Source organism: Deinococcus aquaedulcis, assembly GCF_019693445.1.
GTDB classification, from domain to species: domain Bacteria; phylum Deinococcota; class Deinococci; order Deinococcales; family Deinococcaceae; genus Deinococcus; species Deinococcus aquaedulcis.
Genome location: NZ_JAHRBL010000006.1, coordinates 55,860 through 168,686 on the forward strand (window position 1 = coordinate 55,860; position 112,827 = coordinate 168,686).

Annotated in this window: 101 protein-coding genes (2 of these 101 running past the window's edge); 43 read left to right on the forward strand and 58 right to left on the reverse strand. The window is 68.7% G+C overall.

The window, feature by feature from the left end; genetic code table 11:
* From KMW22_RS09435 to KMW22_RS09445, 3 genes are all read left to right on the forward strand, one after another.
* Positions 1–9 carry the 3' end of an ABC transporter permease gene (locus KMW22_RS09435; protein WP_221089796.1) on the forward strand. Its footprint begins 816 nt before the window's first position, so 9 of the gene's 825 nt are visible here — the last part of the coding sequence; the start codon falls outside the window, past its left edge; it ends in the stop codon at positions 7–9.
* Positions 10–205: 196 nt separating this feature from the next.
* Positions 206–1,012 (forward strand): ABC transporter permease, encoded by an 807-nt coding sequence (locus tag KMW22_RS09440; protein ID WP_221089797.1) that lies wholly within the window; start codon positions 206–208, stop codon positions 1,010–1,012.
* Positions 1,013–1,143: 131 nt separating this feature from the next.
* Positions 1,144–2,157: a polyamine ABC transporter substrate-binding protein gene (locus KMW22_RS09445; protein WP_328774651.1), complete on the forward strand. Its 1,014-nt coding sequence runs from the start codon at positions 1,144–1,146 to the stop codon at positions 2,155–2,157.
* A gap of 141 nt (positions 2,158–2,298) precedes the next feature.
* Here KMW22_RS09445 and KMW22_RS09450 read toward each other — a convergent pair whose 3' ends face one another.
* Positions 2,299–2,622, reverse strand: a complete 324-nt coding sequence (locus KMW22_RS09450) for a hypothetical protein (protein WP_221089799.1) — start codon at positions 2,620–2,622, stop codon at positions 2,299–2,301.
* Positions 2,623–2,624: 2 nt separating this feature from the next.
* A complete protein-coding gene (locus tag KMW22_RS09455) occupies positions 2,625–4,325 on the reverse strand; it encodes a PhoX family protein (RefSeq protein WP_221089800.1) in 1,701 nt (566 codons plus the stop codon).
* 185 nt (positions 4,326–4,510) lie between these two features.
* Between KMW22_RS09455 and KMW22_RS09460 the strand changes: the two genes are divergently transcribed.
* The gene (locus KMW22_RS09460) at positions 4,511–4,792 is read left to right on the forward strand and encodes a stage V sporulation protein S (protein WP_221089801.1); all 282 of its coding nucleotides are present in this window, start codon (positions 4,511–4,513) and stop codon (positions 4,790–4,792) included.
* A 396-nt stretch (positions 4,793–5,188) separates the two neighbouring features.
* On the opposite strand, the gene bshC is transcribed toward KMW22_RS09460, so the two are convergent.
* Together bshC and KMW22_RS09470 are read right to left on the reverse strand one after the other, a co-directional pair.
* The gene (gene bshC / locus KMW22_RS09465; RefSeq protein ID WP_221089802.1) at positions 5,189–6,745 is read right to left on the reverse strand and encodes a bacillithiol biosynthesis cysteine-adding enzyme BshC; all 1,557 of its coding nucleotides are present in this window, start codon (positions 6,743–6,745) and stop codon (positions 5,189–5,191) included.
* Between the two features lie 188 nt (positions 6,746–6,933).
* Positions 6,934–7,608: a Crp/Fnr family transcriptional regulator gene (locus KMW22_RS09470; protein ID WP_221089803.1), complete on the reverse strand. Its 675-nt coding sequence runs from the start codon at positions 7,606–7,608 to the stop codon at positions 6,934–6,936.
* Positions 7,609–7,714: 106 nt separating this feature from the next.
* On the opposite strand from KMW22_RS09470, the gene KMW22_RS09475 reads away from it, so the two are divergent.
* Entirely contained in the window at positions 7,715–8,470 is a 756-nt protein-coding gene (locus KMW22_RS09475; RefSeq protein WP_221089804.1) for a WecB/TagA/CpsF family glycosyltransferase, read from the forward strand.
* 392 nt (positions 8,471–8,862) lie between these two features.
* Here the strand turns inward: KMW22_RS09475 and KMW22_RS09480 are convergent, their stop codons facing one another.
* From KMW22_RS09480 to KMW22_RS09495, 4 genes are all read right to left on the reverse strand, one after another.
* Positions 8,863–10,167 (reverse strand): aminotransferase family protein, encoded by a 1,305-nt coding sequence (locus KMW22_RS09480; RefSeq protein WP_221089805.1) that lies wholly within the window; start codon positions 10,165–10,167, stop codon positions 8,863–8,865.
* Positions 10,168–10,200: 33 nt separating this feature from the next.
* Positions 10,201–11,202 (reverse strand): hypothetical protein, encoded by a 1,002-nt coding sequence (locus KMW22_RS09485; protein WP_221089806.1) that lies wholly within the window; start codon positions 11,200–11,202, stop codon positions 10,201–10,203.
* Positions 11,203–11,263: 61 nt separating this feature from the next.
* Complete coding sequence (locus KMW22_RS09490; RefSeq protein ID WP_221089807.1) at positions 11,264–12,178, reverse strand: aminoglycoside phosphotransferase/kinase family protein; 915 nt, start codon at positions 12,176–12,178, stop codon at positions 11,264–11,266.
* Positions 12,145–12,645 (reverse strand): DinB family protein, encoded by a 501-nt coding sequence (locus KMW22_RS09495; protein WP_221089808.1) that lies wholly within the window; start codon positions 12,643–12,645, stop codon positions 12,145–12,147. Before KMW22_RS09495 ends, KMW22_RS09490 begins: the two co-directional genes overlap by 34 nt.
* A 78-nt stretch (positions 12,646–12,723) precedes the next feature.
* Here KMW22_RS09495 and KMW22_RS09500 point away from each other — a divergent pair, with 78 nt between their 5' ends.
* Positions 12,724–13,071: a DUF4180 domain-containing protein gene (locus tag KMW22_RS09500; protein WP_221089809.1), complete on the forward strand. Its 348-nt coding sequence runs from the start codon at positions 12,724–12,726 to the stop codon at positions 13,069–13,071.
* Positions 13,072–13,104: 33 nt separating this feature from the next.
* Here the strand turns inward: KMW22_RS09500 and KMW22_RS09505 are convergent, their stop codons facing one another.
* Positions 13,105–14,679 carry an L-glutamate gamma-semialdehyde dehydrogenase gene (locus tag KMW22_RS09505; protein ID WP_221089810.1) on the reverse strand — a complete coding sequence of 525 codons (1,575 nt, stop codon included), beginning with the start codon at positions 14,677–14,679 and terminating at the stop codon, positions 13,105–13,107.
* Between the two features lie 310 nt (positions 14,680–14,989).
* On the opposite strand from KMW22_RS09505, the gene KMW22_RS09510 reads away from it, so the two are divergent.
* Positions 14,990–15,217, forward strand: a complete 228-nt coding sequence (locus tag KMW22_RS09510; RefSeq protein ID WP_221089811.1) for a hypothetical protein — start codon at positions 14,990–14,992, stop codon at positions 15,215–15,217.
* Here KMW22_RS09510 and KMW22_RS09515 read toward each other — a convergent pair.
* The 4 genes from KMW22_RS09515 to KMW22_RS09530 all read right to left on the reverse strand — a co-directional run bounded on the left by KMW22_RS09515 (position 15,203) and on the right by KMW22_RS09530 (position 18,472).
* Entirely contained in the window at positions 15,203–16,117 is a 915-nt protein-coding gene (locus tag KMW22_RS09515; RefSeq protein WP_221089812.1) for an ROK family protein, read from the reverse strand. The genes KMW22_RS09510 and KMW22_RS09515 overlap by 15 nt on opposite strands.
* Before the next feature lie 53 nt (positions 16,118–16,170).
* Complete coding sequence (locus KMW22_RS09520) at positions 16,171–17,685, reverse strand: DUF4127 family protein (RefSeq protein ID WP_221089813.1); 1,515 nt, start codon at positions 17,683–17,685, stop codon at positions 16,171–16,173.
* Between the two features lie 110 nt (positions 17,686–17,795).
* On the reverse strand, positions 17,796–18,158 hold the full coding sequence (locus KMW22_RS09525) for a metal-sulfur cluster assembly factor (RefSeq protein ID WP_235692813.1): 363 nt from the start codon (positions 18,156–18,158) through the stop codon (positions 17,796–17,798).
* A complete protein-coding gene (locus tag KMW22_RS09530) occupies positions 18,158–18,472 on the reverse strand; it encodes a rhodanese-like domain-containing protein (protein WP_224605992.1) in 315 nt (104 codons plus the stop codon). Before KMW22_RS09530 ends, KMW22_RS09525 begins: the two co-directional genes overlap by 1 nt.
* A gap of 57 nt (positions 18,473–18,529) precedes the next feature.
* Between KMW22_RS09530 and KMW22_RS09535 the strand changes: the two genes are divergently transcribed.
* A complete protein-coding gene (locus KMW22_RS09535) occupies positions 18,530–18,817 on the forward strand; it encodes a rhodanese-like domain-containing protein (protein ID WP_221089815.1) in 288 nt (95 codons plus the stop codon).
* Between the two features lie 35 nt (positions 18,818–18,852).
* A complete protein-coding gene (locus KMW22_RS09540; RefSeq protein ID WP_221089816.1) occupies positions 18,853–20,313 on the forward strand; it encodes a class-III pyridoxal-phosphate-dependent aminotransferase in 1,461 nt (486 codons plus the stop codon).
* A gap of 81 nt (positions 20,314–20,394) precedes the next feature.
* Here KMW22_RS09540 and KMW22_RS09545 read toward each other — a convergent pair whose 3' ends face one another.
* Both KMW22_RS09545 and KMW22_RS09550 read right to left on the reverse strand, forming a co-directional pair.
* The gene (locus KMW22_RS09545) at positions 20,395–20,913 is read right to left on the reverse strand and encodes a hypothetical protein (RefSeq protein ID WP_221089817.1); all 519 of its coding nucleotides are present in this window, start codon (positions 20,911–20,913) and stop codon (positions 20,395–20,397) included.
* 486 nt (positions 20,914–21,399) lie between these two features.
* Complete coding sequence (locus KMW22_RS09550; protein ID WP_221089818.1) at positions 21,400–21,795, reverse strand: hypothetical protein; 396 nt, start codon at positions 21,793–21,795, stop codon at positions 21,400–21,402.
* 349 nt (positions 21,796–22,144) lie between these two features.
* On the opposite strand from KMW22_RS09550, the gene KMW22_RS09555 reads away from it, so the two are divergent.
* Entirely contained in the window at positions 22,145–22,948 is an 804-nt protein-coding gene (locus tag KMW22_RS09555; RefSeq protein WP_221089819.1) for an alpha/beta hydrolase, read from the forward strand.
* Here KMW22_RS09555 and KMW22_RS09560 read toward each other — a convergent pair.
* From KMW22_RS09560 to KMW22_RS09580, 5 genes are all read right to left on the reverse strand, one after another.
* On the reverse strand, positions 22,899–23,366 hold the full coding sequence (locus KMW22_RS09560; protein WP_221089820.1) for a hypothetical protein: 468 nt from the start codon (positions 23,364–23,366) through the stop codon (positions 22,899–22,901). The genes KMW22_RS09555 and KMW22_RS09560 overlap by 50 nt on opposite strands.
* The gene (locus KMW22_RS09565) at positions 23,363–24,088 is read right to left on the reverse strand and encodes a formate dehydrogenase accessory sulfurtransferase FdhD (protein WP_328774652.1); all 726 of its coding nucleotides are present in this window, start codon (positions 24,086–24,088) and stop codon (positions 23,363–23,365) included. Before KMW22_RS09565 ends, KMW22_RS09560 begins: the two co-directional genes overlap by 4 nt.
* Before the next feature lie 62 nt (positions 24,089–24,150).
* Positions 24,151–24,654: a DUF1641 domain-containing protein gene (locus KMW22_RS09570; RefSeq protein WP_221089821.1), complete on the reverse strand. Its 504-nt coding sequence runs from the start codon at positions 24,652–24,654 to the stop codon at positions 24,151–24,153.
* A 60-nt stretch (positions 24,655–24,714) separates the two neighbouring features.
* The gene (gene fdhF, locus KMW22_RS09575) at positions 24,715–27,699 is read right to left on the reverse strand and encodes a formate dehydrogenase subunit alpha (protein ID WP_407928434.1); all 2,985 of its coding nucleotides are present in this window, start codon (positions 27,697–27,699) and stop codon (positions 24,715–24,717) included.
* Positions 27,700–27,923: 224 nt separating this feature from the next.
* The gene (locus KMW22_RS09580) at positions 27,924–28,838 is read right to left on the reverse strand and encodes a cation diffusion facilitator family transporter (RefSeq protein WP_221089823.1); all 915 of its coding nucleotides are present in this window, start codon (positions 28,836–28,838) and stop codon (positions 27,924–27,926) included.
* A 108-nt stretch (positions 28,839–28,946) separates the two neighbouring features.
* On the opposite strand from KMW22_RS09580, the gene KMW22_RS09585 reads away from it, so the two are divergent.
* Positions 28,947–31,157 carry an ATP-dependent helicase gene (locus KMW22_RS09585; RefSeq protein ID WP_221089824.1) on the forward strand — a complete coding sequence of 737 codons (2,211 nt, stop codon included), beginning with the start codon at positions 28,947–28,949 and terminating at the stop codon, positions 31,155–31,157.
* Between the two features lie 562 nt (positions 31,158–31,719).
* Here the strand turns inward: KMW22_RS09585 and KMW22_RS09590 are convergent.
* From KMW22_RS09590 to KMW22_RS09620, 7 genes are all read right to left on the reverse strand, one after another.
* Positions 31,720–32,193, reverse strand: coding sequence for an NUDIX domain-containing protein (locus KMW22_RS09590; RefSeq protein WP_221089825.1), 474 nt, complete (start codon positions 32,191–32,193; stop codon positions 31,720–31,722).
* Between the two features lie 39 nt (positions 32,194–32,232).
* On the reverse strand, positions 32,233–33,636 hold the full coding sequence (locus KMW22_RS09595; protein WP_221089826.1) for a DUF2336 domain-containing protein: 1,404 nt from the start codon (positions 33,634–33,636) through the stop codon (positions 32,233–32,235).
* The gene (nudC, locus tag KMW22_RS09600; RefSeq protein WP_221089827.1) at positions 33,633–34,472 is read right to left on the reverse strand and encodes an NAD(+) diphosphatase; all 840 of its coding nucleotides are present in this window, start codon (positions 34,470–34,472) and stop codon (positions 33,633–33,635) included. The genes KMW22_RS09595 and nudC overlap by 4 nt, the downstream gene beginning before the upstream one ends.
* Positions 34,469–35,587, reverse strand: coding sequence for a vWA domain-containing protein (locus KMW22_RS09605; protein WP_221089828.1), 1,119 nt, complete (start codon positions 35,585–35,587; stop codon positions 34,469–34,471). Before KMW22_RS09605 ends, nudC begins: the two co-directional genes overlap by 4 nt.
* Entirely contained in the window at positions 35,584–36,297 is a 714-nt protein-coding gene (locus KMW22_RS09610; RefSeq protein ID WP_221089829.1) for a hypothetical protein, read from the reverse strand. The genes KMW22_RS09605 and KMW22_RS09610 overlap by 4 nt, the downstream gene beginning before the upstream one ends.
* 43 nt (positions 36,298–36,340) lie before the next feature.
* Positions 36,341–37,363, reverse strand: coding sequence for an ATP-binding protein (locus KMW22_RS09615; RefSeq protein ID WP_221089830.1), 1,023 nt, complete (start codon positions 37,361–37,363; stop codon positions 36,341–36,343).
* A gap of 80 nt (positions 37,364–37,443) precedes the next feature.
* Positions 37,444–37,989, reverse strand: coding sequence for a hypothetical protein (locus KMW22_RS09620; RefSeq protein WP_221089831.1), 546 nt, complete (start codon positions 37,987–37,989; stop codon positions 37,444–37,446).
* A gap of 314 nt (positions 37,990–38,303) precedes the next feature.
* Between KMW22_RS09620 and KMW22_RS09625 the strand changes: the two genes are divergently transcribed.
* The 4 genes from KMW22_RS09625 to KMW22_RS09640 all read left to right on the forward strand — a co-directional run bounded on the left by KMW22_RS09625 (position 38,304) and on the right by KMW22_RS09640 (position 44,317).
* Entirely contained in the window at positions 38,304–38,924 is a 621-nt protein-coding gene (locus tag KMW22_RS09625; protein WP_221089832.1) for a hypothetical protein, read from the forward strand.
* 104 nt (positions 38,925–39,028) lie between these two features.
* Positions 39,029–42,091: a heterodisulfide reductase-related iron-sulfur binding cluster gene (locus tag KMW22_RS09630; protein WP_221089833.1), complete on the forward strand. Its 3,063-nt coding sequence runs from the start codon at positions 39,029–39,031 to the stop codon at positions 42,089–42,091.
* A 92-nt stretch (positions 42,092–42,183) separates the two neighbouring features.
* Entirely contained in the window at positions 42,184–43,029 is an 846-nt protein-coding gene (locus KMW22_RS09635; RefSeq protein WP_221089834.1) for a DegV family protein, read from the forward strand.
* Positions 43,030–43,126: 97 nt separating this feature from the next.
* Complete coding sequence (locus KMW22_RS09640) at positions 43,127–44,317, forward strand: serine hydrolase (RefSeq protein WP_221089835.1); 1,191 nt, start codon at positions 43,127–43,129, stop codon at positions 44,315–44,317.
* Between the two features lie 153 nt (positions 44,318–44,470).
* Here the strand turns inward: KMW22_RS09640 and KMW22_RS09645 are convergent, their stop codons facing one another.
* Entirely contained in the window at positions 44,471–45,472 is a 1,002-nt protein-coding gene (locus tag KMW22_RS09645) for a DHH family phosphoesterase (protein WP_221089836.1), read from the reverse strand.
* A gap of 200 nt (positions 45,473–45,672) precedes the next feature.
* Here KMW22_RS09645 and KMW22_RS09650 point away from each other — a divergent pair, with 200 nt between their 5' ends.
* From KMW22_RS09650 to KMW22_RS09665, 4 genes are all read left to right on the forward strand, one after another.
* Positions 45,673–46,335 (forward strand): hypothetical protein, encoded by a 663-nt coding sequence (locus tag KMW22_RS09650; RefSeq protein WP_328774653.1) that lies wholly within the window; start codon positions 45,673–45,675, stop codon positions 46,333–46,335.
* A gap of 209 nt (positions 46,336–46,544) precedes the next feature.
* Positions 46,545–47,162 carry an HAD family hydrolase gene (locus KMW22_RS09655; protein ID WP_221089838.1) on the forward strand — a complete coding sequence of 206 codons (618 nt, stop codon included), beginning with the start codon at positions 46,545–46,547 and terminating at the stop codon, positions 47,160–47,162.
* A gap of 236 nt (positions 47,163–47,398) precedes the next feature.
* On the forward strand, positions 47,399–48,727 hold the full coding sequence (gene aceA / locus KMW22_RS09660; RefSeq protein WP_221089839.1) for an isocitrate lyase: 1,329 nt from the start codon (positions 47,399–47,401) through the stop codon (positions 48,725–48,727).
* A 257-nt stretch (positions 48,728–48,984) separates the two neighbouring features.
* Entirely contained in the window at positions 48,985–50,049 is a 1,065-nt protein-coding gene (locus tag KMW22_RS09665) for a right-handed parallel beta-helix repeat-containing protein (RefSeq protein ID WP_235692814.1), read from the forward strand.
* 475 nt (positions 50,050–50,524) lie between these two features.
* Here KMW22_RS09665 and KMW22_RS09670 read toward each other — a convergent pair whose 3' ends face one another.
* Complete coding sequence (locus KMW22_RS09670) at positions 50,525–52,036, reverse strand: histidine kinase N-terminal 7TM domain-containing diguanylate cyclase (RefSeq protein WP_221089840.1); 1,512 nt, start codon at positions 52,034–52,036, stop codon at positions 50,525–50,527.
* A 219-nt stretch (positions 52,037–52,255) separates the two neighbouring features.
* Between KMW22_RS09670 and KMW22_RS09675 the strand changes: the two genes are divergently transcribed.
* Positions 52,256–52,693: a hypothetical protein gene (locus KMW22_RS09675; RefSeq protein ID WP_221089841.1), complete on the forward strand. Its 438-nt coding sequence runs from the start codon at positions 52,256–52,258 to the stop codon at positions 52,691–52,693.
* 313 nt (positions 52,694–53,006) lie between these two features.
* Here KMW22_RS09675 and cdd read toward each other — a convergent pair whose 3' ends face one another.
* Both cdd and KMW22_RS09685 read right to left on the reverse strand, forming a co-directional pair.
* Positions 53,007–53,444: a cytidine deaminase gene (gene cdd / locus KMW22_RS09680; protein WP_221089842.1), complete on the reverse strand. Its 438-nt coding sequence runs from the start codon at positions 53,442–53,444 to the stop codon at positions 53,007–53,009.
* Positions 53,437–54,771, reverse strand: coding sequence for a hemolysin family protein (locus tag KMW22_RS09685; RefSeq protein ID WP_221089843.1), 1,335 nt, complete (start codon positions 54,769–54,771; stop codon positions 53,437–53,439). The genes cdd and KMW22_RS09685 overlap by 8 nt, the downstream gene beginning before the upstream one ends.
* Before the next feature lie 309 nt (positions 54,772–55,080).
* On the opposite strand from KMW22_RS09685, the gene KMW22_RS09690 reads away from it, so the two are divergent.
* Entirely contained in the window at positions 55,081–56,082 is a 1,002-nt protein-coding gene (locus KMW22_RS09690; RefSeq protein ID WP_221089844.1) for an MDR family oxidoreductase, read from the forward strand.
* A 73-nt stretch (positions 56,083–56,155) separates the two neighbouring features.
* On the opposite strand, the gene KMW22_RS09695 is transcribed toward KMW22_RS09690, so the two are convergent.
* Complete coding sequence (locus tag KMW22_RS09695) at positions 56,156–58,213, reverse strand: S8 family serine peptidase (RefSeq protein WP_221089845.1); 2,058 nt, start codon at positions 58,211–58,213, stop codon at positions 56,156–56,158.
* 95 nt (positions 58,214–58,308) lie between these two features.
* On the opposite strand from KMW22_RS09695, the gene KMW22_RS09700 reads away from it, so the two are divergent.
* From KMW22_RS09700 to KMW22_RS09735, 8 genes are all read left to right on the forward strand, one after another.
* Entirely contained in the window at positions 58,309–58,821 is a 513-nt protein-coding gene (locus KMW22_RS09700; protein WP_235692815.1) for a metal-binding protein, read from the forward strand.
* Between the two features lie 73 nt (positions 58,822–58,894).
* Positions 58,895–59,119, forward strand: a complete 225-nt coding sequence (gene secG, locus KMW22_RS09705) for a preprotein translocase subunit SecG (protein ID WP_221089847.1) — start codon at positions 58,895–58,897, stop codon at positions 59,117–59,119.
* Between the two features lie 323 nt (positions 59,120–59,442).
* On the forward strand, positions 59,443–61,209 hold the full coding sequence (locus KMW22_RS09710; RefSeq protein ID WP_221089848.1) for an ABC transporter substrate-binding protein: 1,767 nt from the start codon (positions 59,443–59,445) through the stop codon (positions 61,207–61,209).
* A gap of 85 nt (positions 61,210–61,294) precedes the next feature.
* Complete coding sequence (locus tag KMW22_RS09715) at positions 61,295–62,278, forward strand: ABC transporter permease (RefSeq protein WP_221089849.1); 984 nt, start codon at positions 61,295–61,297, stop codon at positions 62,276–62,278.
* A gap of 5 nt (positions 62,279–62,283) precedes the next feature.
* A complete protein-coding gene (locus tag KMW22_RS09720) occupies positions 62,284–63,417 on the forward strand; it encodes an ABC transporter permease (protein WP_328774654.1) in 1,134 nt (377 codons plus the stop codon).
* 110 nt (positions 63,418–63,527) lie between these two features.
* A complete protein-coding gene (locus tag KMW22_RS09725; protein ID WP_221089851.1) occupies positions 63,528–64,556 on the forward strand; it encodes an ABC transporter ATP-binding protein in 1,029 nt (342 codons plus the stop codon).
* The gene (locus tag KMW22_RS09730; protein WP_221089852.1) at positions 64,553–65,578 is read left to right on the forward strand and encodes an ABC transporter ATP-binding protein; all 1,026 of its coding nucleotides are present in this window, start codon (positions 64,553–64,555) and stop codon (positions 65,576–65,578) included. Before KMW22_RS09725 ends, KMW22_RS09730 begins: the two co-directional genes overlap by 4 nt.
* A 318-nt stretch (positions 65,579–65,896) precedes the next feature.
* Entirely contained in the window at positions 65,897–67,198 is a 1,302-nt protein-coding gene (locus tag KMW22_RS09735) for a DUF4139 domain-containing protein (RefSeq protein WP_221089853.1), read from the forward strand.
* A 100-nt stretch (positions 67,199–67,298) separates the two neighbouring features.
* On the opposite strand, the gene KMW22_RS09740 is transcribed toward KMW22_RS09735, so the two are convergent.
* From KMW22_RS09740 to KMW22_RS09755, 4 genes are all read right to left on the reverse strand, one after another.
* Positions 67,299–68,075 (reverse strand): methylenetetrahydrofolate reductase, encoded by a 777-nt coding sequence (locus KMW22_RS09740; protein ID WP_221089854.1) that lies wholly within the window; start codon positions 68,073–68,075, stop codon positions 67,299–67,301.
* Positions 68,072–71,815: a methionine synthase gene (metH, locus tag KMW22_RS09745; RefSeq protein WP_221089855.1), complete on the reverse strand. Its 3,744-nt coding sequence runs from the start codon at positions 71,813–71,815 to the stop codon at positions 68,072–68,074. Before metH ends, KMW22_RS09740 begins: the two co-directional genes overlap by 4 nt.
* Positions 71,816–72,124: 309 nt before the next feature.
* A complete protein-coding gene (locus tag KMW22_RS09750; protein WP_221089856.1) occupies positions 72,125–72,577 on the reverse strand; it encodes a hypothetical protein in 453 nt (150 codons plus the stop codon).
* 180 nt (positions 72,578–72,757) lie between these two features.
* Entirely contained in the window at positions 72,758–75,460 is a 2,703-nt protein-coding gene (locus tag KMW22_RS09755) for an ATP-binding protein (protein ID WP_221089857.1), read from the reverse strand.
* Between the two features lie 123 nt (positions 75,461–75,583).
* Between KMW22_RS09755 and KMW22_RS09760 the strand changes: the two genes are divergently transcribed.
* On the forward strand, positions 75,584–75,829 hold the full coding sequence (locus KMW22_RS09760) for a hypothetical protein (protein ID WP_221089858.1): 246 nt from the start codon (positions 75,584–75,586) through the stop codon (positions 75,827–75,829).
* A gap of 10 nt (positions 75,830–75,839) precedes the next feature.
* Here KMW22_RS09760 and KMW22_RS09765 read toward each other — a convergent pair whose 3' ends face one another.
* The 3 genes from KMW22_RS09765 to KMW22_RS09775 all read right to left on the reverse strand — a co-directional run bounded on the left by KMW22_RS09765 (position 75,840) and on the right by KMW22_RS09775 (position 79,411).
* Positions 75,840–77,318: a class I adenylate-forming enzyme family protein gene (locus tag KMW22_RS09765; protein WP_221089859.1), complete on the reverse strand. Its 1,479-nt coding sequence runs from the start codon at positions 77,316–77,318 to the stop codon at positions 75,840–75,842.
* Positions 77,315–78,157, reverse strand: a complete 843-nt coding sequence (locus KMW22_RS09770) for an SDR family NAD(P)-dependent oxidoreductase (RefSeq protein ID WP_221089860.1) — start codon at positions 78,155–78,157, stop codon at positions 77,315–77,317. Before KMW22_RS09770 ends, KMW22_RS09765 begins: the two co-directional genes overlap by 4 nt.
* A 417-nt stretch (positions 78,158–78,574) precedes the next feature.
* Positions 78,575–79,411 (reverse strand): prephenate dehydratase, encoded by an 837-nt coding sequence (locus tag KMW22_RS09775; protein WP_221089861.1) that lies wholly within the window; start codon positions 79,409–79,411, stop codon positions 78,575–78,577.
* An 84-nt stretch (positions 79,412–79,495) separates the two neighbouring features.
* Here KMW22_RS09775 and KMW22_RS09780 point away from each other — a divergent pair, with 84 nt between their 5' ends.
* The gene (locus KMW22_RS09780; RefSeq protein WP_221089914.1) at positions 79,496–80,899 is read left to right on the forward strand and encodes an amidase family protein; all 1,404 of its coding nucleotides are present in this window, start codon (positions 79,496–79,498) and stop codon (positions 80,897–80,899) included.
* 60 nt (positions 80,900–80,959) lie between these two features.
* Here KMW22_RS09780 and KMW22_RS09785 read toward each other — a convergent pair whose 3' ends face one another.
* The gene (locus KMW22_RS09785) at positions 80,960–81,574 is read right to left on the reverse strand and encodes a septum site-determining protein MinC (protein ID WP_221089862.1); all 615 of its coding nucleotides are present in this window, start codon (positions 81,572–81,574) and stop codon (positions 80,960–80,962) included.
* Between the two features lie 104 nt (positions 81,575–81,678).
* Between KMW22_RS09785 and KMW22_RS09790 the strand changes: the two genes are divergently transcribed.
* Complete coding sequence (locus tag KMW22_RS09790; RefSeq protein WP_221089863.1) at positions 81,679–82,059, forward strand: S1 RNA-binding domain-containing protein; 381 nt, start codon at positions 81,679–81,681, stop codon at positions 82,057–82,059.
* A gap of 120 nt (positions 82,060–82,179) precedes the next feature.
* Here the strand turns inward: KMW22_RS09790 and KMW22_RS09795 are convergent, their stop codons facing one another.
* The gene (locus tag KMW22_RS09795; RefSeq protein ID WP_221089864.1) at positions 82,180–82,389 is read right to left on the reverse strand and encodes a hypothetical protein; all 210 of its coding nucleotides are present in this window, start codon (positions 82,387–82,389) and stop codon (positions 82,180–82,182) included.
* 115 nt (positions 82,390–82,504) lie between these two features.
* Here KMW22_RS09795 and KMW22_RS09800 point away from each other — a divergent pair, with 115 nt between their 5' ends.
* Positions 82,505–83,824, forward strand: coding sequence for a S1C family serine protease (locus tag KMW22_RS09800; protein ID WP_221089865.1), 1,320 nt, complete (start codon positions 82,505–82,507; stop codon positions 83,822–83,824).
* Positions 83,825–83,874: 50 nt separating this feature from the next.
* Here the strand turns inward: KMW22_RS09800 and KMW22_RS09805 are convergent, their stop codons facing one another.
* The 9 genes from KMW22_RS09805 to KMW22_RS09845 all read right to left on the reverse strand — a co-directional run bounded on the left by KMW22_RS09805 (position 83,875) and on the right by KMW22_RS09845 (position 93,680).
* Positions 83,875–84,156 carry a hypothetical protein gene (locus KMW22_RS09805; protein ID WP_221089866.1) on the reverse strand — a complete coding sequence of 94 codons (282 nt, stop codon included), beginning with the start codon at positions 84,154–84,156 and terminating at the stop codon, positions 83,875–83,877.
* A gap of 459 nt (positions 84,157–84,615) precedes the next feature.
* Positions 84,616–85,419, reverse strand: coding sequence for a [LysW]-aminoadipate kinase (locus KMW22_RS09810; RefSeq protein WP_221089867.1), 804 nt, complete (start codon positions 85,417–85,419; stop codon positions 84,616–84,618).
* 74 nt (positions 85,420–85,493) lie between these two features.
* On the reverse strand, positions 85,494–85,802 hold the full coding sequence (locus tag KMW22_RS09815; protein ID WP_328774655.1) for a DUF1294 domain-containing protein: 309 nt from the start codon (positions 85,800–85,802) through the stop codon (positions 85,494–85,496).
* 1 nt (position 85,803) lies between these two features.
* Positions 85,804–86,799 (reverse strand): 4-hydroxy-3-methylbut-2-enyl diphosphate reductase, encoded by a 996-nt coding sequence (gene ispH / locus KMW22_RS09820; RefSeq protein ID WP_221089868.1) that lies wholly within the window; start codon positions 86,797–86,799, stop codon positions 85,804–85,806.
* Between the two features lie 132 nt (positions 86,800–86,931).
* The gene (locus KMW22_RS09825; protein ID WP_268906288.1) at positions 86,932–88,386 is read right to left on the reverse strand and encodes a phospholipase D-like domain-containing protein; all 1,455 of its coding nucleotides are present in this window, start codon (positions 88,384–88,386) and stop codon (positions 86,932–86,934) included.
* Positions 88,387–88,689: 303 nt separating this feature from the next.
* Positions 88,690–90,363, reverse strand: a complete 1,674-nt coding sequence (locus KMW22_RS09830) for a glycerol-3-phosphate acyltransferase (protein WP_221089869.1) — start codon at positions 90,361–90,363, stop codon at positions 88,690–88,692.
* 239 nt (positions 90,364–90,602) lie between these two features.
* Complete coding sequence (locus KMW22_RS09835; RefSeq protein ID WP_221089870.1) at positions 90,603–91,319, reverse strand: DUF4388 domain-containing protein; 717 nt, start codon at positions 91,317–91,319, stop codon at positions 90,603–90,605.
* A gap of 59 nt (positions 91,320–91,378) precedes the next feature.
* On the reverse strand, positions 91,379–92,872 hold the full coding sequence (locus KMW22_RS09840) for an NAD(P)H-hydrate dehydratase (protein ID WP_235692816.1): 1,494 nt from the start codon (positions 92,870–92,872) through the stop codon (positions 91,379–91,381).
* A 1-nt stretch (position 92,873) separates the two neighbouring features.
* On the reverse strand, positions 92,874–93,680 hold the full coding sequence (locus tag KMW22_RS09845) for a tetratricopeptide repeat protein (protein ID WP_221089871.1): 807 nt from the start codon (positions 93,678–93,680) through the stop codon (positions 92,874–92,876).
* Between the two features lie 160 nt (positions 93,681–93,840).
* Between KMW22_RS09845 and rsmA the strand changes: the two genes are divergently transcribed.
* From rsmA to KMW22_RS09865, 4 genes are all read left to right on the forward strand, one after another.
* Positions 93,841–94,701, forward strand: coding sequence for a 16S rRNA (adenine(1518)-N(6)/adenine(1519)-N(6))-dimethyltransferase RsmA (gene rsmA / locus KMW22_RS09850; RefSeq protein WP_221089872.1), 861 nt, complete (start codon positions 93,841–93,843; stop codon positions 94,699–94,701).
* 70 nt (positions 94,702–94,771) lie between these two features.
* On the forward strand, positions 94,772–95,767 hold the full coding sequence (locus tag KMW22_RS09855; protein WP_221089873.1) for a carbohydrate kinase family protein: 996 nt from the start codon (positions 94,772–94,774) through the stop codon (positions 95,765–95,767).
* A gap of 281 nt (positions 95,768–96,048) precedes the next feature.
* Positions 96,049–97,653, forward strand: a complete 1,605-nt coding sequence (locus tag KMW22_RS09860; protein WP_221089874.1) for a gamma-glutamyltransferase family protein — start codon at positions 96,049–96,051, stop codon at positions 97,651–97,653.
* Positions 97,654–97,707: 54 nt separating this feature from the next.
* Positions 97,708–98,247 (forward strand): hypothetical protein, encoded by a 540-nt coding sequence (locus KMW22_RS09865; RefSeq protein ID WP_221089875.1) that lies wholly within the window; start codon positions 97,708–97,710, stop codon positions 98,245–98,247.
* A gap of 76 nt (positions 98,248–98,323) precedes the next feature.
* Here the strand turns inward: KMW22_RS09865 and KMW22_RS09870 are convergent, their stop codons facing one another.
* From KMW22_RS09870 to KMW22_RS09880, 3 genes are all read right to left on the reverse strand, one after another.
* Positions 98,324–99,064 carry a class I SAM-dependent methyltransferase gene (locus KMW22_RS09870; protein WP_221089876.1) on the reverse strand — a complete coding sequence of 247 codons (741 nt, stop codon included), beginning with the start codon at positions 99,062–99,064 and terminating at the stop codon, positions 98,324–98,326.
* Positions 99,065–99,263: 199 nt separating this feature from the next.
* The gene (locus tag KMW22_RS09875) at positions 99,264–99,788 is read right to left on the reverse strand and encodes a hypothetical protein (protein ID WP_221089877.1); all 525 of its coding nucleotides are present in this window, start codon (positions 99,786–99,788) and stop codon (positions 99,264–99,266) included.
* 159 nt (positions 99,789–99,947) lie between these two features.
* Positions 99,948–101,528, reverse strand: coding sequence for a GMC family oxidoreductase (locus tag KMW22_RS09880; RefSeq protein ID WP_221089878.1), 1,581 nt, complete (start codon positions 101,526–101,528; stop codon positions 99,948–99,950).
* A 58-nt stretch (positions 101,529–101,586) separates the two neighbouring features.
* Between KMW22_RS09880 and argJ the strand changes: the two genes are divergently transcribed.
* The 4 genes from argJ to KMW22_RS09900 all read left to right on the forward strand — a co-directional run bounded on the left by argJ (position 101,587) and on the right by KMW22_RS09900 (position 106,088).
* The gene (gene argJ, locus KMW22_RS09885) at positions 101,587–102,741 is read left to right on the forward strand and encodes a bifunctional glutamate N-acetyltransferase/amino-acid acetyltransferase ArgJ (protein ID WP_221089879.1); all 1,155 of its coding nucleotides are present in this window, start codon (positions 101,587–101,589) and stop codon (positions 102,739–102,741) included.
* A gap of 444 nt (positions 102,742–103,185) precedes the next feature.
* A complete protein-coding gene (locus tag KMW22_RS09890; protein WP_221089880.1) occupies positions 103,186–104,817 on the forward strand; it encodes a hypothetical protein in 1,632 nt (543 codons plus the stop codon).
* The gene (locus KMW22_RS09895) at positions 104,814–105,197 is read left to right on the forward strand and encodes a hypothetical protein (RefSeq protein WP_221089881.1); all 384 of its coding nucleotides are present in this window, start codon (positions 104,814–104,816) and stop codon (positions 105,195–105,197) included. The genes KMW22_RS09890 and KMW22_RS09895 overlap by 4 nt, the downstream gene beginning before the upstream one ends.
* Positions 105,198–105,335: 138 nt before the next feature.
* Entirely contained in the window at positions 105,336–106,088 is a 753-nt protein-coding gene (locus KMW22_RS09900) for a tryptophan-rich sensory protein (RefSeq protein ID WP_221089882.1), read from the forward strand.
* 279 nt (positions 106,089–106,367) lie between these two features.
* Here KMW22_RS09900 and KMW22_RS09905 read toward each other — a convergent pair whose 3' ends face one another.
* The 5 genes from KMW22_RS09905 to KMW22_RS09925 form a co-directional block, all read right to left on the reverse strand.
* Positions 106,368–106,991, reverse strand: a complete 624-nt coding sequence (locus tag KMW22_RS09905) for a hypothetical protein (protein ID WP_221089883.1) — start codon at positions 106,989–106,991, stop codon at positions 106,368–106,370.
* Positions 106,992–106,993: 2 nt separating this feature from the next.
* Positions 106,994–107,545: a GNAT family N-acetyltransferase gene (locus KMW22_RS09910; protein WP_221089884.1), complete on the reverse strand. Its 552-nt coding sequence runs from the start codon at positions 107,543–107,545 to the stop codon at positions 106,994–106,996.
* A 92-nt stretch (positions 107,546–107,637) separates the two neighbouring features.
* Positions 107,638–108,063: a diacylglycerol kinase gene (locus KMW22_RS09915; protein ID WP_221089885.1), complete on the reverse strand. Its 426-nt coding sequence runs from the start codon at positions 108,061–108,063 to the stop codon at positions 107,638–107,640.
* Positions 108,056–108,523: an rRNA maturation RNase YbeY gene (gene ybeY, locus KMW22_RS09920; RefSeq protein ID WP_221089886.1), complete on the reverse strand. Its 468-nt coding sequence runs from the start codon at positions 108,521–108,523 to the stop codon at positions 108,056–108,058. Before ybeY ends, KMW22_RS09915 begins: the two co-directional genes overlap by 8 nt.
* A gap of 181 nt (positions 108,524–108,704) precedes the next feature.
* A complete protein-coding gene (locus tag KMW22_RS09925; protein ID WP_221089887.1) occupies positions 108,705–109,739 on the reverse strand; it encodes a PhoH family protein in 1,035 nt (344 codons plus the stop codon).
* Between the two features lie 240 nt (positions 109,740–109,979).
* Between KMW22_RS09925 and aroE the strand changes: the two genes are divergently transcribed.
* Positions 109,980–110,867, forward strand: coding sequence for a shikimate dehydrogenase (gene aroE / locus KMW22_RS09930; RefSeq protein ID WP_328774656.1), 888 nt, complete (start codon positions 109,980–109,982; stop codon positions 110,865–110,867).
* Positions 110,864–112,827, forward strand: partial view of a PAS domain S-box protein gene (locus KMW22_RS09935; RefSeq protein WP_235692817.1) — the 5' portion only. The gene runs 1,333 nt beyond the window's last position; only the first 1,964 of its 3,297 coding nucleotides appear in the window; its start codon is at positions 110,864–110,866; its stop codon lies beyond the right edge, outside the window. Before aroE ends, KMW22_RS09935 begins: the two co-directional genes overlap by 4 nt.

Genomic DNA, 112,827 nt, shown 5'->3' on the forward strand with positions numbered 1-112,827 from the left:
CTGGTATGACGCGCGGCGCGCGTTGTCTAAGGGTCGAAGAGTCTAAGGGTCGAGAAAGGGCGAGGCGAAACTCAGCGGTCTGCTGGTGGATACCGAGGGGAAGATCTGCGCCGAGTGCTCGTCGGAAACAGCTTGCCAGCAAGTTGAGCCCCAATCGCCTGAGACTCTTCGACCCTTTGACCCTTCGACCCGGCCGGAGGCCAGCATGACCCGCACCCACCCCCTCCTGGCCGCCTGGGCGTGGCTGGTGTACGCCTTTCTGTACCTGCCGATTCTGGTGCTGATCGTCTTTTCCTTCAACGAGTCACGCTTTGGGGCCGAGTGGACGGGCTTCACCACCAAGTGGTACGGCGTGCTGCTGGACCGCGCCGACGTGCGTGCGGCGCTGGGGCACACGCTGCAGGTGGCGCTGCTGAGCACCCTGGTCAGCACGGTGCTGGGCACGCTGACCGGCCTGGGACTGTGGCGCTACACCAGCCGGGCGCGCGCGGCCCTGTCCACGCTGCTGGTGCTGCCCATCGTGATTCCCGACGTGGTGATGGGCGTGATGCTGCTGATGTTCTACGCCGCTGTGCGCGCAGGGCTGGAGCGGGCTGGCTGGACCTTTGACAACGGCTTCTGGACCGTGCTGCTGGCGCACGTGACCTTTCAGATCAGCTACGTGGCCCTGACCGTGCGCTCGCGCCTGTCGGGCTACGGCCCCGAACTGGAGGAAGCGGCACGCGACCTCGGCGCCAGCGCGTGGCAGTCGTTCTGGCGCGTGGTGCTGCCGCTGGCGTGGCCGGGCGTGCTGGCCGGCGCCCTGCTGGCCTTTACCCTGTCGCTGGATGACTTCGTGGTCACGTACTTCACCAGCGGCTCGGGCTTCCAGACCCTGCCAGTGCTGATCTACACCAACGTCAAACGCGGCGTGACCCCCGACATCAATGCCCTGAGCACCCTGCTGATTCTGGTCACCGTGGTGGCGGTGCTGGTGGCGAACGCCCTGCTGCGGCCCCGGAGGAAGGGATGACGCCCGGCACGCGGGGTCGAGGGGCGGCCCGCCTTAGACCCTTATACCCTTTGACCCTTCGACGCAGCCCCGCGCCGCTCCTGGCCCTCTGCGCCCTGCTGAGCGGGTGTTACCGGGTGGAGAAGCCGGCCGTGAAAACAGCGTCCCCCGTGCCCACGGGCGATGGCCGCACCCTGCGCGTGTTCATCTGGTCGGAATACATGGACCCGGACATCGTGAAGGCGTTCGAGGGGCAGACTGGCGCGCGGGTCATTCTGGACACCTTCGAGAGCAACGAGGCCATGCTCGCCAAGCTGCAGGGGGGCGGGGCCACCTACGACCTCGTGGTGCCCAGTTCGTATGTGGTGCAGACGATGGTGCGCGCCGGCCTGCTTCAGCCGCTGGACCGGGCGAGGCTGCCCAACCTGAAGAACGTGGCGCCCGAATTCCTGAACCCGCCCTATGACCCGGGCAACCGCTACTCCGTGCCGTACCAGTACGCGGCCACCGGCCTGGCCTACAACAAGAGCCGCTACACCCCTCAGAGGGGCTGGGCCGAGATCTTTGGCCCCGAGGACCGCCGCTCGTTTGTGCTGCTGGACGACCCGCGCGAGGTGATCGGCGCGGCGCTGAAGTACCTGGGCCACAGCGCCAACACGGCCGATGTGGCGCAGCTGCGCGCCGCCCGCGACCTGCTGCGCCGCACGGTGGCCAAAAAGGGCTTTCAGGGCTTTGACGGCGGCCCTGGCACCCGCAACAAGCTGCTGGCCCGCCAGATTGACCTGGGCCAGATCTACGTGGGCGACCTCCTGATCGCCACCGAGGAAAACCCCCAGGTGCAGGTGGTCCTGCCCCGCGAAGGCACCACCATCAGCATGGATACCCTGGTGGTCTTAAAGCGCAGCCCCAACCCGGCCCTGGCCCACCGCTTCATCAACACCCTGCTGGACGACGAGGTGGGCGCGCGCTTAAGCAACTACACCTACTACGCCACCCCCAACGCCGCCGCCCGGCCGCTGCTGGACGACTTTCTCAAGGCTGTCCCCGCCCTGAACCCCCCGGCAGACTGGCTGAAAAACGGCAAGCTCAACTTTATTGACGAACTGCCAGACCGGCGGGCCCAGCGGCTGTATGACCGGATCTGGACGGAGTTGAAAAGCAGGTAGCGGGGAGCGGGTCGCAGGGAGCGGGAAAAGCTGACCTACGTGCTGGGCAGTCCGCCGCCCCCTCTTACCCCACCACAAGCGGCGGGACGCGGGCGGCGCTTCCTTCCCGCGCCCCGCGTCCCGCCGCCTGCACCCCTCTCCTTAATCCGGCTGATTCACCGGGCGGGCGCTGTCCAGCCAGCCCCATTCGCGCAGGTAGCTGCGGAATTCGGTCAGGAGTTCGCGGGCGTCCTCCTGCTCGCTCTCGTGCAGGGCGCGCAGCCACGCCTCGCCGGTGGCGCGGGTGTAGGCCAGCAGGGGCGCGCCGCCGCCCAGGAAGGTGTCCAGGGCCGAGAGCAGGTCCTCGTAGCGCGCGCGGCGCCAGGGCTTCTGGCGGGTCACCTCGTTCAGAAAATCGTCGGCAGCATGTTCCAGCAGGGGCGTGCGGCCCACGATCCAGGGGGCTTTGTGGGGGGGCACAGTCATGGTCATGCCTTCCACCCGGGGAAGCCTTCAATCGCCACCAGCGTGGGGCGGGGAACGTTCGTGCCGGGCTTGGCGGCAAAGTTCGAGCGCAGCTTGTCCAGGCTCTCGCTGTCCTCACCGGGGTGCTGAATGGCCAGGAACAGCGTCTTGCCGTCGGGGGACCACACGGGGCCGGTCATTTCGGCGTCCACCGGGCCCACGGCGAAGCGGTACGCCTTGCCAGCGTTGGGGCCCTCGGTGGGCATGAAGAACATGGCGTTGTTGCCGTGGAAGGCCTTGATGGGGTTGGTGCTCAGGTCCGAGTTGTCGGTGACCATCCACAGGTTGCCGTAGGGGTCGAACACGAGGTTGTCCGGGCTGGCAAAGCCGCTCTGGGGCCCGCCCACCGCGAAGATTTCCCACAGGAACTTCGTGGCGGTCCAGTCGTCGCCGGCTTCGCGGAACTTGACGATCTGCCCGAAGAAGTTGCCGTGCTTGCTGTTGTTGGTCAGCGCCACGTACACCTCGCCGGTGCGGGGGTGAATCTCGATGTCCTCGGGGCGGTCCACCGGGGTACCGCCGACCGCCAGGGCGCTGGCGCGGGCGTCGGCCAGCACGTCGGCCTGGCTGGCGAACAGCGGCTTGCCGTCGCTGCCCTTGGCGTCTTGCAGTTTCTTGTTCTTGTCGTAGTCCAGCAGCACCCAGCTGCCATTGCCAAAGTTCGCCACGTACAGGTCGCCCTCGGCCAGCAGGTTCAGGTTCGCGGCGCGGTTGGCGGGGTCGTACTTGCCGCGCGAGACGAACTTGTACACGCACGAATCCTGCATGTCGTCGCCCATGTAGCCCACCACGCGCCCGTCCTTGGCCACGGTCACGGCCACGTTCTCATGGCGGAAGCGGCCCATGGCGGTGCGCTTTTTCGGGGTCCACTCGGGGGTAAAGGGGTCAATCTCGGTCACCCAGCCCTGGTGCATGGGGTCGTAGCCGCTGCCTTCCCAGGCCTTGGCGTAGCCGTCCACGTTTTCCTCGCAGGTGAGCAGCGTGCCCCAGGGGGTCTGCCCGCCCGAGCAGTTGCCTACGGTGCCCTTCACCATCGTGGCGCCCTTCACCACGCTGCTGCCGCGCACCGGGCCGGTCAGTTCCATGGTGCTCAGGGCGTCAATGCGGCGGTTGCGGGCGTCGGGGACAATGCGCCACTCGCGGCCTTCTTTTTTCACGCGCACCACGCTCACGCCCACCGCTTCCATCTCGGCCCTGATCTGCGCGGGGGTGCGGTTCTTGGTGTCGCCGCCCACGAACATGGGGTTCACGTACTCGTGGTTGATCGTCAGCAGCGCCTCGGTGCTGCTGGTGCCGCCCGTGAGCATGTCGATAGGAAAGAAGCCCACGTAGTCGTGGTTAAAGCCGATCTCGCGGCCACCCTCGGTAAAGGTCTCGCCCCAGGGTGCCAGTACCTGCGCGCGGTAGCCGGCCGGCAGCGTCACCGCGTCGGCGCCCGTCACGGGGATGGCGCGGAAGGGCGGCATGGTCAGGGGCTTGACCTTCTGCGGGTCCACTGTGCTGGGGCCGCCGTTGTTGCTGACGGCCTCGGCCTGGCTGATGGTGAGGGGCAGCGCGGTCGCGGCGGCCGTCATGGCGGCGCTGCCCAGCGCGGTGCGGCGGGTCAGGCGCGTTTCAAGCAGTCGGTGCCAGAGGCTGGCCTCTGCCTTTCGTTCTGTGGTCATGCCGGGTAGTCTGGGGGGGCAACGTCACCAAACCTTCAGCGGGCTGTCAGCGGCAGGTCAGCGCTGCGGCGTCCAGCCCCCGGCGGGGGCCCCCATCACCGTGCGGTTCAGGGAATTGTCGTCTGCGAAGTGGCCGTTTAAGATAGAGGGGTTTAAGTCTTTGTTTTTGGAAGGAGAGCATCACCTTGGAAACCCTGCGCGTCTCCGGCACGTCACGCCCCAACGCCATCGCCGGTGCTATCGCTGCGCTGCTGCGCACCCAGGGCGAGGTGGAAATCCAGTCCATCGGCCCGACCGCCGTCAACCAGGCGGTCAAGGCCCTGGCGATTGCCCGTGGTTACCTGACGGGTGACCAGCTTGATCTGTACACCCAGCCCGAATTCGTGAAGCTGGACGTTCAGGCCGAAGAACGAACGGCGGTCCGGTTTCTGGTCAAGGCCATTCCGGCGCCCAAGTCCCCGTCCTGAGCTGTCCCTTGTGCCGAGCCCCCCGAGTGGGGGCTTTTGCTGTTCTGGGGAGGGGAGAGCGTGGCCGGGCAGGAAGGGCTGCTCTGATGAAGGCTGCCCGTTTCGGTGAACGGCCAAAGACAGCCCGCCCACGCCAGTGACTGGGTTGAACGCTGATACGGCTTCCGTCCATTCCCGGAAATCTGACTTCTTTCTCTGCTGCGCCGCTCTGCGAGGTCCTCCAGTCGGAACAATCCCGTCACAGGCGACGGGGTTTTTCAGAAGTCAGATGACTTCGTTCACTTCACGGCGGTGGAGGAGAACCCCCCGGGGCCGCGCTGAGTTCCGCAGCCACCAAAGAAGCGCCGCGCACCCTTCCCTAGAGGCTGAACAACGCGACGTCTTTAAACCAAGCTTTTAAGGAATTTCCAGTTCACCCTGCCAGCCGGGGGGCAGGCTCAGCAGCTGGCGCAGGGGCGTTTCGCCGTGCTTCAGTAGGAAGGTCAGAAAGTTCAGTTCGCGTTCCTGGGGGACGCCGCCGGGCAGCAGGTGGCGCTTCAGGCGGGTCAGCTGGCCGCTGCGCTCGTCCTCGGCGCGGGCCAGGGCGCGGGTGGCGAGGCGTTGCAGGTGGGTCACCCGCGCCAGGGTGCGCGTGCGGGTGCGTTCGGCGGCGCCTGCCAGCGTGGGGTCCAGGGCGCCCAGTTCGGTGCTCAGGGCCTGCAGTTCGGTGTTCAGGGCCTCCAGGCGGCCCTGGGCAGCGGCGGCGGCGCCCCGCTCGCGGGCCAGGGCGCGGCCCAGCACGCCTTCGGGGTCGGCCTGGACCTGCGCGGCCCCCGCTTCCAGGCGGCGCAGCAGCCGCGCCACCGGGGGTTCCAGCCACGTCACGCTCAGGCGCGGCCACAGCAGGGGTTGCTGCAGGCCGTGCAGGGGGTATACCCCCTGCAGCTGGGCGCCGTAGGCAATTTCCCCGGGGCCCACCACAAACGCCAGGGTGGGCAGCAGGGTGTCCTGCACCACCGGGCGCAGGCCCGCCGCCGGGGTCAGGCGGCTGGGGTCGGCGTCCAGCAAGGCCAGCAGGTCCTCACGGGTGTAGCTGCGGGTCTCTGTGAACAGGCGCGGGCCGTCCACACGCAGCAGGTGGCGCTGGCCGTCGTCTTCTTCCACAAACAGGTTGGTGGCCCCGGGCGGGCGGCGCAGCTGCGGGGTGAACCCGTCGCGTTCCAGCTGCGCCGCCGCCGCCTCAATGGCCGCCGAAGAGGCCAGGGGATCACGCAGCTCGCGCGCCAGCGCCGGGGCCATCAGGCGGGCCAGGGCCGGGTACAGGGGGTCCAGCACCAGCAGCCCCGCTGGGGCCAGCAGCCCGTGCAGCAGGCGCGCGAACACATCGGCGTAGCTGCCGCCGCCCGCCAGCGCCGCGTCAATGCGCCGCCGCACGGCCGCCACATGCTCGGCGGGGCCATCGAACGCGTCCAGCAGGGCGTGGACCTGCGCGGTCCATTCGGGGCGCCAGGGCACGCGGCCCACCGGCACCCCGGCCGGCACGTCCAGGGTCAGGCGGTGCAGGGTCTCGGCGCGGTCCAGCAGGGTGGTGCTGGCGACCTCGGCGGCGTCGTGGTCCTGGCTGGCCACCCAGTACACGGCCACCACGGGCCTCTGGTCGGTGTGCAGCTGCCGGGCCAGCAGCGCGGCGTCGGCGCCCTTGTGCACGGCGTAGGCGGGGCCGGTCAGGGCGCCCGCCTGTTGCCCCGTGACCACCACGCGCGAGGCCGGGTGGGCCAGCTGCGCCAGAGCGGCCTCTGTGTGGCCGTCCAGGGTGCCCAGGTCGCGGTGGTAGTCGTGCAGGGCCTGGGCCAGGGCCACGCGGTCCAGGTCTGGCCTTGCTTCGGCCAGGGCCTGCGCGGTGGCGCCGTGCGCCAGTCGGAAATACCCGGTCATACCGCCCTGTCTGAACTCTGCCGCTGCGCTTTTTGCCATGCTGCTGTGTTTCCTTCCGGCCACTGGATTGGGTGCTCTGGGGGTGCGGGGTCGCCCGGGAAAAAGTCTGCCGGCCACCGCGCGTGCTGAGCCTCGCGTGAACCGGGGCGCCGCATTGCAACACCCCTTACACTGCTTTACTTTTTGTCTTGCTCTGGCTGTCTTTGGGGTGAGTTACGGCGGCCCTTTTACCGCAGCGGCTCGCGCGTCACCCGCTGCAGGCCCTCGCGATCGGTCAGGATGATGCGGCGGTATCCCAGGTCCAGCAGGCCCCGGGCGCGGAAATCACCCAGCAGCTTCGTGATGGTCTCGCGGGTGCTGCCCACCACATGCGCCAGATCCTGGTGCGACACCCGGTCACGCAGGGCCAGCGCGCCGCCCTCAGGCCAGGGGCCTTCTCGGTCAGCGAGGTTCAGCAAGGCCACGGCCAGCCGCTGCGACACCTCCAAAAACACCAGCCCCGACAGGCGCTCCTGCACCCCGCGCGTCTGCCGGGTGATCTGCTCAGTCAGGGCGACACCCACGGCGGGCTGCGCGCCCGTCAGGCGGGTCAGCGCCTCCTTGCCCAGCAGCAGGGCCTCGGTGTCGTCCATGGCTTCGGCATACATGCCGTAGCCGGCGCCGCCCACCAGGGCCAGCACGCCCAGCAGCGAGCCCGGGCCATGCACGTCCAGGGTGACCTCACGCGCGCCGGTGCCCAGGCGGTACAGGCGCGCGGCGCCGCGCAGCAGCAGATACAGGGTCTCGGCCGGGTCTTCGGGGTGATACAGCAACTCTGCGCGGCTCCAGCGGCCCACGCGGCCCGCCGCCATCACCTGCGCCTGAGCATCTGCGGGCAGGGCACCGAACGCACCGGGCAACATAGGCAGCAGTATGCCACCGCGCTGGCGCTCTGGGTGCACGCCGTACGGGAAGCGGGGGCGCGCCGCTGTCAGGGGAGGGCAGGGGTGATCTACAATCGGCCCCAGCATGACCACCCCGCAAGCCCCCGGGCGCCTGAGCCTGTTTGATCTGCCGCTGGACATCGTTTCCCTGGAGGCCACCCTGGACCGCCTGGAAGGCTGGCTGGACGCGCCGCGCGCCCCGCACACCGTGGTGACCCTGAACCCGGAGTTCATTGTTCAGTCGCGCACCCAGCCCGATTTCGTGAACGCCATCCAGGTGGCTGATCTGGTGACTGCCGACGGCGTGGGCATCGTCTGGGCTGCGCGGCAGCTGGCGGGTGTGGAGGTGCCGCGCGCCCCGGGCTTCGATATCGTGCAGGGCCTGATGAAGCGCCGGGGCGAGCGGCTGCGGGTGTTCTTCCTGGGGGCCAAGCCCGGCGTGGCCGAGGTGGCAGCCCAGAACGCCGCGCGCGAGTACGGCATTGTGGTGGCGGGCATTCACCACGGGTACTTTGACCTGCCCGAAGACCAGCGCGTGGCCGAACTGGTGCGCGACAGCCGCGCCGACCTGCTGCTGACCGCAATGGGTGCCGGGCGCCAGGAGACCTTTAACCAGTACTGGCGGCAGGTCATGAACACCCCAGTCATGATCGGCTGCGGCGGCGTGATTGACGTGCTGGCCGGCACCGCCGATCTGGCCCCGGCCTGGACCCGTCGCCTGGGCGTGGAATGGATCTGGCGCGTGGGCTTGGACCGCAAACGCTGGAACCGCGCTCCGCGCCTGGCCCAGTTTGTGCGGCTCGTGCGGGCCGAGAAGAAGCGGCAGGGCAAGAAGGGGTAGGGGAGAGATGGGCTGGTGGGGCCCCAAGGTGAGGGGGAATCCTGCCTGAAGCGGCGCTGGGCCTCTCCGACTTCACCGGACCGTGGGCGGTGCCACCCTGGGCCAAGACATCGGTGAAATGGCCTTGGCGCCGCCCGCTCATACGGGCTGAACATGACTGGCTTCCCCTCTGATCGCTTGCTGTGTTCCCCTCTCCCCTGGTGGGAGAGGGAAGGAGGAGCGGAGCGACGGAAGGGTGAGGGGGCCACCGCGTGGCTCAGACTGGTGTGGCATTACTTGAGTCCCGTATCTTTTCTTCCCTTCCACTGTTGAGGACAAACCGCACGGCATCTCTGTGTGCAGAACAGAGCAGGGCGACGGCCAATCGTCGGCCGTCGCCCTGCTTTATTGCCTTAAACGGGGATGTGCTGACCCACCCGGACTAGGGCCCGGTCCAGAGCGCCCAGCAGCAGCTCGGCCTCGTCGGGGGTGATGCTCAGGGGGGGGCCCAGCAGCAGGTGATCGCCCCGGGTGCCGTCCACCGCCCCCGAGCCCGGGTAGGTCAGCAGCCCTTCCTCGCGGGCGGCGGCGGCCACGCGCTCGGCCAGCCCCGGCTGGGCATAGGCTTCACCGGTGGCCGGGTCACCCAGGACCATGCCCAGCAGCAGGCCCTGGCCCCGCACGGACAGTACTTGCGGGTGCCGCCCGCGCAGCGTTTCCAGCCCAGCCAGCAGTTGCTTGCCCCGCGCCTGGGCGGCCTGGGGCAGCCCTTCACGCTCCACGATGTCCAGCACGCTCAGGCCGGCAGCCACGCTGACCGGGTGCCCGGCGTAGGTAAAGCCATGTTTGAAGGCGCCGCTGCCGTTCATTACGGTGTCGTACACGGCGGGGCTGGCCATCAGGCCGGCCAGGGGGGCGTAGCCGGCCGCCAGTCCCTTGCCCAGCACCACGAGGTCCGGCGTGACGTCGCCGCCCAGGCGCACGGCCAGCGGCTCGCCGCAGCGGCCCATGCCGCTCATGACCTCGTCGGCAATGAACAGCACACCGTACTCCTGGCAGATCTTGGCGATGCGGGCGTGGTAGCCGGGATTGGGCGCCAGCGCCGCGTCGGACGCCCCCACCACGGGCTCACAGATGAACGCCGCCACCGTCTCCGGGCCCGCCGCCTCCAGCACGGCGCGCAGACGCTCGGCATCCTCTTCGCCGCTGAGGGCGGGGTCCGGTTTGGGCAGCTTGGGCCACGCCTCTTCCCGCATCAGGGGCGCGTAGACCTCGCGCCGGGCCCCCATCCCCGAGGCCGCCAGCGCGCCCAGCGAGGCGCCGTGGTAGCTGGGCACTCGGGTTACGATCTTGTAGCGCCCCGTTTCCCCCCGTTCCACGTGGTACTGCCGCGCCAGCTTGATCGCGCTCTCGTTCGCCTCCGAGCCACCCGACACCGCCCAGAAGCGGTAGTTGGGCAGGGTCAGGAAGTCGGCCAGTCGCGCGGCGTACGTCTCCAGCACGTCGCTGGAAAACTGCGAGCCATGCACAAAGGCCAGCTGCCCAGCCTGCGCCGCCATCGCCTGCGCCACCTCGCTGCGCCCATGCCCAATATTCGCCACCAGCGCCCCGGACGACCCGTCCAGATACCGCCGGCCCTGGGCATCCTCAATGAACACCCCCTCGGCACGCACGGCGACGGGGTAAGACTTGCGGGATCGGTAAAACACGTTGGACATAACGGGGCATCCTTTCTGGGGGCAGGGGCAACTTCAGCGGGCGATAGACAGGGGAGACACAGGCGTGACGGCCTTCTGGCCAATTTGACCGAGCGGCACGCCGCTGACCGGAATCACCACAGCGTCGGCTTCGGTGGGCATCTCGGATTTGGCCGGTTGCATGGCGTTCAGGCTCCCTTTCAGCTGCAGGCGAGTCACGGTGAAGCGCGGTTTCGATTCAAGCGTGGCATGCCAGCCGACCCCGGCGCTGAACGTTGCGATCCCGTCGGCTCCCACTTCTGCCACTTCATAGAAGAGGTTGGGCGCAGGCGTATTGCCCACCTTTCTGTTCTGCGTGCGCAGGACCAGCGCCACCACCGTCTGCGGGGGCAGCTTCGTTTGAATCTGGTGGCGCAGCGGGCTCTGCGCGCCTCCCTGAACGTTCTCGCGTGGGAAGGTGTAGGGCTGCCAGCCGGCGAGGGCCCGGCCCACTGGTGCGGAATACACGTCCCTGATCAGGCCCTCCCCTTGGCCACCAAAGGTCACGCTCTTCTCGCCATCCTGCAGCTGGATGGGCCCCGCCCCACGGAGTGTCGCCTCTTCGGAGAGGGTTTTTCCAGCAGAGAACAGCTGAGAGGCCACCATTCTCAGCGAGAAGAACGACTCGTCTTCCACCTGAACGTTGGGAATCGTGCTGAGTTCCGAGGTGGCAAGGAAGAGCTTGTATTTTGGCAGGGTCAACCCGCTGGCGCTGGAGAGTTGGCCTTCTCGCTCGACCTTGCCGCCGAACAACTTGTAAAGGCTCCGGGTGTCCTGTTCAGAGAGAAAGGTAAAGTTCTGCCGTGCGTACAGCCAGCAGGCGATGTTGAAGACTTTGGTCAGTGCTTTGTCCGACACGCTGGAGGCGAAGTGATCGCCGGAATCACAGTATTTTCGCCCTTCGAAGCGGTCCTGGACCTGAAGCGTCACTGTCTTGGGCGCGCAGGCCGATAGCCCCAGGGCCGTCAGGAGGAGCACTGTGGTCGGCCGTGAGGCGCGAAGGAGACGGCGGCTCATCGGTGCCGCCCGGGCGTGGTGCGCTGCATTTGAGGGCGTGCTGCGCCGCAGTCAGGATGCGTCATGGCGAATTCTCCGTGGACCCGGCCTCTTCCGGGAAGGCGTCAAACACAGCTGGCCGGGTCAGCCACTCGGCCAGTGGCGGGGCGCCCTCCACTTCCAGGGTCAGCAGCAGGGTGCGGCAGGCCGCGCGGTGCGGCGGCAGGTCAGGAAAAGGGCGAACCTCGCTGTAACCCGTTCTGAAGGCCTGGGCCTGCGCGGGCAGGAGCAGCACCTCCCACAGGCACAGGTCCAGTTCAGGCGGCGCCAGGACCGACGCTTCTACATCCACCAGGGCGAAGGGCTGCCCGCCGCGCCACACGAACTGGCTGCCGTTCCAGTCCAGCAGCATGGGCGCCGCCACGCTGGGTGCTGGGGCGGCCTGAAACAGCCGCGCCACCCCGGCCGACTGCGCCGCCCAGTCCTGAAAACGGAAGCGCGGGGCCACCGCCTGCACGGTCTCCAGCGCGCGGGGATAGAACTCGGCCAGAGGCCAGCAGACCCGGCCCGTCACGTCCCCGAAGTGGTGGGTCTGCGCCTGTACATGCACCGCCGCCACCTGCCGCCCCAGGCTATGGGCATCGGCGCCTTCCAGATCGCCCGCCTCACCTGGGATGAACGCCACCCGCAGCGCGGGGCCACCCTGAAACTCGGTCAGGCCGTAAACCTCCGGCACCGCCCAGACGTTCAGCCGCTGCCAGAAGCGGTAAGCCTGGGCAGTGGCGTGCAGGTCCCGGGGATCGGTGCCGAAGAGCTGCCCCAGGCCCAGCATGAAGGCACTGACCTCTGGCTCGGTCCACCACGCGCGGCGCCAGATTTCCGGGCCTTGTGCGGTCTCCACGCGCCACACATGCGAGGCCCGGCTGGAATCCCCGGCGTTCAGTTCGGTGACGGTGCCGGGCTCTACCACGTATCGCCGCCCCCGGGAGGCGGCCACGCCCCCAGCGCCTGGCGGACCGTCACGATCTGCCCGAAGTGGTGCGCGGTGTGCAGGGCCATGTCGGCCAGCAACTCGCCAATGGTTTCCTCGTGGTTGACCGGGTTGGCGAGGTCTGGCCGCGCGGCATGCGGGTCAATGCGCGCCAGCAGCTCGTAGAACTCGTTCTTCACCCGGGGCCACTCGGCGGCGCTCACGCTGGGCCACGTGTCGGCCGCCGTCTTTGGGTAGGGCTGGGCCTGCCCCATCTCGATGATGTCCAGCATCCAGCGGTTCCACCAGTTCACATGCGCCACCAGCTCGGCCACCGAGTGCGGCAGTCCCTGGGGCCGGGCCGCCGCCTGCTCGTCCGAGAGGCCGCTCAAGGACGCCTCGACCCCCACGAACGCCTGCCCACCCCGGAACAGCTTGGGCAGCAGGCGCGCGAAGGCGAGTTGGGAACGGACGTTGCGGTCAGGGTCAGTCATGGGGCCAGTGTTGCAGAAGGTGGATGGTGGATGGTTGAAAGGTGACGGGAAGCGGCCCCAGGCGGGTAGGGTGGGGCCATGACGTCCGAGGTGAGGCAGGTGCAGGCGGTGGCCGAACTGGGCGTGACCCTGCGGGGCGCGGCGGATATTTCGGCACTGATCGGCGCGGCCTACGCGCTAGGCGGCGTGCTGCTGCGCGAGACCGACCTTTCGCCCGAATTCCTGAACCTGCGCACCGGCCTGCTGGGCGAGCTGTTCCAGAAGTGCGTGAACCACCGTCTGGCCCTGGCCTTCGTGCTCCCCGACTTCACGGCCCACGGCGAACGCTTTGCCGAACTGGCCTACGAACACGCCCGCCATCCGGCCATCCGTTTTGTGCACACCGATGCCGAAGCCTGGGCGTGGCTGGGTGAGCAGGTGGGCTGAACGCCTCTTCCATCACCTGTCCACCATCCCCCCTCAGTACCGCTGCGCCACCGTCTTCGTCTGCAGGAACCAGAACAGATAATCCGGGCCGCCCACCTTGGCGTTGGTGCCGCTCATGCCGTAGCCGCCAAAGGCGTGGGTGCCCGACAGCGCCCCGGTGCACTTGCGGTTGATGTACAGGTTGCCCACATGGAGGCGCTTTCTGGCTTCCTCGATCTTGCGGGGATCGCGGCTGTAAAAGGCGGCGGTCAGGCCGTATTCGCTGTCGTTAGCCAGCTCAATGGCATGCTGCCAGTCGCGCGCCCGGGTAAAAGCCAGCACCGGCCCGAAGATTTCCTCCTGAAACAGGGGGTCGCTGGGGGGCACGTCGGCAAAGATGGTGGGGGACACGTAGCCGCCCTGGCGCTCGCCCATGTCGGGCACGTAGCCGCCCAGCACCAGCCGGGCGCTCTGCTGGCCCCTCTCCACAAAGCCCATGATGCGCTCGGCGCTGCCGGGGTGAATCACCGGGCCCAGGTCGGCGTTGTCTTCGGGCAGGCCCACCTTCAGCTGCCGGGCCAGTGCCGTGACCTTCTCCAGCAGGGCGTCGTACACGCTCTCCTCGGCAATCACGCGCGAGCACGCCGAGCACTTCTGGCCCGCGTACCCAAAGGCCGCCTGCACGATGCCCGCCGCCGCCGCGTCCAGGTCTCCGTCGGCGCAGACCACGGTGGGGTCCTTGCCGCCCATCTCGGCAATCACCCGCTTGAGCCAGCGCTGGCCGGGCTGCACCCGGGCGGCGCGCTCGTAGATGCGGCAGCCGATTTCCTTGCTGCCGGTAAAGGCGATCATGCGCACGCCAGGGTGGTCCACCAGGGGATCGCCCAGCACGTCGTCGGTACCGGTCAGGAACTGAATGACGCCCCGGGGGAGCCCCGCCTCGAACAGCAGTTCCACCATCAGGTACGAGGACAGCGGCGTTTCGCGGGCGGGCTTCCAGATCACGGTGTTGCCGGCAGCAATGGCGCCCAGAGCCATGCCCAGCGGAATCGCGCTGGGGAAGTTCCAGGGGCTGATGCAGGCCACCACACCCAGCGGCTCGTACACGGTGGTCACATGCTCGTCGGGCATGGGGTAGACCGGCTTGCCCTGGGCCCAGCGCAGGGCTTCGCGCGCAAAGACCTCAAAGTGGTCCACGGACTCGGCCACCTCGCCGTCGGCTTCCGGCCAGTTCTTGCCATTTTCCAGCGTCATCACGGCGTTCAGTTCCATGCGGCGGGCGCGCAGCAGTTCGGCGGCGCGCTTGAAGATGCTGGCGCGCTGAAAGGGGTCCGAAAAGCGCCACTCTTCAAAGGCGGCCTGGGCGGCCTCCACAGCCTGCTGCAGCTGCTCTGAGGTGGCGTTCTGAAAGCGCCAGACCACCTCGCGGGTGTCGGCGGGGTTGCGCACCTCGAAGGTGCCGCTGCCCTGGGCTTCCTGCCCCCCCACGATCAGCGGAAAGGTGCGCCCCACGTACTGCTCGCGGACCTGCCGGAACGCTTCTTGCTGCGCCTGCGCGACAGCCCCGTCGCGGAAGTTGAAATACGGTTCGTGCTCGAAGGGAAGGAATCCCTCCATCATGGTCGTCATGGCTGCTGCCTCCTTACGAATGTCCCCGGAGGCTAACACGCCGTGCCAGCGGGCGTAAACACGCTGTCAGGCGGCAAAATTCGGCACACTGCGCCCTGCTGCCCAGGGGCCGGGGTCCAGCAAAAGCTGGCGTTTGAAAGGTGCCGAGCTGGGGGCCCGGCACGGGGCGCCCTTGGTCACGGCCCACTTGGTCACGGCCCAGTCATGGGGGGGCGGCCATGCTGCGGCCAGCTCCGGCCGCGCGGGCCAGGGCCACGGCGGGCTCCCCACCCTCACCCGGCTCCGCCGCCAGAGCGCCCCAGGAGGCCCCATGCATGTGCCCACGCTGCCCAGCGGCATTCACCCGATTGGCAACTACCGCGTTCAGCCGGACCCCCAGTCCGGCGCCTACACCATTCAGGTTCAGTGCGCGGGCCAGTGGCACCCGGTCCACATGGTTCACCCCGAAGAGCAGGCGTGGTTGCTGGGCCTGCTGCAGTCGCCCTTTCCCACCGTGCAGGGCGGCTGGCTGGTGGCCGCCCGTTCACCCCTGCCCTGAGACCCCACCCGCCGCCCAGTGGGCCGCCCCGATCAGGCCGGCGTCGGCGCCCAGGGCGGCGTGGACCACCTCTGGCTGGTAGCGCGCCGGGAACGCACCCAGGGCCCCGCGCACCTCGGCCAGATAGCCGGGGCGCAGGCCCACGCTGCCGCCCAGGGCCACCCGGGTCACGCCCAGCAGCGCCGCTGCGTCGGCGCATTTCCAGGCCAGCAACGCGGCCGAGCGGCGGTAGCGGGCCGCCGCCGCCGGGTCGCCCGCCTCGGCGGCGGCGCACAGGGCGCGGGCATCGGCCAGTCCCAGGTGCCGGGCCTGCGCGTCCAGGGCTGCACCGCTGCTTTCGGCTTCCAGGGGGCCCAGCGGCCCCAGCAGCGTGGGCACCCCCGGGCCCCAGGCGGCCGGCACACTCACCACGCCCAGTTCGGCGTCCAGGCCATTGCCCGCCAGATGCAGGCGGCCCCCCAGCACCAGCCCCGCGCCCACCCCGGTGCTGACCGTCACGAACATGAATTCGCCTGTACCCTGCCCGGCCCCCAGTACCCACTCGCCCCAGGCGGCGGCGCGCGCGTCGTTCAGCACCGTGCAGGGGCGGCCCAGGGCGCGCTCCAACTGCTCGGCCAGCGGCACGTCGGTCCAGCCGGGGTAGGTGGCCGGGGCGGTGGGGGTGACCCGCCCGGCCACCACGGCCCCCGCACAGGCCACCCCCACCGCCCGGACCTGTGGGGCCAGCGGCGCGGCCAGCTCCAGCGCGGCGGCCAGTACCGCTTCGGGCGTGGCCGGGCGGGGGGTGGGCACCTGCCGCCGCTCGTGCACCTGCCCGCCCGTCACCAGCGCCGCGCGCAGCTGGGTGCCGCCCAGGTCCAGGGCCAGCAGGGGAGGGGCCGCCAGTTGGGGAAGAGCCACAGCCGCATTGTGGCAGCTGGGCCGGGGGCGCGCTGCAGTGACACTGGGCGCGGTCAGCCTGGGCGCGCGGCCCCTTCTGCCCGGACCTCCAGGGGAAAGACCCCGGTAAACAGGCGCGGCCAGGCGAGGTGCGGCTGGCCCAAGCTGAGCGTCAGGCCGCGCCCGGCAAAGTGGCGGTCCCACACTGTCTGGGCACGGGGGGGCAGCTGTTCACGCAGCAGGGCCTCGGCGGCGGCGCGCTGCGGGCCCAGGTCAAACGGGCTGGGATCGTGCAGGGCTCCGCGCACCAGCGCCCGCACCTCGCCCTGGTACAGCACGTCGTCCACAAAGCGGCCAAACAGGGCCGCCGCCTGCTCGGCGCGGTCCACCACCAGCGGCGCCAGTTTGCCGAACGCCACCGCCGACCCCAGGGTGTTCCCGGCCGTGTTCCAGGCCGAAAAGCCCGCCAGTTCGGCCAGCGGCAGGCCCTGCAGCAGCGTCCACAGTCGCCTCTCGGCGCCGTTGGGGTAGGCGATGTCTGCGACGCTCACAGGCTTTCCGGCCGCCAGGGCACCCCGGATGGTGTCCACGAACGCGGGCAGGTGCCGGTGTGAGGTGTCCACCACCGCAAAGTCCGGCTGCCGGTGCGCCTGCCTCACCCCCGGCGTGTTGACCGCCAGCAGAAAGGCGGCCTGATCGGGCGAGGCGGCCAGCCGGCACCCCGCCGCGCGCAGGTGGGCGCGCACGAGTTCGCCGGCCGGGCGGTCCTCGTACAGCAGTTCCGTGTGCGGCCCGCCCACGCCGCTGTACGCTGGCCACACCGGCACCGGCTCTGGCCGCAGGGCGCGTGCCAGCAGCGTGCAGGGCACCTCGTCGGCTCCGGGATAGAGGTCCAGGCGGTCCCACACGCCCAGCTCGTCGGCGCGGGCTTCCAGCAGGCGGCGGTCGTGGGCGGCCAGCCCGTAGGGCGTGGTGTCGTCCAGCGTCAGGCACAGGTGGGTCAGCACGCCCCTGGCCAGCAGGTCCAGCGCGGCCAGATGCAGCGTGCGGTTGCGCTCGCGGGTGCCCACCCAGTCGGCCAGAATGCCTTCGGGCACGGCCGCCCGCGCCGCGTCCAGCGCCGCCCGTTCGCCCTCGCCGTGCCGCGCGTGGCGGTCATAGGCCGTGGAATAGGCCCGCAGTTCCCGGCCCCACTGCCCGTAATACGGCTTCTCCTCGTGCGGGTCGTTGTCGTGCGCCACCCGCACGATCACCCCGAAGGCATAGATACGCAGCGCCGGATTCAGCACTGTGGCTTCGCGCAGGGCGCCCAGCCGTTCCAGCGCCTCTTCTGGCCCGTCTGACACCCGCCGCGCCGGAATCATGCCGCCCAGGCACAGGGTTTCCAGGCACACCACCAGCACGTCCGCTCCCGGCGCCTCGTCCAGCAGCCAGGAGCGCAACTGGCTGGGGTCGCCCGGCGTAAAAAAATTCGGTAGCGCCCCAGCCGGCGCTGGGCGCACCTCGGCCCCCACCATCCGCCCCAGCCGCACTGGTAAGTCCAGGGTGGGCGGGCGGGTGTCGGGGGGAATCAGGAGGACGCGGGGCATGGCGAAGGATGGCAGATAGCGGAAGGCTGATGGCAAATGGCAAAAAGCGGATGGCCGATGGCAGTGGCGGCCACGCCATCTGCCATCGGCCAGAGACCATCTGCGATGTGTTACACGTTAAAGCCGAACATCCGCATCTGGCGCTTGCCGTCTTCGGTCATCTTGTCGGGGCCCCACGGCGGCGTCCAGACGAATTCCACGTTCACGCCGCTCACGCCGTCGAGGCGGCCCACGGCCATCTCGGCGTCGGCGCGGATCAGGTCCTGCACAGGGCAGCCCACGCTGGTGAGGGTCATGGTGATCTCCACCTGACCGCCCTCCTGCACGTCCACGCCGTAGATCAGGCCCAGGTCCACCACGTTCACGGGAATTTCGGGGTCCTTGACGACCTTCAGGGCTTCGAGCACCTGTTCTTCGCTGGGCAGGGTGCCCGCCGCCTGGGTCTGTTCGGTATTCATGGCTTCGGTGTCCATCAGCCCTGCCCCTGTACGTGTGGCAGGCCCTCATTCACCCAGGCCATGGTGCCGCCGGCGAGGTTGACCACCTGCGTGTAGCCCTGGGCCTTCAGGAACTCGCCGGCGCGGGCGCTGCGGGCGCCGCTGCGGCAGATCATGACCAGTTCGCGGTCGCGCGGCAGTTCGGCGTGGCGGCTTTCAAACTCGCTCAGGGGGATCAGCTGCGCGCCCTGGGCATGTACCTCGTCGTATTCATTCTGCTCGCGCACGTCTACGAGCAACGCGCCCGCCTGCACGCGGCGCTGCCCTTCTTGCGGGGTGACATCTTCCATGCGGCCCAGCATAGCCCAGGGGGCAAAAGGGAATGTGCCGTGCGTATCCTGGGCAGCGTGAACCCCCCGCCTCTGCCTGACGGCGTGACCCTCATTGACCTGCGCCCCGCCGCCCTGCGCGAGGCCGAGCCGCTGGAAGGCCTGACGGAGCGGCCTGTCCTGGCTGTGTCGCTGGATGAGATTGAGGCGGGACGTCATGGTCTGACCCCGGTGCAGGGCCCATTGGTGGTGATCTGCGAACGGGGCGTGCGTTCGGGGTTGGCAGCAGAGTACCTGCGCGCCGACGGCCTGGACGCACAGGCGTATCCGGGCGGGGTGCCGGCGTTGAAGGCGGGACAGGGCTGAGCCAGGGCTTACGCCCCTGTTCTAGACTGGCGCCCATGTGTGCCCTGCCCCCCGGTTTTATTTCCACGCGTGACGTGCTGGACGAGCGCCTGACCGGCCCTGAGGTGCGCCGCCTGGAACTGGCCCACGGCAACGAGGAACTCCTCTATGGTCTGGACGTGCTGGGGTTGGCGGGCCCCTTCTCCCGCGTCACCCCCTGGGAACTGGAAGACGAGCGCGGCGTCCGGCGCATCAACGCCAGCGGCTACGCGGCCATGCCCTTCGGCGAGATGCCCCCGGCCATCACCGCCTTCATGGCCGAGTTCCTGCAGAACAACCGGGCCATGGGCCTGCCGCAGCAGTCCAGCGGGCCCTGGCGCGCGGCCCTGCAGGCCAATCTGGTGCGGCTGCTGGCCCGGGAACTGCCCAGCCACGAGAGCAGCCAGGTGTTTTTCTGCTCCAGCGGCACCGAGGCCATAGAAGGCGCCCTGAAGTTCGCCAAGGCGTGGCGCCCGCGCACCAAGTTCCAGATTTCCTTTGCCAGCGGCTACCACGGCAAGACCCTGGGCAGCCTGAGCCTGACCCCCAACCCTGAATACCAGGACATTTTCCGTCCCCTGGTGCCCGGCGCCCTGACCAGCCCCTACGGTGACCTGGACGCCCTGGCAGCCCTGATCCGCCGCGTGGGCCCGGACAACGTGACCTGCGTGGTGGTGGAACCCATTCAGGGCGAGGGCGGCGTGAATATTCCCCCGCCCGGCTTTCTGCGCGGCCTGGGCGAACTGTGCCGCAAGCACGGCATCCCCGTCATTGCCGATGAGATCCAGACCGGCCTGGGCCGCACCGGGCACTGGTTCGAGTCGGCGGCGCAGGGGCTGGACCCGGACATCATCACGCTGGCCAAGCCACTGGGCGGGGGCATGACGGCGGTGGGGGCCACCATCGTCCGCGCGCCCATTTACAAGAAGATGCTGGGCGGCCTGAGCAGCAAGCGCCACAGCAACACCTTTGGCGGCGGCGCCCTGGCGATGGCGGTGGGCCTCAAGAGCCTGGAATACCTGATCGAGCACAACCTCCCAGAGCGCAGCCGCACCCTGGGCGCCCAGGGCCTTGCCCGGCTGCAGGCGGTGCAGCGCCGCTTCCCAGGCCTGCTGGAAGACGTGCGCGGTCAGGGCCTGCTGCTGGCCATGCAGTTCCGGCCAATGGTGGGCGTGCCCCTGCCCGCCGCCCTGAAGGAAATCGTCTTTGAGGCCACCGCCATTCTGGCCCTGCGCGAACTGCACGGCGCGGGCGTGATGGCCAACCTGTCCCTGAGCAGCAAGCGCACCGTGCGCCTGACCCCCGCCCTGGACATGCCCCAGGACGTCTTTGCCACCCTGCTGGACCGCGTGGAGGCGTTTGCCCAGACCCACCCCAATGCCCGCGACCTGCTGTTGAAAACCCCGCCGCAGGTCACCGCGCGCCTCGCCAGTTTCGCGGCAAGAAGCCCGAAGAAGCGCACGCCCAGCGATGGGTAAAAGGGGGGAAGGGGGGAGGAGGAAGTGGTGGGTGGGTCGTGGGCTGTTTCCACTGCCCACTCGCCACTCCCTCCTCGCCCCCTACGCCATGCCGCAGGCCCGCTGCACCAGCAGGTGCAGTTCGTCGCGGCCCAGGCGGCGCACCTCCAGGGGCAGGTCCGCCGGCAGGTCGCTGAGGCCGGGCACAATGGGCGCAAAGCGGAACTCGGGGCGGGCGATCAGGTCGCGCCGGGCGGTCAGGGCCAGGGTGAAATCCACGCGCAGTTCAAAGTGGGCGTTCAGTTCGGCACGCAGGGGCGCGGGGTCGCCGGCCAGCAGGGCCACCAGGGCGGGGTGGGGCGCAAAGCCGTCTTCGAGGTGGGCCGCCGTGCGGGCGGTGTCCAGAAACACCCCGGCCCCTGGCAGCACGTAGCCGCTGATGCGCCGCCGGCAGACGTCCGGGGCGTCGCCGCGCACGGCGGTCACATGCCGCCCGGCCCGCGCCGCGCCGCCCAGCAGGGCCCAGAAGCGGCCCAGGCTGGAATACCGCGCCAGTTCCACATGGCCCGCCGGTTTGGTGGGCAGGGGCCGCGTGGGCCGGTCCGCAAGGGGAGGGGTCACGGCCTCATGCTAGCCCGGCCGTTCGGCCTGCACACCGCACAAGGTTACGGACTGGGGGTGACGGTGTGCTGGTGAGAGCTGACGGCGGCTCTGCGCGCAGCCAGCGGCAGCCAAAGGCGTCTCGCAAAGGTTGAGAGGTCGGGAGGGGCAGAGCGAAGGACGCTCTCCTGAACGCGCAACCCGTCCACTCCTCTGCCCTCTCTCCGTGACGGTCTATGGACGCCGGCATAAGCCTGGATCAGTGATAAGGCGTCCGGTTCATCCGTTCTTCCATCACGACCGGAGGGGCTCGCAGAGCGGCGCAGCAGAGAAGGAACAACGGTGACGGAGCGGAGGGGAAGCACCGAAGCGACGCGGAGGGGCTGCAACGGATGATCCGCATGAGTGGTCGGCTCGGCCGTTGGGCGGCTGTCTAACGCACGGTGAGCGTCAGTCGGGCCAACGTGTACGTCTCCCTCTTTCAGTAGGCTGCGGGGCAGCGCCGCGTTACTGAACCTCTTCAATACCCGGCCCTGCCAGGGAGTCGTGACGGTACGTCTTCCCGGACACTGCTTCGACGGTCAGGACGTAACCGGTCTTGTCGGCATTGGGGACGATTTCCGACCGGGCAACATTCTCTGAGCCTGGCAGGGCCGTCTGGCCCAGCACGCCGTCGGCACAGCTGCTGGTTTCGGGAAGAAACGCATAGTTCTTCCCGCCGGACTCGACTTTTTTGACCTCAATGCCCACCATGCACTGACGGATGTACGCCTGCGCGGCCGTGTTGACCGCGCGGGCGCGCGCTTCACTAAGCTGTCCGGCCGCTTCACCGATGCGTTCCGGCGCGCAGGAGGCAAGCGACAGGAGCAGGACACCGGACAGCGCAGCGTAAAGAGGGTTCATGCCGTCACCATACGGCCTGAGGCGAGGCCATGACTCACCAGATGAGCGTTGTGCCGCCCACCGTCGTCCCTTACAACGACTGATGCAGACTTATGCCGGTGTCAATGAATCGGATGACACCTCAAGAAGCAGACCAGCACTGTCTGAGACACATATCCTGTCAATCTGTCTTCTCCGACGCCCTCCCAGTTATGGGCTGTGCTCTGCAGCACTGGATTTTCCGGCAAAGGAATGTGGAGCAAGCACGCAGGAGTCATCGAACTTCCTGACGAGAGGGTTTGAACTTGCCTGCCAGAAGCGTTTGGAGACTTGCTCTCTGCGCCTGCCCCACCGCTGTAGCCTGGGCGGCATGTCCAGACGGTCCTTCCAGCCTCGCCTGTCGCCCCGCGTGCGTGCGTGGCTGGTGGGCGGGGTCTTGCTGCTGGCGGGCTACGGCCTGGGCCGCGCGCAGCCATTGCTCTTTCGCCCGCCGCTGGTGCCCGGCCAGGACGCGATCACCGACGCCGCCAGCCGCGAGGCGCGGGTCACGCTGGAGAGGGTGGGCGGGCCAGTCCTGAATATTGGGCCGGCGCAGGGGCCCGCACGGTTGCTGCTGGTTTTCTACCCCGGCGGACTGGTGCGCCCCCAGGCGTACGAGTGGCTGGGCCGGGCGCTGGCCGCGCAGGGGGTCCAGACCGTGATTCCGGCCTTTCCGCTGGACCTCGCCGTGACCACGCCCAACCGGGCTGAGGCGCTCATTGAGCACTATGCCCAGGGCCGGCCGGTGGTGCTGGCTGGGCACTCGATGGGCGGCGCGATGGCCGCGCAGTACGCGGCGGGCCACGCCGGGCAGCTGGCCGGGTTGGTGCTCATGGCGGCCTACCCAGCAGGCAACGTGAGCCTGAAAGGCCAGTCCCTCCCCACCCTGTCCCTGCTGGCCGAGCACGACCGCGTGGCGTCCCCCGACGCGGTGCGCGGCGGTCTGGCCCGCCTGCCAGACGGCGCGGCCCTGACCGTGATTCCCGGCGCGGTCCACGCCTTTTTTGGGCGCTATGGCCCCCAGTCGGGCGACGGCGTGCCCACCGTCAGCCGCGCCCAGGCCGAGGGCGACGTGCTGCGGGCGATCACGGGGTTTCTGGCGGGGCTGGAGGGTGCCACCCCCGCTCAGCGGTGAACACGGCCCAGGCGTGACTCCACACGAGGTCCGCGCCTTCCGGGTGAAGCCAGATCCGCCGCCCGGGGCCAGCCAGGGCCGTCATCGCCAGCGTCAGCCGGTCAAAGGCCGCTTCGTCGGGCACGTCGTTTGGGTGCAGGATCGCGGTCAGGGGCGGCAGCCCAAAGTTCACCATCAGGATGAGCCGCAACCCCGCCGGCTCCACATTCACCTCCAGTGTGTGCTCGGCACCCTCTACCAAAGCCCGGAGCGTGGCGGCGTCCGGCAGTGGCGCGGGCTCACCGTCCAGCAGAAAGGTCCAGGGCAGGGGAAAATCAGCCAGTGCGGTGCAGAGGCCATGCTCATCCAGGGCCTCCACGGTCAGTTCCAGCAGGGCACCGTCAAAGGTGAAGGCGTCACGCAGCTCGGCCCAGTTCACGACTTCACCCGCTCTGCCCCGCTGTATACCGTCACGCGGCCTTCGCGGGCAAAGCCACACAGGGTCACCCCAAAGGCCGCCGCCGTGTCCACCGCCAGACTGGTGGCCGCGCCCACCGCCACCACCACGGCAACGCCCGCCACCACGGCCTTTTGCACGATCTCGAACCCCGCGCGGCTGCTGACCACCAGCACGTGGTCCGTCAGCGGCAGCGCGCGGCGGGCCTGTGCCCAGCCCACCACCCGGTCCACGGCGTTGTGGCGCCCCACGTCCTCGAAGGCGGCCAGGAGGGTGCCCGCCGGCGTGAACAGCCCCGCGCCGTGCAGCCCGCCCGTCTGGGCAAAGCCCGGCTGGGCGGCGCGCAGCCCCTCGGGGAAGGTGGCCAGGGCCGCCGCGCTCAGGGGCCCGGCGGTCCACCCAGGCGCGGTGGCCCGCGCCAGCAGCCGCTCAATGCTGCCGGTCCCGCACACGCCGCACGCGCTGGACGACACCGCCAGCCGCGCCGCCCCCGCCAGCCGCTCGTGCTCGGGGGTGTGCAGGTGCCAGAGGTTCGGGTTTTCGCCGTCGGGGTTCAGGGCAAAGTGATCCGGCAGCAGCCCTTCGGCCACCAGCCAGCCCAGCAGCAGTTCACGCTCAAACCCCGGGGTGCGCATCAGGACGCCCAGGGGCAGTGGGCCGCCCGGGGTATGCAGCCGCAGTTCCAGCGGCTCCTCGCAGGCCACAGCGTCCTCCTGGGGCTGCCCGGCCGGAAAGCGCCGGACCGGCAGCCGGACACTGGGGCCCCTCAGCGGTTCACCTCGGTCTGGTTGGGCACAGGCGCGGTGTCGCCCTCTGCCCCGCGCAGGGCGCGGCCCATGCCCTTGAGCAGGGCAAAGATGGCCCCCAGGGCCACCTGCACGTCGCGGTCTTTCAGCAGGGCCAGCACCTCGCCCAGGCCCAGCCCCCGCCCGGCGGCCACGTGGCGCGCGCCCTCGTTCAGCCCGGTGGTCAGCGCGTGGCCCAGCAGGCCCACCTCGCGCGGGTCCAGGGTGCCCAGGGTCTTGCCCAGTTCGGCCACGTTGCGCAGCAGCGTCGTGCCGCCCGCGCCGCCCAGCTGGTGCAGCAGCGCGGCGCTCAGGCCCTCGCCGCCGCGTACGGTCTTGCCCAGCACGTCCAGCACCCCGTGGTCGTGCAGGGCGCGCAGCAGGGTCAGGCCCTCCAGCAGGGCTTCGGTAGAATCCTCAACCTCGCCCTGCAGGCGTTCCTGGGGCGTGGGCGGGCGGGGGGCATAATCCAGCGGCTTGGCCATAAAAAACCTCGGGGAGTGGGCGAAGGGTGCCTCGACCGTCAACAGGGCCAGTCGGCTGCTTTAGTCGTCGGTGCCCAGGGCGTCGGCGCGGGCATTCAGGCTGTCGCCGCGCAGGGGCTGCGGGCCGCCGGGAAACACGTAGTCGGGCCGGGCCCACTTGCGCGTCACTTCGGTGCCGGTCTGCGGGGTGGGGTGGCCCCAGCGTGGATTGCCCCGGGGCAATGGGTTGTCGCCCACCTCGGGCAGCACCTCCAGGCGCACGCTGGTGTCCTTGTAGGCAGGCGTGTTCGTCTGGCTGTCGCCGCCACTGCCGGTCAGGCGGTTCACGGCGGCCTCGGCGTGGCGGGCGTTCATGGGCAGGTACAGTTCGTGGGCCTGCACGCGGCTGGTCACCAACGCGCGCACCCGCACCGCCCCGTGCGGGCTGACCAGCCGCACCCACTGGCCGCTCTGCAGCCCGCGCTCGGCGGCCAGTTCGGGACTGACCTCCACGAAGGTATCCGGCACCTTGCCCGCCAGCCCCGGCACCTGAAAGGTCATGTTGCCCTCGTGAAAGTGCTCCAGCAGGCGCCCGCTGTTCAGGTGCAGGTCGTACTCGGCGTTTGGCGCAGAGGCGCGGGGCTTGTAGGTGGCGGGATGCAGGCGTGCCCGCCCGTCAGGGAAATGAAAGCGCTCGGTGTACAGCAGCGGCGTGTCGGTGCCGTTCTCGGCCACCGGCCAGCACAGCGACCCGTGCCCGGCCAGCCGCTCGTAGGTCACGCCGGCATAAAAGGGCGTCAGGCGCGCAATCTCGGCCATGATGTCGGCGGGATGGGTGTAGTTCCAGTTCGCCCCCAGCCGCTGCGCCACCGCCTGATAAATCTCCCAGTCGGCCCTGGTGCCTTTCAGGGGCGGCATCACGCGGTACAGGCGCTGAATGCGGCGCTCGGTGCTGGTAAACGTCCCTTCCTTTTCCAGCGAGGCGGCGGCGGGCAGCACCACATCCGCGTAGCGGGCGGTGTTCGTGAAGTACAGGTCCTGCACCACCAGAAAGTCCAGGGCCTCAAAGCCCCGCGCGAGGTGGTTCACGTTGGCGTCCGTGAGGCTCATCTCCTCGCCGGTTATCCACAGGCCCTTGAGAGTGCCCGCCAGCGCGGCGTCGGTCAACTGTGTGTTGTCCAGGCCACGTTCGGGACGCAGGGTCACGCCCCATTCGCGCTCGTGGCGCTGCACCGTCAGGGGGTCAGTGGTTTTCTGGTAACCGCTGACCTGATCGGGCATGGCGCCCATGTCACCCGCGCCCTGCACGTTGTTGTGCCCCCGCAGCGGGTAGGCCCCGGTGCCGGTGCGCCCGTAGTTGCCGGTCAGCAGCAGCAGGTTGCTAAGGGCCGCGCTGGTGTCGCTGCCGCCGCACTGCTGCGTGACGCCCATCGCCCACAGGATGCACACCCGCTCCTCGGCGGCGATCTGGTGGGCCAGCGCTTCCAGGGTGGCGGCGCGGAGGCCGGTCTCCTGCGCGGCAAACTCTAGCGTGTAGCCGGCGAGAGACTCGCGGTATTCGTCGAGCCCACTGACGCGGGTCTCCAGAAACGCCCGGTCCTCCAGCCCGTGGTCCAGGATGAACTTGCACACGGCGCTGATCCACACGAAATCCGTGCCGGGCCTGGGGCGCAGAAACTGGTCGGCGCGTCGGGCCATCTCGTGTTCGCGCAGGTCTGCCACGATCACCCGGGTGCGGCCCAGCTTCTGGGCGCGTTTGACGCGGGTGGCCAGCACCGGGTGACTCTCGGCGGTGTTGCTGCCCACGATCAGCACCAGACTGGCCTGTTCAATGTCGTGAATGGTGCCGCTGTCGCCGCCAATGCCCACCGTCTGCGACAGCCCCTTGGTGGCGGGCGACTGGCAGTAGCGCGAGCAGTTGTCCACGTTGTTCGTGCCGATCACCTGCCGGGCGAACTTCTGCACCAGAAAGATGTCCTCGTTGGTGCTCTTGCTGCTGGCCACGAACGCCAGGGCGTCGGGGCCGTGGGCGGCGCGAAGGCCCTCCAGGCGGCTGGCGATCAGGTCCAGGGCTTCGTCCCAGCTCGCTTCCCGGAAGCCTGTGGCCTCGCGGATCAGCGGCGTGGTCAGGCGCTCTGGGCTGTTCACATAGTCCCAGCCAAACTTGCCCTTCACGCAGGTGGAAATCCCGTTGGCGGGCCCCTGTCCAGGCTCCACCTTCAGAATCTGCCGCCCCTTGGTCCACACCTCGAAGGCGCACCCCACCCCGCAGTAGGTGCACACCGTCTTTGTTTTCTGAATCAGGCGCTCGCGCCCCGCCGCCTCAATCTCGGAAATGGCGGTGATGGCCTGCAGGCCGGTGCTGGCCTCCACGCCCTTGACCACATCGACGGCGGCGTTCCACACCGGCAGGGGAATGCCAGTGAACAGGCCGGCCTCGCCCAGCATGGTGTTTTCCATCAGGGCATTGCAGGGGCAGACCGTCACGCAGTGCCCGCACGACACGCAGCTGGAGTCGTTGATGGCCCGCCCGCCGTCCCACAGCACGCGCGGCTGCTCGGCTTCCCAGTTGATGCTCAGGGTTTCTTGCACCTGTACGTTCTGGCAGGCTTCCACGCAGCGCCCGCACAGAATGCACTGGTCCGGGTCGTAGCGGTAAAAGGGGTTGGAGTCGTCCCTGGGATACCCCTTGGGCCGAAAGGGCCGGGTCTGGTGCTGCGGCGCGAGCAGCGTCAGGGTGTTGTGCACCGTGCAGTTGCCGTTGTTGTTGTCGCACACGGTGCAGTACAGGTCGTGGTTGGCCACCAGCCGGTCGTAGGCGTCGCGCTGCGCGGTGCGGGCGGCCTGGGTCTGGGTGCGCACCACCATGCCCGCCCGCACCGGCGTGCCACAGGCGCGGCCCAGCGCGCCGTCAATCTCCACGGCGCAGGTGTCGCAGGTTTGCACCGGGCCCAGCTGCGGGTGGTAACACACCTGCGCCAGTTCAATCTGCGCGCGGTTGATGACCTCCAGGAGCGGCTCGCCCTCGTGCGCGGCCCAGGCCACCCCGTCCACCTGAATGCTCACCGCCGCGCCCCGTGGCGGCCGGGCCGGCCCCACCACCGAACGGAGCTGCGCGTCGCTTGGCACGTCTCTTTGCCCCATAAAGCCCCCTTGCGAACCTTGTGGGGAGTATAGGGGGTGGGGGCGGATGGCCGATGGTCGAGGGCGGATGGCAGAAGGCAAATGGCAGATGGCAAAACCGGCTTTTGGCCATCTGCTATCTGCCATCTGCGCGCTCCCCAGGGCGCCTACAGCACCAGGACCCCGTGATGCTTGGCCTGTTCCTGGGGTTCCACATGAATGGTGACGTTGGCGTCGGGCATTTCGGCGCGCAGGGCGTCTTCCAGGCGGTCGCAGATGGCGTGGGCCCCCGACACCGTCATGTCGCCGGGCACCACCATGTGGAACTCGATAAAGGTCACGCGGCCCGCGTGGCGGGTGCGCAGGTCGTGCATTTCCAGGGCGCCCTCGCCGTGTTCGCTGAGCAGCGCGCGAATGCGGCCCTCGGTCTGCGCGTCGACCGCCGCGTCCATCAGGCCGCCCACGCTGTCGCGCACCAGATGCCAGCCGCTGTACAGGATGTTCAGGGCCACCAGCAGCGCCAGCAGCGGGTCCAGCACCGGCAGCCCCGTGAAGCGGGCCGCCAGAACACCGATCAAGACGCCCACGCTGGTCACCACGTCACTCAGCACATGCCGCCCGTCGGCCAGTAGGGCGGGGGAACGCAGCGCCCGCCCCCGGCGCAGCAGCACCGACGCCCAGAGCGCGTTCAGCACGCTGGCGCCCAGGTTCACCGCCAGCCCAGCAAACGGCGCGTCCACGGGGCGCGGATTAAACAGTACCGGCCACGCCTCGCGGGCGATGCTGACAGCCGCCAGCACAATCAGCACGCCCTCGGCCACCGCGCTGAAGTATTCGGCCTTGGTGTGGCCGTAGGGGTGCCCGGCGTCGGCGGGGCGGGCCGCCACCCGCAGGGCGATGACCGCCGCCACGGCCGCCGCCACGTTGATGATGCTTTCCAGGGCGTCGGAGTACAGCGCTACGCTGCCGGTCAGGCCATAGGCCACGAATTTCAGGCCCAGGACCACCACCGCCACCACCACGCTGCCCAGCGCGAGCCGGGTGGCCGGGGACGTCTGCGGCGGAGCACTCGGGCCAGTCACCGAAGGAGCGTAGCAGGGTTAGGTGCGGCGAAAGGCGTGCCCCCAGCGGGGACAGCGCGCCCCTCGCCATTACGCCGGAAACAGAATCGGCCCTGATACAATTCTCCGGTGACCGCGCCCGATCTTCTCTCTCAGCTCAACCCCACGCAGGCCCAGGCCGCCGACCATTTCACCGGTCCCGCCCTGGTGATTGCCGGCGCGGGCAGTGGCAAGACCCGCACCCTGATTTACCGCATTGCCCACCTGATCGGGCACTATGGCGTGAACCCCGGCGAGATTCTGGCCGTGACCTTTACCAACAAGGCCGCCGCCGAGATGCGCGAGCGGGCCAGCCACCTCGTGCCCGGCGCCGATAAGCTGTGGATGAGCACCTTTCACAGCGCGGGCGTGCGCATTCTGCGGGCGTACGGCGAGCACATCGGGTTGAGACGCGGCTTTGTCATCTACGACGACGATGACCAGCTGGACCTGCTCAAAGAAATCATGGGGTCCATTCCTGGCATTGGCCCGGAGACCTCGCCCCGGGTGGTGCGCGGCATTCTGGACCGCGCCAAGAGCAACCTGCTGACGCCGAATGACCTGGACCGCAGCGGCGAGCCGTTCATTTCCGGCATTCCGCGTGAGGCCGCCGCCGAAGCCTACCGCCGTTATGAAGCCCGCAAGAAAAGCCAGAACGCCATTGATTTTGGCGACCTGATTACGGAAACGGTGCGCCTCTTTCAGGAAGTGCCCGGGGTTCTGAACGCGGTGCAAAACCGTGCCAAGTTCATTCACATTGATGAGTATCAGGATACGAACAAGGCGCAATATGAATTGACGCGCCTGCTGGCCTCCAGAGATCGCAATTTGTTGGTCGTGGGAGACCCCGATCAGTCGATCTATAAATTCCGTGGCGCGGACATTCAAAACATTCTCGATTTTCAAAAAGATTACCCGGATGCCAAAGTGTATCTGCTGGAGCACAATTACCGTTCCAGTGCCCGCGTCCTGACCATTGCCAACAAACTCATTGAAAACAACGCCGAGCGCCTGGACAAGACGCTGAAGCCAATCAAAGAGGACGGCCACCCCGTCGTCTTTCACCGCGCCACCGATCACCGCGCCGAAGGCGACTTTGTGGCCGAGTGGGTCACGCGGCTGCACAACCTGGAAGGCCGCAAGTTCACCGAGATGGCGATTCTGTACCGCACGAACGCCCAGTCGCGCGTGATTGAAGAGTCGCTGCGCCGGGTGCAGATTCCGGCCAAGATCGTCGGCGGTGTGGGCTTCTATGACCGCCGCGAGATCAAGGACATCCTGGCCTACGCCCGGCTGGCGATTAACCCCAGCGACGACGTGGCCCTGCGCCGGATCATCGGGCGCCCCCGGCGCGGCATTGGCGACACCGCGCTGGAAAAGCTGCTGGACTGGGCCCGGGTGAACGGCACCAGCCTGCTCACCGCCTGCGCCCGCGCCGAGGAAGACCGCATTCTGGACCGGGGCGCGAACAAGCCGGTGGAATTTGCCCGCCTGATGGAGGCGATGGGCGACGCCGCCGACAACTACGAGCCCGCGCAGTTTCTGCGGTACGTGATCGAAACGAGCGGTTATCTGGACCTGCTGCGCCAGGAGGGCCCCGAGGGCGCCGTGCGCATGGAGAACCTGGACGAACTGATCAACGCCGCGCAGGAGTGGTCACAAGAGCACGAGGGCACCATCGCCGATTTTCTAGACGACGCCGCGCTGCTCTCCAGCGTGGATGACATGCGCACCAAGGCCGAGAACAAGGGCGCCCCCGAGGACGCCGTGACCCTGATGACCATGCACAACGCCAAGGGCCTGGAATTTCCCGTGGTGTTTATCGTGGGGGCCGAGGAAGGGCTGCTGCCCAGCCGGGGCGCGCTGGTGGAGGCGGGCGGCATTGAAGAGGAGCGGCGTCTGTTTTACGTGGGTATTACCCGCGCCATGGAGCGCCTGTTCCTGACCGCCGCGCAAAACCGCATGCAATTTGGCAAGACGAACGCCGCCGAGGACAGCCGGTTTCTGGAGGAGATCGAGGGGCACTTTGACACCATTGACCCCTACGGTCAGGTGATTGAGTACCGTGCCAAAACGTGGAAGACCTACCGGCCCACCGTGCCTGCCGCTGTGAAGAACACCAGTCCGCTGACCAATGAGATGGCGTACCGGGGTGGGGAGAAGGTCCGGCACCCGAAGTTTGGGGAGGGGCAGGTGCTGGCGGTGGCGGGGGTGGGGGACCGGCAGGAGGTGACTGTTCACTTCCCGAGTGCGGGAACGAAGAAGCTGCTGGTGAAGTTTGCGAATTTGACGGCGGTTTGAAGGGGTATTTCGGTTTCGTTGCGGGGTTGCCCCACCCCCCAGCCCCCTACCCCAGAGGGGCAGGGGGAGCAGGCGTTGGCACTGGGCAAGAGTTTCTACTGGTGTTGGCGGGTTCGTTCCGTTCGATAACGTGTCCGGCTTCGACGCCATCCTCCGCCTTCGCGCAATGGCCCGCGCCCTTCGGGCACGACGGCCTCGCCTGGACCTGGGCGGTAGGGGGGCAAGAAGGCTTGGTGCGAGCAAGAAGGTTCTACTTTGAAGGGCAAAAGCAGCTCTGGCTCCTGGTGCTGTTCAAAGTAGAACCTCGTGCCCTAAGCGTCCCCACCCTTCACCCCTGCGGGGCGAGCAACGGAAGCCGTCGTGCGCGCAGCGCGCGGGCGTACGGCGATGGGCGGAGGCGGACCACGGTGTACAACGCGGGGCGAAGCCGGGCCGCCCCAAATCGTTAGTCAACGTTTGCCAGCGCAGCGCCGCTCCCCCCTGCCCCTCCGGGGTAGGGGGGCTGGGGGGGTGGGGCGAAGCCAGCAACCGAAATCGCCCAACACCCCACAAACCAAGCCCCCTACCCCTCCCGATTCACAAAATGCCGCACCACCCCCACCGGCACATCCAAAAGTTCCCTCACCACCAGCGGATACACCGCCACCTCCGCCAGCGCCCCAAACGCCACCCACTGACAGCTCACCTCGGCATGGTCCAGCGTGGCAAACACCCCATCCGGAACATCAGCCGGCGCCTCCATGTGATAGTAAAACCCCAGCTCGTGCTGCCGCCTTTCCGGCGGCCCGAAAAAGTTCTCCACCACCCCCACCAATCGCAGCGGCCCCGGCGCCACCCCCACCTCCTCCTGCCACTCGCGCCGCGCGGCACTCAGGGTGTCCTCGTTCACGGCCACCGCGCCGCCGGGCAGAAAGTGAAAGCCAGCGCCAAATTCGCCTGGGCCGGTGTTGGTGAGCAGGTGCCCGTCCCGGGTGCAGACAATACCCACGCGAACGCTGAACTTCAGGCCCCCCAGGGGCAGGCGAAGATCGGTCATGGGGGCAGTGTGGAGCTCACAGCTGGCTCCGCGCGTCTGTCATTCGGCGGAGGGCCCCTCCAGTTCGGCACGCACGCTGGGATCAGGGTCCCCGGCCAGGGCCGTGCGCAGGGTAGGGGAGAGGTCGGCCCGGCCTGCCAGAGCAAGGCGCACGCCGTCGTCTGGATCGTTGCGCAGGGCCTCCTGGGCAGGGGCGGGCAGCGCCGGGTGACGCGCGGCGGCCCGGCGCACCCCGGCGTTGGGGTCGCTCGCCAGGGCGGCCAGGGTCTCCGGGGGCGTGGTGGGTGCGTAGGCCACGGCCCGGCGCACCTCGGCGTGAGGGTCGGCGGCCAGGGTGGTCAGACGCGCCGGGCCCAGGTCGGGGCGCACGGCCAGCACGGTGCGCACATTGGCGTCTGTGTCGTGCAGCAGGGCGTCCAGCACCGTGCCCGAGAGCCCCTCGGCGCTGGCCACATGCAGGCGGATGTCCGCTTCGGGGGCGCGGGCCAGGGCCAGCACCGCCTCGTCGGGAAGGTCATGGCGCTCCAGCACCGCGCGGCGTACGGCTTCGGCTTCATCGGCGGCCAGGCGCACCAGAGTTCCGGCGGGGGTGTCGGGGCGGCGGGCCAGGGCGGCGCGCACGTCGGGGTCAGCGTCCTGCTCGGCGCGGGTCAGCCATTCGGGCGGCACGGTCCAGGCCTGCAGCGTGGCGGCGCGCACCGCCGGGTCGTCGCTGCCCGCCAGCCACGCGCGCACGTTGCGCGGCAGGTCTATACGGCGGGCCAGGGTGGCCAGCACGTCGGGGTCGCCGTCGGCGGCCAGGGTGATCAGGCAGTCCAGCGGCAGGTCCAGGCGCCGGGCCACAGCGGCGCGCACCATGCCGTGTGCGTCGGTCACCAGAGTGCGCAGCACGTCGCCGGGCAGGTCCGGGCGACCCGCCACGGCCTTGCGCACGTCGTAGTCGTCGTCGGCCGCCAGCTGGCGCACCAGGGGTTCAGGCAGAACCTCGCGCCGGGCCACCGCCTCGCGGATCTGCCAGCCTGCGTCCTGCGCCAGGGCCGCCACCCGTTCGGGATTCAGGTCGGCGCGGGCCGCCAGAGCGGTGCGCACCGCGTAGTCCTCGTGGCGCAGCGCGGCGTCCACCACCCAGGCCGGGGCCTGCGGCGTGTTCAGCAGCGCCACCACGCCGTCGGCCGGAAAGTTGCCCAGCAGGCCTGGGCGGGCCAGACGCATCAGGGGCAGCCCCGGGTTGGCCAGCACGTCGGCCGGGTAGGCGGCGGCTAGGGTGCCCAGCACCTCCGGGGGGGTGTTGGGGTGCCGGGCCACCAGGGCGCGCACCCGGCTGTCCGGGTGGGCCGAGAGGCCACCCAGGGTTTCAGCGCTGGCACGCGGGGCGGCGGCGGCCTCCAGCGCGCCCTCGACCCCCAGAATGGTGAGGGTGCGCGGGTCCAGTTCGGTGGTCATGGGCCCGATGATGCCACGTTGCCCTGCGCCTGACCCACCGCCCGGTCAATCAGGGCGCGCGCAATGCTGAAGGGCCCCGGTAACCCCGGCAGGCGGTCCACCGGAAACCAGCGTGCGTCCTCAATCTCGCTGGGCTGCGGCACCACGTCGCCGCCTGTGTATTCGGCTTCAAAGCCCATCATCAGCGAGTGCGGAAAGGGCCAGGGCTGGCTGCCCACGTAGCGCAGGTGCTCAATGCGCACGCCGACTTCTTCCAGCACTTCGCGGTGCGCGGCGGCTTCCAGGGTTTCCGAGGGTTCCACAAAGCCCGCCAGCGCCGAGTACACACCGGGGGCAAAGTGGGGGCCGCGCGCCAGGAGCAGTTCCGTCTGTGGGCCCTGGCCGCGCCGGATCAGCACCATCACCACGGGCGCCACGCGCGGGTAGACCGTGAGGCCGCACGCCGGGCAGGTGCGGGCGCGTTCGTGGCCGGCTTCGGTCAGAGGGGCCCCGCAGCGCCCACAGAAGCGGTGGGTGCGGGCGAAGTCCAGCAGTTGCGCTGCGTACCCGGCCAGCCCCATCTGCACTTCGGGCAGGCGGGTCAGGCCCGCGCGCAGGGGCAGGGCCTCGAAGCCGGTGGGCAGGTCGCCAGCCAGCCCGGCCGCAAAGAAGGGCTGGCCGTGCAGCGTGCCCAGCGGCGTCACGTCTTCCACGGCAAAGGGGAGGGCGCCCTGCGGCAGCGTGCCGTTTTCTCCCAGCAGCAGGCGGGGCCCGTCAAAGAGAACCCACGCCGCGTCCTCGCCGGGCACCAGCGTCAGGCTGGGCTGGAAGCCTTCGGGGCGGCTGGTGGCCTTCACCCGTGTTCTTCCAGGCGCAGCACCTCGCCGAAGGGAAAGCCCTCGTCTTCCAGGCCGCCGGGCGGCACCACCCACAGCGTGGGCGTGCGGGGGGCCTGCTCGGGAAAGTCGCCGTAGCCGTCGGTGAGGTACACCAGCACGTCCGGCTCGTGCTCGTCCAGCAGGCGGAAGATGGGCCGGAAATCGGTCCCGCCGCCGCCCTGGGGGGCCGGAATGGGGCCGCCGGGGCTCAGGTCGTGCGGTCCGTAGGCCTCGGTATCGGCGTAATAGAGGGTGGCCTTCACATGCGGATAGGCCCCCAGCACCCCCTGGACCTCGCCCACCAGGGCCCGCACCGCGTCGTCGTCCACGCTGCCCGAGGTGTCCACGGCGATCAGGGCGCGCAGTGACTCGTCGTCCAGCGCCTCCAGGTACAGGCCCCGCCCCACAAAGCGGCGGTCAAAGCCGCCGAAATCCACTGGCGTGCGCGCCAGAAAGCGCCACAGGTGCGCGCGCCAGTCCAGCCGCGCCGGGGCCAGGCGCATCAGTTCGCGGTGCATGCCCAGGGGGTCGTCGCCCTTGCCGCCGCTCATGGCGTCCACGCTGCGGGCCTGGGCCAGCGCCTGCTGCCACTGCCGCGCCACGCTCTGGCCGGGCTTGCCCTGCTTGGGGGGCGCGTCGCCGGGCGGTGCGTCCAGCAGGTCGTCGCCGTCCTCGTCGCCGTCGCCTTCGGCTTCGCCCTCCAGCGCGGTGTAGACCTCTTCCACGCTTAAGCGCTCCAGGTGCTCGTCGCGCCGGGACTGCGGAGGCGTGGGCAGCCCGGCCGCCGCCACCATGCCGTTCACAATCAGGTCGGCCGACTTGTTCCAGCGCTTCTTCTCGCGCGGCCCACGCCGCTCCACATGCGACAGCGCCGCGTGCAGGACCTCGTGCAGCAGCAGGCCGTCTAGCACGTCAGGGGGTAGGCTGGCGGCCACCTCGGGGTTCACGTACACGCGCTCGCCGTCGGTGCCCGCTGCTGCTACCTCGCGCGAGGGCACGAATTCCGCGTGCAGCAGCAGCGTGGCAAAGAACGCCGACTTGCCCCGCAGCCGCAGGCGCGAGCCGGAAATCAGGCGCTGGAAGTCGGGGGTCATGCGGTCCTCGCCTCACCGCCAGCAGGCACTCGGGTGAAGAGGGCGCTCAGCAGCGGCAGGCTCAGGAGGTAGCCCACCATGAGCAGTTGCTGGCGCAAAAGCCCCTGGTGGTGTGGCGGCACCGCCAGCTCCTGGGCGCTGTAGACGGCCCCACCGAAACTGGCCAGTTGGACAGCCGCCGGCTTGGGAAGCGCGGCCAGCTCCTGGTAAAACGCCTTGGACACCACCTTTTCCTCCTCTGCGCTGGCGAGCAGCGCGTAGTGGTAGCCCCCTTCCTGTTCATAGCCCACCTGGGTCACCACCTGCGTCTGTAGTGGTGGGCCCAGCAACAGGGAGACCGCTTCGTAGATCGTGGGCGCCGAGATGAGCAGCAAAATCGGCAAACCGGCCCCCACCACCATGGCCATGGCGGGCGCAAAGCTGGCGGTGCCCGTCAGTGCGCCAGCGATGGCTGGGAAAATAAGAAAGGTGGTGAGCGAAGCCAACGCCGCGAGTGGAAGCACATGGCTGTCCATGTCTGGCACGCTCAAACGATCCGACAGGACCAGCAGCACGCCAATAGAGATCAGGTGGAAGACCAGCAAGGTGGCATACAGCCCAGTCTTACGAAAAGCCCGCTCCTGCGGCTCGGTCAGGGCAGCCAGAAGAGGAAGCCCGATCAACCAGACAAAGACGAGCAGGGTCAGCGCGCCCGCCAACAGGGCCGTCACCTGTTCCCCCTGGTCATCTGCCCTGTCCTCGCGGCCACTGGTCTCACCCTTCCGTCAGCGCCAGGGTGCCCTGCACCAGCGCGGCGAGGCGCTCGTCGCGGCCGATCAGGGCGGCCAGTTCGCCCAGCTGACCAATGGCCTGGAACTTGCTCACCAGGGTGGCCACGTACAGCTGCAGCCATTCGGGGCCCGCGCTGTCGGCCAGCCAGGTAAAGGCGTGGTAGGCCTGATCGGCGTCTGCCGCGCGGGCCGCGAGGCCCACCACGGCGGCGTAGCGCACGCTGGGTTCGTCGGGCAGGCGCAGGCCAGTGCCGCGTCCTTCCAACACAATCCCCAGGTCCGGCAGCTGCTCGTACAGGCGCACAAAGGCGCTGAATTCGGCGCCTGCTGCCTCGCCAATGGCCGGGGCGGTGTCCAGCCCGGCGCGGTGCAGGCGCGAGGCCATTTCCCAGGCGCGCGGGCTGGGCCACGCGGGCTGCTGGGGATCCAGGCGGTGCAGCAGTTCCGGGCGGAAGGTCAGGAAGGCGATGACGTGTTCATGCAGGCCCCGGCCCAGGGCGTAGCCACGCCACGACTCAAAGTCCGGGCGCACGGTGAGGTGCAGGAAGCGGTTGGCGAGCGGCGCGGGCATGTCGAACACGCTGGCGCGGTCCTCCTTGCGGTTGCCGGCCGCCCACACGAACCAGCCGCCCGGCAGCTCGTAGCTGCCCACCCGGCGGTCCAGGATGAGCTGCTGCGCCATCCCCTGCATGGTGGGCGGCGCCATGTTCACCTCGTCCAGAAACAGAATTCCGGCGCCGTGGCGGGGCAGAAATTCCGGCGGATACCAGCGGCTGACCCCACTGCCGGCGCCGTCGGCTTCGGGGACCGGTAGGCCGCGCAGGTCGGTGGGGGCCAGCTGCGAGAGGCGCACGTCCACGAACCCCAGGCCGTGCCGCTCGGCCACCTGCGCCACCACGCTGCTTTTGCCCACGCCGGGCGGGCCCCAGATCATGGTGGACAGTTTCAGGTCGCCGGTTACCAGGGCGCTGAGGTACGTTTGCAGTTCGGCGGCGGTCAGGCTCACGCCCCGCAGGGTAGCGCACGGGCCACGTGCAGGCGCCCGCAGACCGGTGAAGGCTGCGGGCGCGGGCGAGAATGCGGAGGTTACAGGGGGAGCACGCAGCTGGCGCTGGTCTGCGCGCTGCCCATGCGCTGGGTGCCTTCAATGGTCAGTTGCGGGGGCTGGGCGTAGGTGCCGAACTGGGCCTTGAAATCCATCTCGTAGGCAGGATTGGCCGAGGAGCTGTCGCTGAGCAGCCAGATCAGCATATGGGTGGGCCCCACATTCACCTGATGCGTAAAGATGCGGATGGTCGAGGCAGAGGGCGTGTGCGTGTACTTGAGGGTGGGGGTATCGAAGTCGTAGCTGCCGTTGGCGCGGATGGTCACGGTGCAGGCGGCGTTGGCCAGCGTTTTCCCACTGTAGGTGCCGGCCAGGCAGGCGCTGGCCGCCGGGTCGGAACTGTTCATTACCTGCGGGCAGGCGGCCAGGCGCGTGGTGATGGCCGAGCCGGGGCCAGGATTCGGCGTCGGGTTAGGCGTGGGGTTGGGGGTCGGGCCGGGCGTGGGGGCCGGGGCGCCGCCTCCGCCCGTGCAGGCAGCGAGGAGCAGGGGGAGCAGGGCGGCAGTGGTCAGCAGGGTCTGGCGCATATCAGGTTCTCCTTACAGGGGAAAAATGGGCATAGAAAACCGTCGCCGCCAGGGGAGGCGGACGGCGACGGAGGAAGGAATTAAGGCCGGGCTACTTGTCTTCGCAGGCGGGTGAGCGACAGGTCCAGTTCCCATCGGTGTGAAAGGAAGTGGCTGACACAGATGGTTCCAACGCCGAGGCAGCGGCGGCCAGTACCAGGAGCCTGGCCAGAAGTGTGCGGATCTTTTGCATAGGGTCCTCCGAGGTCAGAGTGGATAGATGCGTGAACCATCCTACGGGTCATCTAACACAAAAGAATCTGTAGACTTTTCCAATGGAGCGCGTTAAAATTGTCGATCCCGAAGCAATTCAGGTCCTCATGGACATTGCCAAGATTCGACTGCTGGCTCCGTTTATGGTGGAAGCGCGGACCGTGGCGCAGGTGGCTGAAGTAACAGGGTATTCCCACAACGCTCTGGGCTACTGGGTCAAGCGTTTCGTTCGCTTGGGTCTTCTGAAAGAAGTGGGCGAGCACCGCCCAGCCCGCTACCAGGCCGCCGCGCCGGAATTTCTGATTGATCCGTCCAGGGTGATGCCGCTGGACGACATGCTCGACGCGCTTTACCGCCCAGCCTGGAACCGGCTGCTGCAAGGCTATACGCGGGAACACCGCCGGGTTTCGGAGGATTGGTACGTCCTGCTGAAATCAAGCCCAGACGGTCTTGTGACGCGGCAGGAAGTTGCCGCCTGGCAGCTAGACGAGCCGCAAGCGCCGCCGCCAGTTCTTCCCCTCAACGATTGGGGCGTGATCCAGCTGTCCAGGGAAAAAGCGCGGGAACTGACGGCCCGGCTCTCAGCCCTGATGGGCGAGTATTTCGAAGAAGGCGCGGAGACCCCTCAGGACGATCTGTATGTCTTTCATCTGGGTCTCGCCAGAGATGTGCCCCACGAGTAGGCCAGCGCGTTCCGGCATGATAGCAGCAGCCTGAATCCGTTATACTTTGCACCGAGTCCAAGATTTTTTCTGCTGCCCCACCCTCTGCCTGAAGGAGTTCTCTCTTGCTGCCCCTCATTCATCAGATTCTGTTCTTCGTCTTTGCCCTGATTGCCGGTGGGTTCGGCCTGTGGGGCTTTTACCGGCTCTACCGGCGCGTGGCGCGGGGTGCTGCCGCCAGCGAGGCCCGCTTCGACCATCCCCTGCAGCGTCTGCTGTACGCCATCCGCGCCAGCCTGACCCAGGAGCGCACCTTCCGCCGCCGCACCTGGGTGAGCGTGCTGCACAGTTTTATTTTCTACGGCTTTGTGTACTACCTGCTGGTGAACGTGGTGGACGGCCTGGAAGGCTACATCCCCTTTCACATTTACAGCAAGGACAGTCCGCTGCTGGCCGGGTACAACCTGCTGGCCGACATCCTGAGTTTCCTGGTGCTCGTTGGCGTGATCAGTCTGGTGATTCGCCGCCTGTTCCTGCCCAGTAAGCGCGACTTCCGCTTCACCGAAAAAACGCTGCTGCACCCGCTGCTGCGCGCCAACTACATTCTGCGCGACTCGCTGATCGTGTCGGGCTTTATTACCTTCCACGTGGGCAGCCGCGTGCTGGGCAACGCCGCCAAGATGGTCGAGGAATCGCGGGTGCTGGGCGGCTACGATTCGTTCCAGCCGCTGTCCTCGGCGCTGGGGCGCGTGCTGTTTGGCGGGGCCAGCGAGCAGGCCATTGAGGGCTGGCGCATTGCCGGGTACTGGGGCGCGCTGGGTTCCATTCTGGCGTTCCTGGCGTACTTCCCGTTCAGTAAGCACATCCACATCTTCATGGCGCCTCTGAACTACGCCCTTAAGCGCCCCGTAGGCAGCGGCGTGCTGCCGCCCATGAAGGGACTGGCCGAGGCGATGGAAGCCGAGGAACCCAAGCTGGGCGTCGAAAAGCTCGAAGACCTGGAATGGCCTCGTCTGCTGGACGCCTACGCCTGCATTCAGTGCAACCGCTGCCAAGACGTGTGCCCGGCCAACGCCACCGGCAAGGCGCTGAGCCCAGCCGCGCTGGAAATCAACAAGCGCATGGAACTGAACGTGATCGCGGCGCACCCCAGCCCCTTCACGCTGAAGCCCGCACCCTTTGAAGCCGGGGCCAGCACCGCCCACCCGCTGCTGGAATACGCCATTAACGAGGAATCGGTCTGGGCCTGCACCACCTGTGGCGCCTGCATGCAGGTGTGCCCGGTGCAGGACGAGCAGATGCTGGACATCGTGGATATCCGCCGGCATCAGGTGATGGTGGCCGGGGAGTTCCCGCCCCAGCTGCAGACCGCCTTCCGGGGCATGGAGCGCGCCAGCAACCCCTGGGGCATCTCGCGCGACAAGCGCATGGAGTGGGCCGAGGGCCTGAAAGTTCCCACCATCGACGAGAACCCCGAGCCGGACGTCATCTACTGGGTGGGGTGCGCCGCCAGCTACGATCCCGGCGCGCAGAAAGTGGCCCGCGCCTTTGTGCAGCTGCTGGACAAGGCCGGTGTGAACTACGCGGTGCTGGGCAAGAAGGAAGCCTGCACAGGCGACAGCGCCCGCCGCGCCGGCAACGAATTCCTGTACCAGCAGTTGGCCGAAGAGAACGTGGCCACCCTGAACCAGGTGGCGCCGAAGCTGATCGTGGCGACCTGCCCGCACTGCATGAACGCCATCGGCCACGAGTACCGGCAGCTGGGGGGCGATTACCGCACCATTCACCACACCGAGTACCTGGAAACGCTGGTGGCGGCGGGCAAGCTGCCTATGGAGCAATTGGCCCAGAACGTCACCTACCATGACCCCTGCTACCTGGGCCGCCACAACGGCGTGTACGACGCCCCCCGCACCCTGATCACCAAGATGGCGGGCGAGGTGCTGGAACTGGAGCGCAGCCGCGAGAATTCGTTCTGCTGCGGGGCCGGCGGCGCGCAGTTCTGGAAGGAAGAGGAAGAGGGCCGCGAGCGCGTGTCCGACAACCGCTTCCGCGAGATTCAGGCCCGACTGGACAGTGCCAAGGTGGCCAGCGACGAATTCGAGCAGACCGGCAAGGTGGTCGCGGTGGGCTGCCCCTTCTGCAAGGCGATGATGAACTCCACGCCCGAAAAGCAGAAGCGCGACGACATCGTGGTCAAGGACGTGGCCGAGCTGATGCTGGAAAGCGTGCAGCGCGCCAGCGGCGAGTTCGTGTCCCCCGCCGTGGTCAGCGACCCGGCCGAGGTGCAGGCCGACGCCGCCATGACCCCGAACGCTGCCCTGCCGATGGAGCGCACGGGCGAAGCGCCCGGCACCGGTGCCCCGGAGGCCGTGGTGGGCGAAACCAGCGCCGACACCCTGAACGCCCAGCCCGGCAGCCCGGTGCAGAACCCGGACACCCAGCCCGAGCCGCAGGCTGCTGCGCCCACCCCTGCCGCCCGCAAGGCCTGGGCCCCAAAGGCGAAAGCCGACGATGTGGCGCCCGCCCCAGCCGCCCCGGCCCCAAACGCCTATGTTGCAGGAGCGCCGGCCCGCAAAGCCTGGGCCCCGAAAGCCAAGGCCGATGACGTGAGTCCAGCCCCAGTGGCAGCCTCTGAACCGGCCGAGCCTTCGGCCCCCGCGCGCAAGGCCTGGAAGCCCAAAGCGGCCGACGATGTGAACGCCGCGCCGGTGGCCCCGGCGCCTGCTGCGGCCGAACCTGCGACCCCCGCCGCCGAGGCCCCGGCCCGCAAAGCCTGGACGCCGAAGGCGAAGGCCGACGCCGCGCCCACACCAGCAGCGGCTGAGCCGACCCCGGCGGCCCAAAGCGCAGCGCCTGTCGCCAGCGACGCCGCCCCGGCCACGGGCGAGCGCAAGAAGTGGGCCCCGAAGGGTGGTGCGGCCCCCAGCACCCCCGCCGACCCGGCCGCTCCAGAGGCGCAAGCCGCGCCCGTCCCCAGTGCCCCGGCCGAAGCGGCCCCCGGCCCCGAACGCAAGAAGTGGGCCCCCAAGAGTGCCGCTGCGGCCCCTGCACCCGAAGCCCCTGCCCCGGCCGCCGAGGCCACCGAAGCCAGCGTGGCCCCCCAGCCTACCGCTGCTCCCCAGACTGACCCGGGCGACACTACCGCCACCGGCCGCAAGAAATGGACACCCAAAAAGGGGAGCTGAAGGCTGTTCCCCGCTGAACTTTCACCGCGCCGCCTGTCCGTATGACGGGCGGCGCCTCTTCATCGTGAGGCTGCTCACGGTAAGATCAGCGAATGACCATCGCCCTTGTCACGGACTCCACAAGTGACCTCAGCGCGCAGCTGTGCTCGGATCTCGGCCTTGTCAGCGTGCCGCTGTACGTGCTGTTCGACGGCAAAATGCACAAAGACGGCATCGAGATTACGCCTTCTGAGCTGTTCACCGGCCTGAAAGCGGGCAAAAAGACCCCCAGCACCAGCCAGCCCAGCCCGGCGGAGTTCGCCGCCGTGTACACCGAGGCCCTGCAGCGTGCCGACCACGTCCTCAGCGTGCATATCAGCGGGCAGATGTCCGGCACCGTGGGCAGCGCCCGGCTGGCCGCGCAGGAATTTGGCGACAAGGTGACGGTGGTGGACAGCAAGTCGGTCAGCATGGGTCTGGGCATGCGCGTGCTGCGTGCCCTGGACATGGTGCAGGCCGGGCGCAGCGTCGCCGAGATCGTGACCGAACTGGAGCGGGTCTCGCAGGTGGCAGATATCCGTTTTACCGTGGACACGCTGGATTTCCTGCGCATCAACGGGCGCATTGGCGGCGCGCAGGCGCTGCTGGGCAGCCTGCTGAACATCAAGCCCATCCTGACCGTGAAAAATGGCCGCGTGGAATCCGCCGGGCGTGTGCGCGGCCACAAAAAGGCCATGCAGGACCTCGTGGACCACGTGCGCAAGTACGCCGCGCAGCACGGCGGCGCGCGGGTGGCCTTCATGGCAACCCCCGGCGGCGAGGCGTACCTGAAAGAGGTCCGCGCGGGCCTGCAGGGGCTGCAACTCGACGACCTGGGCGACCATCCCATCGGCGCTGTGGTGGCCACGCACGCGGGCCCCGGCACCATTGGCGTGACCCTGGAACCCCTGCACGCTTAAGGGCGCATGGTCAAGCGCAGGCAGGGGGCGGCACGTGCCGCCTCGCAGGAAAGAAGCAGAGGCCCGGCCCACGTTCAACACGAAGGGCCGGGCTGAGATGAAGAGCACCAACCCCTGGGCCGCGCCGCTGCTGGCCCTGCTGCTGCTGGCCCTGCTGCTGCTGGCCCTGCTGCTGCTGGGGTGCCGCCCGCCGCCCCCGGAAGGGCAGGTGCGCCTGGAACGGGCGCCGGCCCCCACCACCGTGCAGGTGGACCGTCAGGCTGTGGCCCGCGACCCGGACGGCTGCCTGGCCCACGCGCCCCCGGTGCCCAAGGTCCCGCCGCCCCCGCACCACCTGAGCGGGCGACTGGGGCTGTGGGTGGCCGAGGTGGACCCCCAGACCCTGCTGCCCCTGCGGGCAGTGGGCACCAACCCCGACAGCGTGTTTCCGCTGGCCAGCACCTACAAACAGGCGGTGCTGTGGGCCACGCTGCGCGCGGTGGACCGGGGCGAGCTGCCGCCCACGGAGCGCTTTGCCGTCACGCGCGACAACCAGTCGCTGGGCGCCTACCCCTACGACGGCTCGAACGTGCGCACCCTGACCGAGCGCATGATTCGCAACAGCGACAACACCGCCACCGACATCCTGCACCGCCGGGTGGGGCTGCAGGCCGTTCAGGACACGGCCGACGAACTGGGCCTGTGTGCCACCCGCCTGATTCTGCCCACCCGCGACTGGTGGGTGGCGCAGGCGGGGCTGTCGGCCACCTACAGCGGTACCCGGCGCTGGGCCGGGGCGCGCGGCGAGGATCGGCTGCGGCTGGCGACCCTGATTGACCGCGACGCCCGCGTGTACCGCGCCGACTACTTGCAGCGGCGCCTGGACGATTATTTCGACCACCGCCACCGTCCCGAAGACGACCTGAAGGCCCTGAACATCAGCACGCCCTACGAGTTCGGCACGCTGGTGGCGCACGCCTTCCTGCGCTCCGGGCTGGGCCCCCGCACCCAGGCGTGGCAGCGCGAGGTCATGGCGATGGGCTACGGGCGCTCTGGCCTGAAACTCACCCATCAGGGCCGGGTGGCCTACGCGGCGGGCAAGGGCGGCAACGGCTGGCGCCTGCTGACCTACAGCGGCTACGTACGCACCAAGGCCGGGCAGCATCTGGTGTACGTGTTCATGCAGCACGGCGCCGATCAGACGTACACCATGCCAAACACCCGCCGCGCCTTTGCCTGGATTAACGCCGGGATAGACGCGGTGCTGCGGCAGCCAGCGGCCGGCGAGTCGCGCGCTGGCAAGCGGTAAACGCGGCGTTGTGCCGAGGCTGGTGGCAAGGGGCTGATTCTCCTTACCTCTGCTGTCAGTTGTGGACTGGTCTCTGTGCACGGCGCGAACAAACCAAGAGCGGCGTGGAGGTAGGCTGAGTGCCTCCGCGCCGCTCCCGCTTGATCGGTGCTGTCAGGTGCCCTGAGCTTCTTCGTCGGCGCGGGCCAGTTCGGCGGCCACGGCGGCGTCCAGCTGGCCCCGGGCTTCTTCATAGGGCAGGTTCAAAGTCGCGCCGGCGGCCGGGACATGGCCGCCGCCACCCAGGGCCACGGCGATGTTCTGGGCGCTCAGGCCCCCGCGCGAGCGCAACGATACCTTGATGCGCTCGCCGTAGTCCTTGATCATCACAGCCAGTTCGGCGCCCTCGGCGTTGCGCAGGGTGCCCACGTAGTTTTCCACGTCGTCCCAGGCGGCCCCAGCGCGCGTCAGCATTTCCTCGGTCACGCGGGCCAGCACCACCCGGCCGCCGTGCAGGAATTCCAGAGTGCCCAGCACCTCGCGCAGCAACGTGTAGTAGGTGCGCGGGTTGCGCCCCAGCTGGTCGCTCAGCCAGCCCAGGCGGGCGCCAGCCGCTCGCAGCCGCGCGGCGCACTCGAAGGTTTCCGGGGTCACGCTGTCAAAGCGGAAGCTGCCGGTGTCCGTGACCAGCCCCAGCATCAGCGGTGTGGCCACTTCGGGGGTCAGGGGGGCATTCATGGCGCCCAGCAGGTCGGCCACCATCATGGCGGCGGCGGGAATGGCCGGCTCCACCACGCCTGCCGTGGCCCGGCGGGCATTGGTGCCGTGGTGGTCCACGTTCACCACTGGCCCCGTGAACACGCTCAGGTCGGCGCCGGCCACCCGGGCCGGGTCGTTGTTGTCCACATCCAGCACGGCGGCCAGGGTGCCAGCAGGCCACTCGGTCAGGGGCTCCGCCAGTTCGCCGGGCCCGGGTAAAAAGGCCAGGTAGCGCGGCACGGTCATGGGGGCCAGCACCTCGCGTCCCAGTGCTCGCAGTGCCCGGGTCAGGCCCAGCACACTGCCCAGGGCGTCACCGTCAGGGTTTTCGTGTGACAGCACCACAATGGGCCCCGGGTGCGCGAGGAGCACGCGGGCCACGGCCTGTAACTGGTCTTGATAGGAAAGGCCACTCATTGCCTTCACTATAGGCAGTTGCGCCCCGCTGCCCCGCTTCCCGCCGCCTGCGGAAGACGGAGGATGCCCTCTTCAGGCCCGCTGCGGCGGGGCCTCGCTGGGCCAGGGCTCATCTGGGGTGGCGCCGCCCAGCCGCCTCGGTCGCTGCTCTGGGCCGAAATGTGAGGGGTCTGTGACAAGCGCGCCGTATGCTGAACACCGTGCTCTCCCGCCTGAATCTCGCCGCCCTGACCGATGAGGAACTGCAGGCCCTGGTCGGCCAGGAGCAGGCGGTGGCCCTGCTGCCCGAGATCAGCGCCGCGCGGCTGGTCGAGCGGGCGGTGCCGGGCCCCGGCGTGAGTGCCCTGCTGACCGCCGAGCCCCTCCCCGAGCGCCCCTGGGGCGCCAGCCCGGAGGAATCGCGCGCCCTGGCCGCCCTGCACGCCGACTTTCTGGCGGCGCAGGCCACCGCGCACGGCACCTTTTACCTGCCCACCGTCAACGAGGTGCGCCACCTGCGCTCCTACACCCTGGAACCGGACACCGCAGCGGCGCTGCGCTGGAGCGAAACGCCCGAGAGTGTGGGCGCTGGCTGGCCCTTCGTGCAACTGCTGACGTGGCTGCGGGACCGTGCCAGTGGGCTGGCCTGCGTGCTGACCACCAGCGCCCCGCATCCCCTGTCGCCGTCGCCAGGGGCCGAGGTGGATGTGCACCGCCACCCCGGCGCGGGCGTGGCCGACCTGCTGACCCTGCACCGCCAGTACGTGCTGCGGCACGGCCGGGGCCAGAAGCTGGCGCCCGACGGCGACTGGCTGCGTCCCTGGCAGGCCCTGCACGCCCTGAATCTGGGGGCCTGGGAGCGGCGGGGGCTGCTGCTCGCCTGAAGGAACCGGGACGGGACGCCTCTGATGCCAAAGCGGAGTGAGGAGAGCGAAGGGCTGCTGTTTCATCGCCGGAATCCTGTCTTCCCTCGTGTTCGGTCTGGAATGCCGCTCTGCGAGTTCGCTCACCCCACGCCTGCGGCCCACCTGAATGCTCCCGCTGTGCAGGCAGCGCGCCGGGGCCTGCGGGGCCGTTGCGCCACAATCGGCGGATGAGTGCTTCTCTTCCGGCCCGCCACGTCGCCTTCGACTGGGGCGGCGTGTTCACCATTGGCACCTTTGATGGCCGCAGCACCCAGAACGTGGCCGAGCGCGGGGGTGTGCCTGTGGAACGCGTGCGCGACAGCTATTTCCGCCATGTGCGGCAGCTGGAGGTGGGCGCCTGGACCCTGCCGCAGTTCTGGGCGGTGCTGCGGGAAGAAACCGGCCTGACGCTGTCCTACGAGGACTTCGAGCCGCTGTACCTGGGCAGCATTCACGACAACGCGCCCATGTACGCCACACTGGCCGCGCTGCCCCGGACCGTGCGTGTGGGCCTGCTGAGCAACAATTACCCCGTGGTGAGCGACCACCTGCGCCGGGATCCCCGCTTTGGCCGCTTTGACGCCCTGGTGTTCAGCAACGAACTGGGCCACAAGAAACCCGCCCCCGAGGCCTTTGCCGCGCTGGAACAGGCCATGGGCGTGCCCGCCGCGCAGGTGGCCTTTGTGGACGACGTGCAAGAAAACATTGACGCGGCGGTGGCCGCCGGCTTTCACGGCCTGCTGTACCACCACGACCACCACGCGGCCTTTGAAGCGGCCCTGGCGGCGTGGTTGCGCGGCGAATAGGGAAGGGGTGTGGCCCAGGGCGTCCAGTGGGGCGCCCTCTTTTTTTGCCCTGGGTGGTGTACCTCTCGCGGTGGTGTACTTCGCGCGGGTGTGGGTACACCACCCCAGCCGCCGGGGCCGGGCAGGCACAATGCCCCTACAGCAATACCCCGCCCACTTCCGGGCAAGCCGCCATTCCCCTGGTCCACGTCTCTGTGAGGCGTGGCACCGTCCCCCACACCTTGCGGAGGCCTCCCATGACCACCAATCCATCCGTTCCCAACCCGCGTACGCCCGCTGAAATTCTCGAAAAGACCTGGCAGACCGAGGAGCGCTGGCAGGGCATCAAGCGCAACTACACGGCTGAGGACGTGGTGAAATTGCGCGGCAGCCTGCCCATTGAGCACACGCTGGCCAAGCACGGCGCCCAGAAGCTGTGGCGGTCCATGAAAGAAGAGCCCTTCGTGAACGCGCTGGGCGCCCTGACCGGCAACCAGGCCATGCAGCAGGTGAAAGCGGGCCTGAAAGCCATTTACCTGTCCGGGTGGCAGGTGGCGGGCGATGCCAACAACGCCGGGCAGATGTACCCCGACCAGAGCCTGTACCCGGCCTCCAGCGTGCCGGATGTGGTGAAGCGCATCAACAACACCTTAAGGCGTGCCGACCAGATTCAGCACAGCGAAGGCAAGAGCGACATTGATTTCTTCGTGCCCATCGTGGCCGACGCCGAAGCGGGCTTTGGCGGGCCCCTGAACGCCTTTGAGCTGATGAAGGCCATGATCGAGGCGGGGGCAGCGGGCGTGCATTTCGAGGATCAGCTCGCCAGCGAGAAGAAGTGCGGGCATCTGGGCGGCAAGGTGCTGGTCCCCACCAGCCAGTTCATCCGCACGCTGAACGCCGCGCGCCTCGCCGCCGATGTGAGCGGCGTGCCCACCGTGCTGATCGCCCGCACCGACGCCGACGCCGCCAACCTGCTGACCAGCGACGTTGACGACAATGACAAGCCCTTCTGCACCGGCGAGCGCACCCCGGAAGGCTTCTACTACGTCAAGCCCGGGATTGAGCAGGCCATTGCCCGCGCCCTGGCCTACGCCCCCTACGCCGACGTGATCTGGTGCGAAACCAGCGTGCCCAATCTGGAGGACGCCCGCAGGTTCGCCGAAGCGGTGCACGCCCAGTTCCCCGGCAAGCTGCTGGCCTACAACTGCTCGCCCAGCTTCAACTGGAAAAAGAACCTGGACGACGAGACCATTGCCAAGTTCCAGGTGGAACTGGGCAAGCTGGGGTACAAGTTCCAGTTCATCACCCTGGCGGGGTTCCACTCGCTGAACATGAGCATGTTCGATCTCGCCTACGGCTACGCCCGCACCCAGATGAGCGCCTTCGTGGAGCTGCAGGAGCGCGAATTCGCGGCCCAGGAGCGCGGGTTTACAGCAGTCAAGCACCAGCGCGAGGTGGGCACCGGTTACTTTGACCTGGTGGCGCAGGCGGCCGGCGGCGGCCAGAGCAGCACCACCGCCCTGGCCGGCAGCACTGAGGCCCAGCAGTTCGGTAAAGAAAAGGAGCTGGTTGGCGCCCACGACTGAAGAACAATCATCCATGTCCGCCGCTGGGGTGCCTGTACAGGGCACCCCGGTTGCGTGCTGGGGACTGGGTTGGTGCGGCCAGGGGAGAGGGGTGCGGGTTTCTCTTCAGTGGTCGCCGCGCCAAGGCTCCGGCTCTCCAGGCAGGCAAGGTGTGCCCTTTTCCCCGTCACTGCCAGGGCCGCCGCTGTAGGGTGATGGGGCCAGGACGCCGGGGGCCACCCGCCCTGTCTGTCCGCGTCCTGCACAGGAGAGATGCGATGACGACCCACTTCCTTTCCGCTGCCCTGCTCGGTCTAACGCTTCTGCTGGGCGCCTGCACGTCCCCCACCGCCGCGCCGCCCTTGTCCCCACCTGTGGCTGCTCCCGCAGCAGACACGCCAGCGGCGCCGGCCCCCACTGCCGGGCGGGTGCTCACCGTGGGCCCTGGCAAGACCTACGCCACCATCCGCGCCGCTGTGGCTGTCTCCCGCGACGGCGATACGGTCCGCGTGGACCCCGGCACCTACACCAACGACTTTTTCGAGGTGAACACCCGCATCACCATCGAGAGCACCAGTGGGCTGGCGCGGCTGGTGGCGACCGTTTCCCCGCCCAACGGCAAGGCCATCATCACCACCAACACCGACGTGACTCTGCGCGGCCTAGAGCTGACAGGGGCAAAAGTGGCCGACCGCAACGGCGCGGGCGTGCGCTATCAGGGCGGGCACCTTGTCATTGAGGACAGTTACCTGCACGGCAACGAAAACGGGCTGCTGGCCAACAATGCGCCGCTGGGCAGCATCCGTATTCTCCGCTCGGAGTTCGCCCGCAATGGCCTGGGCGACCCGGGGCAAACCCATAACCTCTACGTGGGCGAGGTGGGCCAGCTGACCTTTGACCGCAGCTACTCCCACAGCGCCGCCGTGGGCCATGAATTCAAGAGCCGGGCGCGCAGCACCACCATTACGAACAGCCGCCTGTTCGACCTGCAGGGCACGGCCAGCTACAGCATTGACGTGCCCAACGGCGGCACCCTCACCGTGACCGGGAATGTCATTGAGCAGGGTGCCCAAAGCCAGAACTCTGCGATCCTTACCTACGGCACCGAAGGCCTGCTGCGCGAAGGCCGTACGGTGAACATCTCAAACAACGTGGTGGTCAACCGCCGTGCCACCGCCCTGGGCCTGTTGAACCCGGGCAAGGTGCCCATGACGATCACCAACAACACGCTGTATGGCCTGAGCGTGTCGCAGTTTCTGAACGGCACCTCGGGCACCGTGTCGGGCAATGTGGTCACCACGACAGCGCCGGTGCTGGACACCTCGCACCCGTTCACGCGGTAAAGCGGGTTGGTCGGAGCTGGGCCGCTGCAAGAGAGGTGCGGCTTCGGGATTCCTCAAGCCTGGGCAAGGGTCGGAGGCCTCCCGTGAGGTTGCCGGCCTACTTGCCCACTCACGTGCCTAACTTGGTTCAGAGCGGAACTCAGGACAGTTGAGGGGGTATTCCCTCAACTGTCCTGAGGCGAACGAAGTGAGTGTCCGAAAAAGACAGTGGCACAAGTGGAATTGAGGGGCCAAGAAGCGGCCCCTCAATGGAACTGGCAACCGCTGTTAGAACGGGGTGGCGCCCAGTTTGTGCCGAAAGAATCGTTTTTGCCCACGAGAAGGTTGGCCCCCTGTTGTACGGAACGCCTCTGATTTCAGAGCAGAGAAAACCGCAGGGGGCTTTTCTATCGCTGTCATCACGTCTTTCTCGTATCCGCGCTGCGCGTCCGCTCCCCCCTCGCCTTCAGGTCACCTGAGGTCCGTTTTGCAACTCTTAGCTGGCCCGGCTGCGGGCAGCGCGGTGCTGCGCTTTCTGGGCGTACATGCGCTCGTCGGCGAGATGAACCAGGGCCTCGCCAGCCCCCTCACCGGGAAAGTAGGCCACGCCCACGCTGGCCCCCATCTCGGGAAACCCCTGCGCCTGCACGCGCTGCACAATTCGGGCGATGCGGTCGTGAATGGCGCCCTCACCCTCGGTGGCGCTGTGGGCCAGCAGCAGGGCGAACTCGTCGCCCCCCAAGCGGTAGGCACGGTCCTCGGGGCGGAAGGCGCCCGGCAGCGCCCGCCCAAAGGCCGAGAGCAGCGCGTCGCCGTACGCGTGGCCCTGGCGGTCATTTACCGCTTTCAGGCCGTCCAGGTCAATCATGGTCACGGCCAGGGGCAGGCCATGCCGCTGGGCGCGGGCGGTTTCGCGGGCCAGATCGGTTTCAAAGGCGCGGCGGTTGCCCAGGCCCGTCAGCGTGTCTTCGCTGGCGAGGCGCTGCACCCGGGCGTGTTCCTGGGCGCGCTCGGTGACGTCGCGGGCCACCACCGCCTGCCCCAGGGCGTTGCCGCGCGCGTTGCGCACCGTGGACAGCCGCAGTTCCCAGACCTCGCTGCCGGGGCGCCACTCTACGGGGCGGTCCTCGGCCACCTGGGGCCAGCTCTGGAACACGTCGCCCATGCGCACGCCGCGCAGTACAGCGGGAGGCCGCCCCGCCAGCCGCGCGGCGCGTTCATTGGCCTCCAGAATGCGGCCCCGGGCGTCCAGCACGAACACGGCGTCGGCCAGTTGCTCCACCACCTGCCGGTGGGCCAGCGGCGCGACCCGCAGCAGGCCGTAGCGCAGCATCCCCCAGGCCACCGGTACCAGACACAGCGCGAAGACCACCGGAGCGGGGGTGGCGCCGCCCGGCAACACCGGTACACCCAGCAGGTAGGCGGTGTTCACCAGCGTGGGCAGCACCGCCGCCAGCAACAGCAGCGTGATCTGGTGGCGTTCGGCCCCGTGCCCGGCGCGCCACGCGGGCAGCAGCAGTCCTGCGCCCCAGGCCAGCAGGGCGTTGGGATAGGCCACGATCAGCAGCCAGTACAGCGGCTGGCGCCCAACCTCGCCCCATACCGGTACGGTGCCCGCCGGGTACTGCCAGATCAGGCCGTGGCGGTCATTCGTCCAGATCAGGGCCAGGGTCAGCAATGGCGCGGCCAGCAGGGCCAGCACCCGGGGCCAGGGCATCGGCTCGGGCATAGGTCGCAGGTGGCGCTGCACCAGGACCAGCCACGCCACCGGAATGGTCAGGATGCCCAGAAACTGCACCAGCCCCCAGTCCCAGCGCCCCTGCGCGTCACTGGCCGACAGCGACAGCAGGTCGGCGCCCAGCCACACGCAGGTGGCCAGCAGCACCGCCAGAAACGCCCGCTGCAGGGCGTGCGCGGTGCGGTGCATGGTGTTTCCTGCCATCAGCAGGGTGACCAGCAGGGCCAGCAACGTGGGCAGCAGGTCGGGGGTCAGGGTGAACTGGGTCATGGGCGGCCTTTGGTGAGGGGAGGGAACTGGCCGCCACGCTAGCGCCCCTGGCCTTGCAAACCTCTCACGGGGCCCAAGCTGTTCATTTGCTCAAGGTTAAGCGATTAGGCGGGGGCAAGATACGGCTGCTTTATAGGAGTCAGGCCGCGCGCTGCTTTCAGCTGGTCTGTCCATCCCTAAGGCGGATGCCAGCTGCACTGGATGGCCTTAACTTGGCTCATGCTTCTACTGGCGGCGGCGCTGTTCTTCTCAGTGACCTTCCCTGGGGGCGCCGCAGTGCAGGTGCCCCTCAGCGACCCGGGGCCAGAGGACCTGTTCACCGAGGCCCAGCCCACCGTTTCTCTCAACCGCAGCCGCAGCGCCGCTGTGGTTCGGCGCTGCGTGTTCGGGCCCGTCAACGCCGACTGGTGCGATCTCATGCTGGTCCGGGCAAACGGCGAGGTCCAGACCCTCTGGCGTCCTCGGGGCATTCCCGGTCAGGTCTGGACCGTAGACGGGCGCTACGTGGTGGCCTGGAACGACGCTTCACTGCGACTCTGGAACCTGCGGGGACAGGTGCGGGGCGTCATGCCCGACCTGCCGCTCACGTCCGGGCAGCGAATGTTCGGGCGCGACATCCGCAAGGTGTGGTTTCACAGCAGAGCCCAGATGCATTGAGGGTCTCCACCCTCAGTGCATCTGGGCCGAACGGAGTGAGTATCTAGAAAAGACGGCGGCAGAAGTAGAATTGAGGGGCGTTCTTGGCCCCTCAATGGAACTGGCAGCCGCTGTCAAGACCAGGCCCTGTGCTTGTGGGTGCGTTTCACCTTTGGACCGGGCGACGCGCTGGCGCCTGTCCTGCCGGGCGAGGCGCCCACCCCGAACGTCAAGGCGCTCACGACGACCTCTCGGCTTCTCGCTTACCACTGGCCTTCCCTGTCCCCAAAGGAAGAGGCGGCCTGTCGCCGCCTCTGAACGTTCTCCTTAGCTGTTATTGAACGCTGGCCTCTTCGCCCTCGCCCGGGTGTTCCAGGCGAAAGCCATCGGGGAGGAAGTCACGCACGTAGCCGCTCACCACGTCGCCGTGCTGGTTGGTGCACACCACCCGGGCGTCCGGGGCAAATTCAAACAGCACCTGCCGGCAGGCGCCGCAGGGGCTGGCGGGCGGCGTGGCCTCGGAGTAGACCACGATGTCGGTAAAGTCGCGCCCGCCAGCGGTGGCCATCGCCTGCACGGCGCTCTGCTCGGCGCAGCGGCCCAGGCCGTAGCTGGCGTTTTCCACGTTGGCGCCAAAGTACACGCGGCCGTCGGCCGTGCGCAGCGCCGCGCCCACGTGGAAGCGGCTGTAGGGGGCGTAGGCCTGCTTGAAGGCGGCTTTGGCGCCGTCCAGCAGCTGGGGATCAGGGGTCAGGTTCAAACGGTTAGTCATGGTTGGGTTCGGGTTCCAGGAAATCGGGATTCAGGGCGCGTTCCACACGCACACGGGTGACGCGGCGCTGGTCGGCGGCTTCGACGGTGAAGGTCCAGCCGTTATGGGTAAAGTGCTGGCCCGCTTCAGGAATGTCGCCAAAGTGGCTGGTCATGAAGCCGCTCAGGGTATCAAATTCCCCCTCGCCGTCTTCAATGTTGCTGCCCAGGCGCTCTTCCACCTCGCCCACGGTCAGGCTGGCGTCCATCAGGTACATGCCCTCGCCAATCACCTCAATCATGGGCACCTCTTCTTCGTCGGTTTCGTCGTAGATTTCGCCCACGATTTCTTCCAGGGCGTCTTCCAGCGTGACCAGGCCAGAGGTGCCGCCGAACTCGTCCACCACGATGCTCAGGTGGCTTTTCTTGTCGCGCATCTTGGCCAGCAGGTCCTTGATCTTCATGCCTTCGGGCACAAAGAACACCGGGCGCATGATGTCGGCCACCAGCGTGTGATCCAGCGTGTCCAGGTGTGCCAGCACGTCACTGGTGTGCACGATGCCCACGATGTTGTCCGGCGTGTCCTGAAACACCGGAATGCGCGAGTAGCCGTGTTCGGCGCGGATGTCCAGCAGGCGACGCAGCGGCGCGGCGCTGTCCACCAGCACCATCTCGATGCGGGGGGTCATCACCTCGCGCACCGTGGTATCTGAGAGGTCAAAGACGTTGTACACCAGCTCTTTTTCGTCGTCTTCCAGCACGCCTTCCTGGCTGGAGGCGCTCACGATCATGCGGATTTCCTCTTCGGAATAGGCCGTGTGGTGCCCCGATACCCCGCGCAGGCCAAACAGGCGCACCACGCCGTTGCCCATGGCGTTCAGGCCCTTGATGGCCCACTTGAAGATGGTGGTAAAGATCAGCAGCGGGCGCGTGACGATCAGGCTGACCTGTTCGCTCCGCTGCAGAGCCCAGGTCTTTGGGGCCAGTTCGCCAAAGACGATGTGCAGCACCGTGCTGATGGCAAAGGCCACCCCAAAGGAAATGGCCTTGATCTGGCCTTCTGAAAACTGGCCTTCCGGGAACAGCGGCTCGATCAGGTGCTCAATGGCCGGTTCAGCCACAAAACCAATCGCCAGACTGGCCATCGTGATGCCCAGCTGCGTGGCGGCAATGTACAGATCGAGGTTTTGCAGGGCGCGCTGGGTGACGCGCGCCGTGGCGTTGCCTTCATCGGCCAGCTGGTCAATGCGCGTGCGGCGCACACTCACCAGGGCGAACTCGGCGGCCACGAAAAAGCCGTTCATCAGAACCAGGACAAACAGGGCGAGAACACCAAACAGGTCATTCATGAATGGACGCGCTCCGTCGTCGCGTCCCGATCATCCGCGAGGCGCATGCTGCCCGCCCCGGCCACAGTGGCGGGGCGTCGGTGATCGGTTGGGGGGGTGGGCCGTGGCGAAAACGCCGCCCTCGGGCGGTCGTCACCGGGCGCTATGAAAGAGCCGGAACTGGGAGGCTCCATATGCAGGGGGGAGTCTAACACACCCCCACCGCCGGGACAGCTGTCCTGAACGGAAGGTAAGCGTCACGGTGCCTGCCGCGCAGCCCTGTGGGCGGGGCGGGCCGGTCCCACGGCCCTGGCACGCTAGCCTGCCCGCATGACGTCCCTGCCCGAGCACTACCGCGCCCTGCGCGTCGTGAAAGACGACCAGGGCACCCGCGCCGAATTTCAGTCCCTGCCCCTGGACGCCCTGCCGGCAGGCGAGCTGCTGATTGAGGTCAGCCACTCCAGCCTCAACTACAAAGACGGGCTGGCGGTGCTGGGCCGCCCCGGTGTGCTGCGCGCGTACCCCATGACGCCCGGCATTGATCTGGCGGGCACGGTGCTGGAAGACCGTTCGGGCCGCTGGGCCCCAGGCACCGGCGTGGTGGTGACCGGCTGGGGCATTGGCGAGCGGCAGGATGGCGGGTACGCCGAACTGGCCCGTGTGCAGCCCGCCTGGGCCGTGGCCCTGCCCCCAGGCGTGGGTGCCCACTGGGCCATGAGCGTGGGCACGGCTGGCTTCACGGCCATGCTGGCGGTGATGGCCCTGGAAGAGCACGGCCTGACCCCCGGGGACGGCGAAGTGCTGGTGACAGGTGCGGCGGGCGGTGTGGGCAGCGTGGCGGTGGCCGTGCTGGCTGCGGCTGGCCACACCGTCACCGCCAGCACCGGACGGCTGGAGGAGACCCCGTATCTGCAGGCCCTGGGCGCCGCGCGGGTGATTCCCCGTGAAGAATTGCCCTCCCTAACACGCCCGCTGGAAAAGGAGCGCTGGGCCGGTGTGGTGGACACCGTGGGCGGCGCGACCCTGGCCGGCGCCTACGCCTCCACCCGCACCCACGGCTCGGTGGCGGTGTGCGGGCTGGCCGGCGGCAGCGAGCTCCGCGCCACCGTGTTTCCCCTGATCCTGCGCGGCGTGAATCTGCTGGGCGTGGACTCCGTGACCTGCCCGGTGCCCCGCCGCGAGGCCGCCTGGGCCCGGCTGGCGCGCGATCTGCCCGCCGCCCGCCTGGCCGAGGTGACCCAGGTGCGTTCCCTGAGCGACGTGCCGGGCCTGGCGCCCCAAATTCTGGCCGGGCAGGTACGCGGGCGAACAGTGGTAGATGTGCGCCGGTAAGTGTCTGGGGGAGGGAGGAGGAGCAGCAAGCCGCGCCGTGGGAGTATCCCTACGGCGCGGCGCCTGTCTGTGCTCAGCGGGGGCTCAGGTCGCCCACATTCGCGCTGGGTGTGGCCTCGTCCAGGGTGACCTGCCGCTCGTCGCGCAGTTCGTGGGTTTCGCCGTACACGCCGTTACCGTCGCGGTCCGCCCCGCCAATCACCGTGTAGCTGCCATCAGCCAGATAGGCCTGGAAGCGGCCCAGGCTGTCCAGCGCCGGCTGGAAGCTCTGCCCGCGCGCGTGCTGAAGCCGCAAGCCCCAGGTGTTGCTGACGGCCGGGGCGTTCAGGGCCGCCGCCGCGTTGATCATGCCAAAGCCAAACAGGTCGTCGCGGCCCTTGGCGCCCAGATCGGTGGCGGTGGCGTTCAGGCGGGCCAGGGTGTCGTCGGGCCCGGTGGTCACGCCCTTACTCAGCAGCAGGGCGGCCAGCGCGGCCACCTGCGGGCTGGCCTGGCTGGTGCCCACCTGCGCGGCATACATGGGCTCGTTCTTCTTGTAGTTCCAATCGGTGGAGAAGATGGCGTCCGGGAAGGCGGCGCCGTTCAGCTTGCCGCCGTTGAAAGCGTTGGCGCTGAACGGCTCGGCGCCCCCCGGGGCCGAGAGCTGCACCTGCGGGTAGGCGTTGCTGAAGGGCGACCGGATGGGCGCGCTGGCCCCCGAGAGGGTCACGCTGCCCACCGCCACGGCGCCTGGGCAGGCGGCGGGGTAGTAGGGAGACGTGCCGTAGCCGTTGCCGGCGGCGGCCACCACCAGGGCTCCGGCCGTGCGGGCATCGGCAATCGCCTCGCACAGCGGGCGGGCGTCCTCGGCTTTCAGGGCGCCGCCCAGGCTCAGGTTGATCACCTGCGCGGCGTGCGGGGTGCGGTAGGTCGCGCCTCCCAGCGTCACCGGAAGCCCGGCGGCGTAGCGGATGGCCAGCGCCACATCGGCCTCGGTGGCGTCGCCCCGGCTGTCAATCACACGTATGGGCAGCACCTTCACGTTCGCCTTGTACGTGGCACCTACCACCCCGGTGGGGCTGCAGCCGGGGCAGCTGGCGCCGTGGTCGCCCCAGCGCGCGGCAATGATGCCGGTCACGTGCGTGCCGTGGCTGCCCGTCGTCCGGTTGGCGTCGCCCGCGTCGGTGGGGTCGGTGTCGGGGCCGTCGCCGTCGCCATTGTCGTAGCGGGGGGGATCGCCCGCCTTCTCGCCGGCCTCGAAGCTCAGCACGTCCAGCGCGCCTTCGCCGGGGTCCCACATCTGGCCCTTCAGGTCCGGGTGGTCAAACCGCACGCCGCTGTCAATGACCGCCACAGTGACCGGGCGCGAGTAACCGCCCGCCTCCATATCGCGCCACACGCCCCCGTACCCGGCCAGGGCGTAGGCCCACTGCAGGCCTGCGTACTGGTCGCCGGGCACCACAGGCTGGGCCAGCGTGCCCTGGGCACGCAGGATGGCGTTGGGCACCGCGTACTCCACCCGGGGGTCGGCCCGCAGGGTGCGCAGGGCGGCGTCCACATCCACTACATTCAGCCGGGTCAGGGTGCCGCCCAGGGCCTGCGCGCTGCTCACCTTCTGCCCGGCGGCCTGCAGCGCACGCACGCTGGTCTGGGCCGCTACCCCCTCGCGGTACTTCACGATCACGCCGCGCGCGGCCGGCGCCGCCGCTTCGTTGAGGCGGGGCGCCGCCTGCGCGTCGGCTCCCTGCGTCTGGGCGGGAGCCACCACCCGGCCCCGCAGCTCGAACTGGCGCGCCGTGACCGGCCAGGTGACCTCGCCGGTCTTTTCCCCGCTGCCTTCCCCAGCCGACCACGCCAGCTTGATCTCGGTGCTCAGCTCGGCCAGATTCGCCTTGAGCGGCGTGGCGCGCGCACGGTCAATAGTGACGGTCAGGGCCACTGGCCCGTTGCCGGCCTGCGGCGAGACCGTCAGCCAGTCGGGGCGCTCCTGCACGCGCCAGCGGCCCGAGTAGGGAACCTCCACCCGCATGGACGTGGCCTGACCCAGGGTGACGGTGCGGGCCTGCAGGGGCTGGGGCTCAGGGGACTGGCAGGCGCCCAGCAGGGCCGTGAGCAGCAGAAAGCCGGACAGGCGGGTGGTCAGTTTGGGCATGGGTCCGTACAGCATGCCGCAAGTTAGCTGACCGGATATGAACGTGCGTCTCAAAGTGGGGGCGGGGCGTGGGGGAGGCGGCGGCTTCTGGCACAATGGCGCCCGTGCCCAGCGGACGTGTGCATAACCTCATCAACATTGCGGCCTACAGCGTGCTGGCCGCCGTCACCCTCATTGCCACCCGGCAGGAGGTCGTGGTGGTGACCCCTACACAGGCGCTGCACTTCACCCTGGCTTTTGCGGCGGGCACCTTCCTGCTCTCCCCGGATCTGGATCTCGCTGAAGGCCGGGTGGACAGCAAGCGGCACTGGGGGGTGCTGGGGGTGCTGTGGGTGCCGTACGGCATGCTGTTCAGTCACCGGGGCTGGTCCCACACGTGGCTGGTGGGCCCCCTCACGCGGCTGCTCTACGTGGCCCTGATCGCTGCGCTGGTATGGGGCGTGCTGCTGTATGTGGTGCCAGGAGTCACCCTGCCCCAGCTGCCAGCCACCTTCAACCTGCACGCCCTCTGGCCGCCGCTGCTGGGGTACTACCTCAGCCAGTGGCTGCACCTGATGGCCGATGGGGTGCGGCCCGATCACGCGGCCCGCCGGGTCCGGCGCCGCTAGACCCTGGGCCGTGCTATACCGAAATGACTGTGGCGGGGGTGCCCGGCGCATACCCTCCACCCGAGGTCCCACTATGATCCTGAACCTGTTTATTGTGCTGTTCGCGCTGGTGTGTGTGGCGCTGGTGTTTTTCGTGCTGTTGCAGGTCCCCAAGCAGGCGGGGCTGTCGGCCAGCATGGCGTCTGGCGGCTCGCTGCTGGGTGGCCGTGGGGTCGAAGGCGGCTTGATCCGTATTACCAGTGTGCTGGGCGGCTTCTTCATGCTGCTGGCCCTGCTGATCAGTTTCGTCTCGCGCTGAGCATCTCGTGTGCCTTCTCCCGCTGCCCGAACGGCAGCGGGTTTTTTTGTGAGGGTTGGGGCAGTGCTGGGGGGCAATCAGGCCCTGCGCCAGAGGTCCAGGACCCGGTGTGAACCCGCGCTGTATTCCACCCTGGTGAATTTCGGGGCCACGACGGCGTTTTCCCGAATCCGTCCCGTCACACAATTGTTAGGAAAAACCTTGACCAACTCTAGGCCATTCCATATAGTTGGCCTCGCTGGAAAACCGTCGTTCTGCATGCCACCCCCCGGCTCACGCCGGCGCGTTGTCATATTCCAGATCTGCCCCTCCCGGAGGAACCCATGAAAAAGATTCTGACCCTCGCTCTTGCTCTGACTGTTGGCGCTGCAGGTGCCCAGAGCGCATTTGTCTGGCCCGCTGCCTGGACCGCTGAGCCCAACACTGCCAACAAGCGCGGCGGCGAACTGCGCCTGTCGGCCATCAGCGACTTCAAGACCATGAACCCCTTCACCAGCTCGGAAGCCGACAGCATTCCTGACCGTATGTCGACGGGCACGGGGCTTTTCACCCAGGATCCCCGCAACGACGAGTTCATCCCCTACATGGCCGCTGGTGCGGCGACGGTGAGCAACAACAACAAGCGCTTCGTGGTCAAGATCCGTCAGGGCATGAAGTTCAGCGATGGCCAGGCCATCACGGCCGACGACTTCATCACGACCTACAACATTGAGCGTGACGACAAGGTCGGAAGCAACAGCTACGACAACTGGTTCCTGGCGGGTAAGCCCATCACGCTGAAGAAGCTGGATAACTACACCCTGCAGTTCGACTTCCCCCAGACCAGCTCCAAGGCCTACTCGCTGATGTCGTTCACCCCCTGGCCTGACCACGTGTTCGGCAAGGCCTACCGTGAAGGCGGCGCCGAAGCCATCAAGAAGATGTGGGGTCTGTCCACCCCCGCCAGCCAGATCGTGAGCCCCGGTATGTGGACCCTCGAGTCCTACCGCGCCGGCGAGCGCACGGTGTTTAAGAAGAACACCTTCTGGGGCGACTGGAACAAAGACAGCCGTGGTCAGGAACTGCCTTACCTCAACGGCATGTCCGTGCGCATTGTGGCGGACGCCAACGCCCAGCTGGCTGCCTTCCTGGCCGGTCAGGTGGACACCATTCCCATGCGTAACGCTGACGACCTGGCCCAGACCAAGCGCGCCATTGACAACGGCAGTCTCAAGGCGTTCCTGAAGGCGAACGTGAGCCCCCAGGCCACCAGCCAGTGGATCGTGTTCAACTGGAACAAGGCCGGTGACCCCGAGAAGCAGAAGCTGTTCCGCGACGTGCGTTTCCGCCGCGCCATGAGCCACATCGCCAACCGTCAGGCCATGGTGCAGCTGGCACTGGGTGGTCTGGGCAGCGAAACCTACTTCAGCACCTACCCCATCTTCACGCAGCAGCTGCAGGCCGGTCTGGCCGCTGGCGCACCCCAGTACAAGTACAACCTCGCCGAAGCCACCCGCCTGCTGGGTCAGATGGGCTACACCAAGAAGAACGCCCAGGGCTACCTCGTCAACCGCGCAGGCAAGGTGCTGGAATTCAACCTCAGCACCAATGCCGGCAACACGGTGCGCGAGCAGCTGGGCCGCATCTTCGCCGACGAGGCCAAGAAGGTCGGCGTGAAGGTCAACTTCACTCCCATTGACTTCAACACCCTCGTGGGCCAGCTGACGGCCAAGGGCGAGAACCGCCCCTTCGACGCGATCCTGCTGGGTCTGTCCGGCGGCGACAACATCTGGAGCTTCGGCCAGAACGTTGTGCCCTGCGGCACCAACCTGCACTCCTACAACAACCCCACCAACGGCAAGTGCCTCACCAGCCAGGAACAGCTGATGACCAAGCTGTACTACCAGGGCGACGCCGAACTGAACGACGCCCGCCGCCGCGCCATCGGTGGTCAGCTGATGAAGATCGAAGGCGAGCTGCAGCCGGTCATCTACCTCGTGGGTGGCAACTACCACGTGGCCTTTAACGAGCGTCTGGGCGGCGAGTACCCCGCCAGCCTGATGAACGCCTACTACGGCCACCGCCTGCAGGCCCTGACCTTCATCAAGTAAGTCCAGAGCAGTTCTGCTCCCAACGGGGGGTGGTCCGCCCGCGCGGACTGCCCCCCACCGCCATGAAGTTCCACGGAGTGCGTTCATGATTCCATTTCTGCTGCGCCGGGTGGTGCAGTCCATCCCGACCCTGTTGCTGGCTAGTGTGCTGATCTTCTTTGTCATTCAGCTGGCGCCCGGCGATTTTTTAACGCCGGCAAAACTCAACCCAAACATCAGTCCCGAGCAGATTGCCAACTTGGAGCGGAGTTTTGGGCTGGACCGGCATCCGATTGAGCAGTATTTCCTCTGGATGCGCAATATGCTGTTCAATTTAGACTTCGGCTTGTCCTTTTCCTATCAGCAGCCAGTCTGGGACGTGATGGGCCCGCGAATCCTGAATTCCATGTACCTCGTGCTTCTCAACCTGGTGTTCTTTTACGCCATTGCCATTCCCCTGGGCGTGTTTGGGGCGGTGCGTCAGAACTCCTTCGCTGATAAATCCATCAACGTGGTGCTTTATTTCCTACTGGGCTTTCCCAGCTTCTTCCTGGCTCTGATTGTGATTTACGGCATTCTGCAGTTGCGTCAGGCAACGGGTTGGGACATTCCTTTTATCGGCATGACCAGCAACAATTTTGATCAGCTCTCGCCGCTGGGCAAGGCGCTGGATGTCTTTAAGCATTTGCTGATTCCGGCGCTGGTGCTGGCTGTGAGTGACGCGGCGGGCCTCACGCGTGTGATCCGGGGCCAGATGTTAGAAGTCATGCGCTCTGATTACATCCGCACTGCGCGCGCCAAAGGTGTCAGTGAGCGCACTGCCATTTGGAAGCACACCTTCCGCAACGCCATTTTGCCGATTGTGGCGGGCATTGGTGGTCTGCTGCCCGCAGCCATCAGCGGCGCGGGCTTTCTGGAAGTGGTCTTTGCGTATCCGGGCATTACGCCCATGCTGCTTGACGCACTCAACGCCCAGGATCTGTATCTGATTGCTGGCTTTACAGTGATCAGCACGGTCCTGTTGATCGTGGGCAATGCCCTGAGCGACATTCTTCTTGCGGTGGTTGACCCCCGCATCAAGGTCGGGTGATTGGCGTGACCACCACCACTCCTCAGGCCGTCTCCCGTCGCAAGCGCGAGGGGGGTAACTCTCAGCTTGCTGTGGCCTGGAGCCAGTTCAGGAAAAACCGTCTGGCCCAGCTTGGCGGCGCGCTGATTATCCTGCTGTACCTGATGGCCGTGTTCGCGCCGTTCCTGGCACCCAGCGGCCTCTCCACCTACTCGACCACCAACATCACCCGGTTTCATCCGCCAACCCCCATTCACTTCCGCGACCCGGAAACTGGGGCCTTTGGTCGGCCATTCGTGTATAAATACGGCCAGAAATTCAACGAGACCACCTTCGTGAATGAATTCGGGCCCACAGGCGAGAAGTGCCCCATCTACTTTGGGGTGCGCGGTGACTCGTACAAGATTCTGGGCATTCCCGGCAACATTCACCTGTTCGGCACAGGCAAACCCGACTGCGGTGTGTACTTGCTGGGTGCGGAGGATCTGGGCCGCGACCTGCTGAGCCGCACGCTCTACGCGTCGCAGATCAGCCTGACAATCGGCCTGGGCGCCGTGCTGATCAGCACCGTCATTGGCCTCTTTATGGGGGCTATGGCCGCCTATTTCGGCGGCATTGTGGACACCATCATCATGCGCTTTGTGGAGGTGCTGTCGTCTATCCCCGGCCTCTTCCTGCTGCTGCTGCTGCGCAGTATCTTCCCCAAAGACATCAATCCTATCTTCGCGTTGTACGTGATTCTGGGCATTCTGGCGTTTATCGGCTGGGGCGGCCTGGCACGGGTTACGCGCGGGCAGTTGCTCAGCGTACGCGAGCAGGACTTCGTGTCGGCGGCCAAGAGCCTGGGCGCCAGCGACAACCGCATCATGATCCGGCACATGCTGCCCACCATGACCACCTACGTGATCGTGACCACCTCGCTTGCGATTCCCAGCTACATCCTGCTGGAATCGGGCCTGAGCTTCCTGGGGATTGGGGCCGTGGAGCCCTACGCCTCGTGGGGCAGCCTGCTCAAACTCGCCCAGGACGGCGGCCTGAGCAGCCTGAACCAGCGTCCCTGGGTGCTGGCACCGGGCTTCTTCATCGTGTTCACGGTAATGTGCTTTCAGTTGCTGGGTGACGGCCTGCGCGACGCCTTCGACCCCCGCAAGCGGTCGTAAGCGCACCAGACACGGGCGCGGCCGGCACTGCGGGCCGCGCCCGTGAACACTTTTCCCCTTACAATTCAAAGCAGTTGTATGATGTACAGCGTGCAGAAAACGGAGGAACAATGACCCACCAGGGTGAGGTCCTGCTGGCCGTAAATGGCCTCAAGACGTACTTCAATACGGATGACGGCGTCGTCAAGAGCGTGGACGGCGTGACGTTCCACATTAAAAAGGGCGAGACCCTGGCAGTGGTGGGAGAATCGGGCTCGGGCAAGAGCGTGACCAGCCTGTCGGTGATGCGCCTGATCCCCAGCCCTCCAGGCAAGATCGTCGAAGGCGAGATCCTGTTCAAGGGCCGCGACATCGTGAAGCTCAGCGAAGCGGAGATGCGCAAGATTCGCGGCAACGACATCTCGATGATCTTTCAGGAGCCCATGACCAGCCTGAACCCGGTGTACACGGTGGGCGACCAGATTGCCGAGGCCGTGATGCTGCACCAGGGCATGAACAGGAAAGACGCCATGGTTGTGGCCACCGACCAGCTGCGCTTCGTGGGCATTCCAGCCCCCGAAAAGCGCGTCAACGAGTACCCGCACCAGATGTCCGGCGGGATGCGCCAGCGCGTGATGATCGCCATGGCGCTCTCGTGCAGGCCGGCCCTCCTGATCGCTGACGAGCCCACCACGGCGCTGGACGTGACCATTCAGGCCCAGATTCTGGACCTCATGCGCAAGCTGCAAAAAGAAGTGGGCATGAGCATTCTGTTCATCACCCACAACCTGGGCGTGGTGGCTGAAATGGCCGACCGCGTGGTGGTCATGTACGGTGGCCGCGTGGTGGAAGAAGGCGACGTGGTGGAGATCTTCAAGGCGCCCCGCCACCCCTACACCATGGGCCTGCTGAACTCCATTCCGCGCCCCGGCGAGGTCGCGCATGTGCCCGGCCAGCCCAAGGGCCGCCTGGAAGCCATTCCTGGCAACGTGCCCAACCCGCTGAGCCTGCCGCCCGGCTGCGCCTTTGAGCCGCGCTGCAAGTTCGCCGTGCCCGACTGCGCCAAGGCCGTGCCGCCCCTGGAAGACACGGGCGGCGGCCACACCACCCGCTGCATCCGCTGGCGTGAATTCGCCCAGGCCCAGGAAGTGACCGCATGACCGCTGCTCCTACCCCCAGCGCCCAGTCCCGCCGCGCCATGCCGGTGACGGGCGAGACCCTGCTGGACGTTCAGAACCTGCAAAAGTATTTCCCCATTCGCGGCGGGCTGCTCTCGCGCGTGGTGGGCAACGTCAAGGCTGTCAACGACGTGTCGTTCAAGATTGGGCGCGGCGAAGTGGTCGGCCTCGTGGGCGAGTCCGGTTCGGGCAAGACCACGGCCGGGCGCGCCATCCTGCGCCTGATTGAACCCACGGGCGGTCAGGTGATCTTCAACGGCACCGACATCACCAAGCTCTCCAAGGGCCAGATGCGCAACTACCGCCGGGAGATGCAGATTATCTTCCAGGACCCGTTCGCGTCCCTGAACCCGCGCATGACGGTGGCGGACATCATCGGCGAGGCGATGCAGATTCATAACCTGCACCCCGGCCGCCAACGCATGGACCGCATTGCCGAACTGCTGCAGAAGGTGGGCCTGCGCCCCGAGCACATGCGCCGTTACCCCCACGAGTTCTCGGGCGGGCAGCGCCAGCGCATCGGGATTGCCCGGGCCCTGGCCGTGGACCCCGCGTTCATCGTGGCCGACGAGCCGGTCTCGGCGCTGGACGTGTCCATTCAGGCGCAGGTGGTCAACCTGCTGCAGGACCTGCAGGAAGAACTGGGCCTGACCGTGCTGTTCATTGCGCACGACCTCGCCGTGGTGGAGTACATCTGCGACCGCATCATCGTGATGTACCTGGGCCGCGTGATGGAAATTGCGCCCAGCCGCGAGCTGAACAACAACCCCAAGCACCCGTACACCGAGGCGCTGCTCTCGGCGGCCCCGGTGCCGGACCCCACGGTCAAGCGCCAGCGCATCATTCTGGAAGGGGACATTCCCAGCCCCATCAACCCGCCCAGTGGCTGCGTGTTCCGCACGCGCTGCCGCTACGCGATTGCCGACTGCGCCAACGTGATTCCCGAACTGCGCGAAGTGGCCCCTGGGCATTTCAAGGCCTGCATCCGGGACGACATTCTGTAAACGCAGATGGTCGATAGCCAAAGGCTGATGGCCGATGGCGCACCCGCTCCCAGCATTTGGGGGCGGGTGGTTTGTTTGGAAGGGGGATGCGGGCAGGATGGGTCGGGTATGGCCCAGCGCCTCCACGTTCCTAGTCCTGGTACGGCGCTTGTTTCGCTTTGATTTCGAGGCGAGAGTCTGCCAGAGGAGGCGCCCCCAGCCTCATGCGGAGAACAGGTGCCTCACCCCGATCTTCGTCTCCCCGCCTTCTGTGATTTCTGTTTCATTCCTGACGGGGCCTCTCACATCTCATATTGAGAGGCGGGTCAGCATGACTTCATGAAATCAGCGCTTCCCGCCGTGCTTTCCGTCGCCTCCGCTCTGGCCCTGGGCAGTGCCCAGGCCGCCGACCTGCGTATTTACCCCAGCTTCTCGGAGGTGCGCCAGCCGGTGAGCAGCAGCACCACCACCCTCAGCGTGAACCTGCCGCAGGACACCTGGGAAAGCATTTTGGCGGGCAGCCTGGACCTGGACGGCCTGGCCTTTACGCAGGCCATTCAGAAGCAGGAGCCCAACTGGCTGGCCAGCCTGGAAGGCAAGACGGTGTACCTGAAGCGCGGCGACACCACCGAACCCGTGACGCTGGTGCGCGCCCGCGACCTGCTGGTCAAAGATGCCCAGGGCCGCTTTTTCAACGCTCGTTACGAGGAGCTGCAGTTTGATGTGCTGCCCCCCGTGAACGCCCAGCGCCCCACCCAGTCGGTGACCTACACACTGGCCCGCCCCGGGCAGGGCACCCTGGGCTACTTGACCCGCGCGGTGACGTGGCAGCCGCGCTACACCCTGAAAGCCAGCAGCGCGGGCGCCCAGCTGAGCGCCCTGGCCGATATCCGCAACACCACCGAGCAACCGTATGACGTGCAGAACACCGAGCTATACGCGGGTGACGTCAGCGTGCAGAATCAGGAAGAAGCCGCCTACATGATGCGCGACGGCGCGATGCCGCAGGTGGCTATGGCGGCGCCCGCAGCCCCTGCTCCCAAGATTCAGAGCCAGGGCGAGCTGCGCGGCCTGTACCGCTACGCCCTGACCACCCCCTTCACCCTGCCCGCCAACAGCGTGGTGACCTTGCCCTTCCTGGCGCCCAAGCTCACCACCTTTGAGCGTTACGTGGGGCTGAACACCTACTTCGGCACCGATACGCGCGAGGGGAACCTCAACCGCTTCTACCGTTTTAAGGCCGATGAGCGCCTCCCCGCCGGGCCCATCACCGTGCGCGAGGACGGCCGTATCGTGGGTCAGACGAACATTGGCGAAACGCGCGAGGGAGGCACGGTGGACTTCACGCTGGGCGAGGACCCGGATGTGGCCTACACCCGCACCGTGCAGACCACCGCGCAGGTGAAAGACGCCAAGGGCAACGTGACCAAAACGACCTACCGCGTTACCTACGCCTTTGAAAGCAGCAAGGACCGCGCCATCCGCGCCGAGGTCACCGAGCGCATTGGCGGGCGCGTGATCATCATTGACAACGCGGCGCCCGTGCGCAACCAGGGCATGGCCAGCCTGAAGGTGGACATCCCCGCCAAGGGCAAGATCAGCAAGAGCTTTACCGTGGTGGTGGACAACAGCGCCAGCTGAAGCAGGTCAGAAAAGACGCCGGGGTTGTCCGCCCCGGCGTCTTTCGTTGTGGATTGAGGGTGCTGCGGGCAGAGGCGAAGCCGCCACCTTTTTCTTCGAGCTACACCGCGTCCTGGCGCAAGGTCGCCGTCTGTTCATCCAGCAGGCCGCCCAGGTACTCCAGCACATTCACCTTGACTGGCATGAAGTAGGCATGCTGGCCACGTTGCCGGGCAAAGTGCAGCAGGTCGGCCGCGAAGGCGCGGTTGCATGCCAGCGTGGGCGCAAACGAGCGGGGAAACACCGCGTGGTTGCGCGCCCGCCAGTAGTTGAAGCTGGCTTCGGTGAGGATGCTGGTCGCCCCCCACCACACCGGCAGGTCCTCGGGGACCAGATCGGCCCAGGTGTCGGCCACGCGCAGATCGAAAAAGGGCTGGGTGAACACCCCGCAGGCGCCCGCGTCCAGCTTCCGGGCCAGATAATCCCGCTCGCGCACGAACGACTGCCGGTAGGGGTCCAGGCCAGCGTAGACGCGCAGCTGCGGCGCCTCGCGCCTCAGGCGGCGGATCAGGTCCACGGCGTCCACGTCGTACACGCGGGCGCTCATGTCGGCGGGGGCGTCGCCGGTGATCACCAGGACCTCGTCAATGCCGTGCCCGGCCAGCAGGGGCAGAAACGGCAGCGGCTCGCGGGGGTTAAAGTCCACCGCGCGCAGGTGCGGAATGGCTGCAAAGCCCGGCCGCGCAAAGCCGCACCCCGCCCAGGACCGCAGCGAGTACCGCGTGAGGTCCGGCACGTTGATGGTGTCCACTCCGCGCAGGTGCGCTGCCACCTCGGCCAGTTCAGCCCGCAGCCCCGAGCGGCTGCGTGGCACGAGTTCTACGGAGACGCGGGTCACTGGGCACCGCCTGCGGCGGTGGGTCGAAGGGTCAAAGGGTCTAAGGGTCGAGGAACAGCCGCTTCCTTAGACTCTTCGACTCTTAGAGTCTTTGGTGGCTCGCTGTCATACGCCAGGACCGGGCCCAGCCAGCGCTCGGCTTCGGCCACGGTCCAGCCTTTGCGGGCGGCGTAGTCCTCGACCTGATCGCGGCCAATGCGGCCCACGGCGAAGTAGCGGGCTTCGGGGTGGGCGAAGTAGAGGCCAGAGACCGCTGCCGCCGGGGTCATGGCACAGGACTCCGTGAGGCGCAGGCCCGCGTCCTCGGCGCCCAGCAGGGCAAAGAGGGTGCGTTTTTCGGTGTGGTCGGGTTGCGCGGGGTAGCCGGGCGCGGGGCGGATGCCCACGTAGCGTTCGCGGATCAGGGCGTCGTTGTCCAGCGCCTCGTTGGGGGCGTAACCCCAGTGGCGCACCCGCACGTCGCGGTGCAGTTTTTCCGCAAAAGCTTCGGCCAGCCGGTCGGCCAGCGCCTTGACCAGAATGGCGTTGTAGTCGTCATGCGCCGCTTCAAACTGCGCCGCCAGGGCTTCGGCGCCGTGGATCGCCACCGCGAAGGCGCCCACATGGTCGCTCGCCGTCTGCACGAAGTCGGCCAGGGCGATGTTCGGGCCCGTCTGGTCGCGCTGCTGGCGCAAGGTGTGGAGGACCGTTGATGGTTGACCGCCAATGGTTGATCGTTCTGCATCAACGGTCAACCGTTCACCGTCAACCACAATGTCGTCCCCGTTCCGCCGCGCCGGCCACAGGCCGATGACCCCGCGCGCCTTGAAGAGCCCCTCGGCCACGATGCGGTTCAGGAGGGTCTGGGCGTCGGCAAACAGACGACGCGCCTCCTCGCCGCGCAAGGGGTCAGACAGGATGGTGGGATAGAGGCCCTTCATTTCCCAGGCAATGAAAAAGGGCGTCCAGTCAATGAACGGCAACAGGTCGGCCAGGGGTTGCTCTATGACCTGGCGGCCGGGTTCGCGCGGCGCGGGGGCCGGGGTGGGGAAGAGCTGCGGGGCGCGGGTGCGGGCCTCGGCCAGGGGCAGCAGGCGCACCTGCCGGCCTGCGTGACGTTCGCGCAGGGCGTCGTACTCGGTGCGGATGCGGGCCTGCACCCCCGCCGCGTCCGAGAGCAGTTCGGCGGTGGTGGTCACGGCGCGGCTGGCGTCCAGCACATGCACCACCGGGCCCGGGTAGGCAGGCGCAATCTTGACCGCCGTGTGTGCCCGGCTGGTGGTGGCGCCGCCGATCAGCAGCGGCAGCGTGAGGCCCCGGCGCGTCATCTCGCGCGCCACGCCCACCATCTCGTCCAGGCTGGGGGTGATCAGGCCCGACAGGCCAATCACGTCCGCGCCGAGGCGCGCGGCCTCGTCCAGAATCTTCTCGGTGGGCACCATCACGCCCAGGTCGGTGACCTGATAGCCGTTGCAGGCCAGCACCACGCCCACGATGTTCTTGCCGATGTCGTGCACGTCGCCCTTTACGGTGGCGAGCAGCACCTTGCCCTTGCCGCCGCCCGCCTGCTTCTGGGCTTCCAGGTAGGGGGTCAGGTGGGCCACGGCACGTTTCATGACGCGGGCGGACTTGACCACCTGGGGCAGGAACATCTTGCCGGCCCCGAACAGGTCGCCCACCACGTTCATGCCGGCCATCAGCGGCCCCTCAATCACCGCCAGCGGCGAGCCCAGCAGGCGGTAGGCTTCCTCGGCGTCCTCGACCACATGGTCGGTGATGCCCTGCACCAGCGCGTGCTTCAGGCGCTCGTACACGTCCCACTCGCGCCACGCGCTGACTGCGCCCGCTTCGCGCTTGACGCCCTTGTACTGCTCGGCCAGCGCCAGCAGTCGCTCAGTGGCGCCCCCCTGGCGGGCCAGAATCACGTCTTCCACCGCCTCCCGCAGCTCGGGCTCAATGTCTTCGTACACCGCCAGCATCCCGGCGTTCACGATGCCCATGTCCAGCCCCGCGCGGATGGCGTGGTACAGGAACACCGCGTGCATCGCCTCGCGCACATGGTTGTTGCCCCGGAACGAGAACGACACGTTGGAGATGCCGCCCGACACCAGCGCCCCCGGCAGGTTGGCCTTGATCCAGCGCGTGGCCTCGATAAAGTCCAGGGCGTAGCGGTCGTGTTCCTCAATGCCGGTGGCGACCGTCAGCACGTTGGGGTCGAAAATGATGTCCTGGGGCGGAAAGTCGGCCTGCTGGGTCAGCAGGTGGTAGGCGCGCGAGCAGATCTGGACGCGCCGCTGCACGGTGTCGGCCTGCCCCTGTTCGTCAAAGGCCATGACCACCGCCGCCGCCCCGTAGCGGCGCAGCAGCCGGGCGCGGGCCAGGAAGGTGGCCTCGCCGTCCTTGAGCGAGATGGAATTGACCACCGCCTTGCCCTGTACCCGCTTCAGGCCCGCCTCCAGAATCTCCCAGCGCGAGGAATCCAGCATCAGCGGCACCCGGGCAATGTCGGGTTCGCCGGCCAGCAGGTTCAGGAACTTCACCATCGCCGCCTCGCCGTCCAGCATGCCTTCGTCGAAGTTCACGTCGATCAGCTGCGCGCCGTTCTCGACCTGCTGGCGGGCAATTTTCAGGCCCGCGTCGTAATCGCCCGCCAGAATGGCCTTGGCGAACCGGGGGCTGCCCGTCACGTTGGTGCGCTCGCCCACGTTCACGAAGTTGGTCTCCGGGGTGACCTTGAAGGCTTCCAGGCCGCTCAGGCGCAGCCTTGCTGGGAGACGGGGGGCGGTGCGCGGGGGGATGTCCTTTACAGCCTCGGCAATGGCGCGAATGTGCTCCGGGGTGGTGCCGCAGCAGCCGCCCACGATGTTCACCAGCCCCTCGCGGGCAAAGTCGGCCAGCACAGCGGCGGTGTGGGCCGGCGTTTCGTCGTACTCGCCGAAGGCGTTGGGCAGGCCCGCGTTGGGGTGCACCGACACCAGCGCCTCTGTGGCGCGGGCGATCTCGCGCAGGTGCGGGCGCAGCAGATCGGCCCCCAGCGCGCAGTTCAGGCCCAGGCTGAACAGCCGCGCGTGCGCCGTGCTGATGGCAAAGGCTTCGGGCGTCTGTCCGCTGAGGGTGCGGCCCGAGGCGTCCGTGATGGTGCCCGACAGCATGATCGGGAGGGTGCGGCCCGCGCGGGCAAAGGCCTCCTCGCAGGCGAACAGGGCCGCCTTGGCGTTCAGGGTGTCAAAGACTGTTTCCAGCAGCAGCAGGTCGGCGCCGCCCTCGATTAAGCCCTCGGCGGCCTCGCAGTAGGCGGCCACCAGTTCGTCGAAAGTGACGTTGCGAAAGTCCGGGCGCTCCACATCCGGCGAGAGGGTGGCGGTGCGGTTGGTGGGGCCAATGGAGCCGGCCACCCAGCGGGGCCGGCCATCACGCGCGGTGAATTCGTCGGCCACCTCGCGCGCCAGCCGGGCGCCCGCCACGTTCATGGCGCGGGCGTGCGCCTGCGTGCCGTAGTCTGCCTGACTGATGGTGGTGGCATTAAAAGTGTTCGTGCTGGCGATGTCCGCCCCGGCTTCAAAGTAGGCGCGGTGAACAGCGCGGATCACGTCGGGGCGGGTGAGCTGCAGCAGGTCGAAGTTGCCCCGGTACATGCGCAGCGGATCGGCGTCCGGCAGGCGGAAATCGGCTTCGGTGAGCCCGGCGCGCTGCAGTTGCGTGCCCCAGGCCCCGTCCAGAACAAGAATACGTTGGTGCGCCTCGGCGTGGAGGTCCGTCACGGTGCTTACCCCTTCCAGCTGGTGGCGGTGGGCCCCAGCCCTGAGGGGCAGCCACCGCCCTTGTCGTTGCAGCGTCCTTGCGCCGCCCTGCGGGCCATCGAATTCGCTCGCGCCATCGTCAGCGCCGTGCGGAAACTTCCTGGGAGCACCGGTGCCGAAATGTTGGCCGGTTGCCACGCCTTCACGGGGCAGGAAAAACCCTCGGGCGGTTCTGGATGACCACGCCTGAGTTCAGGGCGCGGTAAAGGGGAGGATAGCGCAGGGCTGCGGGACAGGCGCTACCCCCGCATGGACAGGTTCAGCGGGCGATCAGGCGGGTTGGAGCCAGGAGGCCAGCTGCTGCCGGAGATTCGCTTGTCCTACAACGAATGACACCTCATACAGACACCACGCTGCACTGTCCAGGGGGTCCCGGGTCGGGTCCGAGGCCTCGCACATGGCGCAGAGGCTACGGGCCGCCAGGAACAGAGGATCAGGGCTGTCGGCTGCGCGGTGCAGCGGCTCGCCTGAATCCGCCGCCTCATCGGCAATAGCGTCAAATTCCTCAGCCTGCGTTCGTAGAGATGAACGCCCTGGCACGGGCTGACCTTGCCGGATGGCGTCTAGCTGCTGCGCAAACTGCAGGTGATCCATCCCAGCGGTGCTCAGGGCCAGTTCAATACTGTGGGCACTCAGGCGCCTCAGGGTCTCCGGTTCTTGGCGCTGCAGAAGCCGGGCCAGGGCTTCGTCTTCCAGCAGGCGACCGAGCTTCTCTCCATCCATCTGGTCATTCTGCTGCAAGCCGGTTCGCTGGCGCCCGCTTCCACCCCCACGGCTCTTGCCCGCCGGGAATGCGTCGGTCCTGCCATGGCCTCGACTGAAGGGGGGTAGACGCCTGCCCCTTTCCTGTGCCCATTCACTGCCATGGCATCGTCTGGGCGACTGGTGGACTCGTCGCCCGGGTCAGCGGTGCTCGACCAAGCCCACCGTCGCCAGCACCGGCCGCAGCACGTCCCAGCCGTCCTCGCCCTGGGGAGACAGCAGCGTCTGCGCCTCCAAGGCCAGGGCGCGGGCGGCATCGTGATCGCCGGTGTCCAGGGCCAGCGCGGCCTGCTCGGCCACGATCAGACCGCGAATAGAACCGGCGTTCAGGGTGCGGGCGCAAGTGTCGGCGTCGGTCAGCGCCGCCGCTGCGTCCCGGCACTGGCCCAGGCGGCGCAGGCTGGCCCCGTAGCGCCACAGGCTCAGCACGCGGCCCCGGGTGGGGGTTTCACCGGGCAGGGCGTCCAATGAGGCGCGGTACTGCTCGGCGGCCCGCTCAAACTGGCCACTCTGAAAATGGCTGTAGCCCAGCCAGTACAGGATGTTGGACCGGCGCGCCGGGGCGGGCCCGTGCGTCAGGGCGCGGTTCAGGGCCGCTTCGGCCTCGGGCCAGCGCTCCAGGCAGGCCAGGGCGGCGCCGCTTTCCAGCAGCAGCGCCGAGTGGTGGTCGGCGCTGAGCAGTGGGCCCCAGGTGTTCAGGGCCGCCTGCACGGTGGCCACTGCCGCCTCGTAGTCGTCCTGCTCGGTGCAGAACTTGGCGTGGTGTGTGGCGTGCTCGGCGTGCAGGGCGGGGTCCTGGGTGCGGTGGGCCAGGGTCTGCATGGCCGCCAGCGCCTGCGCGCGGGTGGCCGGGTCATCCAGATGGCGGCATAGCTCGCTGCGGGCGGCATGCAGGGCAAAAGCGGCCTGTGGCGGGGGGGAACCTGCTAGGGCCCGGGCATACAGGTCCAGGGCCTCGGCGTGGGCGTAGAGCCCGGCGGCCTCCTGCGCGGCCTGCTGCCAGTGCGGCCACGCCAGAGGGCCTTCGCCCGCCTGTTCGAAGTGGCGGGCCACCGCAGCGGCGGGGGTGCCCGGGGGGGCCAGCCGCGCCAGCCGGCCATGGAGCAGCCCCGCGCGCGGCGCCCCCATGCCCGCCGCCAGCACCCGGCGGTGCAGGTGGTGCCCAAAGCGGTAGGCCGGGCCCTCGGGCACGATCAGCCGGGCGGCCTCGGCGCGCTCCAGGGCGTCCAGGGCGGCCAGTTCGGGGAGGTCGCAGGCGGCGGCCACCAGGGCCACCGGAAAGATTTCGCCCCACAGCGCCCCCGCCTGCAGCAGCTGCCGCGTCTGGGGGCCCAGGCGCTCCACCCGCTGCGCGATGGCGGCGGCCACGCTGCTGGAAATGGGGACCTCGGCGTAATCCACCGTCGAGGCGTCAAAGGGGGTATGCCAGCGCCCGCCACGCTCGGTGAGCAGGCCGCGCTCCCGCAGATCGCGCAGGGTTTCGAGCAAGAACAGCGGATGCCCGGCGGTGGCTTCAAACAGGCGGCGGCTGAACAGCGGCGCCGGGGCCCCCGAGAGGCGCTCGATCAGGCGGGCTACCTCGGTCTCGCCCAGTTCGGCCAGCGCGAGGCGCGGGGGGTCCAGGCGGGCCAGCACAGCCTGAAGGTCGGCGCGGGCGGCCAGCTCGCCGGGCCGGGCGGTCAGCCACAGCCGGGGCACGCCCCGGTGCAGCGCCAGAAAGGCTGCTTCCAGCGTGCTGGGGTCCAGCCAGTGCAGGTCCTCCACGATCAGGGTGTGCCCGCTGCACAGGCTCACCAGGGCCTGGGCCAGTGCGTCCAGCAGGGCGGCGCGGTCGGTCAGGCCCGGGACGCCGGGGGCGGCCAGGGCGGCACTCAGCACCGGCCGCAGCCGTTCGGGGCAGCGGTGCAGCCCCGCGCTTCTCAGCAGGTCCAGCAGCGCGCCGTAGGGCAGCGGCGTGAGTTCCGCCGCGCCGCGCACCACCAGCGCGTCCCCGGCCGCCTCGGTGACCAGCCGGGTTTTGCCCACGCCCGCCTCGCCCAGCACCAGCGTCAGGCGGCCAGCGCGCAGGGCGGCGCAGTCGGCCTCGCGGCCCACCAGCGGCACGCCCGCCGGGCGCGGGCTGGCCGCCGGGCCCGACAGCAGCGCGTCCACCTGGGCTTTCAGGGCCACGGTGGCGGGCAGGGGACCTGCGCCCAGTTCCTGACGCAGCCGCCGCTCCAGGGTCTCGTAGGCGGCCAGGGCGTCGGCGGGCTGGCCCAGGGCCAGATGCGCGTCCATGACGGCGCGCACGGTGCGTTCGCGCAGGGGGTCCAGGCTCAGGGCGCGGCGGTGGCCCTCCAGGGCGGCGGCCCAGTGACCGGCCCCGGCGTGGGCGGCAGCGGCGGCGTCCAGGGCGCGCAACTGGTCTTCAAAGGCGGCCTGCGCCGTGGCCTCGTGCCAGTCCTCGAAGGTGGCGGCGCCCGGCACGCTCAGGTGATCCAGAAAGCGGCCCCCGGCCAGGGCGGCGGCCTGCCCCGGCTCGCCCCTGGCCAGCGCGGCGCGCAGTTCAGTCAGGTCCACGCGCACGCTGGGGCACAGGGCCAGCGCTGACCCCGACACCTCCAGCCACGCCCCCACCCCGCAGGCCCGCAGGCGGTGCACCTGCACCCGCAGGTTGCGCCGCGCCGCGCCCTCGTCCTGGTCGGTCCACAGCAGGTCGGCCAGCACCTCGCGCGGGGTCTGGCCTTCCAGGGCAAGGTACGCCAGCAGCGCCAGACTCTTGCCGGGGACGTCCAGCGCCCCACCGTCCAGGGTGACCTGCGGCACGCCCAGCGTCTTGAGATACAGCCCGGCCTGGGGGGTCATGTGGACCCTCAGTGTACGCCGGGGCGGACGCCGGGTCATCTGGGGTGCGGGGCACGCGCCCGCAGCGGGGTGGGGCGCCTCTGCAACGCCCGCGCAACACTCGCTCTTCTACGCTGGCCCACGATGAAGCCTGTTCGCCCCGACCCCAGCCTCCCTTTGCCCCAGCCGCCCGAGGCGGGGGCCGTCCCTGGCCCGGACAGCGGCCCCGAAGAGTACGTGCTGCGCATTGAACGCCGCCCGGGCGGCCTGCGCCTGCACCTGCGCGAGGGCCGCGCGCCCCAGCAACCGGTGACGTGGCGCGAATTCCCCGACACCGACGCCCTGCTGCGCCACCTGTGGACCCTGCTGGAGCCCGGCGGGCTGCGGTAGCGCCCAGGGCCTAGCGGGCCACGGGAAGGCTGGCTTCGCTCAGCCGGGCCCGCAACTCGGCGCGGGCCACCTTGCCGGTTTCGGTGCGCGGCAGGGCGGGCAGAACCGTCAGCCGGGGGCGCAGGCGGCGGGGAAGGACCGCTTCCAGCCGCTGGTGCAGCGTGGCCGCGCCGCCCTCTTCTGGTGCCAGCTCCACGAAGGCCAGGGGCGCCTGTCCGTATTCCGCGCACGGCACCCCGAACACCGCGCAGGCCCGCACGCCGGGCTGCGCGCACAGCACCGCTTCAAGCTGCGCGGGCCACACGTTCTCGCCGCCCACGATCATCAGGTCGTCGGCGCGGCCCCGCAGGTGCACGCGCCCAGCTGGGTCCAGGGTGCCCAGGTCCCCGGTGTTCAGCCACCCGCGCGACAGCAGGCCGCGCACCTGTAACTGGCCGTCTGGGGCCGTCTGCACCTGCACGCCGGGCAGTGGGGGCCCCACGCTGCCCGGCGTGGCGCGCAGGTCGTCGGGGGTGGCCAGGGCGATCAGGCCCGTTTCGGTGCTGCCGTAGAGGTTGAACAGCATGTCGCCCAGGCGCGCCTGGGTCTGCACCACCAGCGCGGGGTCCAGCGGCGCCGAGCCGCAAATGACCGTGTGGAGCGCGGGGGCGTGGCCCGCTTCCTGCAGCAGCCGGCGCAGCAGGGTGGGCACCACGACCAGCGTCCCCACCTGTTCCTGTGCCAACACGGTCCAGAGTTCTGCTGCCCTGGCCCCCCGGCGCAGGTGCAGCGGTGTGCCCAGCGCGAGGGCCAGCGCCAGGGTGCTGAGGCCGTGGCCGTGCCACAGCGGCAGGGGCAACAGGGCCGCGCGCTCCCGGGCGGGGCGCAGAGCCTGCAGCAGCCGCAGCCCCACCCGGCCGGCCGCCCGGGGTGAGACCCGGCGCGTGACCACCTGGGGCTCACCGGTGGTCCCGGAGGTCAGCAGCACCGGGCGGCCGGCGCGGGGCCAGCCAGGGCGGGGTGCGCTGGGTTGAGGCTGGCCGCCTGGGGCCCCCGCCGTCAGTGCCACCGTGGGCAGGTTCAGTGCGCCCAGCCGGGGGTCATCGGTCAGCAGCGCGCGGATGGGGTGGCCTCCCAGGCGCCGGGCCACCTCGTCGGGCGGGCCCGGGGGCACCAGCAGCACCCGCGCCCCCACCCGCAGTGCCCCCAGCAGCCCGGCCACAAAGGGCCGCCCACCCTCGCTGCACAGCGCGGCCCAGTCGCCAGGGCGGACGCAGGGGCCCAGGCGGGCCGCCACCTCATCAGCGCGTGCTTGCAGCTGTGCCCAGGTGGCGGGCCCGTCCGCATCGGTCAGTGCCAAGCGGTGGGGGGTGCGCCGCGCGTGCCACGCCACCAGTGCATAAAGGGTTGGCCCATGCCGCAGCACGGCTGCCGCCAGCCCCAGCAAGGCCCTTGGTGGTGCTGGAGCCAGCACCCCGGTGGCCGTGATCGCGCGCCACGCGGCCCTCATGGGTGGGCCGCCAGCCGGCTTTCCAGACGTTCGAGCGCCCCCAGCGCGCGGCCCAGGGCGTGTGGCGCCAGCAGGCCCGCGAGTTCCACGCCCCGCAGCCACCACGGCGCGGCGCGCACCACCGGACGCACCAGGGGCCACGTCACAGCCTGCGCGGCGTCCTCGGCACTCAGGGCAGGCAAAGCGCGGTAGGCGCGGGTGGGGGCGCTCATGGGGGTGCGCACCAGGGGCAGGTACACACTGGCCACCCGCACGTGCGGCCATTCAGTGCCAGCGGCGTGCAGCCACAGGTCAAAGCCTGCCTTGCTGCCCTGGTAGGCGCTCCAGCGCGGGGCGCCCACATGCCGCGCCGACACACTGGATACGTTCACCACCACGCCCCCGGCTGCCAGCGCGGGCAAGAGCGCCAGCAGCAGCGCCGCCGGCCCACTGAAATTCACCGCCAGCAGCCGGGACAGGTCCTGCTTGGCCTCGCCGTCCTGCGCCCGGCGCCGCACCGAGCGCCCCGCGTTGCTGATCACCGCGTGCAGCTGGGGGTGGTCCGCCCGCAGGCGCGCCGCCACCGCCTGCACCTCGGCCGGGTCGGCCAGATTGGCGGGGTAGACGTGGGCCTGCCCCCCAGCTGCGCGAATCTGCCCCGCCACGGTGTCCAGTGCCGCCTCCCGCCGCGCCAGCAGCAGCACAGTAGCCCCCGCCTGTCCCAGGTGCCGCGCGGTGGCCGCCCCAATCCCCGAGGACGCCCCCGTGACCAGAATGGTGCGCCCCGCCACTGCCCGCCGCAGCGCCCTGGGATCACGGCAGGCCGGCGGAGAGAGCAGCAGGCGGGCCAGGGCAGACATGAAGACATGATAAAGGTGGAGAGGCGGATGGCCTATGGCTCAAAGCCAGGGTTCGGACCATTTGATATGGAGGCCGATGGAATCGTTCAGAGCGACGATTCACTGCGGTCGGAGGGACTCGCAGAGCGGCAGAGCAGAGAGGGAGAACAGGCGGACGTTCGGGCGTAGCGCTGGCAATCCAGCTCTGCTGCGGATTTTGGGCGGTGCAGACAGAAACCTTGTCAACGGGCTATGGGGAGCGGGCCGACGAACCTATCCGCCTCCCGTGTGGACAACTCACCAAGGTGAGAACTTAGGCAGTGGCGCCGACAAGGGAGAACGGGGCTGCCGGCCCAGACAACGTTGTCGCAACTGCCCTCCCACAGCGCCCGAACAGCCCCCCGGCCCATGGCTCATGGCCCAAAGCCCATGGCCCCTTCACCCCACCGTGCCCTGGGCCGCCGGGTACGAGCCGATGATCTTGGCGTAGCTGGCTTTGCGCAGCACGCCCGCCAGGGCCTGGGCCACCTGGGGGTCCTGGGCGTGGCCCTCAATATCCACGTAGATCAGGTAACTCCAGGCGCGGTCACGGCGGGGGCGGCTTTCAATGCGCGAGAGGTTCAGGCCGCGCAGTTCGCCCAGCGTTTCCACCAGAAAGCCGGGGGTGTGGCGCACGGCGAACACAAGGCTGGTCTTGTGCGGCACCGGGCTGGGCGCCGGTTCCTGGCGCGCCAGGATCATGAAGCGGGTGTAGTTAAACGGCTCGTCCTCGATTTCGCGGGCCAGAATCGTCAGGCCGTACAGTTCGGCGGCGCGCGCGCTGGCAATGGCCGCCAGATCGCGCTCGCCACTGGCCGCCAGGTTCTTGGCGCTGCCGGCCGTGTCGTGCGCTGCCACCGGTTGCCAGCCGTGCTGCCGAATCAGGCCCGTGCACTGGTCCAGCGCGGGCTGCTGGCTCGCCACCCGCCGGATGTCCTGCAAGTCCACGCCGGGCAGGGCCATCAGGCAGTGCGACACGCGCACCACCACTTCCCCGGTCACATGCAGGTCGGTTTCGCTGAGCAGGTCAATGCTCTGGTGAATGGCGCCCATCAGGCTGTTTTCCACCGGCAGCACGCCGCAGGCCACCTCGCCGCTCTCCACGGCGCGCGCCACCTCGTGAAAGGTGGGGTAGCCGCGCGCCGTGGCCCCAGGCGCGGCGTTCAGCGCGGCGATCTCGCCGTACGAGCCGGGATTGCCCTGAAAGGCCACGGTGGGGGCAGAAGACTGACTCATGCCTGCGAGGCTAGCGCGCTGGACTGAAGCCCAGACGGCGGCACATAGACGTATGGCGCGCGTATCGTGGGCGGCGTGACCTCCATGCCTGATCCCATTCTGGACCTGGACGCTGTAACGCTGGGCGCCGCCACCCGCCGGGGCGACCTCACCTGCTCTGAAGTGACCCGGCTGTACCTGGGGCGCGTGGGGGCCCTGAACCCGGCGCTGCGCGCGGTGATCACGGTCAGTCCCCGGGCCCAGGCCGACGCCGACGCCCTGGACAGCCTGCCCCGCGCGGCGCGCGGCCCGCTGCACGGCGTGCCCATGCTGATCAAGGACAACATTGACGTGGCGGGCCTGCCCACCACGGCCGGCAGCGCCCTGCTGCGCGGGCATGTACCTGCCGCCGACGCCCCGCTGGTGGCCCGGCTGCGCGCGGCGGGCGCGGTGATTCTGGGCAAGGCCAACCTGACCGAATGGGCCAATTTCATGACCCTGGGCATGCCCAACGGCTATTCCAGCGCGGGCGGCCAGACGGTCAACCCCTGGGGCGAGGGCCTGGATACGGGCGGCAGCAGTTCGGGCAGCGGGGTGGCCGTGGCCGCCCGGCTGTGCGTGGCCGCCATTGGCACCGAAACCAGCGGCAGCATCGTCAGCCCGGCGCACCAGAACGGGGTGATCGGCCTGAAACCCACGCTGGGGCTGGTGCCGCGCACGGGCATTGTGCCCATCAGCCACAGCCAGGACACGGCCGGGCCCATCACCCGCAGTGCCCGCGACGCCGCCCTGATTCTCTCCGTGATTGCTGGCCCCGACGCTCACGACGAGGCCAGCCGCCGCCTCCCCGTGCCGGACCTGACGTTGATGGAAGCGGCCCTGAACGGCGCGGCCATTGGCATCATCCGGGATGAAGCCGGGCTGGACGAGCGCGAAACCGCCTCGCTGGCCCGGGTGCGGCTGGCCCTGCAGGAGGCTGGCGCGCAGGTGCAGGACCTGGACTTTCCCTCTCGCGCCGACCTGGGTACTCACGGCTGGGGCCTGGAAGTGCTGCTGTACGAGTTCAAGGGAGACCTGAACGCGTACCTGGCCGGGGTGGAGCACGGCCCGCACACCATGCAGGAGGTCATTGAGGCCAATGACCGCGACCCCGACCGCCTCCTGCGCTATGGCCAGACCCTGCTGCACGCCGCGCAGGGCACCCGGGGCGACGGGGGAGAAGCCGCCTACCGCCTTGCCCGCACCCGCGACCTGAACCTCACCCGCGCCCGGGGCTTCGACACCCTGTTTGCCCGGGGCCTGGACCTCGTGCTGTTCCCCGGCATTCGTGGCTACCACCTCGCCGCCAAGGCCGGGTACCCCAGCGTGGCCGTCCCGGTTCCCCGCGACGGGGGCGTGCAGCCCGGCGGCGTCCTGCTGGTGGCCCCCGCCGGCGCCGACGCCCTGCTGCTGGCAGGCGCCGCGCATCTGAACCGCGTGCTGGGCGGGGTGCGGTTTCCCAAGGGGTGAGTGGACAGTGGGGAGTGGTCTTGAGCTTTTGCCACTTCCCACTTCCCACTCCCCACTCCCCTATTTCTGCACGTCAATCCGAATCGCGCCGTCCAGCAGCCTCGCCATTTCCGGCACCGGCTGGTCGTCGCGGTGGCGCATGGTGCTCAGGCTGCTGCCTTCGGGGGCGCGGGCCACGGCGTCGGCAATGCGGATCTGGGCGCTGGCAATCGGCCGGGCCCAGACCATCGCCTCGCTGTTGCCGGTGCAGCCCGCGTGCGCCAGCCCGCGCAGGGCCCCCACCACGATCACGTCGCCCCCGGCCAGGATCTCGGCGCCAGGGTTCACGTCGCCCAGCACGATCACGCTGCCGGGGTAGGACTCGCGCATGCCCGCGCGCAGGGTGTGCGGCACGATCTGCAGGCGGGGCGCGGGCGCCTGCAGGTCGGGGGCTGCACTGGCGGGGGCAGGCACGCTCACACGCGGCGCGCGCACCCGGCCCGGTGTGCCGCCCGCCGCCCGGATGCGCTGCAGGGCCACCTCCAGCGCTTCGGGGTCGGCGTCGCCCTGAATTTCGATGGTCACGTGGCTGGCCAGCAGTTCGGTGCGGGCGTCCAGTGCGTCCTGTACGGCCTGCGCCGTGTCTCCGGGTTCCAGGAGCAGGTTCAGGCCCCCCAGCGTGCCGCGCAACTTCATGAGGCTAATCTAGCGCGCTCATGAAGTTATGGTGCCTGTGCGGCCCCCCACCCGGTGGCGGGGATGGTGTACCATGAGCTCCATGCTTTTCAAGGAGACCTCCTTTGGTGCAGCTTGATTCCGGCGCGGTCGTGGAGGGCCGCGTAACGCGCGTGACGGACTTCGGCGCGTTCATCCAGTTCGAGAACGGTGAGACGGGCCTCGTGCACATCTCCCAGATCGCGCATTCCTTTGTTCGGAATATCCACGATCACGTCCGCGAGGGCGAGAACGTGGAGGTCAAGGTGCTGGGCCGCGACGAGCGTGGCCGCCTGGACCTGTCCATCAAGGAACTGCTGGAAGAACCCGAAGAGGTGCCCCGTCCGCGCGCCATTGGGCGCCAGAGCCCCCAGTTCGAGGCCAAGCTACGCTCGTTCATGCGAGACGCCAAGGAGCGCACCACCGGCGGAGGCGGCAAGAAGCCTTCGACCAAGCGCAAGAAGTAAGCCGCGCCGCGCCCCGGCGCAGTGCGCCCCCACCCCTAGTTGGGTGGGGGTTTATTGTTGTGTTTTATGGCCCTGGTGGCGGCGGCGGCTGGGCTGGCGGCGCTGCCTCAAGGGGCCGCCTCAACCGCTGGGCCCCTTGCCATAGCAGGATTCCCAGGGCCAGCACAGCCACACCCACCTCTGCTCCCAGCAGGGGGTAATTTTGGACGTACCAGACCTGCGGGCGCTGTCCGTCGCCATTGTGCCGATCAGGAGCCCGGCATAGGCCAGCACCGCGCCGGTGAGCACCAGCGCCGCCGCACACACCTTCAGGAAAATGGAGAGGGCCATGCGCCCGGCCCTCAAGCCACGTGCAATGGCGTTGCGTCCGGAGCTTCAGTGCCGCGTAAGGCCAGTGCGGGCGGGCTTTAACCAAGGTGTAACGGGCGCGCGGCACACTGCCCGCATGAACCGCACCCTCTCCATTCTGGCCCTCACCAGTACCCTGGCCCTGGGCGCCCTGGTGGGTTACGACATCCGCGACCGCGCATTGGACCGCGCTGCACCGGCAGCCACCACGACCACGTCGCCTTCCGCGTCCACCCCGACGGCGGCGACCTCGGGGCAGATGGTCCCTGCCCTGGCGGCCACCCCCGCCAGCGAGGCCCGCGCCCGCACCGAGAGCGAGGCCAACACCGTGCAGGTGGTCAAGGCCCGGCGCGACGGGCTGGTGTACATCAGCGTGACCGAGAGCGACGAGGGCAGCGCCGAGGCCCAGCTGCGTCAGCGCCTGCAACAGCAGCTGCCCTTCGATTTCGGACTGCCGGACGGCGGCCCCCGCAGCGGCACGGGCAGCGGCTTTTTCATCACCAAGGGCGGCGACATTATCACCAACAACCATGTGGTGGAGGGCGCCAGCGAGATCACCATCCGCCTGCACGGCAGCGCCAAGACCTACAAGGCCGAGGTGGTGGCCCGCGCCCCCGACTTCGACCTTGCCCTGCTCCGCGCCGTGGGGGTGCCTGCGGCGCAGATTAAACCCATTCCGCTGGGAGACAGTGATGCGCTGGACGTGGGCCTCAAGGCCATTGCAATGGGCGCGCCTTTCGGACTGGATTTCAGCGTCTCGGAAGGCATCATTTCCAGCCTGGAGCGGCAGGTGGCCGTCGGCACCCGCGCGGTGGAACAGAAGGTAATTCAGACCGACGCCGCCATCAACCCGGGGAACAGCGGTGGGCCGCTGCTGAACAGTGCCGGGCAGGTGATCGGCGTGAACACCCAGATTCTGACCGGTGGCATTGGTCAGAGCGCGGGCGTGGGCTTTGCCATTCCGGTGAACACGGTCAAGAAGTTGCTGCCGCAGCTGCAGGCCGGCAAAGGCGGCGAGGACGCCGTGATTCAGACGCCCAGCCTGGGTATTGTCCTGGCTGAGCTTGAGGATCTGGGGGAGACCCAGCGCCAGCGTGCACAGTTGCCGGACGCGGGCGCACTGGTCAAGTGCGTCTACGAGGGCAGCCCCGCCCAGGCCGCCCGTTTGCAGGGTGCCCTGGCCTGCGCCGACCTGAGGCCCTCGTCGGCCCAGGCCGAGCCTACTCCTGACCTGCAGCGGGCGGACGTGATTACCGCCATTGACGGCCAGCAGGTGACCACCGTGAACGACCTGCGCGCCGCTGTGCTGGGCAAGCAGCCCGGCGACCGCGTGACCCTGCAGGTGCAGCGCGCCGGCAAACCGCGCGAGGTGCAGGTGACGCTGAAGGTGTTCCAGTTCCCCACGGCCCAGCAGTAAGGAGAGAAGAGAGAGCGGCGAGGTCACTGGCCCAGCCGCCTTTTCCTGCTTTAGCTGAACAGGGGGCCCAGGTCGGTCATGACGCCCGTGGGTTCGGCGGGGCCAAAGGCGTAGCTGCCAAACACCCCTAGAAAGTCGTCGTGGCTGAGGGTGCGCGTCTGGCCGCTGGGGCCGGTGGCCTGCACCTGCTCGCCCCGGGCGGTCAGGTGGTAGGTACCCAGTTCGCGCACGGTGGCTTTTTTGCCGCGCCCGGCGCGCAGCAGGGCAGTCACGCGGTATTCGCAGCCGCCCCGGACAGTCAGAAAGTGCAGCAGATCGGGCGCGCTTTGCATCGGCGGGGGCCAGCATAGCACCTGCTCTTTTGGGGAGGTCGGTACCGATGGGGGCGGCCCTGGGTCTGTCAATTGCCGCCCTCAACGTCTATACCCCGGAACCGCCGGGTCAACTTCAGGCCTCGAAACCCCCTTGGCCCGTGACCGTTCTGGCCGGCGCGGGCTCAGCGGTCCTTTTACACGGACTCCGATTGAACCGTTTCTGTTAACGATTCACTCGGGCCGGACGGACTCGCAGAGCTGCGGAGCACAGAAGGAGAAAAAGCGGGCTTTCGGGCGTGGCGTGGGCCATCCGATTCTGTTCGGGATTGCAGACGTTAGAGCGGTTGACCAAAGAACTCCCTCACCCTTCGCGGCGCGAGGCCCTCTCTGCAGCGCAGCTCTTCGAGTCCCACGAGGGGAGAGGGTCGAGAACCAACATCATCTTGATGTCAACTGCTCTAGATGACGGCATCCGTCCTACGCCACGACGGTGCCCTCGCCGTTCAGCGCGGCGGTGACAGGTTGCCCGGCGCGTGCATCCCCGAAAATCACCCGGCGCACGCCGCCCTGCACCGCCTCGGCGGCGCCCAGCACTTTCTTCTTCATGCGGTCCTGGGCAAATTCCAGATACGCCTCTACATTCGCCGCCGGAATCTCGCGGATCAGGCTGCTCTCGTCCGGGTAGGCGCGCAGCAGGCCCGGCACGTTGGACAGCAGCAGCAGCGCCTCGGCCTTCAGGGCCACGGCCAGGGCGGCGGCGGCGCGGTCACCGTCCACGTTGATCGCCACGCCTTCGTAGGAACTGGCGGGCGGGGTCAGCACCGGCAGGTAGCCTGCCGAGAGCAGCAGCTCCAGCAGCGCCGTGTTCACCCGCTCCACCGTGCCGGTGTGGTCGCCGCGCAGCACCTTCACCTTGCCGTTCTCCACGGCGCGCACGCTGTCCTTGTGGCGGCCCTCGAAAATCCGGCCGTCCAGGCCCGAGAGGCCAACGGCGTTCACGCCCAGCCGCTGCAGCCTTTCCACGATCCCCTTGTTCATTTTGCCGCAGTACACCATCTCGAAAATTTCCAGCGTCTGGCGGTCAGTAAAGCGTGACGTATAGCCGCTGGGGCTGGTCACGAAGCGGGGCGGGTGCCCCAGGGCCTCGGCCACGCGGTTGGTTTCGCCGCTGCCGCCGTGCACCAGAATCAGGCGCTCGCCCGCCTTCCAGCGGGCCGCCATATCGGTACACACCGCGTCGTAATCAATGCCCGCACTGCCGCCCACCTTCACCACAATCATGCGCGCCATGTTAACGGATGAAAGAAAGGAGGGTCAAACGTTTTTCAATTGAAAGGGGCGGTAGGGGTGTGGGCTCAGCGGCCCAGGAGTTGCAGCGCGATCATGCCCACCCAGCCCAGCAACCACAGGGCCAGCAGACGCCGGTACACGCGCTGGTACGTCGCCTTGCGCGTCTTGTGCCGGAACACCAGCTGCGCCAGTCCCGAGCCCAGGGCCCCGCCCCAGGCTTCCAGGCGGTGCAATCCGGCTTCGGGGGTGCGGCGGCGCCCGCCCTGGGCCCGCCTCTTGTCCTGCCACACCGCCACGAAGGCGGCCAGCCCCCACAGCAGTTGCCAGACCACGAACAGCCGGAAGGCCAGCGCCAGGACGTCCGGCAGGGTCACGTTATTGCAGGGTGCGCGGCAGCGCCTGGGTGGGCGCGATCTTCTTGGGCTCGCGGAACTCGATGTTCTCCCACTCGCCCTCTTCAATCACCTGCAGCGCCGGGTTCAGCGCCTGGAAGTGGGCCACCACCGCCTGCACCAGATCGTCGGGCGTGCTGGCGGCACTGGTAATACCAATGGAGCGCACGCCGCTCAGGTCCAGCCCCGCAAGGTCGGCGGCGGTCTCCAGACGCTCGGCGCGGCCACAGGTGTCAGCAGCCAGTTCCAGCAGGCGCATGCCGTTGCTGGAATGCGTGCTGGTGAGCACCAGAAACAGGTCCACGTGCGGCGCAATGGCCTTGACCGCGTCCTGGCGGTTCTTGGTGGCGTAGCACAGGTCCTCGCTGGGGGGCACCACCAGCCTGGGAAAGCGCGCCTTCAGAATCTCCACGGTGCGCCGGGTGTCGTCCACGCTGAGGGTGGTCTGGGTGAGCACCACCAGCCGTTCGGGGTCGGGCACCTGCACGGTGTGGGGGTCGTGCAGCCCTTCGCCGCTCTTGCCCAGCACGCCCACCAGAATGGTCTGTTCGGGCGCCTCGCCGCGCGTGCCGATCACTTCCTGGTGGCGGGCGCTGTCGCCGATCAGCAGAATCATGTAGCCCTCGCGGGCGTACTTCTTGGCCTCGGTGTGTACCTTGGTCACCAGGGGACAGGTGGCGTCAATGGTGCTCAGGCCCAGGGCGCGCGCCCGCTCGCGCACGGCGGGGCTGATGCCGTGGGCGCTGAACACCACAGTGTCGCCGCCGTCCGGCAGGGCGTCGATGTCGTTCAGGTCTTCCACGAAATGCACGCCGTGGCGCTGTTGTAGCCGCTCCACGACTGTGTGGTTGTGCACAATAGAGTGGTACACCGTGACCGGCTTGTCTTCGCTCTGCGCGGCTTTTTCCACCGCCTGAATCGCCATGACCACCCCCGCGCAAAAGCCCCGGGGCTTGGCCAGATGCAGCCGCTCAACCACGGCGGACCCCGTGGGAACGGAACTGGGAATGAGGGGCAGCCAACATGGGCCACAGTGTAGTGCCCGGCCGCGCCCCACACCGTGCGCTGCGGCCCCAGTTCAGCAGGGGGTGCCAGTTCAGGGCGCCATGATTCAGGGTCGGCGCAGCCAGCGCTCCAGGGGCACGGGGGCACTGCTGCTACGCCAGATGGCCTCGAAGCTCGCCTCCTGCTCGGCCACGGCGGCGGGGTCGCTGGTTGCCAGCGCCGCCTCGGCCAGCCCCAGGGTGCCCCAGGCGCTGAAATGGAAGTTCATGCTGCCCACCACCACCATCTGGCGGTCCACGGTCAGCGCCTTGGTGTGCATGGCAAAGTCCACGTAGTGCGCCTCAAAGCGCTCGTCGGGGATGCCGCGCCGCCGCATCTCGCGGCGCAGCAGCGCCACGCCCGTGCGGTTGGCTGGGGCCCCCACGCCGTAGTTCACGGCCAGCAGCCGTACCTGCACGCCCCGCTCCAGGGCCGCCAGCACCGCCCCGAAATACACCGGCAGGTCCTCGAACGCGCAGCCTTCGGGGTGCAGGTAGCCGTACCAGCACGCCAGCCCCGGGCTGAAGTCGGCCTGCATGAGGTCAATGCTGCGCTGGGCGGCGCCCAGCAGGGCCAGATGCGCGTCGTCGGCCAGCCCCTCACCCCCGGGGCGGCGGTAGAGCAGCCACGCGCGCGCCTGGCCGGCTGGCTGGGCCAGGGCAGCGGCCGGGGGGTGGCTGGGTGCGGGGGCAGGGCCCAGGGTGCAGGCCGCCGCCACCTCTTCGGGCGCCACCTGGGGCGGGCACTGCAGGGCCTCGCTGCGGCGCCACAGGTCGTCAAAGGCCGCCACACCCGCCTGCGCCACCGGACCGCGCAGCCGCAGGCCCAGGTCGTGCAGGTTGCGCCCGCCGGGCTGCGCGGCGGGCAGGTGCCACACCGTGAAGTTGAACCCGGCCGCCGTGACGTCCTCGCCATCAATCACATGCAGCTTGACGTGGCTGTGCGGAAAGGAAGCGTAGTTCAGCAGGGTCACGGTCCAGCCCCGCGCGGGATCGGCGAACGGCACCCCGGCGGCGCGCAGGTCGCGGGCCAGGGTCAGCAGCGGCTGGGGGGGACCGGGCGGGCCCAGCTGGGGCACGCCGCCCAGCAGCAGGCGCACCGTCAGGCCGTCCGGGTAGGCGCCGGGCGTGGCCTGCAGGCGGCGGTACAGCGCCCCCACCGCCTGCGCCAGCGTCCAGCCGGGGCGGCCCTCGCCGCCCTGCCACTCCATGCTGGTCAGCAGCACCTCGCGCCGCGCGCCCTCAACCTGCCGGGCAATCTGGCTGAAGGCGTCTTCCGGGGTGTCCAGGTCCTGCGGGGTGCGCAGGTAACCCACAAACGCGTTGCCGCACGACACGTCGCTGCCGCCCCGGGCACGCACCACGTTCCACACCGCCCGCTCCAGGGGCGCGGCCGGCGGCGGGCAGGCGTCCTGGGGCCAGTTCACCACCACCGGCGGGCGGGCAGGCCCCAGCGCCGGGGACACGGCCCCGGCCCAGGCTGCCAAGGCCCATACCCCCATCACTGCCCACCACCGCTTCATGCGCCGCGCAGCCTAGAGCATTTGCGCGTGCCCGTGCGCCGCAACTGCAGCCAGAGGCGTGGACTGGCGCAGAACAGCCTGGGGGACAAGGGGAGAGGGAAAGACGAAGCTCGGGTCAGCCGAAGGCGAGGGGTGAGCAGAGCGAACAAGAGAAAAAACGGAACCAGGGCGACGGACAGCAGAGTCGTCCCCTTCCCGACCGGCTTTGGCATTGGAGGAGCCCCTTAGAAGCCGCTGGGCCGGGCGGTGAAAGGCAAGGGCCGCCAGGGGAAATCTCTGGCGGCCCTGGGCTCCACGCTGCGGTCAGTCCACGACCTGAAAGCCCAGCTTCTGCGCCTGATCCACGAAGAAATTGATGTTCTCGGTCAGCGTTTGCGGGCCCAGGCTCTTGCGCCAGTGCTCGCCCGTGGCGGCGATAATCAGCGTTTCGGCGAGGCAGGCGGGTACCTGCCCTTCGCCAAACTGCAGGTCAATGTTGCTGGTCATGCCGCCGGGGGGGCGCACCACGCCGCCAGGAATCACGCGGACGCCGGGCAGGGTCAGCACACTGTCGTCCACATCGGCAGGGCGGCCTTCATCGAAAATCCAGGCGCCGGGTTTGACGTGCTGCGGAAAGATCACGGGGTTGGGATCGCTGGTGGCGCTGAAGATTAGGTCCGCTTCCTTCAGCGGCTCGTAGCTGGTGGTGGTGATGATCTCGGTGTCCTTGGCCGCGCGGCGCAGGGTGGCGGCGCTGCGCTCCAGACGCTCGAGGTCGCGGCCCACCATGATCAGTTTGCCCACCTGCGGGGCAATGGTGCGCGCAATGCCAAAGGCCACCACGCCGTTGGCCCCCACTACCCCGGCCGCCGCGTCCTTGAGGTTGCGGCCCTGCGCCGCAAAGTGCTCCAGAATGCCGGGAATCGCTGCCTTGATGGTGCCCGAGGTATACGCCCCGCCGTTGGTCACGGTGATGTCCGGCACGGCCGCCTGCACGTCCACGCCCTTGTTGCCCACCACCGACCAGAAGGCGCCCAGCCCAAAGACCTCGGCCCCCAGTTCCTGGGCCAGCCGCGCGCCCTCAATGGCGCGGCGGGTGGCGAGCTCTGGCTGGTCGCGGAACACATCGGGCAGCAGGGGGCTGGAAAGCAGATAGCAGCGGATGCGCTTGCCGTCCAGCGTGCGAATGCCGTGCAGTTCCCCCACTTTCATGGGCCGCATGCTTTCGGCCAGCTGGCGCACACCCTTTTCGCTGATAATGCCCCGCTCCACCAGGGGCCGCAGCCACGCAAAGCGCCGCGCACTCCAGAAGTTTTCCAGGGTCATGGGATGAATCATGAAGGCGGCCACCACCTCGTCGGGGCGGCGCCCGGCCAGCGGCACCGACTCGCCCAGGCGGGGTTCGGTGCCGTCCAGCAGGCGGCCCAGGTTCTCCTTGAAGCGCCAGGTGGCGGCCACCAGCAGCGCCAGCGCGCCCAACTTCGCAGCCGGCCCCAGCGGCAGCAGGGCCACCGCCAGTGCAAAGGCCAGCAGTCCGGCCAGGGTCGCCGCACTCACAAAGCCCCAGTACCCGGCCACCCCGGCATACACCACCACGGGCAGGGCCGCCACCCACAGCGGCACGGCACCCGTGACCGCCAGCGCCGCCAGCACCCCCAGCAGCAGCAGGTTGCCCCGGCCACGCGGCGGGGTTTGGCCGTACAGGGCGCGCGGCGGGTTCAGGTGGCCCAGGTACGCCGCCAGCGCCGCCAGAACCGTGACCTCCGGGCGGCCCAGGCTGGAGGCCATCAGCACGGCCACGAAGCCCTTGGCGGCGTCCAGCAGCGCGCTCAGCAGCGCCAGCCGGGGGCCCACAAGGTGCAGGACATTCTCGACCCCCAGGTTATGGGCGTTGGTCATGCGGACATTGACGCCCGCGCGGGACAGCAGCGTCTGCCCGGCGGGCAGCGTGCCCACCAGAAACGCCACGAGCAGCAGCAGGGCCGAAAGAAACACCATTTCGACATTGTAGGGGAGGGGGAAGTGGGTGGTGGGGAGTAGTCAGTGGTGGAACCGAGCAGGCCCCGGCACAAGGAGCCTGCACCAATAGGTGTGGCCTCTTGTGCCGCCCATCACCGACCCTCAGGTAGGGCCGAAAAGGGCCACCGGCACGCTGGACTCAACCCCGTAGGGGGAAGGTCCTCCTGCGCTCTGCAGGCTCTAGCCCCACGCCCTACTTCCCACTTCCCACTGACCCCTTACCCCTCGCCGGGTTTCAGATGCTGCGTTTCCCACACCAGATCGCGCAGCACCCAGCCGCTGCCGGGAAAGCGCAGGCCCAGGCGCAGTTCGCCCAGCAGGTAGTCGCGTACGTCGGCCAGGGGGGTGCCCTGGTCCACGGCGTCGGCCAGGGTGCGCTCGCCGTCCAGCAGGCGGGCCACCGGATGCAGGGCGGCGCGCTGCTTGGTGGGCTGCAGCTTCAGGCGCTGCCACTCGAAGCGGCCCCGGGGCTCCAGCACGCCCTCGCGCACATTCTGGGCCACGGTCTGGGCCACCTGAAACAGCGGCATCTCCGCGCTGATGGCCGCCGAGCGCACCGAGCGGCCCCCTGGCACATCAAACAGCGGCACGCGGCCCTCAAAGACCTGACTGGGGCTGCCGATCACCTGACACACCTGAATCCACTCGTCACTCAGGCGGGCCCAGTCGGTGGAAAAGTGGCCGTAGGGCCCCAGCGGCGCGCCGGTCACCGCGCGGGGCGAGAACATGAACATGCCGGCGTCCACCAGCAGGGGGCAGGCCTGAATGGCCTCGGTGCCCAGCCAGTCCAGAATGCCCCCCGACACGATCTCGCCGCCCACAAAAGCCACGGTGAAGGGCACGTCCGTCTGAACCTCCAGCACCCCGGTCTGACGGGTTGTGTGAATCAGCTCGAGTACACCCAGAAGCGGAACGTCGCTCAGAAGCCCTTGCATGGATGAGCGCACGGTACCATCTTTCGGTCAGCCCCGCGCTCCTGCACCTGAAGGGTGGGTCATCTGCCCTGGGCCGCCGCCTGCAGGTCGGCCCAGGCGCCGCCGAGTTCATGGGCCACATCGGTGGCACCCAGGCCGTAGCCAAAGGTCTGCGCGGCGCGCTCCCCGGCGCGGGCATGCAGGCGCACGCCCACCTGGGCGGCTTCGGCGGGGCCCAGCCCCTGGGCCAGCAGCGCGGCCAGCAGCCCCGAGAGGGTATCGCCCATCCCGCCGCTGGCCATCCCCGGATGCCCCCCGCGCGAGACGCTCAGGCCGCTTTCATCGGCCACCACGCTGGGGCCACCCTTGAGCACCACCACGCCGCCCAGCCGGGTCTGCAGGGCGCGGGCCGCCGCCAGCGGATCGCGGGTAATGTCCGGGGTGCCCACGCCCAGCAGCCGCGCGGCCTCGCCGGGGTGGGGGGTCCACACGCAGCGGGCGTGGCCCTGCCCGGCCAGTTCGGGTTGCAGGGCGTCGGCGTCCAGAACGGTGGGCAGCTCCCAGGCCAGCACCCGGCGCGCGTGGTCGGCCGCCCTAGGCCCCAGGCCCATGCCCAGCGCCACGGCGTCGGGCCGGGCCGGTGGCTCGGTGCCCTCCAGAAAGGCGCCCAGGTCCGGGTGACGGCAGACCATCAGTTCGGGGGAGAGCAGCGGGAGCTCCGCCGCCGAGTGCACCGTCACCAGCCCGGCCCCGGCGCGCAGGGCGCCCAGGCCCGCCAGCAGCGGCGCGCCGGCGGTACCTGGATGGCCACCCACGAGCCACACACGCCCGGCCGTGCCCTTGTGGGCGTCGGCATGGCGCACCGGCAGGTGGGCGGCCAGATGGGCGTCGGCTGGGCGCGTCGCCACCGCTTCGGCCAGGGCCCAGCCGGGCGGCAGCCGCAGGGGGGCCACAGCCACCTGCCCGGCGCGCGCAGCGGCCGGGCCAAACAGCAGCGCGGGCTTGGGGCCACTGAAGGTCACCGTTACGTCGGCCTGCACGCTCTGGTCGGCCACGGCCAGCTCGGCCTGCAGGCCACTGGGGAGGTCCAGGCTCAGCACAGCGGCGCCCCGTGCCCGCGCGGCGTTCACGGCCTGAATAATCGCCGCCAGCGCCGGGCGCAGCGGGGGCTGAAAGCCGGTGCCCAGCAGGCCGTCCACCACCACGGTGTCCGCGCCCGCCCGGCGGCCCAGGGCGGCTGGGGTGAGGGCCGCTGTCTGGCCGCCCACCGCCCGCCAGCGCCGCCGGTTGATGCGGGTCAGCGGGTGGCGGGAGGGCAGCGCCAGCACTGTGGCCGCGTGGCCCAGCGCCAGCAAGTGCCGCGCGGCCACAAAGGCGTCGCCGCCGTTGGCGCCCCCACCGGCCAGCAGCAGGGCCGGGCGGCCGGGAAAGGCACGCGCCAGCTCATCGGCCGCTGCGCGCCCGGCCTCTTCCATGGCGAGGTCCAGCAGGCCGGCCGCCGCCAGGCGCGCGTCCAGGCGCCGCACGCCGTCCGGGGTCAGCACGGCCTCGCCCGTTGCCCGGGTTGCGGTCATCTCAGCCGCCGCGCAGGGCGAGGTACACGATCAGGCCCAGGCCCGCCAGCAGCCCCCAGCGGAGGTTACGCAGCGCCGGGCTGGCGGCGAAGCGCTCTTTCATCTCGGCGTCGGTGTCGTCCTTGGAGCGTTTCATGGCAAGGCGCTGGCCCCGGCGAATGCTGCGCACGCCCTCGGCCACCTTGCCCTGGCGGCGCAGGGCCACGCCCAGGTTGTGGTGCCCGCCGTCGTAGTCGGGGTTGAGGCGCAGCACCTCGCGGTAGACGGCTTCGGCCTCGGCAAAGCGCCCGGCTTCCATGTCCAGGTTGCCCAGGTTGGTCAGGGCGCGGTAGTGGCCGGGGTCGGCCACGCGGGCCTCGTCCAGCACGCGCCGGGCGTCGTCGGCCTCGCCGCGCACCGCGTGCAGCACGCCCTGCATGTTCAGGGCCTCGGCCCGGGTCAGGGGCTGCGCCAGCGCCCCCAGGAGCCGCTCTTGCAGCGCCGCCGGGTCCGTTTCCTTCTGGCTGCCCTCCAGCGCATTCAGCGCCGCCAGCACCTCGTCGGGCGGCACCTGCGCGCGCAGCCCGGCCAGCAGCGGCTCGCCCCCGGCGTCCTCCAGGGCCCGCCGGTAGTCGCCCAGGGCCCGCCGGGCCGAGGGGTAGCGCCGGGCGCGCACGGCGTCCTGCACCCCGTCCAGCGCCCCCAGGGCCTCCTGCACCGCCGCCGTCTCGCCCGCCAGCCGCGCCGTGATGGCCGCGCGGCGCCAGTCGCCTGTCGCCACCAGTTCCCGGACCGGGGGCAGCGCCGGGGTTTCTGGCGGCCCACTCATGCCGGGCCCCGGGGGCAGCGAACAGGCGACCAGACCGCAGCGGCTCCTAAACGACTCACGCGCCGAGTATACTGACGCGTTTCCGGCAGGCCGCTGCACGTCCGTTCCGTGAGGGGCGCCTCCTGCAGCCCTTTTTGGCCGGCAACCTCCCCACTGACCCATGTCCCAACCTGACCCCACCCCGCGCGACCCTGCCCTGGCGCCGCTGTATTCCCCGGCGCGCGTGCGCGAATTGCTCACGCGCCACGGCCTGAAACCCACCAAGAGCCTGGGCCAGAACTTTCTGATTGACGGCAACATCCTGCGCGCCATTGCCGAAGCGGGCGGCGCCGAAAGTGGCGTGCCCGTGCTGGAGATCGGCCCCGGCCTGGGCGTGCTGACCCAGGAAATCGCCCGCCGGGGCGCCCAGGTCACTACCCTAGAAAAGGACGAGCGCCTGCGCCCGGTGCTAAGTGAGACCCTGGACGGGCTGGGCGTGCGGATTATCTGGGGCGACGCCCTGGACTTCGATTACGCCTCGCTGCCGGCCGGCACGCGCGTGATCGCCAACCTGCCCTACTACATCACCGGGCTGCTGCTGTCGCGCTTTATGCGCTCACCCGGCATCGTGAGCGCCACGGTGCTGGTGCAAAAGGAAGTGGCGCAGCGCCTCGCCGCCAAGCCCGGCAGCGACAACTACGGCTTTCTGAGCGCCATCGCCTCGTTGTACGGCACCGTGCGCCATGTGCGCGACGTGCCCAAGGGCGCCTTTTTCCCCGCGCCAGACGTGACCAGCAGCGTGGTGCGCCTGGACTTTGACCGCACCCGCCCGGCCCCCGAGCCCGAGTTCCTGCACTTTGTGGAAACCGCGCTGCACCACCGCCGCAAGACCCTGCGCAACAACCTGCGCCTGGGCGGCTTTGAGGGCGCGGCCATTGACGAGGCCCTGGCATCGGGCGGCCTGCGGGCCGACGTGCGCGCCGAGGACGTGGCCCTGGGTGACCTGCGTGACATGGCCGTCAAACTGGGCGTGGTACGGTAGTTGCACGCGTTTTTACCGCCATGATCGCCCTGTTTGTGCTCACTGAGGGCCCTGTGCGCCCTGGAGGTTTATGAAGTTCTACGTTATCGGCGACGTGACCGTCGACCATCTGTACCACCTGCGCCGCCTGCCCAAGCCGGGCGAGGAAGTCACGCCCACGCAGGCCAGCATGAAGCCCGGCGGTGCGGGCGGCACCATCAGCGTGACCCTGGCCCGGCTGGGCCACACCGTCACCCTGGCGGCCCGGGTGGGCACCGATCCTTTTGCCGAATATGCCCTGAGCCACGTGCGCGACAGCGGCGTGCTGGACAGCGCTATTCAGCGCGACCCCGAACGCCTGACCAGCACCATTACCGTGATGCAGACCGCCAGTGGCGAGCGCGCCATGATCAGCCACGGCGCCGCCAACCGCCAGCTGGACCCGGCGGGCCTGAAGGTCAAGGACATTGAAGGCTCAGACGCCCTGATTATCAACGCCTACGCCCTGACCGAAGGTCCGCAGCGCGAGTACACCCTGGCGGCCATCCGCGCGGCCCAGGGCGCCAAGAAACCCGTGCCTGTGTTTATTGACCTGGGCACCGGCGCTGTGAACAAGGTGGGTACCTCGCTGCTGGGTGACGTGATCGCCGCCGACTACCTGATGCTCAACCAGCACGAGCTGCAGGCCCTGACCGGCACCGGCTCGATCAGCGCGGCCCTGGCCCAGCTGGGCGCGGCCGGCGCGCAGCGCGTGGTGGTGAAGGTGGGCAAGATGGGCTCGATCACCTGGACCCCCACCGAAACCGAACTGGTGGACGCCATTCGCCCTGAAGGGCAGGTCGTGGACTCCACGGGGGCCGGCGACACCTTTACCGCCACCTTCGCCCACGCGGTCCTGAATGGGGCCGGCATGTCCGAAGCGGCGCGCGCCGCCAACGCCGCTGGGGCCCTGGCGGCCACCGGCATCGGCGCCCAGGAGCGCCCCATCACCCCCGCCGATCTGGCCGAGGTGCTCCCCGGCGTGGCGGTGCCCGCGCCGGCCCCGGCCCCCAAAGCCACCCGTGGCCGCAAGAGCACGGCCGGGTAAGAGGGGAGAGGGTCGTGTCCGCCTGGCCGGTCTGGCTGGGCGGCGCTTTGTTTTGGCTATGGGCTATGAGCCATGGGCCATGAGGAAAGGCGCATGGGCTCATGGCGTGTCAGCGGCGTTTTCCGGGAACGGAATAGGTGCCCGCAGCAGCCGGCGGTGCGGGCGGCCTTGGAAGGCGATGGTTGGGCCCGTGGGTGAAACAGGCTGCCGTTGCTGGCCCAGAGCTCATGGCTCATAGCCCATGGCCCATGGCCTACAGCCCCCCGCTGTACCCTGCTCCCATGAGCTACAACCCAGACGTTCCCACCGTTCGCCGCCCGGTGTATGCCCGCCGGGGCATGGTCGCCACCTCGCAGCCGCTGGCCGCGCAGGCCGGGCTGTGGGTGCTGCAGCAGGGGGGCAACGCGGTGGACGCCGCCATTGCCACTGCCGCCGCCCTGACCGTGGTGGAACCGACCAGCAACGGGATTGGCGGCGACCTCTTTGCCCTGGTGTGGGCCGGGGGGGAACTGCACGCCCTGAACGCCAGCGGCGCGGCCCCCGCCGCCCTGACCCTGGACGTGCTGGCTGCGCAACACGGCGGCCAGATGCCCCGCTTCGGCTGGACCCCGGTGACGGTGCCCGGCGCCGTGCGCGGCTGGGCAGATCTGCACGCCCGCTTTGGCCGACTGGACTTTGAAGCGGTCCTGACCCCTGCCATCCGGTACGCCGAGGATGGCTATCCGCTTTCCCCCGTTCTGGCGGCCAACTGGGCGCGCGCCGCCGGCATTTACCGCCGCCTGAACCGGCCCGAGATGACCGAGTGGTTTGCCACCTTCATGCCGGAGGGGTTCACGCCCGCCCCCGGCGCGCTGTGGCGTTCACCGGGGCATGCCCGCACCCTGCGGGAGATTGCCCGCACGAACGGCGCGGCGTTCTACGAGGGCGAACTGGCCGCCCAGATCGACGCCCACGCCCGCACCGGGGGCGGTTCCCTGACTGGCGCCGATCTGGCAGCACACCGCAGCGAATGGGTCACGCCCATTCACACCGAGTTTGACGGCCACCGCGTCTACGAGATTCCGCCCAACGGCCAGGGCATTGCGGCCCTGATCGCGCTGAATGTGCTCTCAGGCGTGGACCTGCCCGCGCGGCGCGATGACCCCCAGGGCCTGCACCTGCAGATTGAAGCGATGAAGCGCGGCTTCCACGATGCCCACAGCTACGTGGCCGACCCGCGCCACGTGCCCGTGGACGTGTCGGGGTTGCTGTCCAGTGCCAATGCGCAGGCCCACCGCGCTCACCTGGGGGGGCGCGCCCACGACCCCCAGACCCGCGCGCCCAGCACCGGCGGCACGGTGTACCTCGCGGCGGCCGACGAGGACGGCGGCATGGTCAGCCTGATCCAGAGCAACTACATGGGCTTTGGCAGCGGCGTGGTGATACCCGGCACCGGCATCGCCCTGCACAACCGGGGCCACAACTTCCACACCGACCCCGCCCACCCCAATGCCCTGGCGCCGGGCAAGCGGCCATACCACACGATCATCCCGGGCTTCCTGGGCCGCACCGACGGCACCCCGGTGGGCCCCTTTGGCGTGATGGGCGGCTTCATGCAGCCCCAGGGGCACCTGCAGGTGGTGCTGAACACCGTGCGCTATGGCATGAACCCCCAGCAGGCCCTGGACGCCCCGCGCTGGCAGTGGCTGGACGGCCTGCGCGTGGAGGTCGAGCAGAGCCTGGGCGAGGGGCTGACCCGCGAGCTGATCGCCCGGGGCCACAGCGTGAGCGTGCAGCCCGAGGCCGGTTCGTTCGGTCGGGGTCAGATGATCCGCCGCGACCCCGTCAGCGGCGTGCTCGAAGGCGGCACCGAAACCCGAACCGACGGCCACATCGCGGTGTGGTGAGCGGCGCGGCGAAAGTCGCTTGAGGCCTGGGAAGGAGACAGGCAGACTGCGGTCATGCGCCGCGCTCTGCTGTTCCTCCCCTTGCTCCTGACCTGGGCCCGTGCCGGTGGCGCCGAGCCTATTGCACGCGCCGATGTGCTGCGCTGGGTGCCGGGGGTGCGTCAGGCGGTCTTCACGCCGCCCAGTCCGACCCGGCAGGAGCCTTTTACATCCAAATTGACTGTACAGGTGGGCCGTCTCCCCGTGCAGGTGTTTCTGAGTGCCGGTGGCGACGCCAATGAGGCCCAGCCGGGCCGCATCACTGGCCTGCTGGCGTGGGTGCCGACGGCGACCCCGGGCCCTGCGGAAAAAGAGGCGCTGGTGCGGGTGGTGCTCACCCATCTGCGGGTGTGCGCCAGCGTCACGGAGACTCAGGCCGCCCAGATTCGGCTGTTGGCCGGCCTGGACTGGCAGGCCCCCCTGGGTATGCAAGAGCGACAGGTGGGTCCCTTTCAGCTGAGCTGGGCCGATGGTGACGGTCTGAACGTGGCCGGCAGGGACCGGGGCGGCATGATCGTCCGCTGGCCCGGGGCGCCCAGCCGCTGCACGTTCTGAACTAGGGCCTGTGGTGTGACTGGTCCAGGCAGCCCTCAGAACGCCTTGCCCGGCAGCCGTTGCCTGTCTTCCACGCCTACAGCGCCTTTGTGGTGAACACCATCACCTCGCTGCGGTCATCCAGCGGCCCGCCCTGAAAGGAGCCCGTGACGCGCGGGCTTTCAAATCCGGCGAAGCGCAGCAGCCACTCCATTTCAAAGCGGGTGTAGTAGCGCTGGGTGAGGGTGTAGTGGCGGCGCCTCAGTGTGCCGTCGGGCGCAGTCGTGTCCACGTGGTACTCGGTGGTGATGTGCTGGCGGGGCTTGTCGTGGCGCTGCACCAGAAAGACGTCGGTGCGGCTGCCGTCCGGGGCATGGAAGGTTTCGCCCTCGTGGCGCACGGTATTGGGCTTGCCAAAGCGCGGCACGTACAGGTCGAACGAGAAGATGCCGCCCGTGACCAGATGCGCGTGAATGTTCTCCAGGGCCTGCACCTGTTCATTCGGGGTGTACAGGTGCATCAGGGCATTGAAGGGGGCGATGACCGTGGCAAAGCGGTCCTGCAGCCCAAAGGTTCGCGCGTCCCCCTGTACGTAGCGCACCGCCAGCCCCTCCTGCGCCGCGCGTCCCTGCGCGCGCTCAATCATGCGCGCGCTGGGCTCCAGCCCGGTGATCGCCACCCCCCGCCGCGCCAGAAAGGTGGTCACCCGCCCCGTACCCGACCCGATTTCTAGCACCGGCCCCGCCGCCTGCTCCGCCACCCGCGCGTAGTAGTGCAGGTCGTCGCGGTAGACGTCGTACTGGTGGTCGTACAGGTCGGCAAAGTCGTCGTAGTTCACAGGGAGAAGAGTAAGGGGGCCATGGGCTCTGGGCCATGAGCCATGGGGAAAGGCAGGGAAGGTGGGCGGGACCGCTGCCTGCTTCCCCCATTCCGGCCGCACCTCCCGATCTTTGCCTCATGGCCCAAAGCTCATAGCTCATGGCCAAAAAAACACCGCCCCCCCAATCCCGGGAAGGCGGCAGGAACCCTCCGGCCCCTCAGTTCACCCGCACGCTGTTGGCCAGGGTGCGCACCACGGCCTCGTTTTTCGAGTAGTCCTTGAGGTTGCCGGCAATGGTGACCACTAGCATGCGCCCGCCTGCGCTGGTGACCATCAGCTCGCGGCGCAGTTCGTCGCCCTGGCCGGGGGTGGTGAACACGAACTGCGCCCACGGCGCGCCGCCCACCTGCACCAGATTGGCCTTGAGCGTCTTGATGTTCGGCACCTGGGCGCGAATGACACCGGGGAACTGCTCGACCAGCTTGGCCACTTCGCCCTGGGTCAGCTTGCTCGTGCGCCACTCAAAGGCCACGCTGACCTTGCGGTCCTCGGTCATGAACACAGCGTCGGGGCGCCCAGCGGCCGAGGGGAAAGCGGTACGAATGCCGGCGGCGCTCAGGGTCAGCAGTTTGGCGTTCGGTTCAACCGTCACTGGCACGTTGCCCAGCTTCACGGGCACGGCACTGGCGAGGGTGGCCGCGCTCAGGGCCACGGTCAGGGGTACAGAAAGGAAGCGCCTCATGTCTGTGCCACCCTACCCGGCGCAAGGTGGCTGCTCATGAACTGGACATGAGGAATGTGCGACACTTGAAAGTTTCGGGTGAGGGCGCTGAAGCTTGCAGAGAGGCCTGGATAAGGGCCTGGACGAGGCTAAGACAGCTCTTCTAAACGCTTGTCCTGGCTACAACCCAGCGGTTACAAAGCCGGCCGCCCGCGCCCCAATCATCATGGCTGTGGCGTTGGTGTTGGCGTGGATGATCCGGGGCATCACGCTGGCGTCGCCCACCCACAGGCCCTGGGTGCCGCGCACCGCCAGAAGGCGGTCCACCACGGCCCCGTCGCCGTCGCCCAGGGCGGCCGTCCCCACCGGGTGGTACAGCGTGGCGCATTCCTGGGCCACAAAGGCACGCAGCGCCGCTTCGCTGCGCACCCCCTCGCCGGGCAGCACCTCGGCGCCGCGCAGGCCGCTGAGGGGCGGGGCCGCCGCGATCTCGCGCGCCTGCCGCACCGCTGCCACCAGACTCTGCCGGTCACGCTCGTCGGTCAGGTAGGCCGGGTCCAGCACGGGCGGCGCCATTGGATCGCGCGAGGCCAGCGTCAGGCGGCCCCGGCTGTGCACATCCACCAGCACCGGCCCCACCGAGAAATGCGCGCCGGGTGCGGTCTGAAACCCGTGGTCGCGGAAGTAGGCGGGCCCGAAATGAAACTGAATGTCTGGGTCCTCGTCGGCGCGCAGGCCCGGGCGGGCGTGGGAAAAGGCGGCGGCCTCGGCCACGTTGCTGCTCAGGGGGCCGCTGCGGTTCCAGGCGTAGCGGGCCAGCGCGGCAGCGGGCGGCCCACTGTCCAGCGAGGGCACCAGGGACCGGGTAATCACCGGCACCGCGAGGTGGTCTTGCAGCCCCGCGCCCACGCCGTCCAGGGCCACCTTCACCGGAATGTTCAGGCGGCTCAGCTCTGCCCGGGGCCCCACCCCCGAGAGCATCAGCAGCTGCGGCGTCTGAATCGCCCCGGCGGTCAGCAGCACGCCGCCCGCCGGGGCGTCCAGAGTGCGGCCCTGCCAGCGTAGGCGCACGCCTGCCGCCCGGGTGCCGTTCCACAGCAGTTCCAGCACGTGGGCGCCTGTCAGGACCGTCAGGTTGGGGTGGTGCAGTACTGGCTGCAAAAAGGCGCGAAAGGCGCTGTAGCGTTCGCCGCCCCGGTGGTTGCTTTCCAGCAGGCCCGCGCCCGCCAGCTCGCCGTCGTTGAAGGTATCGGCCGCCCGCAGGCCCAGCCCCAGCGCCGCCGAGGCCACAAAGGCGTGGCTCAGGGGGTGCGACTGCGCCCGCGCGCCCACCGGCATGGGCCCGCCCTGGCCCCGGGTGGGGGAGGCGGGGCCCCGGTAATCTTCCAGCGCGCGAAAGGTGGGCAGCACCTCGGCCCAGGTCCAGCCCTCACCCCAGGAGTCGAAGTCGCGCTTTGAGCCGCGAATCCAGATGGTGGCGTTGATGGCGCTGCTGCCGCCCAGCACCTTGCCGCGCGGCCAGTAAAACGCGCGTCCGGCGGCGTGCGGCTGGGGCACGGTGGAAAAATTCCAGTCCACTCGAGTGCGAAAGAGCTTGGAAAAGGCCCCCGGCGCGCGGATCAGGGGGTGGGTGTCGGGTCCGCCTGCTTCCAGCAGGAGCACCCGCAGCCCGGCGTCCAGCAGCGCGCGCGCCGCCACGCACCCGCCGGACCCGGCGCCCACCACCACCACATCTGCCTGCCCCCGACTGCCTGTTGTCATGTGCGGCGAGTATAGACGGGGGGCGCGCCGCCCGGCCCTGGCCGCTACACTTCCCCGCATGAGCCTGACCCTTCCCACCGGCTTTACGGCCGCCGCCCTGGCCGCCGGAATCAAACCCAGCGGCAAGACTGACCTGAGCGGTGTGGTCTCCAGCCACGATTGCACCTGGGCCTTTTCGGGCACCCGATCCACCACCGCCGCCGCCTGTGTGGGCCGCAACCGCGAGTTGTACGCAGCGTGCGGGCCCGTGCGTGCCCTGCTGGTGAATGCGGGCAACGCTAATGCGGCCACGGGCGCGCGGGGCGAACGCGACAACGCCGACATGGCCGACGCCTTTGGCAGCGTGCTGAACGTGCCCGAACAGGCCGTGCTGACCGCCAGCACCGGCATTATTGGGCACCTGCTGCCCATGGACCGCGTCCTGAGCGGCATTGAGCACCTTTCAGACGACCTGCAGCCGGGCGCCGACCTGTTCGCCAGCGCCATCATGACCACCGACACGCGCCCCAAGACCGCACAGGCCACCCTGAGCACCGGCGCGCGCATCGTGGGCACCGCCAAGGGCAGCGGCATGATTCACCCGGACATGGCGACCATGTTCGCCTTTGCCTTTACCGACGCCGCTGTGGAAAGTGGGGCGCTGCGCGCGGCGTTCCCGGCCATTGTGAACCGCACCTTCAACGCGGTCACCGTGGACGGCGACACCAGCACGAACGACATGGCCGCCGTGCTGGCCAACGGGCAGGCCGGCGAGGTGCCCCTGGCCGAATTCCTGGCCGCCCTGGAAGGCGTGATGCGCGACCTTGCCCGGCAGATTGCCGCCGACGGCGAGGGGGCCACCAAACTGCTGACCGTGCAGGTGCAGGGGGCCCGCACCGAGGCCGAGGCCCTGGCCGCCGCGCGCACCTGCTGCGTGTCCCCGCTGCTGAAAAGCGCGGTGCACGGCAACGACCCTAACTGGGGCCGCGTGATCATGGCCGTGGGCCGCAGCGGCGCGGCGGTGGACATTGCCCACCTGAAGGTGGGCGTGCAGGGCCAGCCGGTGTTCGCGGGCCAGCCCCTGGCCTACGACGCGGCGGCGGTGAGTGAGAGCATGAAGGCGAAAGAGGTTGTGTTCACCGTGGACCTGGGCGTGGGCGAGGCCACGGGCGAGGCGTGGGGCTGCGACCTGAGCGCCGAATACGTGAGCATCAACGCGGAATACACGACCTGAGCGCAGGGGATAGGTGGAGAGCTTGAGACGCGCGTAATCTGGAACCCTGACGCCAGAAAGGTAGGAAAAAGCGTTCGACATCCGGTGTTGTCAGAGCCTGAAAACGCCTGCCGGGTGGCACAGGAGAAGTGGGCTCGGTCAGCTCAGAATCGCTCGAATTCCCTCACCTCGTCTGCCACATTTGGCGTGAGGAGGTGACGTGTGACGACGACCCCACTGCGCGCCCGAACGCCCGCCCAGAGCCCATCCACTGCGGCGGCTAGGCCCGCCAGTCCTGCTCCTGTGTCCCTGGCCAAGCCGCAGAAACCGGCTCAGCAACTCACCAATACCCTGACCACTGCGACCCGGGCCGCCACGTAGCAGACCCGGGTTGCCCTGAAGAAAATCAGCCGTCCCAACGAGGTCCTTGCCAATGAACTCCTGCATCAGAATTACGCTGTTGCTGTGGCGGGCAGCGCCGCTGTCAAGGCTGGGCAGGTGTTCGGGCCTTCCGGCACCAAACAGATTCAGGCCATCAATCAGGCGTTGGCAACGGCTTTCCTTCAGCCGGCAGGCCGAACAGCCAACATCGAGGACCTCCGCGATCTGGCCCGTTACCGGACTCAGCTTCTGGCTGACCTGACCGATGCTGGGTCCAATCCGGCCCGCAGAGCTGAGGTGAAGGCCAAGTTGGCGGCGGCCTATGCGCTGGCCCAGAAGGCGGCCGTCAGTACGGGCCGTGAGAAGGCTGGGGCGCTCTATGCCTTGCCCCAGGCCGTGGTGCCTTACAAAGTGTGGTCCGCCACGTACAACGAAACGGCCTTGAATCTGGCCGTGACAGGTTCGACCCGTCAGGTGAAAACCATTGGTGACACGCTGAGCCATGACATGCTCAGCTCCGGTGTGGGTGAACTACCAGCGCTGGGCGCCGGTATTGTTGGCGCGGTTCTAGGTGTCCGGGCCATGGGTGGTCGCAGCGCGCCACCCCAGGGTGGGACTCAGCCACTGCCCCAGCGAGGCACACCAGCGCGCCCAGCCAGTGAAACGGGAACGCGCAGTCAATATGAGCAGGCGCAGCAGCAGGCCAGGGCCAGCGCATGCAAGTACGACGCCAAAAAGGTCACTTCCAACCAACTCTTTCTGGACGTGAATCCTAGTGTCCGAACGGGTGAGACCCCGCAGCAAGCCGCCGCGCGGGTGCAAGCCGCTAATGCTGAACTACGCGCGCGGTTTCCCAAGATTGGTCAAGTGGACGGCCTGCTCAAAGATGTGCGCCCACATGTGGTGAGCAATGATTTTCTAGCCCGAGCACAACTCGATACAGGCGGGCAGATCAGCTTGCAAACAGGGAGTGCCGCCAAATTGGCGATTCCAGCACCCAAAGGCGTTGTCGTCGAGCCTATTCCAGGTTCAGCGGGAAAACCGATAGGCCGCTTTGAGTTTTATAACACCCCAGGTGGGCCCCGCAGCGGTTTTCTCTCTGGCGCAAACGCCATCTTGCCATCAAGCGGTGGATACAACATCAAGTTCCTGACCGAGATTGGAAAGACCCCGCAAAATAGACCCAAATATGGAGAGGCGGCCCAGTGGAAGGCAGGGACCGAGCTGCCTGAGGGTTACCGCTATCAACTGGCGCAGCGCACAATGATTGAACGGGGTTTTGCGGGTGGACATTCAGCTGAGGCTTGGAAGAAGGCGCTCGACATATACGGTGATCAAGCGATCGTCAATAAGGCGGCAACCAAAACTATTTCATACAAAACTTCGTCTGCTGGGAAACTTGATACAGCCAGCCAGTATACATACAGTTTCAAAGGTCGTGCGGTGAAACAGCCCAAAACAGTTGGCGGAACCGCCAAGACGCTTGAATCTCTGGAGCCGGTTATAGCCAACCAGGTGGGGAGGTTTTTGTCTAGTAAGCCATTGACGACGGATAATCAGGTGATCACAGTGGAAGTCCCTGTCTTGAATAGATCCAATAAGACGATTATGATGCCCATTGATGTTCGTATTGTTAAAAATCAAGTGACTGGTCGATTGGAAATCACAAGCTGGTACCTCAATGATAAAGCATTTACCATTGGAGGCTTGAAATGAATTATAGAGTGGTAAATTTTAGGAGTGATGGCTCGTATTTCATATCTGACGACCCTGAGAATATTCTTTACACCTTCATTTCGGGAACCGTAGGTGACATCATACAAAAAAGAGTCAATAATTCTTCTGGATTTATGAAGCGATTTGATCCTATGGGCGAGGGCTATTACATTTATGCTCTTGGCGGTGCATCTCGAACCATCTATGCCCCTCAACCTAATGACCCTGAGCCGCAAGCTGAGGACGAGTGGACGGTTGATACAGAGGGCCCGTATAGGTCAATCTCCATATCGGGCGACGAGTTGCGGCACCTCTTCCGGCAGGTCATTACCGGCTTATTGCCTCGCCACCCAGAACTTGCCGCCGTTTATGACACCTGAGGGAAAGCCCGATTGTCGCGTGCACAGCCTCCACGTAGTCGGCTTGGCAATGTATGGAGCAAGCCTCAAGAACCCCTAAAGGTGCGAACGTTGCCGATCTGACACCGGTCCTGCCTCAGCGCTGCTTACCTTGACCCCATGACTGGAACCGCGCGGCAGATCACCCTGGTCCTGGCCACCCTGCTGACCCTGGTGATGAACTATCTCAGCAACGCCCTGCCCCTGTTCGGCAACACCAACAAGGCGGTGAGTGACTCGCTGCCCAACGCCTTTACGCCTGCTGGGCTGACGTTCGCGGTGTGGGGGCCGATCTTCCTGGGCATGCTGGTGTTCGCCGTGTACCAGGCGCTACCTGCCCAGCGCACGGCGCGCTATGACCGGCTGTTCTGGCCGTTTCTGCTGGCCAACCTCCTGAACGTTTCCTGGCTGCTGGCCTTCCAGAGCCTGAACATCGCCCTGAGTGTGCCCATCATGCTGGCGCTGCTGGTCAGCCTGATCTGGCTGTACCTGACGGTGCGCGGCCTGAAGCCCCTGGGCGCCGAGGCGCTGGCGTTGCAGGTGCCGGCCAGCCTGTACCTCGCCTGGATCAGCGTGGCAACCATTGCGAACGTCACCGCCTTTCTGGTCAGCATTGGGGTCACGGGGGGCGCCCTTGGCCTTAGCGCGCAGCTCTGGTCGGCCCTGCTGGTGGTGATAGCCGCTGTGATCGGGGTGTTCTTCCTGGTGCGCTTCCACGACTACGCCTTTGCCACTGTGCTGCTGTGGGCCTTTTACGGGGTGTATGTGGCCCGCACGGATACGGCCATCGTGGCTCTGGGCGTGCTGGTCGCGGCGGCGCTGGTGGTGCTGGCCGGGCTGGCCAGCCTGAGGGGGCGGAAAGCCGCGCTGTAAATCCGGTCTTCTCTCTAGCCCCCTCTGTCATGGAGGGGGTTTTTGCGTGTGGTTGCTGCAGAGAGGTGCTGGGTCCAAGAACGCTTGCCTCTGCCGCCCTGGACGGGGTTGTGGCCCTCCTCGGCTTCCTTCTTTGCTCATACGGGCTGCTATTTCTGGATCATCAAGGGAAGAGCTGGAGGGTTCCCCTCTTTGACGCTGTTCCAGCCCACTTCCCCGACATCTGCCGCTTCTCTGCTCCGCCGTTCTGCAAGTCCCTCTGGCCGTTGGCAGGATGTATCAGTCCCAGTCCCAGGTGCGCCAGTCGCTGGGCTGGGCTTCGCTCTGCCGGCGGGCCTTGGGGGCGGCGCCGTCCGGGTGCGGGTACCAGGGGTAGGCGGCGGCCAGCGCCTCATCCAGGCGACGGCGCAGCAACTCGGCCAGGGCCACACGCTCGCGCTCGCTGAGGGGCGCCAGGGGCGCAGCCAGATGCTCCAGCACGGCGTCCAGCTGCGCCAGATACGGCGCGCGGGCCTGCCGCACCGCGCCCCTGCGCAGCGGCTGGGGCTGCACCACCGGCACAAAGGACGCCGCCGCCGCTTCCAGGGCCTCGGCGCGGGCTTGCGCGCGGGCGGCGCGGGTGCGTTCGGCGCGTTCGCGGGCGTCGGCGGCGCGGGCCTGGGCGGCCAGAAAGGTGTCCTGACGCTCCACCTCCAGCACCCGGGCTTCCTGGTACAGCTTGACGGGCGGCAGGCGGCGGCGCCCCATCTTCAGGCCATTGGGGCGCGTCTGATCGTGCTCGCCCAAAAAGCGGCGAATCAGCGCTGGGGTCCAGCCCCGGTCCTTCAGGTCCTGGGTGGCCAGAAAGCCCGGGGGATTGACGGGGGGCCCCTCCTTGGCGCGGGGTTTTTTCGGGCTGGCCACCGTTACCCCCCTTCACCCGGCCACTCGCGGCGCAGCAGGTCCAGCCGCACGCTGTCGTGGCGCTCATTGCCCACCAGCCGCGCTTCGCGCACCCGCCCGGCCTCCTGAAAGCCCAGCCGCTGCGCCGCGCGGATCATGCGCGTGTTGCCGCTCCAGGTGGTGAAGGTCAGCACGTGCGCCTCGGTTTCGTCCAGGGTGGCTTGCACCCACTGCCGCAGCGCCGCCGTGCCCAGCCCCTGGCCCCAGTGGGCCGGGTCGTAGATCAGCACGCCCAGGTCCCACCAGCCGCCGCTCGCCGGGTCTTCCTCGGCGCGGTTGACCATGCCAATGCACTGGCCGCCCAGGTCAATCACGCGCTCGTGCAGGCTGGGGGGCGTCTCGGCCAAACGCTCGGCGTACCGCTCCAGGGCCTCTGTGGTCTGGGCCGCGTGAAAGTACGGCGCGTCCCACTGGCGCCATTCGGCCGCCGGGTCGGTCAGCCAGCGGCGCAACACGCTCAGGTCACGCGGGCGGCGGCCCCGCAGGGTCAAGGCAGGAACACTCACGCCGCGCATGCTGCCATATGACCCCGGGGCCGGACTGTACGCGCGCCCTGTGGGGCCGGCTCTGTGCTCCGGGTGGCTGGCTCTGCCGCCCCCCACCGCTGTCACGGCAGCAGGCGCAGCAGCGGCGGCCCAAAGGTCACAGCCCCCACCACCAGCGCGCTCAGGCTGGCCAGCAGCACCGCCGCTGCCGCCGTGTCCTTGGCAATTTTGGCCAGCGGATGCACCTCCGGGCTGGCCAGGTCCACCAGGGCTTCTAAAGCAGTGTTCAGCAGTTCCAGCCCCAGCACCAGCCCGCAGGCCAGCGCCACCGGGGCCAGCGGCACCCGCAGCGCCAGCCCCAGGCCCAGCGCGAGCACGGCCGCCCAGCATTCAATGCGGAAGTTGGCCTGATGCCGGTAGGCGTGCGTAGCCCCTGCCCAGGCGTACCCGGCCGAACGCAGAAAGCGCCGCCCACTCAGGGCCGAGCCGCCCGCCGGGCGCTCTGGGGGGGGCCCAGGCGAGGGCGGCTGTGGCCGGGACTCAGACACCCGCAGGCAGGGCCGAGCGCGCCGCGTCCCAGGCGCCGTGAAACACCGCCCAGTCCTCGCCTGTGGCGCCTTCTTCAAAGCCCAGGCCCTCGGCGTGGGGGTGGTCGTGTCCCACCAGATGGGTCAGGCCGTGACTGGCCAGCAGCGCCACTTCTCTCGTCAGACTGTGCCCGCGTGCCTCCGCCTGCCGGGCGGCGGTGTCCAGGCTGATCACAATGTCGCCCAGGTGCGGCGGCATGAAGGGATCGCCGGGTTCCCAGGTGGGAAAACTCAGCACGTCGGTGGCGGCGTCCTCGCCCCAGTGCTCGCGTTTCAGGGCGCGGATGGTGCGGTCCCCCACCAGCACGACCGTGACCTCGCGCTCCTGCACCCCAAAATGGCCCATCACAGCGTCCAGGCTGGCCCGCAGGGCCGTTCGCAGGCCCGCCGGCGGGGTCTTGCGCACGATCAGGTCAATCACATCGGCCAGTGTACGGCAAGGGAGAAAGCTGGGGCGGCTAGAAAGGGGCCTGGGTCGCGGCCGCCGGCTGCGACGCTGCCAGCACCCCCAGGCACCGGGTACGTCCAGGCCCCCAACAAAGGCAGGGCCCCGGCGCAACGCAGCAACCGGGGCCCTTCCATCAACGATCAACCATCACCCTTTAACGCACCGGATCGCCTTCCGCCTCCGGAATGCTGGCAAATTCGCCCCGGCGCGCGGCGCGTTTGTCTTCCTCGGCGTCTTCGGCAGCTTCGTAGGCCTTGATGATCCGGCCCACCAGGGGGTGGCGCACCACGTCCACCTCGGTAAATTCGTGCCACGCGATGCCCTCGATGCGGCTGAGCACCCGCTTGGCCACCGCCAGACCACTGGTGATGTGGCGGGGCAGGTCAATCTGGGTCACGTCGCCTGTGACCACGACCTTGCTGGAAAAGCCCATACGGGTGAGGAACATCTTCATCTGCTCGCCCGTGGTGTTCTGGGCCTCGTCGAGAATGATGAAGGCATCATTCAACGTCCGGCCACGCATAAACGCCAGCGGCGCAATTTCAATGACCCCGCTCGTCAGGTAAGACTCGAACTTTTCCTGGTCCAGCATGTCCTGCAGGGCGTCGTACAGCGGGCGCAGGTAGGGGTCAATCTTGGCCTGCAGGTCGCCCGGCAAGAAGCCCAGTTTCTCGCCGGCTTCCACCGCCGGGCGCGTGAGGATAATGCGCTTGACCTTCTTGGCCTTCAGGGCCTGCACCGCCATAGCCACCGCCATGTAGGTTTTGCCGGTCCCGGCCGGGCCCACCCCGAAGGTGATGTCGCTCTTGTCAATGCTTTCCAGGTACAGCTTCTGCCCGGGTGTTTTGGGCTTCAGGCCGCGCGGCAGGCTCAGGCCGCTCACCTGGGTTTCCTGGGCGAGGCTGCGGCCCTCGCCGCTCAGGCGGGCGGCGCGCAGCAGGCTGTCGGGGGTCAGTTCGCCGCCCGAGCGCACCACGTCGAGCGCGTCGCGCACGAGGCGTTCGCCCTGCTGCACATCGGCGTCGTCGCCCGTAATGGTCACAGTTTCGCCGCGCGCCACCAGTTTGGCCTTGGTGAGTTCGCGCATGCGGCGCAGGTTGGCGTCGTTGGGGCCCAGCAGCGCGTAGGCCTCGCGGGGGCTTTCCAGGGTAATGGTGGCGGTGGCGCCGCCTTGGGGCTGCTGCGTCAAATGATCTCCAGTCGTGCCAAAGCACAGCCCTTCCCCGCCGTGCTCGTGGGGAAGGGAAGAGGGGCGTGGGGCATCAAGGGTCGGCTCTCATTCTGAGAAAGCCCCCGGGGGGCTGACGTGTGCGGGTGCACAATTGGCCGCCAAATGCGCCAGATGAAGTATTCCTCTGCGCCAAGCGGCGCAGGGGGGCACAGGACCGCTGCCGCCCCGGGCCCGGCCCCAGGTGGGTAGACTGGGCGCGTGAACGTGCCGGACGCCGCTGCCCCTTTGCACGCCTACCTGTTTGCCGACCCGGCCGCCCACTCGCTCTCGCCCCGGATGCACGCCGCCGCCTTCCGCGCGGCGGGGCTGGGCGGCATCTACGAGGCCCGGCAGGTCCCGGCGGCCGACCTGCGCGCAGCCCTGGCCTCGCTGCGGGCCCCGGGCGTGCTGGGGGCCAACCTCAGCCTGCCGCACAAGGAAGCAGCGCTGCCCCTGCTGGACGACCTGAGCGCGGCGGCGCGGGCCATTGGCGCGGTGAACACGGTGGTGCACCGCGACGGGCAGTTGTGGGGCGACAACACCGACGCCCCGGGGCTGCGCCACGCTCTGGATGACCTGGGTTACCCCTGGGAACAGGGAGCCAATGTGGTGGTAGTGGGCGCCGGTGGGGCGGCGCGAGCCGCCGTCTATACCGCCCTGATTTTGGGTGAGCAGAACGTCTACGTGGTGAACCGAACCCTAGAGCGTGCGCAGGCCATCGAGCAGAACTGGGCCAATCCCGACGCTGACTTTCAGGTGGTCGCCGCCCCCGCCGCCGACGTGCCCTGGGCCGATATTTCGCTGGTGATCAATGCCAGCAGCGCGGGCCTGGACGCCCCGGACCAGACGCCGCTGGACGCTGCCTTTCTGGCCCGGCTGCCCGCCCACGCCCTGGTGTACGACATGGTGTACAAGCCCCGCGACACCCGCCTGATGCGCGACGCCCGCGCCCAGGGCCTGAAGGCCGAAAACGGCCTGGGTATGCTGGCCCATCAGGCACGGCTGGCTTTTGCGCAGTGGACCGGGGTGGCAGTGCCGCCCGAGGTGTTTCTGGGCGCCCTGAACAGCGCGGATGAGGGCCCGGGCGGCGCCGGGGCCCGGCCATGACCGCCCTGCGCCGCGCCTCGGCCCCCGTGATGGTCATGGCCCTGGTGCTGATCCTGACCACGGTGATGGCGCTGGTGGTGAATGCCTTTACCCGCGAGCAGCAGCGCAGCCGCTTTGAGCGCGAGACCGAGATCTACACCCAGGCCCTGGAAGACCGCGTGCAGGTTTACGAGCGCCTGCTGGAAGCCACCCGCGCCAGCTGGCAGGCCTGGGGCCGGCTGCTGGACGAACCGGTGTTTGCCCGCTATGTGCAGGGCGTGGACCTGCCCGGGCGCTATCCCGGGGTGCAGGCGGTGGGCTACGCCGCCTGGGTGCCCAGCGCGCAGACAGCGGCCATAGAACGCCAGCTGCGCGCGGCCGGCACCCCGGTTCAGGTGCGCCCCGCGCGCACCACCCAGCCCAACCGCGCCGTGATTGCCCTGATCGGCCCGCCTGTGGCCCAGAACCTCGACGCCCTGGGCTTCGATATGTACAGCGAGGCCGGCCGGCAGCAGGGCTTTGACGGCGCGCGCCGGGCGGGCCGCGCCCAGGCCACGGGCGTGCTGCACCTGATTCAGCGCGACGCGCGGGGCCAGCGCCTGCGCGGCTTTCTGATCATGCTGCCGGTCTGGAACGACCCCGCGCGTCGCACCGGGCTGCAGGGGTTCGTCTATGTGGCGGTGCGCGCCGACCACTTCCTGCGCGACCTCGCGCCGCTGCAGGGCGGGCGGCTGCTGGTGGACGTGCGCCTGGCGGGCCAGTCCCTCAGCGCGGCGCCCCCGGACCTGGGTGGGCAGTCCTTCCGCGCCCAGGTGGCGCAGCGGCTGGTGGGCCAGGCCTGGGAAGTGCGTTTTGGGGCGGGGCCCGGGTTTGCGCGCGATCTGGCCGCCCTCATTCCGGCGCTGGTGGCGCTAACCGGCTTTCTGATTGCGGGCTTCTCGTTCCTGCTGGTCAAGGCGCAGGTGGACGCCCGCGCGCGTGCCGAGGGCCTGAATGTCTCGCTGGCCCAGGCCCGTGCCCGCCAGGAGCAGGCCCGCGCCGAATTTGAGGCCATCTTTCATGCCATGCAGGACGCGGCGGCCTTTACCGACACCGAGGGCCGCATCCGCATGGTGAACCCGGCCCTGAGCGCGCAGTTTGGCCTGGGGGCCGAGGCCCTGGCGGGCCAGCGGCTTTCGGCGCTGCACCTGGACCGGCGCCTGGACAGCCGCGCCACCTTTCAGGCCCTGACCACCCCCTACGTGCGAGATGACGGCACGCAGTTTTACGGCGAGGCCCAGCGCTCCGAGGTGCGCGACCCCGGCGGCGAGCGCCTGGGCCTGCTGGAAGTGGTCCGCGACGTGACCGAGCGCGTGGCCGCCGAGCGCGCCCTGCAGGCCGAGGAGCGGCGCTCGCGCAGCGTGCTGGACGCCATTCCCCACATCGTGCAGGTGAGCGAAACCAGCGGCGAGGTGACCTTTGTCAACCAGCAGCATCTGGGCGGCCTGGGGCCCGGCGACCTGAGCGAGCACCTGCACCCTGAAGACCGCGCGCCCTACGCCGCCATGTGGCGCGAGGCTGTGGACAGCGAGCAGGGCGCCCAGACCGAAGCCCGGCTGCGTCTGCGCGGCGCCGAGCGCTGGTTCGTGCTGAAAGTCGCCCCCATCTCGGACGGCAGCGGGCGCGTGACCGGCTGGGTGACCACCGCCACCGACATCCATGACCGCCTGCAGGCCGAGCGCCTCGCGCAGCGTAACGAGGAGCGTTACCGGGGCGTGATTGAAGGCATGCCGCAGATCGTGTGGCTGGCCGATCCCGAGGGCCAGGCGCTGTATTTCAACCGCCAGTGGAACGCCTACGTGGGCGACGAACACGCTGGGGCCGGTTTCCTGCCGCTGCTGCACCCCGACGACCGCGAGGACTACGGGCGGCGCTGGGCCACCGCGCTGCGCGCCGCGCGGCCCTTTGAAGCCGAGCACCGCCTGCGCGGCGCGGGGGGCAC

What these genes read in the sequence shown, in the direction of transcription:
- KMW22_RS09440 (WP_221089797.1), top strand. Translation starts at nt 206, where the DNA reads ATGACCCGCACCCACCCCCTCCTGGCCGCCTGGGCGTGGCTGGTGTAC.
- KMW22_RS09450 (WP_221089799.1), bottom strand. Translation starts at nt 2,622, where the DNA reads ATGACTGTGCCCCCCCACAAAGCCCCCTGGATCGTGGGCCGCACGCCC.
- KMW22_RS09455 (WP_221089800.1), bottom strand. Translation starts at nt 4,325, where the DNA reads ATGACCACAGAACGAAAGGCAGAGGCCAGCCTCTGGCACCGACTGCTT.
- bshC (WP_221089802.1), bottom strand. Translation starts at nt 6,745, where the DNA reads ATGGCAAAAAGCGCAGCGGCAGAGTTCAGACAGGGCGGTATGACCGGG.
- KMW22_RS09470 (WP_221089803.1), bottom strand. Translation starts at nt 7,608, where the DNA reads ATGTTGCCCGGTGCGTTCGGTGCCCTGCCCGCAGATGCTCAGGCGCAG.
- KMW22_RS09475 (WP_221089804.1), top strand. Translation starts at nt 7,715, where the DNA reads ATGACCACCCCGCAAGCCCCCGGGCGCCTGAGCCTGTTTGATCTGCCG.
- KMW22_RS09480 (WP_221089805.1), bottom strand. Translation starts at nt 10,167, where the DNA reads ATGTCCAACGTGTTTTACCGATCCCGCAAGTCTTACCCCGTCGCCGTG.
- KMW22_RS09485 (WP_221089806.1), bottom strand. Translation starts at nt 11,202, where the DNA reads ATGAGCCGCCGTCTCCTTCGCGCCTCACGGCCGACCACAGTGCTCCTC.
- KMW22_RS09495 (WP_221089808.1), bottom strand. Translation starts at nt 12,645, where the DNA reads ATGACTGACCCTGACCGCAACGTCCGTTCCCAACTCGCCTTCGCGCGC.
- KMW22_RS09500 (WP_221089809.1), top strand. Translation starts at nt 12,724, where the DNA reads ATGACGTCCGAGGTGAGGCAGGTGCAGGCGGTGGCCGAACTGGGCGTG.
- KMW22_RS09505 (WP_221089810.1), bottom strand. Translation starts at nt 14,679, where the DNA reads ATGACGACCATGATGGAGGGATTCCTTCCCTTCGAGCACGAACCGTAT.
- KMW22_RS09510 (WP_221089811.1), top strand. Translation starts at nt 14,990, where the DNA reads ATGCATGTGCCCACGCTGCCCAGCGGCATTCACCCGATTGGCAACTAC.
- KMW22_RS09520 (WP_221089813.1), bottom strand. Translation starts at nt 17,685, where the DNA reads ATGCCCCGCGTCCTCCTGATTCCCCCCGACACCCGCCCGCCCACCCTG.
- KMW22_RS09525 (WP_235692813.1), bottom strand. Translation starts at nt 18,158, where the DNA reads ATGGACACCGAAGCCATGAATACCGAACAGACCCAGGCGGCGGGCACC.
- KMW22_RS09530 (WP_224605992.1), bottom strand. Translation starts at nt 18,472, where the DNA reads ATGGAAGATGTCACCCCGCAAGAAGGGCAGCGCCGCGTGCAGGCGGGC.
- KMW22_RS09540 (WP_221089816.1), top strand. Translation starts at nt 18,853, where the DNA reads ATGTGTGCCCTGCCCCCCGGTTTTATTTCCACGCGTGACGTGCTGGAC.
- KMW22_RS09550 (WP_221089818.1), bottom strand. Translation starts at nt 21,795, where the DNA reads ATGAACCCTCTTTACGCTGCGCTGTCCGGTGTCCTGCTCCTGTCGCTT.
- KMW22_RS09555 (WP_221089819.1), top strand. Translation starts at nt 22,145, where the DNA reads ATGTCCAGACGGTCCTTCCAGCCTCGCCTGTCGCCCCGCGTGCGTGCG.
- KMW22_RS09570 (WP_221089821.1), bottom strand. Translation starts at nt 24,654, where the DNA reads ATGGCCAAGCCGCTGGATTATGCCCCCCGCCCGCCCACGCCCCAGGAA.
- KMW22_RS09590 (WP_221089825.1), bottom strand. Translation starts at nt 32,193, where the DNA reads ATGACCGATCTTCGCCTGCCCCTGGGGGGCCTGAAGTTCAGCGTTCGC.
- KMW22_RS09595 (WP_221089826.1), bottom strand. Translation starts at nt 33,636, where the DNA reads ATGACCACCGAACTGGACCCGCGCACCCTCACCATTCTGGGGGTCGAG.
- KMW22_RS09605 (WP_221089828.1), bottom strand. Translation starts at nt 35,587, where the DNA reads ATGACCCCCGACTTCCAGCGCCTGATTTCCGGCTCGCGCCTGCGGCTG.
- KMW22_RS09620 (WP_221089831.1), bottom strand. Translation starts at nt 37,989, where the DNA reads ATGCGCCAGACCCTGCTGACCACTGCCGCCCTGCTCCCCCTGCTCCTC.
- KMW22_RS09625 (WP_221089832.1), top strand. Translation starts at nt 38,304, where the DNA reads ATGGAGCGCGTTAAAATTGTCGATCCCGAAGCAATTCAGGTCCTCATG.
- KMW22_RS09635 (WP_221089834.1), top strand. Translation starts at nt 42,184, where the DNA reads ATGACCATCGCCCTTGTCACGGACTCCACAAGTGACCTCAGCGCGCAG.
- KMW22_RS09640 (WP_221089835.1), top strand. Translation starts at nt 43,127, where the DNA reads ATGAAGAGCACCAACCCCTGGGCCGCGCCGCTGCTGGCCCTGCTGCTG.
- KMW22_RS09645 (WP_221089836.1), bottom strand. Translation starts at nt 45,472, where the DNA reads ATGAGTGGCCTTTCCTATCAAGACCAGTTACAGGCCGTGGCCCGCGTG.
- KMW22_RS09655 (WP_221089838.1), top strand. Translation starts at nt 46,545, where the DNA reads ATGAGTGCTTCTCTTCCGGCCCGCCACGTCGCCTTCGACTGGGGCGGC.
- aceA (WP_221089839.1), top strand. Translation starts at nt 47,399, where the DNA reads ATGACCACCAATCCATCCGTTCCCAACCCGCGTACGCCCGCTGAAATT.
- KMW22_RS09665 (WP_235692814.1), top strand. Translation starts at nt 48,985, where the DNA reads ATGACGACCCACTTCCTTTCCGCTGCCCTGCTCGGTCTAACGCTTCTG.
- KMW22_RS09670 (WP_221089840.1), bottom strand. Translation starts at nt 52,036, where the DNA reads ATGACCCAGTTCACCCTGACCCCCGACCTGCTGCCCACGTTGCTGGCC.
- KMW22_RS09675 (WP_221089841.1), top strand. Translation starts at nt 52,256, where the DNA reads ATGCTTCTACTGGCGGCGGCGCTGTTCTTCTCAGTGACCTTCCCTGGG.
- cdd (WP_221089842.1), bottom strand. Translation starts at nt 53,444, where the DNA reads ATGACTAACCGTTTGAACCTGACCCCTGATCCCCAGCTGCTGGACGGC.
- KMW22_RS09685 (WP_221089843.1), bottom strand. Translation starts at nt 54,771, where the DNA reads ATGAATGACCTGTTTGGTGTTCTCGCCCTGTTTGTCCTGGTTCTGATG.
- KMW22_RS09690 (WP_221089844.1), top strand. Translation starts at nt 55,081, where the DNA reads ATGACGTCCCTGCCCGAGCACTACCGCGCCCTGCGCGTCGTGAAAGAC.
- KMW22_RS09695 (WP_221089845.1), bottom strand. Translation starts at nt 58,213, where the DNA reads ATGCCCAAACTGACCACCCGCCTGTCCGGCTTTCTGCTGCTCACGGCC.
- KMW22_RS09700 (WP_235692815.1), top strand. Translation starts at nt 58,309, where the DNA reads ATGGCGCCCGTGCCCAGCGGACGTGTGCATAACCTCATCAACATTGCG.
- secG (WP_221089847.1), top strand. Translation starts at nt 58,895, where the DNA reads ATGATCCTGAACCTGTTTATTGTGCTGTTCGCGCTGGTGTGTGTGGCG.
- KMW22_RS09710 (WP_221089848.1), top strand. Translation starts at nt 59,443, where the DNA reads ATGAAAAAGATTCTGACCCTCGCTCTTGCTCTGACTGTTGGCGCTGCA.
- KMW22_RS09715 (WP_221089849.1), top strand. Translation starts at nt 61,295, where the DNA reads ATGATTCCATTTCTGCTGCGCCGGGTGGTGCAGTCCATCCCGACCCTG.
- KMW22_RS09725 (WP_221089851.1), top strand. Translation starts at nt 63,528, where the DNA reads ATGACCCACCAGGGTGAGGTCCTGCTGGCCGTAAATGGCCTCAAGACG.
- KMW22_RS09730 (WP_221089852.1), top strand. Translation starts at nt 64,553, where the DNA reads ATGACCGCTGCTCCTACCCCCAGCGCCCAGTCCCGCCGCGCCATGCCG.
- KMW22_RS09735 (WP_221089853.1), top strand. Translation starts at nt 65,897, where the DNA reads ATGAAATCAGCGCTTCCCGCCGTGCTTTCCGTCGCCTCCGCTCTGGCC.
- KMW22_RS09750 (WP_221089856.1), bottom strand. Translation starts at nt 72,577, where the DNA reads ATGGATGGAGAGAAGCTCGGTCGCCTGCTGGAAGACGAAGCCCTGGCC.
- KMW22_RS09755 (WP_221089857.1), bottom strand. Translation starts at nt 75,460, where the DNA reads ATGACCCCCCAGGCCGGGCTGTATCTCAAGACGCTGGGCGTGCCGCAG.
- KMW22_RS09760 (WP_221089858.1), top strand. Translation starts at nt 75,584, where the DNA reads ATGAAGCCTGTTCGCCCCGACCCCAGCCTCCCTTTGCCCCAGCCGCCC.
- KMW22_RS09765 (WP_221089859.1), bottom strand. Translation starts at nt 77,318, where the DNA reads ATGAGGGCCGCGTGGCGCGCGATCACGGCCACCGGGGTGCTGGCTCCA.
- KMW22_RS09770 (WP_221089860.1), bottom strand. Translation starts at nt 78,157, where the DNA reads ATGTCTGCCCTGGCCCGCCTGCTGCTCTCTCCGCCGGCCTGCCGTGAT.
- KMW22_RS09775 (WP_221089861.1), bottom strand. Translation starts at nt 79,411, where the DNA reads ATGAGTCAGTCTTCTGCCCCCACCGTGGCCTTTCAGGGCAATCCCGGC.
- KMW22_RS09780 (WP_221089914.1), top strand. Translation starts at nt 79,496, where the DNA reads ATGCCTGATCCCATTCTGGACCTGGACGCTGTAACGCTGGGCGCCGCC.
- KMW22_RS09785 (WP_221089862.1), bottom strand. Translation starts at nt 81,574, where the DNA reads ATGAAGTTGCGCGGCACGCTGGGGGGCCTGAACCTGCTCCTGGAACCC.
- KMW22_RS09795 (WP_221089864.1), bottom strand. Translation starts at nt 82,389, where the DNA reads ATGGCCCTCTCCATTTTCCTGAAGGTGTGTGCGGCGGCGCTGGTGCTC.
- KMW22_RS09800 (WP_221089865.1), top strand. Translation starts at nt 82,505, where the DNA reads ATGAACCGCACCCTCTCCATTCTGGCCCTCACCAGTACCCTGGCCCTG.
- KMW22_RS09805 (WP_221089866.1), bottom strand. Translation starts at nt 84,156, where the DNA reads ATGCAAAGCGCGCCCGATCTGCTGCACTTTCTGACTGTCCGGGGCGGC.
- KMW22_RS09810 (WP_221089867.1), bottom strand. Translation starts at nt 85,419, where the DNA reads ATGATTGTGGTGAAGGTGGGCGGCAGTGCGGGCATTGATTACGACGCG.
- KMW22_RS09825 (WP_268906288.1), bottom strand. Translation starts at nt 88,386, where the DNA reads ATGAAGCGGTGGTGGGCAGTGATGGGGGTATGGGCCTTGGCAGCCTGG.
- KMW22_RS09830 (WP_221089869.1), bottom strand. Translation starts at nt 90,363, where the DNA reads ATGGTGTTTCTTTCGGCCCTGCTGCTGCTCGTGGCGTTTCTGGTGGGC.
- KMW22_RS09835 (WP_221089870.1), bottom strand. Translation starts at nt 91,319, where the DNA reads ATGCAAGGGCTTCTGAGCGACGTTCCGCTTCTGGGTGTACTCGAGCTG.
- KMW22_RS09840 (WP_235692816.1), bottom strand. Translation starts at nt 92,872, where the DNA reads ATGACCGCAACCCGGGCAACGGGCGAGGCCGTGCTGACCCCGGACGGC.
- KMW22_RS09845 (WP_221089871.1), bottom strand. Translation starts at nt 93,680, where the DNA reads ATGAGTGGGCCGCCAGAAACCCCGGCGCTGCCCCCGGTCCGGGAACTG.
- rsmA (WP_221089872.1), top strand. Translation starts at nt 93,841, where the DNA reads ATGTCCCAACCTGACCCCACCCCGCGCGACCCTGCCCTGGCGCCGCTG.
- KMW22_RS09855 (WP_221089873.1), top strand. Translation starts at nt 94,772, where the DNA reads ATGAAGTTCTACGTTATCGGCGACGTGACCGTCGACCATCTGTACCAC.
- KMW22_RS09860 (WP_221089874.1), top strand. Translation starts at nt 96,049, where the DNA reads ATGAGCTACAACCCAGACGTTCCCACCGTTCGCCGCCCGGTGTATGCC.
- KMW22_RS09865 (WP_221089875.1), top strand. Translation starts at nt 97,708, where the DNA reads ATGCGCCGCGCTCTGCTGTTCCTCCCCTTGCTCCTGACCTGGGCCCGT.
- KMW22_RS09875 (WP_221089877.1), bottom strand. Translation starts at nt 99,788, where the DNA reads ATGAGGCGCTTCCTTTCTGTACCCCTGACCGTGGCCCTGAGCGCGGCC.
- KMW22_RS09880 (WP_221089878.1), bottom strand. Translation starts at nt 101,528, where the DNA reads ATGACAACAGGCAGTCGGGGGCAGGCAGATGTGGTGGTGGTGGGCGCC.
- argJ (WP_221089879.1), top strand. Translation starts at nt 101,587, where the DNA reads ATGAGCCTGACCCTTCCCACCGGCTTTACGGCCGCCGCCCTGGCCGCC.
- KMW22_RS09895 (WP_221089881.1), top strand. Translation starts at nt 104,814, where the DNA reads ATGAATTATAGAGTGGTAAATTTTAGGAGTGATGGCTCGTATTTCATA.
- KMW22_RS09900 (WP_221089882.1), top strand. Translation starts at nt 105,336, where the DNA reads ATGACTGGAACCGCGCGGCAGATCACCCTGGTCCTGGCCACCCTGCTG.
- KMW22_RS09910 (WP_221089884.1), bottom strand. Translation starts at nt 107,545, where the DNA reads ATGCGCGGCGTGAGTGTTCCTGCCTTGACCCTGCGGGGCCGCCGCCCG.